Raw genomic sequence first — 115,343 nt, 5'->3', positions numbered from 1 at the left:
CGGCTTGTCCAGATAGAGGGAGCTGGTGAGCTGCTCCAGATAGACGATGTCGGAGAGGTCGGACTCCGGGAAGCGCAGCAGGGTGAAGGCTCCGCTCTCGCCCGCGTGGCCGCCAAAGCTGAACGGCATCACCTGGAGGGTCACGTTCGGCTGCTCGGACACCTCGATGAGGTGCTTCAACTGGCCGCGCATCACCTCCCTTTCGCCGTACGGGCGGCGCAGCGCCGCCTCGTCCAGGACGGCGTGGAACCTCGGCGCGCGCTCGGAGACGAGGGCCTTCTGGCGCTCCAGGCGCAGCGCCACACGGCGGTCGACCTCCGCGTTCGACCCGTTGGGCATACCGCGCCGCACGACGGCGTGCGCGTACGCCTCGGTCTGCAACAGGCCGTGGACGAACTGGACTTCATAGATCCGGATGAGCGAGGCCGCGCCCTCCAGACCGATGTACGTCTGGAACCAGCCGGGGAGCACATCGCCGTAACTGTGCCACCAGCCCGCGATGTTGGCCTCCTTGGCCAGCCCCAGGAGCGACGCGCGCTCGGCGTCGTCGGTGACCCCGTAGAGCGTCAGCAGGTCTTCGACATCCCTTGCCTTGAAGCTCACCCGCCCCAACTCCATACGACTGATCTTCGACTCGGACGCCCTGATCGAATACCCGGCGGCCTCACGGGTGATGCCCCGGGACTCGCGCAGGCGCCTGAGCTGCGATCCCAGCAGAATGCGCCGGACCACCGACCCGCTCGACTCTCCTGCGGTCACTTCGCTGTCCTCCCCAACCGACGGTCCTCGGCAGTCTGCCACCAAAACGCTTCGCCCCGTACTCATTCGATTACGGAAATGGTCAAGCTCCGAAATCGGCCTCGGGAAGAAATGAGCAAGAATCACCACGGGGTTGGACAGGTCTGGCACGTGCACGTGCATCTGCCCTTGCATCAGGAGCGGGCATTCGGAACCATGGTCCCCGCGCACCTGCGTGCTCGTCTTGTGTCCTGCTGTGCCTAGCGTTCTGTTCTGCTGTACGCCACGTTCGCCTGTACCGCCACGGCCGCGAATCCCGGGAGTGCCTCGCATGGGGACGAATGGATCGACCATGCTGGAGCCGTTGGAGCCTTTAAGGCAGGCCCTCCCGCCCATCGACCCGTCCGCCGTGGCCAGTTCCGCGTCCTGCGCGCTGCCCGCCCGCTATGAAGCCGTGGGCGGCGCCCGGCAGTTCACCAAGAAGACCCTCGGCCAGTGGGAGCTCTCGGAGCGCTTCGACGAAGTGGCCCTGGTCGTCTCGGAGCTCGTCACCAACGCCCTGCGTCACGCGCTGCCGGCCGACACCGCCCGCGAGTCGGACGCGCCGCCCGTGCGGCTGCACCTGATGCGCTGGACCAGCCGCCTGGTGTGCGCGGTGCGCGACCCCAGCGTGGACAGCCCGTCCTCGCCGGGCTCGGACGACTGTGACGCGGAGTCGGGGCGCGGTCTGTTCCTGGTGGACTCGTTCAGCGACTCCTGGGGCTGGCACCCGCTCACGGGCACGCTCAGCGGCAAGGTGGTCTGGGCCTTGTTCCGCCTCCAGTCGGCCGACTGAGCCGGAGCTTCTTCCCCGTACGGTACGAGGGCCCCCACATGGGGGCCCCTTCGCGTTTCCAGGGCCCGTTCACGTATCCGGGACCCAGGTCGGTGGTTTCCGGGGCTCAGTCGGTGATCAGGTGGTCGAACTCGCCGTCCTTGACGCCGAGCAGCATCGCCTCGATCTCCGCCCGCGTATAGACCAGCGCGGGTCCGTCCGGAAACGTCGAGTTGCGGACGGCGACCCTCCCACCCGGCAGTCTGGCGAACTCCACGCAGGTGCCCTGGGAGTTGCTGTGTCGGCTCTTCTGCCAGACGACATCCGAAAGCTCCGTTGCCGCCATGCCGTTGTACGCGTGGTGCAAGGTCGCTCCCGGGGATGTGCAGGGGGATGTGCAGACGTACATCTGTGAAAGGTCAACTGACCCGGATCATAGCCGTGTTCATGTGCGTCTGCATGAGCATATGCACGTGCACGCGCGGTACTCGGGTCGTTACAGGCATTTCACCGGGTTGGACTCCTCGTCCACTGGGTATAGACGCGTCCCGCGCCCTCCAGGTTCACGCGCTGGTAGCTTGTCGCGTCCGGAAAGTGTCCGAGAACCGTCGAGGCAAGGGGATTCAGCAGTGCGCAGGCATGTACGTACCGGGGCGGGCGCCGTGGCCCTCGCCGCCTGTCTCGCCCTGGCCGGGTGCTCCAGCTCGGACAGCGGCGACAAGGACAAGGACAAGGGCACCGGCGCGGCCGGGCAGAGCGCGAGCCCGAGCGCGAGCGGCGCCACGGGCGGCAGCGGCAGCTCCGGCGGCGGCAAGGTGGCCGCCAAGGACATCGCCGGCGCCTGGGCGGCCGTCCTCCAGGGCAAGCCCACCGCGCTGGTGATCAGCGGTACGACCGTCGCGCTCGGCGGCGAACACACGTGCAGCGGCACGGTCAACGACAACGGCATGGCGATGATCGAGCTGAAGTGCGCCGACGGCAACACCGACCGCGTGGCGGGCATGCCGTCGCTGAGCGCGGACGGCAAGACCCTCACGATGAAGTGGGAGGGCGGCGCGACCGACACCTTCACCAAGTCGGAGCTGGACGGGAAGCTGCCGACGGGCATCCCGACGGCGGGGCTGCCCACGCCCTGACCCCCTGCCCCCTGACCGCCTGCCCCCGCTGACCCGCCGTCAGGACTTGGGCGGGGCGTCCTTCACGGTCATCGGCGGGGCGGGCGCGGCGAGCGCGTCCGAGAGCTCCTCCAGACAGTGGAGCACCAGACCCGCGCCCTTGCGTACGACACGGTCGGAGCGGTCGGGCGCCGCCTCCCCGTCCCACGCCGCCAGCGCCTCCTCCGCCTCGCCCCACCGCGGCACCCGCCGCTCCCGCACCGCCTTCGCGCCGTGCTCGGTGGCGAGGCGCAGCGCCCCGGCGAACGCGGCGGCGCCCGGGACCGGGGCCGCGCCGCGCTCGGGGACGTGCGCCTCCATCAGCATGGCGGTCCGGCCGAGCTGGTCCACCGCGTGCCCGGCCTCCTCGGCGGCGGCCCGGGACAGCCCCCGGTGGCGCACCGGCTCGTGGGTGGCCCGGTCCAGCGCCTCCTCCCAGGCGACCCGGGCCGCGCGGGTGTCGAGCAGCGCCCGACGCACCTCGTCGGGGGGCGCGGCGGGGTCGGCGTACCGGTCGGCGACGGCCGCCGCGTACCGCCCGCAGGCGGCCAGCCAGTCCGCGAGCCGGGTGCGCAGCCTGGGCGTCTCCCAAGCCGGGTAGAGCGCGTACGCGGCCATCGCGAGCACCCCGCCGAGCAGCGTGAGCAGCACCCGGTCGGGGACGGTCTGGGTCCACTGGAGGCCGCCGGTGCCGAGCAGGAAGACCACGTACGCGGAGGTGCACGCGCTGGCCGCCGCGTATCCCGTACGCATCAGCAGGTACATCAGGAACGCGCACAGCACCGCCAGGGTGACGGAGAGGCCGGGGCCCGGGTGGGTGAGCCGGCCGAGGCCGGTGGCGAGGGCGACGCCGACGAGGGTGCCGCCGAAGCGGGCGACGGCCCGGGAGTACGTCTGGGAGAAGTCCGGGCGCATCACCATGACGGAGGCCATGGGCGCCCAGTAGCCGTGGCCGAGCGGCAGGGCCTTGCCGAGCAGGTATCCGGCGGCGGCGACCGCGCAGACCCGGGCCGCGTGCCGGAAGACCGGGGAGTCGCGGCGGCCCAGCTCGGCGCGCATGGTGCGCAGGGCCAGCGGGACGAGCCGGGGCAGGGTGGGCCGCAGCAGCGGCTCCGACCCGTCGCCGCCGGTGCCCTCGGCCGTCTCCACGACGTCGCCGAGGAGCGCGGTCAGCCGGGAGGCGGCGCGCAGGGCGGGGCCGCTGAGGATGGCGCCGGTGTCGGGCGTCTTCAGGGCCGCCTCGGCGGGCGGGGGCAGGCGTACGGCCTCGCCGTGCCGGATCGCGCGGGCGGCGGCGTCGAGTACGGAGGCGGCGGCGCCGAGCAGTTCGCGCACCCGGTCGCGCTCGGGGCCCTCCCTCGGCACGCCGAGCGCGGGGTCCGCGAGCGAGGCGAGGACCGGCCGGATCCGCTCGGCCACGCCCCGGGAGCCGTGCAGCTCCGCCGGGCGGCGGCGGGCCTCGCGGGGGGTGACGGCGGCGGCGAGGCGGGCGGTCATCAGGGGCTGCGGGTCGAAGGGGGCGCGCGGGTCGTGCCGGAGCCGGCGGGCGTAGTCGGCCACGGCGGCGAGCGCGTCGGCGAGCGCGTCGCGCTGGGCGCCCCAGCGGCGGATCGGGACCAGGACGACGAGGGCCGCCTGGACGACGCCGCCCAGGGCGATCATCCCGGCGTGCCCGGCGGCGGCCGCGATCGAGGTGGGCAGGGTGACCGTGACCAGCATGATCGCCACGTTGGAGGAGGCGATGATCCCGGCGGTGGGGCCGACCGCCCAGGCGAGGCCGGCGGCGAACGTCCAGGCGGCGAGGAGCAGCAGGAAGAACGGGGAGTGGGCGCCGACGAGGTAGCCGAGGAAGGTGGAGACGGCGAGGCTGGCGCCGGACGCCAGCGCCAGCACCGGGCGGGGGCGCCAGCTCCTCTGGAAGGTGGCGATGGCGGCCTGGAACGCGCCGAACGCGGAGCTCACGGCGGCGGTGGGGCCGAGGGCGACGAGGCTGACGCCGACGACGAGGGCGAGGCCGGCGGCGCCGCGCAGCGCGACGGCGGGTTCGAGCCGTCGCCGCTCGACGCTCAGCCCCGAACGGGCGGTCGCCTTCAGGGCGCGGAGCCAGGTCATGGGCCCGAGGGTAATTCCCCCCACCCCGCCCGTTCCCTTAACTCTCCGGGGGTGGGTGGGGGTTGCCCTCCGAGCCGGAGTGGGCCTCCTGGGGGCTACGCCCCCGGCCCCCTGAGCGGGGGCTCCGTCCCCGACCCCTGTTCGTCTGCGGACCGTGCGTGGCTGGTCGCGCAGTTCCCCGCGCCCCTTAAATGCGCCCTTTCGGGGCGCCCATATAGAGGCGCGGAGCTGCGACACATGCGGCTCCGCCGCGCGGACGCGAGCAGCAGGGTGCGCCCCGGAGGGGCGCTTTCAGGGGCGCGGGGAACTGCGCGAGAACCCAGCACGGTCCGCAGCCAAACAGGGGGCCCGGGGCGGAGCCCCGAGGGGGTGCGGGGGGCGGAGCCCCCGCTCAGGGGGGCTGGGGGCGCAGCCCCCGGGAGGCCCCCACCCACCCCCGGAGGCCACGCGGCGGAGCCGCACATGTCACAGCGGGAACGGGCGGGGTGGGGGGGAAAAAACCCTCAGCCCGACGGGGGCAGCGGCGCCCGCCCGGGCGGCTGGTGGGCCCGGTCCGCCGCCGCCCTGCCGTCCTCCCACCCCGCCGAATCCGTCGCCCCCCGCACCCGAGCCCGTACCGTCCGCGGAAACATCTCATCCGCGCGCCCCGCCACCGCCACCGCCCGCGTCGCCAGCACCGGCAGCAGCTCGGTGGCCGCCGACGACTCCACCTCGCGGGCCGTCGCCGACAGCAGGTCGCCCAGCCGATGCGCGTACGCCAGCAGGAAGGACTGCCGGAACGTCTTCGTCCGCTTGCGTCCCCCCGCCCGCTGCGCCGCCTCCGCCCGCGTCATCGCCGCGGTCCCCTGCACCAGCAGCGACGTATAGAGCAGCTCGACCGCCTCCAGGTCGGCCTCGAAGCCCACGACCGTGGAGAAGCCGAACTCCCCGTTCCACACCGCCCGGCAGTGGTTGGCCGAGGCGACCGCGTCGAGCAGGATCGCCTTGGACGTCTCGTACGGCGCGTCCACCCCGATCCGGCACGCCCCCGGCGCGTCGCCCCGGCGGCCGCCCGCCGCCAGTACCGCCTCGTCGATGCTGTGTAGCGCCATCAGCTCCTGCGCCTTGGCGCTCAGCGCCTCCGCCTCCTCCGGGAACTCCGTCGCCTCCGCCTTGGCGAGCAGCCCCCGGATCCGCGTCAGGGCCTTCGGCTCGCCGTGCGCGGGCGGTAGGTGCACGGGCGCGCCCGGCACCGGCCCCACCGGCTCGATCGCGGGCAGCCGCAGCAGCAGCCGGTACAGCTCAAGCACCGTCGTCGCGCGCGTGAAGCGGTCCTCCGCCCGCTCACCCGCTCCCCGGCCGGTGTCCGCCAGACCCTCGGCCTGCTCCGCCCACCGCGCCGGCAGCCGCTCGTACCGCTTCAGCTGTACGAGGACGAGCTCCACCGCCAGCCGTACGTGCGGCTCCGCCAGCTCGCGCCGCACCATCCGTACGACATCGGCCGGCTGCCAGCCCCGCTCCCACGCCCGCCCGATCAGCTCCTGCCCGCGCAGGGCGAGCTCGGCGTCGGCGGACGGGTCGGCGGCGAGCAGCGACGCGCCCGTGTCCAGGTCCGCGTCGGACTCGGCGTACAGCGCGGCGGCCAGCGCCCGCTCCACCGTCGTCACAGCGCCGCGTCCCAGTCCCGGCGGGCTCGGGCGATCGCGTCCCGGTGGCCGATCGACCAGTCCGCGAGCGCCTTGACCAGGTGGGTGAGGCTGTGGCCCATCGCCGTCAGCTCGTACTCGACCTGCGCCGGGACGGTCGGGTACACCGTCCGCTCGACCAGACCGTCGCGCTCCAGGCGCCGCAGGGTCAGCGTCAGCATCCGCTGCGAGATCCCGGGCACCGAGCGCTGGAGCTGCCGGAACCGCTTGACGCCCGCGGCGAGTTCGACCACCACGTACACCGACCACTTGTCCCCGAGCCGGTCGAGCACATCGCGCACCCCGCACTCGTCCTGCGGGCTCTCGCAGCTGATCACGGGGTCGGTGATCACCCGTCGGCTCTCGGGGGTGGTTACCTCCGTGTGCCCCACTGACATCGAAGTGCCTCCTTACGCGCGCGTGCCGGACCGCACACGATGGTCGCAGTTACCGAACACCACGGCGAACAGAGCCGGGTGCGCCACTTCTCCTGGGGGTCCTCCATGCTGCTCGTCACCGGTGTCTCCGGCGGGCTCGGCCAGCTCGTCGCCGAGCGTCTCGCGGACCGCGACGACGTCGTCCTCGGCACCCGCGCGCCGCTGCCCGGCGCCCGGCGCGTCAACTTCGACGACCCCGAGTCGCTGCCGCGGGCGTTCGCCGGGGTCGACACCCTGCTGCTGATCTCCGCCGGGTACGGCGAGGACGACACCGTCATCGCCCGCCACGAAGCCGCGATCTCGGCAGCGGAACGTGCCGGGGTGCGCCATGTCGTCTACACCAGCCTCAGCGGCGCGGGCGACCACCTGCCGTACGCCCTCCCCCACCGCTGGACCGAGCGCCGGCTGAGCGCGTCCACTTCTCTGAAGTGGACGGTCCTGCGCAACGGCCTTTACGCCGAACTCCTCGCCTTCCTCGCCGCCCCCGGCGCCGACGGCCGCCTCACCGCGCCCCTGGCCGACGGCCGCCTCGCGGCGGTGGCCCGCGCCGACCTGGCCGAGATCGCGGCCCGGGTCGCCCTCGACCCCGCGCCGCACGCGGGCCGGGTATACGAACTGGCCGGCCCCCGCGCCCTCGGCGGCGCCGAGCTGGCCGCCGCGACCGGGACCGCGTACGAGCCGGAGACCCTCGCCGAGGCACGCGAGCGGCTCTCCGCGTCCGAGGCGCGGGCCTTCGAGGTACCGATGCTGGTCGGCACGTACTCGGCGATCGCCCACGGCTTCCTCGCCACCCCGGACGCGGGCACCCTGCCCACCCTCCTCGGCCGCACCCCGCTCGACCCCCTGGCCGTGTACGCGGAGGCGGTGGGGGCCATGGCGGGGGCGTCGGCCGGTCGTTAGGGCCTGCCCCGCGCCGCGCCGCGGAACGCCGTTGTCAGTGGCCGGTGCCACACTCGCACTCGTGGACGAGAAGTGGGCACTGGACCCCACCGAGGACGGCGGCGCGCGGCTCGTCGCCCTCGGGCGGGACGGGCTGCCCGAGGGGCCCGTGGCGCACGAGCCCGACCTGGCCGCAGCGGTCCGGTCACGACCGGACGTGGGCCGCTGGGTGTGGCGCTCGACCGCCGACGTCTACCCGCGCCTGCTCGCCGCCGGCGTCCGCGTCGAGCGGTGTTACGACATCGAGGTCGCCGAGCTGCTCCTCCTCGGCCACGAGGGCCGCCTCGGCGAACCCCGCTCGGCCGCGGCCGCCTGGGCCCGGCTGCACCACCTGCCCGTGCCGGCGGACCCGCCCGCCCGCGCCGCCGAACCGGGCCGCCAGTCCCCCCTCTTCGAGCCGTCGAGCGGCACCGCCCTGCCCCTCGAAGCCCTGGTCGAGGTGTACGTGGAGCAGCAGCGGCGGCACGAGAAGGCCGAGCACGCCGGCCGGATGCGGCTGCTCACCGCCTCCGAGTCCGCCGGGATGCTGGTGGCCGCCGAGATGAACCGGGCGGGCCTGCCCTGGCGCGCGGACGTCCACCGCGCGCTGCTGCACGAACTGCTCGGCGAGCGGTACGCGGGCGGCGGCGAGCCCCGCCGGCTGGCCGAGCTCGCGGACGAGGTGTCGGCCGCGTTCGGCCGCCGGGTCCGGCCCGATCTGCCCGCCGACGTCATCAAGGCGTTCGCCGAGGCCGGCATCCGGCTCACCTCCACGCGCCGCTGGGCCCTGGAGGAGATCGACCATCCGGCCGTGGCGCCGCTGGTCGCCTACAAGAAGCTGTACCGGATCTGGACCGCGCACGGCTGGAGCTGGCTGCACGACTGGGTGCGCGACGGCCGCTTCCGCCCCGAGTACACCCCGGGAGGCACGGTCAGCGGCCGCTGGACCACCAACGGCGGCGGCGCGCTCCAGATCCCCAAGGTCATCCGGCAGGCGGTCGTGGCCGACGCCGGCTGGCGCCTCGTGGTGGCCGACGCCGACCAGATGGAGCCGCGCGTGCTCGCCGCGATCTCCCGCGACCCGGGGCTGATGGAGGTGGCCGGGCACGACGGCGACCTCTACACGTCCCTGTCCGACCGCGCCTTCTCCGGCGACCGCGACCACGCGAAGCTGGCGCTGCTCGGCGCGATCTACGGCCAGACCTCCGGCGACGGCCTCAAGAACCTCGCCGCCCTGCGCCGCCGCTTCCCCCGTGCCGTGGCCTACGTCGACGACGCCGCCAAGGCGGGCGAGGAAGGCCGTCTCGTACGGACCTGGCTCGGCCGGACCAGCCCGCCGGCCGCCGGAGCGGACGACGACGGCGAGGCGGGCCTCCCCCAGGAAGGCGGCGCCGAACTCCCCTCCCCCGGCGGCGACTTCACCCCCGGCTACGCCTCCAGCAACGCCCGCGCCCGAGGCCGCTTCACCCGTAACTTCGTCGTCCAGGGCAGCGCCGCCGACTGGGCCCTACTGCTGCTCGCCGCGCTGCGCCAGGAGCTCGCCACCGCCGGGATGCGGGCCGAACTGGTCTTCTTCCAGCACGACGAGGTCATCGTGCACTGCCCCGAGGCCGAGGCCCCCCAGGTCGTGGAGGCGATCCGCACGGCGGGCGAACTGGCCGGCCGGATCGCCTTCGGCCAGACCCCGGTGAGGTTCCCGTTCACGACGGCGGTGGTGGAGCGGTACTCGGAGGCGAAGTGAGGACGCGGTGCCGGGGGCCCCGCCGCCGGGACCGGGGCGGCTCCGGGACCGGCGGGAGTGCCGGGGCTGCGGCCGCCCCGGGAGCCGCAGCGGCTGCCGGGACCGGGGGCCGACTGCGGGACCATGGCGACTCCGGGCTGCGACGGTAGCCGAGATCGGGGCGACCACCGGGGCCGGGGGCTGGCCCCGGCCCGGTCCGGTCACCGTGCCCCGTCTACCTCAGCTTCTCCCACTTCGCGTCCAGCGCGATCGCCTTCAGCTGGGCCATGGTCAGGGCCGGGGTGGCGCGGGTAGCAGGCGCATTCTGGTTGCCCGTGTTGAACGCGCTGATCACCACGCGGAGGTCGTTCTTGCGGATCGTGTCGACCGTCCACCACACCACGCCCGCGCCGCCCTTCTCACCGGGGCGCTGATTCTCGCCGACCCGGGTGCCGTTGGGCAGCGTCGACACCGTGCCCTGCAGGGGCACGTCCCCCATGCCGGGCTGGACGTTGATACCGACCAGGCTCCTGCCCTTGCCGTCGTCCACGACCGCGAACGCGTAGCCACCCTGGTTGCCCTGGTCGACGACCTTGAGCCCCTTCGGCAGAGAGGCGACCAGCTCGCGCTGCATCGAGGCCCCGCTCGGCTCGCTCCGGCGCACCGGCTCGTGGCTCGGCACCTTCGCACCCGCCATGGCCGTCTTCCACACCTCGGCCGTGACCAGCGTCTTCATCTGCGCTCCGGTCAGCGGCGGGTTGACGCGGCTTATCCGCGCGCCCTTCTCCGCAGCCGCGTTGTACTCGCTCGCGTCGACGAGGACGCCCTTCGGTGTGACCAGCGTGGCCCGCCAGTTCTTCGTCTCCTCGCGGCGGTCCGGGTACTCGTACCCCTGGAAGAACATGAACCGCGAGCCGTCGGGCAGGACTTCGGCCGCGCAGTGGTCGTAGTCCGTGATCGCCTTCGACGGGCAGGTCACATACCCGGCGGCGCCCTGGCCCGCCGGATCGATCGTGCTCAGCGAGATCGCGATCGACCCTTTGCCCTTGCCGTCGTCGAAGACGACCGACGCGGTCGGCATCGTGAACTTGCCGTCCGGGCCGTCCGTGCCGCGACCCTCCTCGTCACTGGTCTTCCCCTGCGGGAGGAGCGAAAGAAGGTTCTTGATCATCTGTTCGGCGCTGACCGACACCTTCTCCGGGAGCGTCGACTTGGGCGGCGCGGCCACGGACGCGGACCCACCGCCGCCGGAGCCCCCCGAGCCGCCGGACGAGCCGCCGACGAGCCCGCTCGCCCAGGCGCCGCCGAGGCCCACCGCGGCCAGCGCCACCACACTGCCCGTCACCGTGGCGGCCCGGCGCCGGGCAAGCCGGCGGCGGCCGCTGATCAAGGCGCCGTCGAGCAGCGCGCGGCTGTCCTTGGGGGCGAAGCCGTCGCCCGTACTGCGCATCGCGTCACCGAGCTGGTCTTCGAAAGGCATGGTGGAACCCCACTCCTCGCTTCGTGGTCAGTGGTTGTGGTTCGTGCTTCGCGGTTAGTGCTTCGCGATTGATGCTTCGCGGTTCGTGGTTCTGTGTTCTTGGGCGTCTGGCGTGGGTCGGTGGCCGTAGGTCAGAGCGCTGCGAGTTCCGCCAGGCTGCCGCCCAGGTGTTCGCGCAGCTTCGCCAGCGCGCGCACCGAACGCGTGCGGACCGCCGCCGAGCTCACCCGCATCGCCTCCGCCGTCTCCTCGACGCTGCGGTCCTCCCAGTACCGCAGGACCACCACCGCGCGGTCCTTGGGTGCGAGCCGGGCGAGCGCGTCGAGCAGCGCGAGCCGCAGTGCCGGGTCCTCGTCCGTGGTCACGGGCCGGTCCGGCAGCTCCCCTATGGGCCGTTCGTCGGCCGAGCGCCGTCGCCGGTGGGTGAGGAACGTGCGCACGAGGATCGTCTGCGCGTATCCCGCTGGATTGTCGATCCGGGAGACCCGGCTCCACATCGCGTACATCCGCCCCAGCGTCTCCTGCACCAAGTCCTCGGCGAGATGCGTGTCTCCGCTGGTCAGCAGGCACGCAGAGCGGAAGAGAGGGTTCGCACGACCGGACGCGAACTCAAGGAACTCGTCCGTGCGTGCTTGTCTCGTCTGCTTCTGCAGCCACTGCTGCCTTTGCTGTCCCGGCCTTCTCATTTTCTCCCCCGACCCCTTGACCTCCCCTACACCTCATTGACGCGATGGGGGGCCGGGAATGTTTCACGCCACTTCCGCCCCGGCCCGCCCCGGGCCGCCCTCCCCCGCCTCCGGGCCCTTCTCCAGGCCCGCCTCTGACTCCAGGCCCGCCAGCAGCTCCCTCACCTCCGCGTACGCCTTCGGGTCGCCGCCCTCCAGGGCCGTCAGCGCCAGCTCCCACTGGACCCGCGCCTGGGCGAGACGCCCGCGCGACCGCTCCAGGCGGCCGTACTCACGCCTGCCCAGCCCCGCCGTGTACGCGTCGCACCGCTCGACGGCCTGGTCGATCAGGGATACGCAGGCGGCGTACGCCTCGTCGGTACGGCCCAGTTCGCCCAGCACCCGGACCAGGCCGACCCAGGACTGGGAGCGCCCGTGCCAGTCGCCCTGCTCGCCGAGGATCCGCAGCGCCCGCTCGAAGTGGCCGACGGCGGCGGCCCATTCGCCCAGGGTGAGGTGCGCGTACCCGATGTTGCAGTGCGCGGTGTGCACCAGGAGCTCGCTGCCGATGCGGGCGCCGGTCGCGAGGCTGCGCTCGTGATAGGCGATGGCCACGCGCGCGTCCGTGTGCTCGTACAGGTTGCCGAGGTGACTGAGGATGATCGCCTCGCCGTAGGCGTCGTCGAGCTCGCGGGTGATGGCCAGGCTCTGCCGCAGCGGCTCGGCGGCCTCGGCGTGCCGGCCGAGGCGCTCCAGGAGCATGCCGCGATTGGCGAGGGTCCGCTGGGTGCGGCCGCGCTCCCCGAGCTCCCGCCACAACGCGATCGCCTCGTCGTTGAGGGCCAGCGCCTCCTCGATGCGGCTGGCCAGGAAGTGCGCCCCGGCCAGGTCCCCGAGGGCGTGCGCCTGCGCGACCCGGTCGCCGCTCGCCCGGGCGGCGCTCAGGACGAACCGGTTGAGGTGGCGGAGCGCGCCATATTTGCCCCGGTACTGGAGATGGCTGAAGTACGCCCGGACCAGCAGGAACACGGTCGATGAGCGGCGCGCGTACCGCTCGGTGAGGATCAGGACGGCGGGCAGTTCGCGGTCGCCCCAGGCCAGCGCGGCAGCCGAGTCCGGGAAGGGGGCGGCGTCGCCGACGGGCTCGGGGACCCGCGCCGGCCCCTCGCGGTCGGGCGGGGCCAGGACCAGGCCGCTCTGCCGGGCGGCCTCCGCGTACCAGCGCAGCCCGCGTTCGACGGCCGCCCCCCGCCCGTCGTCCCGGGCGGCCAGCTCGCGGGCGAAGTCGCGCACCAGGTCGTGCGGCGCGTACCGCCCGTACGAGATCTCCTCCAGGAGCGCCACCTCGACGAGGCGGTCGAGGGCGGCTCCCGCCCGCTGCTCCGGCAGGCCCATCAGCCGGGCGACGACGGCGACTTCGTACGCGGGCAGGTCGAGCGCGCCCAGGCGGCGCAGGGCGAGGGCCGCGTCCGGGTCGAGCCCGCCGAGCGCGACGGCGAGCGAGCGGCGCACGCTCAGGTCGTCGTACTCCAGGTGGTCCAGGCGTCCGTCCTCGGCGTCGAGGAGCCCGGCGAGCGCGTCGGGGCTGAGCGCGCGGCGGGCGGCGAGCCGGGCGGCCGCCACGCGCAGCGCCAGCGGCAGCCGTCCGCAGAGCTCGACCAACCGGGACGCGCCGTCCACCAGTTGGCGCCCCGAGATGGCCCGGAGCAGCCCGAGACTCTCGGCCGCCGTCATCGGAGCGAGCGGGAACCGGGTCGCGCCGTCGAGCGCGGCCAGCGGCGACCGGCTGGTCACGACCACCGCGCAGCCGTCCCCGGCGGGCAGCAGCGGCCTCACCTGGGCGGCGGAGGCCGCGTCGTCGAGGACGAGGAGCGTACGGGTCGGGGCCAGCCGGGAGCGCAGCAGCGCGGCCGCCGCGTCGGGCGTGTCGGGAACGTTGCGGGAGTCGACGCCCAGCGCGTTGAGCAGCGCGGCGAGCGCCTGGATCGGCGGGAGCGGGGTGAGCCCGGGGGTCGCTCCCCGCAGGTTCAGATACAGCTGCCCGTCCGGGAACTCCTCGCGCAGGGCGTGCGCCACATGAACGGCGAGCGCGCTCTTGCCGACCCCGGCCATGCCGGTGATCACGGCGAGGGGGGCGGGGGTGGCGGGGGCGGCGGCGGGGGTGCTCTCGTGGCGGGCGGCGGGGCCGGGCGGGGTGGGGGCGTGGAGGCCCTGCGCGCTGTGGGGCCCGTGCGCGCTGTGGGGGCCCGGCTCGGCGAGGGAGCCCGACTCGGAGCGGGAGCCCGGTCCGGAGCGGGGGGCGGGGACGCGGGGCGTCCGCTCGCCCTCGAGGCCCGAACCGGAGGCCGATCGGGAGGCCAGCTTGGAAGCCGATCCCGAGGCCGGACCAGAGGCCGATTCGTAGCCCGGTCCGGACTCCGGCCCGGAGCCCGACTCGGTGAGCGCCGCGAGGGCCGCGAGGGCGGCCGGGGAGGCGGGAGCCACGGGGCCGCACAGGGTGCGTACGGGAGCGCTCGGGGGCTCGGCCGCGCCGGCGCCTGCCCCGTCAGCCAGCCCAGCGGACACCACGGCGCGCGCCCCGTCAGTCACCCCAGCGGACACCACGGCGCGTGCCCCGTCAGCCATGCCGTCAGCCATCCCAGCGGGCACAGCGGGCCCCTCGGCGAGCGCCTCAGCAACCACCCCCACAGCCACCCCGTCGGCCACACGCGCAGCCACCCCGGCCGATACCCCGGCCGACGTCCCGGCAGCCACCCCCGCAGCCGCTCGAACGCGCGCCTCTCCCAGCCCCAGCTCCCGCCCCCGCCGCTGCGTCAGCGCACTCCACAGCGCCGCCACCAGGTCGTCGCGGCCGGTGAAATGGGCTGGCGCGGGCGGCAGCTGGGCCGGGGTGGGCAGCTCCGCGCGCGGGGCGGGGTCCCGCAGGATCTCCCGGTGCGCCTCCTGGACCGCGGGTCCCGGGTCGACGCCCAGCTCCTCGACCAGGGTGCGGCGCAGCCGCTGGTGCACGGCGAGCGCCTCCGCCTGCCGGCCGGTGCGGTGCAGCACCAGCATCAGCTGCCGGTGGAACGCCTCGCGCAGCGGGAACGCACTCGTCAGCGCCGCCAGTTCCGGCCCGATCGCCTCATGTCGGCCGAGCCGCAGCTCCGCCTCGTACTTCCACTCCAGGACGAGCAGCCGGGTCTCGCCGAGCCGCTGGACGAGGGCGGGCTCGCCGTCGGCCGGGTCGTAGAGCCCGCCGAGCGGCGTGCCGCGCCACAGCGCGAGGGCGGCGGCGGTCTCCTCGGCCACCACCGGCCAGTCGCCCCTGTTGTACGCGTCGAGCGCCACGCGCGCGTGGCGCTCGAAGACCTGGGTGTCGAGCTCGCCCGGATCGACCCGCAGGACGTATCCCGGCGGCACGGCCCGTACCCGGTCCTCCGAATCGAGCAGCCGGCGCAGCCGGGCAACGTGGTTGTGCAGCGACGCGGTGGCGGAGGCGGGCGGCTCGTCGCCCCACAGCGCCAGCTTCAGATCGTCACTGGGGACGACCCTTCCGGGTCGCATCAGAAGGGCGGCGAGCAGTGACCGGATCTTGCCGCTGCCGACGGGCCGGCCCTCCACGGTCAGCGGACCGAGCAGGCCGAATCGCACGCACACCCCGACCTCCACCGGTTCCCCCACTGCCCGCCCACCGGGCCGCCCACCAGGGCCGCCCACCAGGGCCGTCCCCGGACTTCCCGGTTGACCGTTGGCCACATGTTAGCGATCTGTTGGTGGGCGCTGATTAGATCTTTCCATCGGATCCGGTCCGCCGGTGCGCGGTGGAAACCACACTCGGGGGAGTGCCGCCGTCGGAACGGAACCGAAGGACAGAGAGGTCCTCGGGCATCCCAGGTGAGTGCCCGGGGACCTCGTCCGTCTGCGTCCACGGACACTTCCTCGCCGCTCGGTACGCGCCTGATGGGCAACATCCGCCAACCGCAGGACAGCCGCCGACCGGCCAGCGATTTTGCGCCACTTTTACGGGCGCGTACAACCTTTGGGCCGCTCAGGCATCCAGGGTGGCCTCCCCGTCGAGCAGCGACGCGATGTACTCCTCCAGCCGCCCGGACAGCAACTCGGGCGTCAGGTCCGTGCGTCCGAGCTCCCGCCACGGCCCCGCGACCTTCTCGGCGTCCGGCGCGTACGCCAGCGCGTCCAGAAGCTGCCAGTGGAGCAGCCCGCCGTCCAGCCGTCCGCCCCCGGCGGTGTACCGCGCCACGAAGTCCCGTGCGGCTCCCACCCCGTGCAGCAGCGCCAGCGCCGTGGAGCAGTGCGCCACATCGAGCGCCGCCGGACCCCACGACGTCTCCACCCAGTCGACGACCCCGCTGATCCGCAGCTCGTCGCCCGCGCCGCTGAACAGCACGTTTCCCGGGTGGAAGTCCCGGTGCAGGAAGCACCCTTCGTACGGGGGCGGCGGCTGCCGGATGACGTCGACCGCCCGGCGCCAGAGGTCGGGCCGCCGGGTGTCCGCCGGGACGCGCACCCGCTCGGCGGAGGTCCACGGCTCGTACTCCCGGGGCCGGTCGGCCTCCGCCACCCGGACGCGGTGGATGTCCAGCAACTGCCCGGCGAGCAGCCCGATCCGCCGCTCCAGCTCGTCCTCGTCCAGCCGGACGGCCCCGTCCAGGCGGGTCATCAGCAGCGAGGGGTGGTCGCAGTGCTCGCCCTGCGGGTCGGCCGCCACGAGCGCGGGCGCGGGCACGCCCGTCCCGGACAGCAGCCCGAGCACCGCTGCCTCGCGCGCGAGGAGGCCGGGCGCGTGCCGCCGGTAGAAGGGCTTGGCGAAGGAGCGCAGCACCAGCTCCCGTACGCCGGTGGCTTGTTCTGTACGTTCGCCCCCAGCGCCCTCTGCCCGCACACCGTCGGCGCCATCCGCTCGCACACTGTCGGCGTCTTCTTTACGTATGCCGTCGACGTCTTCCTTACGTACGCCGTCGCCCTCCGTACGTACGAGACGTACGAGCCGCATCTGCGACGTCCACCCGCCCCGCAGCGCCACCGCGTCCCGTACCCGTTCGCCCTCCGGCAGGGACTTGTCGATCCAGCGGCGGGTCAGCTCCCAGCCGTCCGCGCCCAGGTCGTCCAGGACCGCGTCCACGAACCGGGCGCGCTCTGCCGGATGCTCCCTGAACCACACCCCGAGCCGGTGGTGCGCGCCCGCGAAGGCGAGGCGGGTGAAGCGAGGCTCGTTCCCGGCGGCCAGGGCCTCGGTCACGGCCTCCGTGACGGCGTACGGAATGATCTCGTCCACTTCGGGGACGGCCAGGACCACCCGGGTGCGCAGGCCCCTGAAGACGTCCAGGGCGCGCGAGCCGCGCCAGCTGTCGGGCGTACGGAGAATCTCGGTGAAACGCGAGACCGGCGCCCCCGGCGGGGTCCCCGGTGCCCCCGGCTCGGCCCCGAACGGCTCGGACCAGGCCGCGTCCGCGTACACGGCGGGCGCGCACAGCCCGATGGACGCGACCCGGGAGCCGTAGTGCGCGGCCAGGTCCGCGACTGTCTGGCCGCTCATGCTGAAGCCGGTCAGGACCAGACTGTGGCCGGCCGGCACGTACGCGTCGATCGCCTCGCGCGCCTGCCGGAAGCGGCGCTCCAGGCTCAGTTCCGCGAGGTCACCGCTGGAGGCGCCGTGCCCGGAGAAGTCGAGGGCGAGGACGCGGTGGCCACGCGCGCGGAAGTCCTCTCCGAGCTCCGCGAGCCGGGCCTTGTCGCCGATTCCGGCGCCGTGCAGCAGGACGACCGTGACGGAGGGGATCACCTCGTCCGGCTCCGCCACCGCGCAGCTGATCCGCTCGCCGTCGAACTCGCCCACCAACTCGGTCACTTCGGCCACTTCAGCCTCCCCCTCGTGATCACCTGAGCTCCCACCCTAAAGTCACGCCTGAAGTCCCGTCTGAAGTTGCATCTGAAGTCACACCCGAGGTCAGGCCCGAGGTCAGGCCCCAGTCCACGCCCGGGTCCACCCCCGAAGTCACGGCGCCGGCGGCAGCGCGCGGCACAGGGCCTCCAGGGCCGCCTGATAGGCGTGGTCGGGCGGGGTGGCATAGCCGACGACCAGACCGTCCTGGCCCGGCATGGTCGCGTCCGGATGGCGGTAGGGGGCGAGCCCGTCGAGCGCGATCCCCTGCCAGGCCGTGGCCTTCAGGACCGCCCGCTCGGTGCCCGGCGGCAGCCTCAGCACGGCGTGCAGCCCGGCCGCGATCCCGGCCGCCGTGATGTGCGGGGCGTGCTCGTCGAGCGCGGCGAGGAGCTGGTCGCGGCGGGCCCGGTAGCGCTGCCGCATCCGGCGCACGTGCCGGTCGTAACCGCCGCTCTCGATCAGCTCCGCGAGGGTCAGCTGGTCGAGGACGCTCGCCCACGCCTCGCGCTGCCCCTTGGCCGCGAGCACCGGGTCGACGAGCTGCTCGGGCAGCACCATCCAGCCCAGCCGTACCGCCGGGGACAGGCTCTTGCTGACCGAGCCGAGGTAGACGACCCGTTCGGGATCGAGCCCCTGCACCGCCCCGACCGGCTCGCGGTCGTAGCGGAACTCGCCGTCGTAATCGTCCTCCAGGATCACCCGGCCCCGGGCCCGCGCCCAGTCGACGACGGCCGCGCGGCGCTCCGGGTGCAGCGGTCCGCCGGTGGGGAACTGGTGCGCGGGCGTGAGCAGCACGGCCCGTACGTCCTTGAGCGCCGCCCGCGCCGCCTCCCGCGCCTCCTGCACCTCCCCCTCCCGCCCCTCCATCAGCTCCGCCACCCTCGCGCCCTGCTCGTCGAGCCCGATCGGTACCGTCCGTACGCCCGCCTCCGCGAGCAGGGAGCGGTGGAAGGGGAGGCCGTACGACTCCACCGCGAGCGGGCCGCGCAGCACCTGGCCGCCGAAGAGCAGCCGCAGGGCGTGCGCGAAGCCGGAGCAGATCACGATGCGGTCCGGCGTGGTCCGTACGCCCCGCACGCGCGCCAGATACCCGGCGAGGGCCCGGCGCAGCTCGATGCGGCCCTGCGGGTCGCCGGGTCCGAAGGCCTCGTTGGGGGCCGTGTTGAGCGCGCGGCGGGCGGCCGACAGCCAGGCGCCGCGCGGGAACGATCCCGCGTCCGGCTGCCCCTGCATCAGATTGTGGGCCGGGGCGGCGGCCCGGCGGGGCACCTTCTTGGGCACCCGGGCGGGCCGCGGGGGCTCGGCGCGCGGCGCGACGCGGGTGCCCGAGCCCTGGCGCGCGGTCAGCCACCCCTCGGCGACGAGCTCGGCGTACGCGTCCGCGACGGTGTTGCGGGCGAGGCCGAGGTCGGCGGCGAGCGAGCGGTACGGGGGCAGCCGGGTCCCGGGCGCGAGCCGCCCGTCCTGGACGGCGGCCCGCAGCGCGTGGATGAGCGCGGCCCGCCGACTGCCCGATCCGGCCAGTTCCACATGGAGGTCGGCACCGATCCGCTCCGCGGAATTGACCCATGAGTCTGTCATGAACACCAGCCCTTTACGTGGTCACCACGCGCCCAGCCTAGAGGGCGCGGAGACGCTCAAGGACCACGTCAAGTTCCACACTTGAACGCGGTGACGGACGCGCGGCACCTCGAACCGCCCCAGCTCCAGCGGGGCTTGAGCGACGGACGAGGTCACGCCGTACTGGTCAACTGCCCCACCCGTCGGCCGGGATCCGTGGCAGGATGCCGATCCCTCGGATCCACGAGATCGTTGGGGCTCACAGGGGAGAGCAAGGCATGATCACACGCAGGTCGTTCATCGGGATAGCGGGGGCCGGAGCCGCGGCCCTGTCCCTTTCGGGGTTCACCACCGCCACCGCCACGACCACCAGCCAATGGGACCGGCTGCGCGCGAATCTGACGGGCACACTGGTGCTGCCGTCCGACTCCTCGTACGCGGCGGCCAAGACCGTCGAGTACGGCCAGTACAGCCTCACCAATCCGCAGGCCATCGTGTACGCGGCGAACGCCAACGACGTGACGACCAGCCTGATCTTCGCCGAGTACCACGACATCCCGGTGACGGCCCGCAGCGGCGGCCACAGCGGCGGCGGCTTCTCCACCACCACCGGCCTGATCATCGACGTGTCGCATCTGAACGCGGTGACGCCGGGCTCCGGCACGGCGACCATCGGCGGTGGTACGCAGCTGGTCGACGTGGTCAACGGGCTCGGCGGGAGCGGTCTGGCCGTCCCCGGCGGCATGTTCCCGACCGTCTCGGTCGGCGGGTTCCTGCAGGGCGGCGGCGTCGGCCTGCTCACCCGCCAGCACGGGCTCGGCGCCGACAAGGTGACCTCGGCGAAGGTCGTCCTCGCCAGCGGCCGCCAGGTCACCGCGTCTCCGACCTCCAACCCCGACCTGTACTGGGCGATCCGCGGTGGCGGCGGCGGCAACTTCGGCGTCGTGACCCAGTACACGGTAACCCCGACCGCCGTCCCGAACCTGAACGTGGCCGAGCTGCTGTTCAGTTACGACCACGCCGTCGGCGCCATGCACGGGCTCACCCAGTGGCTGGAGACCGCGCCGACCACGTTCGGCAGCCGCTCCAACATCGATCTGTTCGACTCGGCGGCGGGCAACGCCCCTCTGGTGACGCTGCTCGTCACCTCGATCGGCACGCGCGCGGAGTTCGACACCGAGATAGCCCGTCTGATCGCCCTGACGGGCGCGGCGCCGATCCAGCAGAACGTCTACACGGACACCTACAAGTCCGCGATGATGAAGATCTTCGGCTGTGGCACGTACTCGCAGCAGCAGTGCCACAACAACACCTGGGACCCGGCCAACGGCAAGCTCGCCCCGTTCGGCCACGTCCTGGGCCGCGGCCGGCTGCTGAGCAGGTCGCCCTCGGAGACCGAGTGGGCCCGGCTGGTCGGCGTCTTCGACACCGAGCGCACGGCCGGCCACTTCCACAAGTTCGAGATCATGGCGCTGGGCGGCGCCGCGAACAAGGTCCCGCGCACCTCGACGGCGTACGTCCACCGCGACAGCACGCTGCTGATGTCGTACTACACGTTCGCCTTCGGCATCCTCTCCGGCGACGAACTCGCCTCCGGCCAGCGCTTCGTCGACAACGGCTTCGCGGCCGTGAACCCGGTCTCGAAGGGCGAGTCCTACCAGAACTTCATCGATCCGGCGCTGACGGACTGGCGCAAGGCGTACTACGGCGAGAACTACGACCGCCTTTCCTACATCAAGTCGAAGTACGACCCGTACGGGGTGTTCTCGTTCGCGCAGGGCATCGACTGAGCGTCGACCGAGTACCGCGTCTGAGTGTCGACCGAGTACCGCGACTGAGCGTCGACCGAGGGGTACCGCGTCTGAGCGTCGACCGAGTACCGCGTCAGCGCCGCCTGAGATGCGCGTGAGCTCCAGCTGACGGGACGCGTTCGTCCCGCATCCCGGAAGGGCCGGGCCGGAACCAATCCGGCCCGGCCCTTCGTTACGTGGGGTGGGTGGCCCGGACCACCACGTACACCAACACCTGGGGACACTCCCCCAGCCGTCGCTACAACGCCGAGGCCCTGGCGGGCGAGGGCCCGTCTCGCAGCAGAAGGTCGCACATGAAATACGTCAAGGCCGCCTGGGACGACGAGCTCCAGGGGTTCTACACGGACGCGACCGCGTACCTGGAGGCGCTCCCGGAGCTCGCAGAAGCCCTGCCCGCGGGCGCCCGCGCCTTCGCGTCCGACGCCGACCACTACCGCCGGAACGCCACGCGGTGTGTGAAGGACCTGGAGCTCTCCGACATCCGGCTCGCCACGGACAAGAGCGGAAGGCTCACCCTCGAATTCGCTCCCAACCAGTGGAAGCACGACGGGGGGCTTCGCATCGACTACGAGCGCGTGACCCATTTCGCGATCACCTACGACCACGGAATCGACTGGATGCGGTCCGACGCCGTACTGCTCGACGAGATCCTGCCCGCCGACGACAGCGGCTGCGTCCACGAGATCGCCCTGACGGACGCCACGATCACCGTCCGCGCCCGCGACCTCCGAGCGACCTGGGCCGAGGCCCCCGGCACGGCGGCAGCCAGGTGAAGGGGCCCTCGACGGACGACGCGTTCCACTTCTACGCGGAGGTACGCGTCACGGCCTCCGCCCACCGCCCGGAACTGACGGGCCGCCTCGGCGCGATCCTCGGCATCACCGAACCCCGCGACCCCGGGGTCGCCCCCGCCTACGCGGTGATGGTGGACGACTACGAGCACACGGTCCAGTTCGAACGCCACGAACTGACCCCGACGGGCCGCGACCGCGAACACGAGGACTACTACTAGGGCCTGTCGTCAAATCAGAATCCCAGGAGTTTCGCGCCCCGTTGCCAGCAGGATCACGCCCGGTTCGCCCACAAGCGAGCCGGGCCCGATCTGCGTTATGGCTAGCCATTGCCTTGGTGTGGGCCAATTTTCCGCCGCGTCGGAAAGCGCTTCGCAATTCCCGCAGGACACGGAAGCGCCCGATCGCTGGCGACGGGGGATGCACCAGCGATCGGGCTGTGGCCAACCCTAACAACCCTGCTTGTGCTGCGGGAATGGCCTGCTCGGCCTCAACGGTGACTTGTGATCGGGATCACATCGCGTGGTTACTGATCGCAAGGAGGCGAGTACGAGAGGCGCGGTAGATTCTCATGCCATTTATCAGGCGTCAGGACGCCCCGAGTGGTCGAGCAAATACGGCTGATGGCCGCATCGGCGTCCAAGTTCCACAGCCGGACCGTATCGCTGCCGCTCGACACTCCGAGCATGTGACTGTTGGGGCTGAACGACAAGAAATTTCCCGTCTTGGCGTTGGGGCTCATCGATTGACCGATGGGAGCGGCCTCGGACGGGTGGGCGACGTTCCAGAGCCGGACCGCGTTGTCGTTGCCGCCGCTCGCCAGGGTGCGGCCGTCCTGACTGAACGTCAGGGATACGACCGCCTCGGTGTGGCCGGTGAGGGGTGAGCCCAACCGGGCCGCCTTGAGCGGGTCGGTGATGTTCCAGAGGCGGACCGTGTCGTCGTCGCTGCCGCTGGCCAACGTACGGCCGTCCGGGCTGTAGGAGAGCGCGTTGATGGGACCGAGGTGGCCCCTCAGAGGCGCGCCGAGTGGGGCGACGCGGCGCGGGTCGGCCACGTCCCACAGCCGGATGGTGCCGTCCGCGCTCCCGCTGGCGAGAGTTTGGCCGTCCGGGCTGAAGACGAGGGAGTTGACGTAACCCTTGTGGCCGGAGAGCGGCGCGCCGAGCGGGCGGGGCCGCGACGGGTCGCCGACGTTCCACAGCTGGATCGTGCGGTCGTCGTAGGCGGTCGCCAGCGTGCGCCCGTCCGGGCTGAACGCCAGCGCGTCGGGGCCCGAGAACCTTGTACGCAGGGCGACGGGCGACCCGTACGGGCTGGGCCGAGTCGGGTCGGTGACGTCCCACAGCTGTACCGCGCGGTCTCTCATCAGTACCGCGAGCGTGCGGCCATCGGGGGAGAACGCCAGCGAACGCACGTCACCGTCCCCGGGCGTGAACGGTTCGCTCAGCGACACGGGCCGGTTGGGAGTCTCCACGTTCCACAGTCGTACCCTGCGGTCGCGCGCGGCCGTGGCGAGCACCCGCCCGTCCGGGCGGAACGCCCCGATGCGGCCGATCATGTCCGCCGTCGGTATCGACCACAGGCGGACCTTGCTGTCGCCGCTCCCGGTGGCGAGGGTCCGGCCGTCGGGGCTGAAGCCCAGGGCGTACATCTCGCCGCTGCTCCCCGCGAGAGGCTCGCCGACCTGCGACGGGTACGCGGGATCGCTGACGTTCCACAGGCTCGCCGTGCTGTCCGCGCTGGCGGCGCCGAGCTTGGTTCCATCGGGGCTGAAGGCCACCGACCAGATGGGGCCGGTGTGGCCGGTGAGCGGTGTGCCGAGGGGGGCCGCGTGACGTGGGTCGGCCGCGTTCCAGAGCCTGATGGTGTCGTCCGCGCCGCCACTGGCGAGGGTGCGGCCGTCGCGGCTGAAGGCCACGGAGTGCACCGTGCCCGTGTGGCCGGTCAGCACCGTGTCGATCGGCACTGGCCCGAGCGGATCCGTTGTGTCCCACAGCCTGATCGAGCCGTCGTCGCCACCCGCTGCCAGCGTCCGCCCGTCGGGGCTGAACGCCACGCAGCGTGCGGCGGCCGTGTGGCCGGTCAGGGCGCCGAGGGCCTTCGGCCGGCGCGGGTCGGCCACGTCCCACAGACGAACGGTGTGATCTTCACTGGCGGAGGCCAGCGTGTGCCCGTCCGGCCTGAAGGCGAGGAGGTAGATCGTGCCGCCGTGGCCGGTCAAGGGAGCACCGAGCGGCTGCGGGCGGCTCGGATTCCGTACGTCCCACAGCCGGATCGTGCCGTCGTCCGAAGCGCTGGCGAGGGTGCTGCCGTCCGGGCTGAAGACCGCGCTGCTCACCCAGCTCGTGTGGCCGGTGAGGGGCGCGCCCAGCTGCTTGGGCCGGGCCGGATCCGCCACGTCCCACAGTCGAACGGTCCGGTCGTAGCTGGCGGTGGCCAGGGTCCGACCGCTGGGGCTGAACGAAGTGAGGTATACGGCTCCGGTATGGCCGAGGAGCGGAGTGGCCAGCGAAGCGTTCACGATCGAGATCAGCCGGTTCTTCGTGCCCTCGTCGTGAGGCCGCAGATCGTGTGCCACCAACGCGAGCTGAGCGGACAGCGAGGGGTCCGTGTGCTGGGCACGGTCGGCTTCGGCGACCACCTGCTCGAACACGGCGTCGTCCCGCTGCTGCCGTGCCACCCAGGCCGCGCAGACAGCCAGGATCGCCAGGACGACCAGCGCCGATATCGCACTACGACTGATCCAGACCGTGCGCTTGCGCAGCTTGACCGAAGCGGCCAGGAATTCGACAGCGCTGCGGGTGAGGAAGGTGTCACCGGCAGACTTCGCCCATGCGTGAGCCTGCTCCAAGCGGGAGCCCCGGTAGAGCAGCGATGTGTCGCGCTCCGAGTCCTCCCAGGCCCGGCCGTCCTCCTCCAGCCGCTGGCGGAGCAGATTGTCGCTTCTGTCCTCGTCGATCCAGTCGCGCAGGCGCGGCCAGGCGTGGAGCAGCGCCTCATGGGTGATCTCCACGGTCTCCGCGTCGAGCGTCACCAATCGGGCGCGTACGAGCGCTTCGAGCGATTCCTCCGTCCTGCCGGGGTCCGTCGACTCCTCCGCCAGCTGGCGCCGCGTCCCCCGCCTACGGGTGGCCTGGGTGTCCTCGCTCAGTCTGACCAGCCTGAGCAGGAGCAGCCTCGCGGCCGTACGGGCCGCCGGGTCGAGGCTCGACCAGGCGCGCTCGGCGGTCGCCGCCACCGCTCCCTGGATTCCGCCCGCCGCGCGGTAGCCGGCCAGCGTGAGCCTTCCCGCCTTCCGTCGCTGCCAGGTGGCGAGGAGTGCGTGGGAGAGGAGCGGCAGCGCCCCCGCGTCGTGCACCCCGCGGGGGCCGTCGGCGCTCACTTCCCGGACGATCAGCTCCGCCAGCCCCGGTTCGAGTTCCATGCCGACGGCCTTGGCCGGGCCCGTCACCGCTTCGCGCAGCTCCGCGGTGGTCAGCGGCCCGAGCACCATGTGCCGGTGTTGCAGCGCGTCGGCCAGTTCGGGATACGCGAGGCACCGCTCGTAGAAGTCGGCGCGTATGCCGAGGACGACGAGCATGGGGGCCGGATCGCCCGAGTCGTCGGGCGTGCAGGCGGCGTGGAGGAGCTGGATGAACGTACGCCGGTTCGCCTCGTCGGAGCAGAGGGTGAACGTCTCCTCGAACTGGTCCACGATGACGACGGGAGGGGCGAGGGACGATGTTTCGCGTCTCGCCCATACGGTGACGGCCTCCCGCACCGCGTGAGCGAACTGCGGAGTACCGGGCTCCGCCGCGGCGGAGATGGCAGGCGCGAGCTCGGGGATCCGACGGGTCAGCTCCAAGAGAGGATCGCCGCCGGGTATGAGCTGAAGTACCGCCCGCGCCGGGGGGCTGTTCTCGTCGCCCGGTGAGCGGTTCTGCAAGCTGTTCTGCAAGCCGTTCTGGAAGCTGTGCTGGAAGCCGTTCTGCAAGCCGGTCTGGAAGCCGTTCTGCAACGCGGGCACCAGCCCGGCGTTGAGCAGGGAGGACTTTCCCGCTCCCGAGGCGCCCACGAGCATGACCAGGCCGCCCGTCTTCTCCGCCGCGCGGAGCTGAGCGACGAGGGCGTCCCTGCTCCGCTCCCGGCCGAAGAACCACCGGGCGTCTTGCTGACGGTACGAGGCCAAGCCCCGGTACGGGCAAACGCCCCCAGGCACGCCCCCGGGCACGGCCCCGGCTTCGGCCGGGGAGCGCTCGTCCTCTTCCGCGGGTGACGCGGGGCGATCGGGATCACTGACCGGGTCGGCGACCGCACGCTCCCACAGCCGCTGCCACTGCGCCAGGTCGTACAGACCCTTGGAGACAGGCACGGGCCGCGAGCGCCGCGCCTCGGGAATCAGGACGTGCAGCACGACTGCGAGGGCGGCGAAGTGGGCAGGCACGTTCCGGGCCCGTCGCCAGTCGCTGATGCGCTGAGCGGACACCCGCACGGGCCGTCCTCGCTCATCGACCCGCTGAAGCCTGACGACCGCCTCGGCCACACGCTTGAGGGGAGGATTGCCGGCCTCCGTGTACAGCAGCGCGAGACGTTCCGCGAAGGCTGTGCGTGCCCCTGAGTCGGAACTCAAGGTCTCCACTCCTTACTTCCCCCGCGCCTGGACATCCGGACCGGAAAACTCACCCTATACGGCTGACCTGCGGTTAAGCCGTGGAAACGATGCCAGAGCCTCCTCGGCGGGAGCCCCAGCTGGCAGGATCTCGACTCAGTAGCGCACCAACCGGGCGAAGCCCAGGCAGGGCGACCAGCCCGGCGCTCGAAGAGACAGCTCATGATGCCGCATGTTCTCGGTCAGCTTCGATCCGGAGTCCCGAGACGGCGGCGACGGCCTCGCCGCGTGAGCAAGAGGGATCCGTGGAGAGCCGGCCGTATGCGGACGGCTGGCGTCAACCACGGGTCCGGCATCCCTTGATCCGTGCCACACCCGGCACGGATCGACGCCGACCGTGTGGTCCGGCACCGGTCCCAACAGGGGAGGGACTGGCGCCGGGCCCATGCGGTCAGGTGCGGATGCTTGGGGTAACCGGAGAGGGTGCCGACAGCAGCCGATACGGAAGAGGCCGTTCCCCCAGGGAGCGGCCTCTTGGCGTTGCTGGGCGTGCTTTGGCGTTGCTGGGCGTGCTTTGGCGTTGCTGGGCGTGCTTTGGCATTGCTGGGCGTGCTTTGGCGTTGTTCCGACTGGGCCACTCAGATGACGGGGCCGGCGCCAATCCACGAGTCGCAACCTTGCGTGGCGATGGAAGGCTGTTCGCCTTATGGCTCTAGATCCAGCCTGCCGCTTGAGCAGCGAGTGACGCATCAGCTTCGGCCGCATCCGCGTGGGCATTCAATTCTTCATTCCTGCCCATACCCTCGCTGCCCGCAGCCTGCATGGCAGCCTGCGACGCCTTCAGGGCTGCTCGGTAGGCGGCGGCGGAGGGCTCAGTCACGTCAGCATGGTCACGAGCTACCTGAGCGGCGAGAGCAGCGGCGGCAGCAGCGTTCCTCGCGCAGCGGGCGTCGGCCGCCGGGTCAAGAGGCGAGTGGTCCAGCTCCGCGAGCACCTGCGCGGACAGACGGAGGGCGTTCGCTGCCTTCGCGGCAGGATCTCTGGGCACTGCTTGGGCGGCATGTTCTTCGACGCCGGCGTAACGGCACGCAGCCGCGGCACGGGCCAAGGCCTTTCTGCCACGTGCAGCGTGCGCCTCCCTCAGCCCAGCTGCCGAAGCCGAGCCGATCTCGGCCTGCGAGGTGGCCAGTTGCTCAGCACTCGTGGGTTCGCTCATCGCCATCTCCCTGTCTTCCGTCCCAGGCCACGGTGACCAAGCACCGTTGTTCGCCCCAGGCAACGGTTGTGCGGCAGGGTGACAGGTCCAGCGCCAACACACCAGTGCAGCCCTTGAATCCGGTCAGGAAGTGTCGTCGTCACGACGGGCCGACGGCAGCAGGAGATCGCGCTCGGGGTGGTTCTCGCCCGTGACCCTCCCCTGGATACCGAGGTCTTCCCGCGCCGCTTCGTGGAAGGCGTTGATCACGCGGAACACACGCCGGTGCCGCTGGCGCCACTCGTCCAGGCTGCCGGGTACCTTCCCCGTGGCCTGCCAATCGATCTCGGCGAGTACGACGTTCAGCTCGTGCGCCGCCTCGATCGCATCGTCCCCACCGAGCAACATGACACGTTCGAAGCTCCGCCCCCAGGTGAGCGAGGCGTCCGCGAGGTCGTCACGGAGCTCGCGCTCCGTTCTCTCCTCCTGGCGCAGGCCCTCCCTGAACTCGTAGAGCCGGACGGCCATCGCGATCTTCGCCTTCACTGCGTCGACGTAGTGGGCGTAGGCGTCGATCTTCTTGTCGTCCCACCTGGTCAGGAGCTGGTAGCGGTTGCGGCTCCGCTCCATCGCGTGGTTCGTCACGTACGTAGTCCCTGCGCCGAGCAACACGGCGGCAACAGTGACCAGTTGCTCGACGGCCCCCACTGCATCCCCCAGAAGCGGTAGACATGTAGATGTCCAGAGGATCCTAGGAGGACTCGCGAGTGAAGGTCGGGGCGGGCTCTGGCCGTTGGGTCGAGGCTGTGGCCCACGTGGCGCAGGATCTGCGGTTCGCGGCGCTACTAGCGGATCTTGGACCGGGCGCCCCCGGGTGCCCGGCCCGCCGGGCACCCAACCACTACGAAAACAGCCCCACCGCTTCGTCAACAGACCAGCTCTGCCAGCACACAGCGAACAGCCCAGCCGCAGATATGAGCGCCATCATCAGGTTCTGCCCCTGCTCCGCCCAGTCGTGGATCATGAGCACGAAGTAGATGAGGTTCAGCAGCAACCCTCCTACGAGCGCGATCGGCGTCAGGAACCCGAAGATCAGGCCGAGGCCGAGGGCCAGTTCCGCGTAGGCGACGACGTACGCCATCAGCCTGGGGCGGGGCTTCACCACCAGGTCGAACCCGCGCCGTACGAACGGCCAGCGGTGTTCCTCCGCGATTCCCGCGGCCCAGGTGATGCCCCCGCCGGCGAACCACGTCTTCTTGTCCTTGTGGCGCCAGCTCTCCAGCCACCACAGGCCGAGCCCGATCCGCAGGACCGCGAACCACTCCGCTCCGCTGAGCCAGATCGTCTCCACGGCAGATCCCTCCTTCGGGCGAACCTGACGAGTCGTCAGTTGACCGTGAAGTGGGCGTCCGCGCAAGGGGTCGACCCGCACTGCTCCTTGACGCTCGACGGCATCACGCGGGAGGAGATGTCGCGCCGACGACGTGTGGGAAGAGCACCGCGCCTGGGGCGGGGTCCGCGACCTGATCCCCGAGCCGCCCTCCACGTACTACTACGGGTGTCACCGCAGTCGGCGCTGGGGGCATGCGCGCCCCCAGCGTTACCGTTCAGGTGAGATCTGCGGAGAGCTGCGGAGATCTACGGAGAGGCGGACGCATGAGCAATCCCGTGTCAGAGGCTCTGGCCACCATGGCGCGTGGCTATGTGCGCCACGCCCCCACGGCGCTCGGCAAAGCTCCGCTCTCTGCGCGCTACCTCAACCCGCACCTACGGGATCACCCCCGGCAACGCCTGGTCCGCACCCGCTTCGGCGCCGGCTTCGCCGTCGACACGACGGACCTGATCCAGCGGTACCTGTACATGTACGGCGTCTGGGAACCCCATATGACGCGGTGGCTACAGCGTCGGCTCCGCCCCGGGGACACCTTCATAGATGTTGGCTCCAACATCGGTTACTACGGAGTGCTGGCCTCGCGACTTGTCGGTGAGACGGGCCGTGTGGTGGCCATAGAGGCGTCACCCACGTTCCATCGCCGAATACTCCGGCATGCCAGGCTCAACGGCTGCGGCAACATCCGTACGGTCAACTCCGCGGTCTCCGACCGTACCCAGATGCTTACGTTCGTCCTGGCCAGCTCGCGCAACATGGGCGCGACCAGCACCGTGCCGTACGAGGGGCCGGCAGAGTCGACATTCGAGATCGAGTCGCACCCCCTGCCCGAAATCCTTGCCCCGCAGGAGATCGCCAACGCTCGCGTGATCAAGATCGACGTTGAGGGGGCGGAGGGCGCCGTCGTCCGGGGCCTGGCCCCGATGCTCGGCAAGCTGCGACCGGACGCGGAGATCACCGTCGAGGTGACCCCCCACCGCATGCAGCAGCTCGGCGACGACGTCGCCGAGCTGCTTGCCACCATGCGGGAGCATGGGTTCCACACGTACCGCCTGGCCAATGACTACGCCCCGGAGTCCTACCCGGCCGCGCTCAGCGGCCCGGTCTCGGTGCCGGTTCGCTGGCGCGGGGCAATCGACTCCGAGAGCGACCTCGTCTTCTCTCGCGTCGATACTGAGAGCCTCCCCTGATGACCTCCCCTGATGAGGAGTGCCCGCGTAGGCGAGAACGTCGCGTAGGAGAGCCGAGCGACGCGAAGCTCCCGGCTCTCGCAGAGCCCAGTCCGTACGGCGCCCAGTCCGTTCGGCGCTCAGCCCGCACCGCGCTCAGCCCGTACGGCGCCCAGTCCATACCGCGCTCAGCCCGTACGGCGCCCAGTCCATACCGCACTCAGCCCGTACCGCCCTCAGTCCGCCGCCGGGAAGTGCCACTGGAAGTACGACAGGGCCGTGGCCCTGGCCTCCACCACCGCCATGCGCGCATCGCGCTCGGTGGTGTCCGTGTGGGCCGCCTGGCTGGTCGACTGCCCTTCCCACTTGCGGTAGATGAGACCGACCTCGCGCGTGAACCACCCGCGGCTGACGGCGTCCAGCGCGAGCAGCAACCCCGTGTCCTCCGAGGCCGGAAGCGCCATCCAGCCGCCGAGCGCGACGAGAAGATCACGGCGTACGAAGAGGGTCGCCGGGTGCACCTGCGCGCGGTAGCTGTGCTCCTGCCAGTGGCGCAGCACCTCGCCGCGCTCGATCGGCCCGCCTTCCGGGTCCTGGTCGAAGCCGAGGGTCGAACCGTCGGGCAGGAGATCGAGGACCCGGGACGTCGTCCAACCGATGCCGCGGTCGGATTCGAGTACGGCCAAGTCGCGGGCCAGCGCGCCGGGAGCGAGCTGGTCGTCGGCGTCGAGGATCTTGACGTAGTCGCCGTCCGCGTCCGCCAGCGCCATGGTGCGCGCCACGCCGGGACCGCCGGCGCGTCCCTGCCGGAAGGTCACCCGCGGATCGTCCGGGACGTGCGGAGCGACTTCTTCGCTGCGCCCGTCCTCGCGAATGACCCAATGCCACTCCCAGCCGTCCGGGAGCTCCTGATCGCAGAGCGACTTGTACGCCTCGGACAGGAACTTGGCGGACGGCGGGTGCACAGCAGTCACGACGATGATGCGCCGGGGCACGGCGTCACCACCTTTCCAGTGGAGTATTGAAGATCATTTCCGTGCGATCGCCGGGCACCGTGACGTACGAGATCTCCACAGGCCGGTCATTGATGTCGTACGAGGTCTTCCGGAGCAGCACGACCGCCGTCCCGGGCGGGAGCTCAAGCTCCTCCGCCTCTTCCGGCGTCGGCGGGCGCGCGGTGACACGCTCCTCTATGCGTCCCAGCTCGATACCGATGGTGAAGAGCTGGTTCATGGTGCCGCCGGGCCACGGCTCCTTGGTCTCATCCAGTAAGGCCGGGTTACCGGAGACGAGATCGTGGATGAGATACGAGGTCACGAGGCTGAACGGAGCGGTTTCGGCGCTGTACCGGGTCCGGTAGGTGCGCTGGAGAAGAAGCGTTCCCTCCGGGACTCCGAAGGCTTCCGCCAACTCCGCGTCCGCCTTCGCCTCGCGGTACGACGCGTGGAAGACGAGGTCGTTGACCGTCAGCCCGGTGTCGTGCTCCGTGGCGCCCGTCTGCAACCGCTTGGGTTCCGGTTGGCGCGCCCGGTCCTTCTCCCACTGATGCCGGACGTTATTGCGCACCACCGTCGTACGCGGGCGACGGACGAAGTTGCCGCGGCCGTGATGCTTTTCGATCAGCCCCTCATCCCGCAGGAGCCGCAGCGCTTCCCTGATCGTCGGCACGCTTCGCCCGAACCGCTCGGCGAGCCTTGTCTCCGTGGGCAGTTGGTCCCCCGGAGCCAGCTGACCCGCCCGGATGGACGCCCTGAGCTCATCCGCGATCCGCTCGTAGACCTTTGCCACCTTGCTCACCGTTCCCGTCGGACGACCTCGATCAGCATACGAGTCATCAAGAGGTCTTGACGAGTCGGGAGCCACAGGCCACCCACACTCCCGGTCGACTCATAAAGAGGACTTGAGGACGAGACCTCTTGGAGTCGACGCCTGGAGGGCCCGGCCTGGAGGGCCCGTGAGGCGGCGCGCTCCCGGCGTCGCCGACGCATCCAGGCAAAGCAAAAGCCCCAGGTCACGGCGAGTGAGTCCTGGGGCTTCCACAGAGCCGCCTTCGGGATTCGAACCCGAGACCTACGCATTACGAGTGCGTTGCTCTGGCCAACTGAGCTAAGGCGGCGCGCCGTCCGCACCATGGTGCGATCAGCAACGCGGCCAAGTCTACACAGGTTCCGGGGGTGCTCCTGACCACCCCAGTTCGAGGGACTCGCGCAGCTCAGGTGCACTTCTTGGCCGCGGGCGGGGCCGTACCCTCCAGGAGGTATGTGTTGATCGCGGTGTCGATGCAGTCGCTGCCCCGGCCGTACGCCGTGTGGCCGTCACCCTCGTACGTGAGGAGCCTGCCGGAGGCCAGCTGGGAGGCGAGGGACTTCGCCCACTTGTAGGGGGTGGCAGGGTCGCGCGTGGTGCCGACCACGACGATCGGGGCGGCGCCCTTCGCCTCGATGCGGTGCGGGGTGCCGGTGGCCTTGAGCGGCCAGTACGTGCAGTTCAGGGCCGCCCACGCGAAGCCCTCGCCGAAGACCGGGGATGCCTTCTCGAAGGAGGGAAGCTCGGCGGCGAGGTTGTCGGGGCCGGAGAAGGAGGGGGGCTGGTCCAGGCAGTTCACGGCCGCGTTGGCGTACATCAGGTTGGCGTACTTCCCCTCCGCGTCCCGCTCATAGTACGAGTCGGCGAGGGTGAGCAGCCCGCTGCCGTCGCCCTTCATCGCGCGGGCCAGGCCGGTGCGCAGTTCGGGCCAGGTCGTCTCGTCGTACATCGCCGCGATCACACCGGTCGTGGCGAGCGCCTCGCCGAGCTTGCGGGACTCGCCGGTCTCGACCGGCTTCGCGTCGAGGTCGGAGAAGAACTTCTTCAGCTGCTTCGACGCCTCCGCCGCCGACACCGTGCCCAGCGGGCAGTCCCCGTGCTGGACGCAGTCCGCCGCGAACGACTCGAACGCCGTCTCGAAGCCCGCCGTCTGGTCGCGGTTCATCTCCAGGGCCGACAGGGACGGGTCCATCGCGCCGTCGAGGACCAGGCGCCCGGTGCGCTCCGGGAACAGCTCGGCGTAGGTCGCGCCCAGGAACGTGCCGTAGGAGGCGCCCACGTAGTGCAGCTTCTCGTCGCCGAGCAGCTGCCGCAGGATGTCCATGTCACGCGCCGCCTCGACCGTGGAGACGTGCGGCAGCACCTTCCCGGAGTGCTTCTCGCAGCCGGCCGCGAAATTCTTGAAGGAGGTCTCCAGCGCCGCCTTCTCGGCCGCGTCGTCCGGGGTCTGGTCGACCTGCGTGTACGCGTCCATCTCCTGGCTCGTCAGGCATTCGACGGGCTCGCTGCGGGCCACCCCGCGCGGGTCGACGGCCACCATGTCGTAACGGGCCCGGACCGGGGCGGGGTAGCCGAGGCCCGCGAACTGCTGGAGGTAGCCGACGGCCGTGCCGCCCGGACCGCCCGGGTTGACCAGGAGCGAGCCGATCCGCTTGCCCGGGCCGGTGGCCTTCTTGCGGGCGACCGCGAGGTTGATGGAGGTGGCCGGCTTGTCGTAGTCGAGCGGCGCCTTCATCGTGGAGCACTCGAAGCCCGGAACGCCGCACGCCCGCCAGGTCAGCTTCTGCTGGTAGTACGTGCGCAGGGCGGCCGACGCCCGGGCGCCCGCGGCCGATGTGGTGGACGCCGTCGCGGTGGTGGACGAGCTGCCCGACGAGCATCCGGAGGCGAGCAGCCCGGCGGTCACGACGACGAGGGCGGAGGAACGGAGCAGGCGCCTGGAGTCCATCCCCGGAGCGTAACCGGGGAGTGACGGCATCTGCCCTGTTGGTCGCCGGACGACGGCTCGTACGAGTGAGTCGGTCAACCCGGGGGCGCCCGTACGCCCCCGCCTCACCGAACACGCCCCCGAGTGCCCGCGCCCCCGGGCCCCGGCCGACGGGCCGGGGACGCCGGTACGCCCCCCGCCCCGCCGAACACGCCCCCGGGTTGCCCGCGCGCCCGCGCCCCGGCCGGCGGTCAGCCCGCCCGCAGCGCCATCGTCATCGCCTCCACCGCCAGCAGCGGCGCCACATTGCGGTCCAGTGCCTCGCGGCAGGCGAGGACCGCCTCTATCCGGCGCAGGGTGGCCTCGGGGCTGGAGCCGCGCGCGATGCGGTCCACCGCGTCCCGTACCTCCTCGTTCGCCAGCTCCAGGCGGGAGCCGAGCTGGAGCGTCAGGACGTCGCGGTAGAAGCCGGTCAGCTCGGTGAGGGCGAGGTCCAGGCTGTCCCGCTGCGTACGCGTCTTGCGGCGCTTCTGACGGTCCTCCAGCTCCTTCATCGCCCCTGCGGTGCCGCGCGGCATACGGCCGCCGGCCTGGCCGCCCAGGGCCGCCTTCAGGTCCTCGGTCTCCTTGACGTCGACCTCTTCCGCGAGCTGCTTGGCGTCCTCGCCGGCCGTGTCGACCAGCTCCTGAGCGGCCTTGAGGCAGCCGCCCACGTCCTCGACGCGAAGCGGCACCTTCAGCACGGCGGCGCGGCGGGCACGCGCGCGATCGTCGGTGGCGAGGCGGCGGGCCCGTCCGATGTGGCCCTGGGTGGCGCGGGCGGCGGCGAGGGCGGTCTCCGGCGGGATGCCGTCACGGCGGATCAGCACATCGGCGACGGCCTCGACCGGCGGCGTCCGCAGCGTCAGATGGCGGCAGCGCGAGCGGATCGTCGGCAGCACGTCCTCCAGCGACGGCGCGCACAGCAGCCACACCGTGCGCGGGGCGGGCTCCTCCACGGCCTTCAGAAGGACGTTGCCCGCGCCCTCGGTCAGCCGGTCGGCGTCCTCCAGGACGATCACCTGCCAGCGGCCGACGGCGGGTGACAGCTGGGCGCGCCGGACCAGGTCGCGGGTCTCCTTGACGCCGATGGAGAGCAGGTCGGTGCGGACGATCTGCACGTCCGCGTGCGTACCGACGAGGCTGGTGTGGCAGCCGTCGCAGAATCCGCAGCCGGGCTGCCCGCCCAGCGCCCGGTCCGGGCTGACGCACTGGAGCGCGGCGGCGAACGCGCGCGCGGCCGTGGACCGGCCCGAGCCCGGCGGCCCGGTGAACAGCCACGCGTGCGTCATCTTCGACGCGTCCGAGACGGGCTCGCCGGCCGAGACCGCGGTCACCTGCGCGTCGGCGTCGCGCGCGGCAGCGGCCAGCTGATCCCGCACCCGGTCCTGGCCGACCAGGTCGTCCCACACCGTCATGGGTCACCGCCTCCGCGCTCTGTTCCGCCCCGTACGTCCCCGCTACGACCCCATTGTGAGGCAGGGGTCTGACAATCCCGCCCGGCGCGGCTTCCCCGCAGGTCAGCCGCAGTGACCCAACACGATCAGCGGCGGTGAACCCGGCCCGGTCAGCGGCGGTGACCCGGCCAGGTCAGCGACGGTGAACCCTGTCCGGTCAGCGGCGGTGACCCGGCCCGGTCAGCGGCGGCGGCCCCTGCGGTCGTCATCGTCGTCGGCGTGCGGCCCGAGCAGCTCGTCGGCGAGCGAGGGCAGGTCATCCAGCGGGGTCTCCTCGGCCCAGTCCGAACGCCGCCTGGACCGACGGCTCTTCTCCGCCTTCGGCTCCGCCCCGGACTGCGCCCCCAACTGCTCGGGGTCGACCTGCGGCAGTTCCCGGGTCCGCTCGTTCGGCCGCTCGGGCTGCTCCCCGCGCTGCTCCCGCTCGTCGCGGAAGAGCCCGGGCGGGAACCGGTCGGCCTCGCGCGCCCCCTCCCGAACGGACGGCAGCACGGTCGTCTCGTCCGCGTCCCGCACGGGCGGCAGCACGGTCGTCTCGTCCGCGTCCCGCACGGGCGGCAGCACGGTCGTTTCAGCCGCGTCGGCGGGGACCTGCGGCAGGACCGTCGTCTCGGCGGGGTCGGCCGGGACCTGCGGCAGGACCGTCGTCTCGGCCGCGTCCGGAGCGGACTGACGCGGCTCGGCCTTGCCGGGGGCGTTCGCGCCCGGCACCGGGACTTCCTGGGTGATCTCGTCGGGACTCACCGCGGGGTCCACATCAGCGTTCGCGTCAGCGCTGGCTTGAGCGTTCGCGTCCGGGTTCACCACGGGCGTGGGGACCGTCACCTCGGAGGCCGACTCCGCCCGGGGCTTCCGCCTCGCGCGCGTGGCCGAAGTCTCGTCCGTGCCCTGGACGGGGGCGGAGGGAGAAGCCGACGCGGTCGCCGCGGCGGCTGCCGCGGCGGTGGCCGCCTCCGCGAGGCGACGGGCCTCCTCCGCCCGCCGCAGCGCCTCCTCAGCCTTGCGCTGCTTCTCCAGGCGGCGCTCCTCGGCCTCGGCGCGCAGCCGGGCCTGCTCCTCCGCCTGCTTGCGCAGCCGCTCCTGCTCGGCCGCGGCGGCCTTGGCCTCCGCCTCGCGCCGGACGCGCTCCTCCTCGGCGAGCCGCCTGGCCTCCTCGGCCCGCAGCCGGGCCTCCTCCGCCTGGCGCTCCTCCTCGCGGCGGCGCGCCTCCTCCAGCTCGCGCCGCTTGCGCTCTTCCTCCTCGGCGCGCAGCTTGGCGAGCTGCGCCTGGCGCTCGCGCTCCAGGCGCTCCTCCTCGGCCTTGCGCGCGGCCTCTTCCTCGGCCTTGCGCCGGGCTTCCTCCTCGGCGGCCTTGCGCGCCTCCTCCTGGGCCTTCACCTCGGCCTCGGAGAGCGGCAGCATCTGGTCGAGCCGGTGGCGTACGACCGTGGTGACCGCCTCGGGCTCCTGGCCCGCGTCCACCACCAGGTAGCGGGACGGGTCGGCGGCCGCGAGGGTGAGGAACCCGGCCCTCACGCGCGCGTGGAACTCGGGCGGCTCCGACTCCAGCCGGTCCGGCGCCTCCGTGAACCGCTCGCGCGCGGTCTCCGGCGCGACGTCGAGGAGCACGGTCAGATGCGGTACGAGACCGCCGGTGGCCCAGCGGTTGATCCGGGCGATCTCGGTCGGCGACAGATCCCGGCCGGCGCCCTGGTAGGCGACCGACGAGTCGATGTAGCGGTCCGAGATGACGATCGCGCCGCGCTCCAGGGCGGGGCGGACCAGCGAGTCGATGTGCTCGGCGCGGTCCGCCGCGTACAGCAGTGCCTCCGCGCGGTTGGAGAGCCCGGCACTGGAGACGTCGAGCAGGATCGAGCGCAGCCGCTTGCCGACCGGGGTCGCGCCCGGCTCGCGGGTCACCACGACCTCGTGGCCCTTGGCCCTGATCCACTCGGCCAGCGCCTGCGCCTGCGTGGACTTGCCCGCGCCGTCGCCGCCCTCAAGGGCGATGAAGAAGCCGGTCGTGGCCGGGGCCTGCACCGGGTCGGCGCCGCTCACCGCGTCCCGCAGATCGCGCCGCAGCGGCACGCCCTGCCGGTCGTCGGTCTTGGCCAGGACGACCGCGGCGACCGGCAGCAGCAGCGCGCCGACCAGCATCAGCGTGAAGCCGGCGCCGCCGTGCGCGAAGACGAACCCGTCGCCCGCGAGGCGGTGCGGGCCGATGGCGGCGGCGACCAGCGGGGCGAGGATCGCGCCGAGGCCGATCGCGACCCGTACGACCGCCTGGAGGTGGTCGGTGGTGCGGGCCCGGCGGTGCTCCTCGGTCTCCTGGTCGATCAGTGTGTGCCCGCTGTTCGCGGCGACACCGGCGGTGACACCGGCGAGCAGCGCGATGAACAGGACCGTCGCGGTGTCCGGCACCAGGCCCATGGCGAGCAGCGCGACACCGGTGACGGCGATGGCGAGCGGGAGCAGCCGCCGCCGGGAGAGCACCGGCAGGACCTTGGGCGCGGTGCGGATGCCCACGCCCACGCCGCCGATCAGGGCGAGGACCAGCAGCGCGAACGCCGCGGGCCCGCCGCCCAGGTCCGCCGCGTGCAGCACGGCCACGGCCGCCGCCGACGCGATGGCGCCCGCGACCGCCCCACAGGCCGGCACGAGCAGCGGGACCGCGCCCGTACGCCCCCTGTCGGGACCGGCGCCGGTCGAGGGCCTGCGCAGCCCCTCCAGCGGCGAGCGGGCGCGCGGAGTCTGGGAGTCCGGAAGTTCGAGCATCGCGAGGACGGACACGGACGCGGCGAAGAGACCGGCCGCCACGTACGAGCCGAGGGCCGCCTGGTGCAGCGAGAACCAGTCGACGCCCTTGCCGAGGCCCTTGCTCACCAGTGCGGCGACCAGCAGGGCGACGGCGGCCACCGGCCCGGACGCGAACGTCGTACGCAGCGACAGGCGCCGCAGCGCGTCCAGATGGTCCGGCAGCGGGCGCACGGCGGCGCCCTCCAGCGGGGGCGCGGGCAGCAGCGCGGGCGCCGCGCTCTCCTTGCACACCGTCCAGAACCGCTCGGCGCCCCCGGCCACGAAGGCGGTGACCAGCAGGAAGACCAGCGCGTTGTCGGGGGTCCAGTCGATCCACAGCGGCGCGACGATCAGCAGCGCGGCACGTACGCCGTCCGCCCCGATCATCGTCCAGCGCCGGTCGAGGGAGCCGCTGGGCGCGGTCAGCGCGGAGACGGGTCCGAGCAGCACCGCCCCGAAGAGGAACGTCGCGAGGACCCGGGCGCCGAGCACCGCGGCCACGGCGAAGGCCGCGCCCCGGTACCCCCCGCCGAGGGCGTCCTCGGAGACGGCCGCCTGCAGGGCCAGCAACAGGAGGACGAGTACGGCGAGGGCGTCGCCGATCCCGCCGACGAATTGCGCGCTCCACAACCGCCTGAGTGGCGGTATGCGCAACAGGGCCCGTACGGCACGCTCGCGTGAGTCTGCGGCTAGGGCGTCGGAGGTGGGGCTCACAGCCACCGTGGGGGTCCCCCCTGCGCCTTCGGAGCTCTGGGGATGCTCGGCTCGCGTCATCCGCCCAGCCTATCCGGAGCGCCCAGATCCCCGAGGGGCCGCCCGAACATACGGGCGGCCGGCTCGCCCACTACCCAGCTGTGGGCATGCGCGCCGCTAGGGCCTGTCGTCAAATTCCCGTCGTCGCCCGAAGGGCGGTCCGGCGGCGTCTGGTGCGTGCTCTCGGCGCACCCGAGGAAAGCCCACGTACGTCCAGTACGAGGGACGGGAATTTGACGACAGGCCCTAGGACCGATGGGGGTCCTCCTCCTGCTCCTTGAGAGCTGGGGAGGGTGGGCACAGCGGCACCCGGTCCGGGGCACCTGCGCACCCCGGACCCGCCGCACCCAGCCGTCCTACTCGGCCGCCGCGGTCTTCTTAGCGGCCGTCTTCTTGGCCGGAGCCTTCTTCACCGCGGCCGCGGTCTTCTTCGCGGCGGTCTTCTTCGCCGCGGTCTTCTTGGCGGGAGCCTTCTTCGCCGCGGCCTTCTTCGCCGTCTTCTTGGCGGGCCCCTTGGCGCGCTTCTCCGCGAGGAGCTCGTAGCCGCGCTCCGGCGTGATGTCCTCCACGCTGTCCCCGGTCCGCAGGGTCGCGTTGGTCTCGCCGTCCGTGACGTACGGGCCGAAGCGCCCGTCCTTCACGACCACCGGCTTCTCGCTGACCGGGTCGGTGCCCAGCTCCTTGAGCGGCGGCTTGGCGGCCGCACGCCCACGCGCCTTCGGCTGCGCGTAGATCGCCAGCGCCTCCTCCAGGGTGATGGAGAAGAGCTGGTCCTCCGACTCCAGCGAACGCGAGTCCGTGCCCTTCTTCAGGTACGGCCCGTAGCGCCCGTTCTGCGCGGTGATCTCGACGCCCTCGGCGTCGGTGCCCACCACACGCGGCAGCGACATCAGCTTCAGCGCGTCGTCGAGCGTGACCGTGTCCAGGGCCATCGACTTGAAGAGCGAGGCCGTCCGCGGCTTCACCGCGTTCTTGCCCGTCTTCGGAGTGCCCTCCGGCAGGATCTCGGTGACGTACGGCCCGTAGCGGCCGTCCTTCGCCACGATCTGGTTGCCGCTGACCGGGTCCGTGCCCAGCTCGAAGTCGCCGCTCGGCTTCGCCAGCAGCTCCTCCGCGTGCTCCACCGTCAGCTCGTCGGGCGCCAGGTCCTCCGGCACGTCGGCGCGCTGGTGGCCCTCGGCGTCCTTCTCACCGCGCTCGATGTACGGCCCGTAGCGGCCGACCCGCAGCACGATCCCGTTCCCCACGGGGAACGAGGAGATCTCGCGCGCGTCGATCGCGCCGAGGTCCGTGACCAGCTCCTTGAGACCGCCGAGGTGGTCCCCGTCGCCGTTCCCGGCGTCGGAGGCCGCACCGGCCACAGCGGCCTCGCCCTCGCCGAAGTAGAAGCGCTTCAGCCACGGCACCGACTGGGCCTCGCCGCGCGCGATGCGGTCGAGGTCGTCCTCCATGCGCGCGGTGAAGTCGTAGTCGACGAGCCGGCCGAAGTGCTTCTCCAGCAGGTTGACCACGGCGAAGCTCAGGAACGACGGGACCAGCGCCGTGCCCTTCTTGAAGACGTAGCCGCGGTCGAGGATCGTGCCGATGATCGACGCGTACGTCGACGGCCGGCCGATCTCGCGCTCTTCCAGCTCCTTGACCAGCGAGGCCTCGGTGTACCGGGCCGGCGGCTTGGTCGCGTGGCCGTCCGCGGTGATCTCCTCGGCCGACAGCGCGTCGCCCTCGGTGACCTGGGGCAGGCGCCGCTCGCGGTCGTCCAGCTCCGCGTTCGGGTCGTCCGCGCCCTCGACGTAGGCCTTCATGAAGCCGTGGAAGGTGATCGTCTTGCCGGACGCGGTGAACTCCGCGTCCCGCCCGTCGCTCGCCCGGCCCGCGATCTTCACGGTGACGGAGTTGCCGACCGCGTCCTTCATCTGGGACGCGACCGTCCGCTTCCAGATCAGCTCGTAGAGCCGGAACTGGTCGCCGGTCAGACCGGTCTCCGCCGGAGTGCGGAAACGATCACCCGACGGGCGGATCGCCTCGTGCGCCTCCTGCGCGTTCTTGACCTTCCCGGCGTACGTACGCGGCTTCTCCGGGAGGTAGTCGGCGCCGTACAACTGCGTGACCTGCGCACGGGCCGCCGAGACCGCGGTCTCGGAGAGCGTGGTGGAGTCCGTACGCATATAGGTGATGAAGCCGTTCTCATACAGCTTCTGGGCGACCTGCATGGTGGCCTTGGCCCCGAAGCCGAGCTTGCGGGAGGCCTCCTGCTGGAGCGTCGTCGTACGGAACGGGGCGTACGGCGAGCGGCGGTACGGCTTGGACTCCACCGAGCGCACGGCGAAGGCCGAGTCGGCGAGGGCGGCGGCCAGGGCTCGGGCGTTCGCCTCCTCGAGGTGGAGGACGTCGCTCTTCAGTTGTCCGTCGGGACCGAAGTCACGGCCCTGCGCCACGCGCCGGCCGTCGACCGTCGCGAGCCGTGCCACCAGCGAGGACGGGTCGGAGGCGTCGCCCGCCCGGCCGGTGGAGAACGTCCCGGTCAGGTCCCAGTACTCAGCAGAACGAAAAGCGATGCGCTCGCGTTCCCGCTCCACGACAAGCCTGGTCGCCACCGACTGGACGCGGCCCGCCGAGAGCCTCGGCATGACCTTCTTCCACAGCACCGGCGAGACCTCGTAGCCGTAGAGGCGGTCGAGGATGCGGCGGGTCTCCTGGGCGTCGACCATGCGCTGGTTGAGCTCGCGCGGGTTGGCGACGGCGTCCCGGATGGCGTCCTTGGTGATCTCGTGGAAGACCATCCGATGGACCGGGACCTTGGGCTTCAGGACTTCCTGCAGGTGCCACGCGATGGCTTCGCCCTCGCGGTCCTCATCGGTGGCGAGGAAGAGTTCATCGGACTCTGCCAGGAGCTCCTTGAGCTTCCTGACCTGGGCCTTCTTATCGGCATTGACGACATAGATGGGCTGGAAGTCGTGTTCGACGTCCACGCCGAGGCGGCGCACCTCGCCGGTGTACTTGTCGGGCACCTCGGCGGCGCCGTTCGGGAGGTCGCGGATGTGCCCGACACTCGCCTCGACGACATAACCGGGGCCGAGGTAGCCCTTGATCGTCTTCGCCTTGGCAGGAGACTCGACGATGACGAGTCGGCGGCCGCCCTTTGCGGTCTCGCTGGTCGGGGACAACTTCGCTCTTCTCTCCGGTCGGCACTCGGGTGGCACGTACGAGCTGTACGGTCGCTGCGGAGTGTGACGGTACAACCCGCCCCCGTGTCAAACAGCAAAAGCCCGCAGCGGCCACTCGAACGGTAACCCGACTTACGGCGAGTGTGCCGCCTGGACCGTCCCAGAACGTTCTGAAAAGCGTTTCGTCCCAGCGCAGACCTGGGCCCGAGCCCGGTCGGCGCGGCGCGGCGCCAGGGGGCCGCCAAAGCTCACAGGCGTGTGAAGCACCACACCCCGGCGAGCAGGAAGACCGCGCCGAAGAAGATGGCCAGCGCCGCCGAGGCCGCGAGCCCGGCCCCGTCCGCCACCGGCGCCCGGTGCCGCACGCGCGCCCCCGTCCACAGCAGCAGCGCGCCCCCGAACAGGACGAAAACCGTCCCCGCGAACACGGCCGGACCGGCCTCCGCCCCACCCATCCCGTTCATGGCGCGGATCCTGGCACCCGCGGGCGGAGCCCCGGCGAACTCCAGGTGAACGGCCGCACCTCCATCCGGCCCAGCGGCGGAGGGACGGGCGTGTTGAGGTGCGGCGGAGGACGTGAGCGGGTGCGGTGGGGCGCGTGGGGCAAGGGGGCCTGTTGTGGCCGGGTTGGCCGGGTTGGCCGGTGTGGTGAGTGGGTGTGGTGAGGCGAGGCGGACGTGCGGGGCGTGCGGTGTTGTTGGCCGAATTCACACCCTTGTTTTCCCTCCCCGCCCCCGCGTCACTCCCCGACCGGCTCCAGGAAGCCCTGGCCGACCAGCATCCGGATCGACTCCGGGGTGCGGTCGCGGAGCTGGACCGGGTCCTCGCCGATCAGCTGCGCGATGGCGTCCAGGATCCGGCCCGCGTCCAGCTGGCCGTCGCAGACACCCGCGAAGCCCGCGCCGACCGTGTCCACCGTGGTGGCCCTGCGCATTCCCCGGTTCTGCCTCAACACCACGTGCTCCGGGTCCTCGGCGCCGGGCAGCCCGACCTGCTCCTGCACGACCTCGTCGGCGAGCCGGAACCGGTCGGCGAGCAGGGCCGCGTCGTCGTGCGTGCGCAGGTACTCCTGACGGGCGAAGTGGGCCCGGATGGTCTCGCCGAGCGGCTGCTCGACGGGGTGCGGCCACTCCTCGACGGTGACCGAAGGCTCCTCGGACCCCGACTTGTGCAACGTGATCCAGCCGAAGCCGATCGCCTTGGTCCTGCGCGCCTCGAACTCGTCGAGCCACGCCTCGTACCGCTCCGCGTAGGCCTCGGGGCCAGTGTGGTGGTCCCCGGCGTCCCGCAGCCACAGCTCCGCGTACTGGGTGACGTCCTGGACCTCGCGCTGCACGATCCAGGCGTCACAGCCGCGCGGCACCCACGAGCGCAGCCGCTCCTGCCACTCCTCGCCGTCCACGTGCTGCCAGTTGGCGAGGAACTGCGCGTATCCCCCCTCGTTCAGCCGCGCCCCCGCCTGCTGAACGAGCGTGCGGCACAGATCGTCCCCGCCCATGCCGCCGTCCCGGTACGTCAGCCGGGCCCCCGGCGAGATGACGAACGGCGGGTTGGACACGATCAGGTCGTACGTCCCCGAGCCCACCGGCTCGTAGAGCGAGCCCTCGCGCAGCTCCGCCTCGGGGGCGCCGGACAGGGCGAGGGTGAGGCGGGTGAAGGCGAGCGCGCGCGGGTTGAGGTCGGTGGCGGTGACCCGGGTCGCGTGCTGCGCCGCGTGCAGCGCCTGGATGCCGGAGCCGGTGCCGAGGTCCAGCGCGGAGGCGACCGGCGTGCGCACGGTGAGCCCGGCGAGCGTGGTGGACGCGCCGCCGACCCCGAGGACCATCCCCTCCTCGCGGCCGCTCGCGCCGCTCGCCCCGCCGACCGCGCAGCCGAGGTCGGAGACGATGAACCAGTCCTGGCCCTCGGGGCCGCCGTACGGACGCACGTCAACCGCGGCGCGCACATCGTCGCCCGTCCGGGTGAGCCAGCCGTCCTCCAGAGCCTCGTCGCCCGGCAGGGCCGCTCTGGCGCGCTCGTACGCGACGGGCTGCTGGAGCAGGAACAGCCGTACGAGCGTGTCGAGCGGCGAGCCGCCGCGCGTGGCCCGCAGCGCGGGCACGGTCTCGCTGCGGGCCAGCGCGGCGTAGGCGGGCGCGCCGAGCAGGTCGAGCAGGCCGTCGGCGGTGAAGTCGGCCGCGAGCAGGGCGTCGCGGAGCCGGGCGGCGCGGTCGGGCACGGGCAGGCCGGCGGGCGAACTGGCGGAAACACTGGTCGTACTCACCCGGCCATTGTGGCGGCTGGCACTGACAAACACCCACGGCCCGGCGCCCACATGGGTCCGGGCCGTGCGAAAAGGCGCCTACGCGCGCGTTGGCGGAGCCTCCGCGACGTGGTCGCGACGGCGCAGCCGCCAGGGCGACGGCGCAGTCGCCAGGGCGCAGTCGCTACTCACCGCTCGCCGAGGACGAGGGCTTGGCCGAGTCGGACGGCTTCGCCGACTCCGAGGGCTTGCCGGACTCGGACGGCTTCGCGGACTCCGAGGGCTCCGCCCCCTGCGCGGCCGAGCCCGAGGGGGACGCCTGCTTGGAGGCGTCGCCGCCGGCGGCGGGCGAGGCCGAGGAGGACGCGGTGGCGGTCTGCTTCTGGCAGCCGGGCTGCTTCTGCATCGCCTTGCCGAGGTCGCCGGACTCCAGCTTCTTGAGGGCGTCGTCGCTGCTCTTGCTGATGGTGTTCAGCTGGTCGGCGACGCCCTTGAGGCCATCGGCGAACTTCGCCTGGTCACCGGTGTCGAGCGCGTCGACCTTCTTCTTGAGGTCGGCGTACGACGTGGAGGACGCCGTCAGCTCCTTGGCGGCCTCCTGCTGCGTCTTGTCGCCGTCCTTGACGGGCGGGACACCGGCCTTGTTGAGGCTGTCGGCAAGCGACTTGTACGCGTCCGAGATCTGCTGGAAGGCAGCCGAGTCCGTCTTCTGGACGTCAACCGGCTTGCTCTCGTCGGCCGTCTGCTTCTCGATGGCGGCGTTGGCGTCAGTGATCTTCTTGATCTGCGGCTGGGCCTGGTCGCAGAAGGTCTTGGCCCAGTCCTTCACCTTCTTGTCCGAGTCGTCGCTGCTGCAACCCGACAGTGCGAGCACCAGTACCGCGCCGCCGGACAGTGCGGCCGCAAGCTTCTTGTTCACCGGATCGGTCCCTTCCAAGGCTCTCGGCCCCGGAACATACACGCCAAGTGGGCGACAACCGCGTGTCGTACGCCTGACCTGCTCGCTTTTGCAGCCATTTGCACCAAGGGAGACAAGGCTCACGGCCACAGAGCGACGGGCGGACGGTGCGTCAATCCGCGCCGTCCGCCCGCCCTTGTGGAGCTGTTGCTAGGAAACGACCGCCGGGTCAGGCGACTTGGCGCTCATCTCGTGGCTTCCCTCGTCGCCCACCGCAACTCCGCGGCGCTTGGAGACGTACACCGCGCCCACGATGACGGCCGTGGAGAGCACCGCCACGACCGTGCGCACGGCGGGGCTGGCGTCCGCCCCGTAACTGAACTTGACCACCGCGGGCGCGATGAGCAGCGCCACCAGGTTCATCACCTTCAGCAGCGGGTTGATGGCCGGGCCCGCGGTGTCCTTGAACGGGTCGCCCACCGTGTCGCCGATGACGGTGGCGGCGTGGGCCTCACTGCCCTTGCCGCCGAAGTTGCCGTCCTCGACCATCTTCTTGGCGTTGTCCCACGCGCCACCGGAGTTGGCGAGGAAGACGGCCATCAGCGTGCCGGTGCCGATCGCGCCCGCCAGGTACGAGCCGAGCGCGCCGACGCCGAACGTGAAGCCGACGGCGATGGGCGCCAGCACCGCGAGCAAGCCGGGGGTAGCCAGCTCCCGGAGCGCGTCCTTCGTACAGATGTCGACGACCCGGCCGTACTCCGGCGTCTCGGTGTAGTCCATGATCCCGGGGTGCTCGCGGAACTGCCGCCGCACCTCGAAGACCACCGCTCCCGCCGACCGGGACACCGCGTTGATCGCGAGCCCCGAGAACAGGAACACGACCGCCGCGCCCAGCATCAGGCCCACCAGGTTGTTGGGCTGTGAGATGTCCATGCTGAGGGTCATCTCGCTGGACTTGGCTCCCACGTCGTTCACCGCGGTGGCGATGGCGTCGCGGTACGAGCCGTAGAGCGCCGCCGCCGCGAGGACCGCGGTGGCGATGGCGATGCCCTTGGTGATGGCCTTGGTGGTGTTGCCGACGGCGTCCAGGTCGGTGAGGACCTGAGCGCCGGCGCCCTCGACGTCGCCGGACATCTCGGCGATGCCCTGCGCGTTGTCGGAGACCGGTCCGAAGGTGTCCATGGCGACGATCACGCCGACCGTGGTGAGCAGACCGGTGCCGGCCAGCGCCACCGCGAACAGGGCGAGCATGATCGACGTGCCGCCGAGCAGGAAGGCCCCGTAGACGCTCAGGCCGATCAGCAGGGCCGTGTAGACGGCCGACTCCAGGCCGATGGAGATACCGGCCAGGACGACCGTCGCGGGGCCCGTCAGCGACGACTTGCCGATGTCGCGGACGGGGCGCCGGGTGGTCTCGGTGAAGTACCCGGTCAGCTGCTGGATGACGGCCGCGAGCACGATGCCGATGGCCACCGCGACCAGCGCCAGGATCCGCGGGTCGCCGCCGTGCGCCTTGATGGCAGTGTCGGTGACCCCGTCCAACTCGGCGTACGTGGACGGCAGATAGATGTAGACCGCCGCCGCCACCAGGGTGAGGGAGATCACCGCGGAGATGAAGAAGCCGCGGTTGATGGCGGACATCCCGCTGCGGTCGGCGCGCCGCGGGGCGACCGCGAAGATGCCGATCATCGCGGTGACCACGCCGATCGCCGGGACGATCAGCGGGAAGGCGAGACCCGAGTCGCCGAAGGCCGCCTTGCCGAGGATCAGTGCGGCGACCAGCGTCACGGCGTAGGACTCGAAGAGGTCCGCCGCCATGCCCGCGCAGTCGCCGACGTTGTCGCCGACGTTGTCGGCGATGGTGGCGGCGTTCCTCGGGTCGTCCTCCGGAATGCCTTGTTCCACCTTGCCGACGAGGTCGGCGCCGACGTCCGCCGCCTTGGTGAAGATGCCGCCGCCGACACGCATGAACATGGCGATCAGCGCGGCGCCGAGGCCGAAGCCCTCCAGCACCTTGGGGGCGTCCGCGGCGTAGACCAGGACGACGCAGGAGGCACCCAGCAGGCCGAGGCCCACCGTGAACATGCCGACCACGCCGCCCGTACGGAAAGCGATCTTCATGGCTTTGTGCGAGACGGCCGTGAGATCTTTTTCAGGTTCGCCTTCCGCAGGGGTCGCCTCGCGGGCGGCGGCCGCCACGCGCACATTCGCGCGTACGGCCAGGCGCATGCCGACGTATCCGGTCGTCGCCGAGAAGAGCGCGCCGATCAGGAAGAAGGCCGACCGGCCCGCGCGCTGCGACCAGTTGTCGGCCGGCAGCAGGAAGAGCAGGAAGAACACCACGACGGCGAAGATGCCGAGGGTGCGCAACTGCCGGGCGAGATAGGCATTCGCTCCTTCTTGAACGGCTGCCGCGATCTTCTTCATCGAGTCGGTGCCCTCGCCGGCCGCCAGTACTTGGCGGACCAGCAGCTGGGCGACGATCAGGGCCGCGAGGGCCACCGCCGCGATGACGATCACGATCAGCCGATTGCCGTCGGTCAGTACCGCGGCCGCGAGTGATGTGGGGTGATCGAGTTCTTGTGGGTTGAAGAGCCCCGCCATTCGTCCTCCTTGACGCTCAGAGCTCAAGATGTGGACGGATTGTAGGGAGCGGAACACGATCAAAACAGGGCGCGGCTAGCGGAATTGACCTTCAGTCGCTACTCAGCAAATGATCGCGCCACGAAAAGGCCCCCGAAAGCGGTAATGGGGCAAAAGCATTGACGGCTGATCAACGATCTAGAGAATAATCGCGAAAAATGAAAAAGGCCCTGCTCAGCAGGGCCTGTACGGCGAGTGGGCGAAGGGCCGCTCAGGGCTCGGCGGTCGCCCCTGTGATCGGCCAGGTCATCCGGATGACACCGCCGGACTCGTCCGAAGTGACCTCCACGTCGTCGACGAGGCCACTGATGACCGCGAGGCCCATCCCGTCCTCCCCGCCGTCGTCCGGCTCGTCCTCGGCCGTGGCACCGCGCACGCCCGGCGCGGCACCCCCGGAACCCGGACCGGGCACCTCGTCCCCGACCTCGATGGAGAACGCCTTCTCCTCCTCGGTGAGGGCGACGCGCACCGGCGCCGTCACCCCGTACGCACGGTGCAGCCCCACAGCACGGCTGCACGCCTCGCCGACGGCGAGCCTGACCTCGTCGAGGACCGCCTCGTCCACCCCGGCTCGGCGCGCCACGGCGGCCGCCACCAGGCGGGCCGTCCTGACGTGTTCGGGCTGGGCGCTGAAGCGGAGTTCAACGGTGGCCATGCGATCCCCCTCGAACGTACGGGCGTGCTTCTCAGGGGCCCCGGGCCGCGAGGTGCCCGGTGCCCCTGTCCTTCCTCCGGAGCCGTCAGTCAGTGGCGTTGACGGCTTCGTCGACCGAGCCGTGGATCGGGAACACCTTGGTGAGCCCGGTGATCCGGAAGATCTTCAGAATGCGCTCCTGGTTGCAGACCAGCCGCAGGGAGCCCTCGTGGGCACGGACACGCTTGAGTCCGCCCACGAGCACGCCGAGGCCGGTGGAGTCGAGGAAGTCCACGCCCTCCATGTCGACAACCAGGTGGTAGCTGCCGTCGTTCACCAACTCGACCAACTGCTCGCGCAGCTTGGGCGCGGTATACACATCAATCTCGCCACCGACCTCGACGACCGTACGGTCGCCACCAGGGCCGGACACATTGCGAGTCGACAGGGACAGGTCCACGGATCCTCCAGCACCTTGCTATCGAGCGGCCGCCCCCTGAGTCTCCCCGGCGGAGCCAGAGAACGGATCGCCAGCCGCGATGGCATTCAATCACTTACCAGCAGCCATGCACGACGCCTTGGGACCATTGTCCGTCACGCCAGTGACACACTCGGTGCCGATGGCCAGGAATCTCCGCCCCAGAACACCCGCCAAGGGCACGGGTGAACGACCCGACCCCGGCATGGTCCTGCACCGGCTCGCATCGGGAGCGGACCGGGCTGCGCGCATCACTCATACGGAGCACTTGCCCCCACGTGAGGGCCGCCATGCAGTCTGGCCGCACCGCATCCGCCCGGAAGTGATCAACGCCATTCAGCGGGCCGGTGTCGAGCACCCCTGGGCGCACCAGGCGGCCGCCGCCGAGCACGCCCTGGACGGCGAGTCCGTCGTGATCGCCACCGGAACCGCCTCCGGCAAGTCCCTGGCCTACCTCGCCCCGGTCCTCAGCACGCTCCTGGACGGCTCCGAGGCCCCGAACGGGCGCGGCGCCACCGCCCTCTACCTGGCCCCGACCAAGGCCCTGGCGGCCGACCAGCGCCGCTCGGTGAAGGCGCTCGCCCAGCCCCTGGGCAACGCGATCCGGGCCGCCGTCTACGACGGCGACACGCCGGTCGAGGAACGCGAATGGGTGCGTCAGTACGCCAACTACGTCCTCACCAATCCGGACATGCTGCACCTGGGCATACTCCCCGCCCACCCCAGGTGGTCCTCCTTCCTGCGCTCGCTGCGCTACGTCGTCATCGACGAGTGCCACACCTACCGGGGCGTCTTCGGCTCCCACGTCGCCCAGGTCCTGCGGCGCCTGCGCCGCCTGTGCGCCCGCTACGGCGCGAACCCCGTCTTCCTCCTCGCCTCCGCCACCGCGGCGCAGCCGTCCGTGGCCGCCCACCGGCTGACCGGCCTGCCCGTCGTCGAGGTCGCCGACGACGCCTCCCCGCGCGGCGAACTGGTCTTCGCCCTGTGGGAGCCGCCGCTCACCGACCTCCACGGCGAGAAGGGCGCCCCCGTGCGCCGCACCGCCACCGCCGAGACCGCCGACCTGCTGACCGACCTGGCCGTCCAGGGCGTCCGCACGGTCGCCTTCGTCCGCTCGCGGCGCGGCGCCGAGCTCGTCGCCGTGATCGCCCAGGAGAGGCTGGCCGAGGTCGACCGCACCCTCGCCCGCCGCGTCGCCGCCTACCGGGGCGGCTACCTGCCCGAGGAGCGCCGGGCCCTGGAGCAGGCCCTGCACTCCGGCGAGCTGCTCGGCCTCGCCGCCACCTCCGCCCTGGAGCTCGGCATCGACGTGTCGGGCCTGGACGCCGTGGTCATCTGCGGCTACCCCGGCACCCGGGCCTCGCTGTGGCAGCAGGCGGGCCGGGCCGGGCGGTCGGGCGAGGGCGCCCTGGCGATCCTGGTCGCCCGGGACGACCCGCTGGACACCTACCTCGTCCACCACCCCGAGGCGCTGTTCCAGCAGCCCGTCGAGTCGACCGTGCTCGACCCGGACAACCCGTACGTCCTCGCCCCGCACCTGTGCGCGGCCGCCGCCGAGATGCCGCTCACCGAGGCCGACCTGGAGCTCTTCGGCCCGGCCAGCCCCGGGCTCATGCCGCAGCTGGAGGCCGCGAAGCTGCTCCGGCGCCGGGCGTCGGGCTGGCACTGGACCCGCCGCGAGCGGGCCGCCGACCTCGCCGACATCCGGGGCGAGGGGGGCCGCCCGGTCCAGATCGTCGAGGCGTCGACGGGACGGCTGCTCGGCACGGTCGACGCGTCCGCCGCCCACACCGCCGTCCACGACGGCGCCGTCCACCTCCACCAGGGCCGTACGTACCTGGTGGAGCGTCTGGACCTGGACGATCCCGACGGCCCGGTCGCCCTCGTCGAGGAGGCCAGCCCGCCCTATTCGACCGTCGCCCGTGACACCACCTCCATCTCCGTCCTCGAAACCGACACCGAGATCCCGTGGGGAGCCGGCCGCCTCTGCTACGGCTCCGTCGAGGTCACCAACCAGGTCGTCTCCTTCCTGCGCCGCAAACTCATCACCGGCGAGGTGCTCGGCGAGTCCAAGCTGGACCTGCCGCCCCGCACCCTGCGCACCCGGGCCGTGTGGTGGACGGTCACCGAGGACCAGCTCGACGCCGCCCGGATCAACCCGGAGATCCTCGGGGGCGCCCTGCACGCCGCCGAGCACGCCTCCATCGGCATGCTGCCGCTCTTCGCCACGTGCGACCGCTGGGACATCGGCGGCGTCTCCATCCCGCTGCACCCGGACACCCTGCTGCCGACGGTCTTCGTGTACGACGGCCACCCGGGCGGCGCCGGGTTCGCGGAGCGCGCCTTCCACACCGCGCGGGAGTGGCTGACCGCGACCCGGGAGGCCATCGCGTCCTGCGAGTGCGAGGCGGGCTGCCCGTCCTGCGTCCAGTCCCCCAAGTGCGGCAACGGCAACGACCCGCTCCACAAACGAGGCGCGGTCCGCCTCCTCACGGAACTGCTGCGGGGGGCGCCGGGGGTGGCGGGCGAGGAGGGCCCGGCGGCTCCGGAGGCCCCGGGGGCTCCGACGACTCCTGAGACCCCGGCGGCCTCGACGGCTCGGACAGCTCCGACGGCTCCGGAGACCCCGGTGGCTCCGACCGCTCCGGAGACCCCGGTGGCTCCGGCGCCCCCGGCGCCCCCGACGGCCTCGGAGACCCTGGAGGCTCCGCCGGGCGGCGACCCCGCAGCTCGGGGGCGTGGAGCTGCTCCTGCCCCGGGCCGGGGCGCTGCGGCAGGAACCGGTACGGAGGAGGAGCCGCCGGACCCGCCCGGGCCCTGACCTCCGGCGCGTACGGGCCGAACCTCGCCCGTACGGTCACGTCGGCGATCTCCCCGGTCACCGTGCACCGCACCACCTCGCCGCCCTGCGCTCCGGCGACCCGGGTCGCCCCGGCGCAGGCGTCAGCCGCCCCCCACAGCGCCCGGTCAGCCGCCGCCAGCGCGGCCATGTCCGCCGCACCGCCCGCCCGGTGCCGGGCCGCCACTGCCTGCCCGAGGGCGAGAACAGCCGCGAACACCACGCAGAGGGCGGAGGCGGCCACCGCCACCCAGACGGACGCCGAGCCCCGGTCCCGAGCGTGGTCCCGAGCGCGGGCGTGGGCGCCTGCCGCCCGGGCGGGGATCCCTCCTGCCCGGGCCTGAAGGGCTGCCGCCGAGGCGCGAATGCCTCCTCCCTGGGCCTGAAGGGCTGCCGCCCGGGCGCTCAGGCCTTCTCTGAGCCCACCGCGCATCCTCGGCCTCCTCACCGCTCCTCCCCCGCCACGGGCTGCCCTGCCGCCGGCTCCCCCACCGTGTCCTCCGCCAGCGCGGCCGCGTCCGCGCTCAGCGTCAGGGCCAGCGCGCGGGGCCCCGGGGTCGGGGCCTCTACCCGTACGCGCCACAGGTCGCCGTCCCGCCGGAGCGCCACCCGCGCCCCGCTCGGGGCCGCCGAGCGGGTTGCGGCAAGGACGGCACCCTCGGCCTCGGACCGCGCGGCCGCCCTGACCCCCGCCCGGGCCGCGTCCAGGCACTCGATCTGGGCGGCCGCCGCCATCAGCGCCCACAGCAGGGCGAGGGCGAACAACGCCAGCGCCGGTATCACCACGGCCGCCTCGGCCGTCACGAAGCCCCGGTCGATCCTGAGAGCTCCTCCCAAGGGCCGACGCCACCGGCCCCGGCCCAGCCTTCGGCCTCTCCCGGACCGAGGGCCTCTCCCGGACCGAGGGCCCCGCCCGGGGCGGGCGCCGCCCACCCCGGAACCGCCACCCTCAGAGCTGCACATCGAGCGCCCTCTCCACCAGCGACTGAAGCGCCGTGGAGACGGCCCCGCTCGTCACCACCTTGTAGAGCACCGCCGCGAAGCCGCACGCGGCGATCGTTCCGACCGCGTACTCGCTGGTCGTCATACCGGCGTCCCGGCGCACCCGTCGCGCGACGCACCGCATCCATGCCTTCATCCCAACCCCATGTGTGTGAGTCCAGTCCTGCTGTTGCACTGTCGAGTTCTTGCACTGCCGATTTCTTGCGCTGTTGCGCCGTTGCGCTGTTGCGCCGTTGCGCCGTTGCGCTGATTGAGTGAGCTGTGGAGGGCCCGCTCAAGTGAGCTGTTGAAGGCCCGCGTCGTCGGCCCACGCCTCAGCGCTTGAGCAGGCCGCCCGCCAGCCCGATCACCACCGGCGCCACCCCCGCCGCCAGGAACGCGGGCAGAAAGCAGAGCCCCAGCGGCCCAGTGATCAGTACGCCCGCCCGCCGGGCCCGGGCAGCCGTCGTCCGTGCCCGCTCGGCACGGCATCGCTCGGCCACGCGTCCGACCGGGCCCGCCGCGGGCGCGCCCGACGAGGCGGCTCGCTCCAGGCACCGGGCCAGCCCGGCCGCGCCCGGTATCGCCCCCAACCTCCCCCACGCCTCGACCGGATCGCCGCCCAGCCGCAACTCGGCGGCGATCTGGGCCAGCCGCCGCCCGACCGGTCCGTCCAGCGACTCCCCCACGGCCCCGGCCGCCTCGCGCGGACCCGCTCCGGCCGACAGACAGGCGGCCAGCAGATCGGCCGCGAGCGGCAGTTCCGGGTCCACCGCTCCGGCCCCGGGGCGCGCCGGTGGCTTCCGGCGGCGCCCCCAGCGCCGGATCCCGTACGCCGCTGCCAGCCCCGCCACGGCTCCTGCCATCCCGCCGATCAGTACGTACGCGGCGGCCAGCACCCCCAGCGGCCCGGCCCAGGCCCGGACGAGCGGCCCGCGCGCCGCGCCACCGCCCAGCAGCCGGGCGATCGGCAGCCACCTGGCCGGCGACCACCTGGCCGGTAGCCAGGCCTGCGCCCTATTGCGCCGCGCGGGCCCCGCCCAGGCCCCCGCTGCTGCATCCGCTGCATCCGCATCCGCTTCCGCTTCCAGAGCCGCCGCGAGCAGTTCCACGACCCGCCGCCGCACCGCCCTCTCCCGTCTGCGGCGTGCCACCTCCAGCCCCATCCACAGGAGGAGGGCCGCGATCGCCACCATCACCCCCAGCCTGTGGAAAACATCCCCGTGGAGAACGTCACCGTGGAGAACGTCACCACGGAGAACGCCCTCGTGGAGAACACCCCCGTGGAAAACATCTCGGAGCGCTTCTCCGCCCCCGCCCGCGCCCCCGGGCCCGAGACGCCCGCTCACCCCCGTTCCCCCGCCCGGGTGATCCGCGCCGTCCAGTACAGCCCCGCCGCCTCCAGAACCCCGGCCAGAGCCAGGCAGCCGAGCCCGGCGGGGGTGTGCAGCAGCACCCGCAGGGGGTCCGCTCCCATCGCCGTACCGAGCAGGAGGCCGAGGGCGGGCAGCAGGGCCAGCAGGGCAGCCGTCGTGCGCGGCCCGGTCAACTGGGCCCTCAGCTCCTCCCGTTGGTCCCGCTCGGCCCGCAGCGCGGCCTCCAGGCGCTCCAGGCCGGCCGCGAGGCCCGCGCCGCCGTCGACCGCCACCTGCCAGCACGCGGCCACCCCCGCGAGCCCTTCCGCGCCCGGCTCGCGGGCCGCCTCGCGCAGGGCCCCGGGCACATCGCCGCCGAACCGTGCCGCCGCCAGCACCAGTGGCTCGGCGCCGCCCAGCGCCTCCGTGTCCCGGGTGGCCAGCGCCAGCGCCTGGCCGGGCTGGCGTCCCGCCCGCAACTCCCCGGCGACCGCCCCGCACCAGGAGACGACCTCGTCGGCCCGGAGCCACTTCCCCCGCTCGCGCTCCCGGGCCCGCAGCCGCCGCCCCACCAGCGGCACCGCCACCGCCCCGGCGGCCAGCGGCAGCACCGAGCCCGCCAGCACCGCCACGACCACCGCGGCCGGCAGGCACAGCCACTCCACCCGCGCTTTGGCACGCAACCGCCCCCAGAGCCGTCCCCACGGCGGCTCCTCGGGCTCCACCGCGCCTCCCGCGACGATCAGCCGTGCCCTGCGCAGCCCCTGCTCCCGCCCCACCGAGAGCCAGGCCGCCGCGAAGGCGCACACCGCCGCCGCCGAGACCGGTGTGAACGGCCCGGGCGGGCCCGACGCCGTCCAGGCCGTCACCACGCACCCCCGAGCAGCACCCGCAGCCGTTCCCAGCCGCGTTCCTGGATGAAGCCGCCCATGCCCCAGCGCAGCGCCGGGACGGCCACCACCAGCCCCGCCGCGTCCCGCTCAAGGACCCGGACCTCGGCGACCCGGCGCCGCCCGGACCTGTCCCGCACGAGATGGAGCACCACCGAGAGCGCCGCCGCCAACTGGCTGTGCAGGGCCGCCCGGTCGAGCCCGGCCGCGGTGCCCAAAGCCTCCAGACGGGCGGGCACGTCCGCTGCCGTATTGGCGTGCACCGTGCCGCAGCCGCCCTCGTGGCCGGTGTTGAGCGCGGCCAGCAGGTCTGTCACCTCGGCGCCGCGCACCTCGCCCACGACCAGCCGGTCCGGCCGCATCCGCAGCGCCTGGCGCACCAGGTCCCGCAGGGTCACCAGGCCCGCGCCCTCCTGGTTGGCGGGTCGTGACTCCAGCCGCACCACATGGGGATGGTCGGGCCTCAACTCCGCCGAGTCCTCGGCCAGGACGATGCGTTCACGCTCTCCGACGAGGCCGAGGAGCGTCGACAGCAGGGTGGTCTTGCCGGTGCCCGTACCCCCGCTCACCAGGAACGAGGTCCGGGCCTCGATGAGCGCCCGCAGCACGCCGTCCCCGCCCGGCGGCACCGTCCCGGCGGCGACCAGTTCGTCCAGCGAGAAGGCCCTGGGCCGCACCACCCGCAGCGACAGACAGTCCGCCCCGACCGCGACCGGTGCCAGCACCGCGTGCATCCGGGTCCCGTCCGGCAACCGGGCGTCCACCCAGGGACGGGCGTCGTCGAGGCGCCGTCCGGCGACCGCCGCCAGCCGCTGGGCCAGTCGGCGCACCGCGGCCGTGTCGCTGAAGCGGACCCCGGTGAGTTCGAGCCCGGCGCCCCGGTCCACCCAGACCCGGTCCGGGGCCGACACCAGGACGTCCGTCACCGCGGGATCGGCGAGCAGCGGCTCCAGCGGGCCCGTGCCGACCAGCTCGGAGCGCAACTCCTCGGCACCGCCGAGGACTTCCGTGTCACCCAGCAGCCTCCCCTGGGCCCGCAGCGCCGCCGCGACCCGGGCCGGGGTCGGCTCGGCCCCGCTCTCCGCGAGCTGCCGGCGCACCGCGTCGAGCAGCGGCCTGGGCGACGCCCCCGCCGGGCCCGGCCCGCCCGGCGCGCCACCCGAAGGCACCCCCGCACCCGCACCCACGCTCATGCGCCCCGTATCCACACGCCCCGCACTCGGACGCCCCGTACGCACGCGGCCCGCGCTCACGCGACCCGTACTCATGCGACCGCACCCCCCATCAGCGCCTGCTCCCAGAAGGCCGTGCAGAAGCGGGAGAGGGGGCCGCGCTCGTCGCTGCCCGGCGGGGCACCCTTCTCCTGGGCCTCCAGCAGGCCGTACTCCACCGGGAGTTCACCTGCGAGCGGGAGCCCCAGGGCGGCCGCCACCCACTGCTCGTCGAGCCCCGCCGCATACGGACCCCGCACCACCGCGCGCAGGTCCCGCAGCACCATGCCGACGGAGGAGGCGACCCGGTTGGCCGCCGCGACCGCCCGCAGTTCGGCGGGTACGACCAGCAGGCCCAGGTCGAGCTGGGCCAGGGCCTCCGCCACCGCGTCGTCCACGCGCCTGGGCAGGTCGACGACCACGACGCCACCGCGTCTGCGCGCGGCAGCCAGGACCGCCCGCATCGCCTCCGCCGGGATCGCCACCGAGTCGCCCCGGTCCCAGCTGAGCACGCGCAGCGCGTGCAGATGCGGCAGTGACTCCTCCAGCGCGCCCCCGGCGACCCGGCCACGGGAGGCGGCGAAATCCGGCCACCGTCTGCCCTCGGCCTGCTCGCCCCCGAGGAGCACGTCGAGGCCGCCTCCCAGGGGGTCGCCGTCGATGAGCATGGTGCGCCGGCCGGCTCTGGCCGCGGTCACCGCCAGGGCGCAGGCCAGCGTCGAGGCGCCGGCTCCGCCCCGCCCGCCGACCACTCCGACGGTGAGCGCCTGGCGGCCCACGCCCTCCGCCGCGTCCGCGATCCGGTCGACCAGCCACTGCTCCGCGTCGGGCAGCCGCAGCACGTGGTCGGCGCCGATCTCCACCGCGCGCTGCCACACCCCGGGGTCGTCCTGGTCCCGCCCGACGAGCAGGACTCCGCGCCTTCGCGCGGCGCCGCGCACCCGGGCGGCCGCGTCGTCCCCGACCAGGATCAGCGGTGCGCTCTCCCAGCCGGAGCGGCGCTCGGGGACGGTGTGATGCACCTCGGGCTCGGCCCCGGCGGCGGCGCACAGCCGCAGCAGATCGTCGAGCAACGCCTCGTCCTCGGTGACGATCAGCGGGCCCGCACGCCGCCCCTGAGTGCCCTCGGACCGGTCGGAAGCCATGGATCCGTCCACGATCTCCGCCCCCTCTCACTGCGATTCCTCGCGTCCGCGGATCTCGCGAACTGGAATCACGGTGGAGCGGTTCCGGAAATCAAGTGGATCTTGGTCGAAAACTGTGGACAACTCGCCGGTTGTGAATATTCCGCTCACCTATACCGGTGACTTCCAGAGCGCACCGGAACCGTTACGCTCCGTGACGAGTTTGGACAGGCAGAGGGAGGAGCCGACGCGGCCCGAGGGAGGGGGAAGGATCGTGTGCGAGGCCCGAAAAAGCATCCGGACATGCGACGACCCCCGCCGGGGGGGAGAGCGGGGGTCGTCTCTCCGGCCGACTCGGGGGGGGAGGAGCCGGACCGGGTTAGCACGGTCGCGAACGATCCGTGACTTCCATGGTGTACCCGAGAGCCTTCTCAGGCAAACCCACACGCCCCAGCGTACGCCGAATGGTGGGCGCCTATGCTCGCCTTCGTGGAAAACCACTCCTTGCCGCGGACCGCCGCCTTCTTCGACTTGGACAAGACAGTCATTGCCAAGTCGTCGACTCTCACGTTCAGCAAGTCCTTCTATCAAGGGGGGCTCATCAACCGCCGGGCCGTGCTGCGTACGGCCTACGCACAGTTCGTGTTCCTCGCGGGCGGCGCTGACCACGATCAGATGGAGCGGATGCGCGAGTATCTGTCGGCGCTCTGCAAGGGCTGGAACGTCCAGCAGGTGAAGGAGATCGTCGCCGAGACGCTCCACGACCTGATCGATCCGATCATCTACGACGAGGCCGCCTCCCTCATCGAGGAGCACCACACCGCGGGCCGCGACGTCGTGATCGTCTCGACCTCGGGCGCCGAGGTGGTCGAGCCGATCGGCGAGCTGCTCGGGGCGGACCGCGTGGTGGCCACCCGAATGGTCGTGGGCCCCGACGGCTGCTTCACGGGCGACGTCGAGTACTACGCCTACGGCCCCACCAAGGCGGAGGCCGTCAAGGAGCTCGCCGCCTCCGAGGGCTACGACCTGGCCCGCTGCTACGCGTACAGCGACTCGGCGACGGACGTCCCGATGCTGGAGGCGGTGGGCCACCCCTTCGCGGTCAACCCGGATCGGGCACTCCGGCGCGAAGCGGCCATCCGAGATTGGCCGGTTCTCGTCTTCAACCGACCCGTTCGACTCAAGCAGCGGCTGCCCGCGCTCTCGATGCCGCCCCGACCGGCCCTGGTCGCGGCGGCCGCCGTGGGCGCCGCGGCGGCCACAGCGGGGCTGGTCTGGTACGCCACCCGGCGGCGCGCCGCGGCCGCGAGCTGACGCGAGGGGGCAGCGCCTTCCGGCGAGCCTCCGATCAGCACTGACCGTTTCCGCCGTGTTTGAACCTAAAAGTAAAGAAGTGCAGTCAGGGGTTCCGCTTCACCCCGGCCTGGAGTACAAATAAGGCAACGGCCCGCGAGACCTGGGACATCCGAGAGGATCACCTTCTACGCAACACGGCCCCACGGACCGAGCATGGACATCGAGCACCCACGCGACGTCGACCCGTCGATTACGGGCCAGCCGCACCAGGTGACGGGCAAAGTTCCAGACCTGATGGGCAACATTCGAGGACGCTTGGTAACACGGTGAACATGCCAGCGGCGGTACCGATCCGGTACCGCCGCAACCCTTTTCCGGCGCCCTGTTTCCTGGGCCGCGCGGCCTACGACATCGTCTACGCCGCTCCGCGCTGAAGCGCCTCACAGACGGCCGTCGACTCCCGTACACCGAGCTCGATCGAGCGCCCGCAGTGCGTGATCCAGGCCGCCACACCCTCCGGCGTCCCCGAGGCGTAGCCGTCCAGCGCCGCCGCGTACGCCGCGCGCCCCTGCTCCGCGTGGCCGACCTCGGCCGGGCAGATCGACTTCGGGTCCAGACCGCTGCCGATGAGCACGATGCGCTCGGCGGCCCGCGCGACCAGCCCGTTGTAGGAGCCGAACGGACGCAGGGCGAGCAGTTCGCCGTGTACCACCGCGGCCGTGACCAGCGCCGGGGCCGAGGACCCCGCGATGATCAGCTGCGAGAGCCCCTCCAGGCGGCCCGCCACCTCGTCCGCGTCCGGCAGCGGCAGCTCGATCAGCGGCTCGTCCACCGGCTCACCGTGCTGACGGGGCCGGCCGACCGTGTCGGCGGAGTCGGCGGCCGCGACCAGGTGCAGCCGGGCGAGCACCCGCAGCGGCGACTGCCGCCAGATGGAGAGCAGCTGGCCGGCCTCGGCGGTCAGCCGCAGGGCCGCGCCGACCGCGCGCGCCTCGGCCTCCGAGCCGAAGTCGGTGCGCCGCCGCACCTCTTCCAGCGCCCAGTCGGCGCCGGAGAGCGCGGCACTGCCGCGCGCCCCGCGCAGCGCCGCCTCCGAGGTGATCTCATTGCTGCGCCGCCGCATGACACGGTGCCCGTAGACCCGGTCGACGGCTTTGCGTACGGAGTCCACGGCGTCCGGGACACCCGGCAGCGAGCCCAGGGCGACAAGCGGATCGGCGGCCGACGAGGCGTTCGTACTCATAAGTAGCGAGGCTACGCGCCCCCGGCCCACACCCCACCTTCGAGTGGTCTTCTTCACTCGTCACCCCTACATGGTGCTGTCGCACGATTACCGTTGGTGAACATGAAGATCGCTTTCGTAGGGAAGGGCGGCAGCGGCAAGACCACGTTGTCCTCGCTCTTCATCCGCCACCTCACCGCCAACGAGGCCGCCGTGCTCGCGGTCGACGCCGACATCAACCAGCACCTGGGCGCCGCGCTCGGGCTCGACGAGGCGGAGGCCGCGCAGCTGCCCGCGCTGGGCGCACAGCTGCCGCTGATCAAGGAGTATCTGCGCGGCACCAACCCCCGTATCGCCTCCACCGAGACGATGATCAAGACCACGCCTCCGGGCCGCGGCTCACGGCTGCTGCGGATCCGCGAGTCGAATCCGGTGTACGAGGCGTGTGCGCGGCGGGTGGTGCTCGACGACGGGGACATCCGGCTGATGGCCACCGGCCCGTTCAACGAGTCCGATCTGGGCGTGGCCTGCTACCACTCGAAGGTCGGCGCGGTGGAGCTGTGCCTGAACCACCTGGTGGACGGGCCGGACGAGTACGTGGTCGTCGACATGACGGCCGGGTCGGACTCGTTCGCGTCCGGGATGTTCACGCGTTTCGACATGACCTTCCTGGTGGCCGAGCCGACCCGCAAGGGCGTGTCGGTGTACCGCCAGTACAAGGAGTACGCACGGGACTTCGGGGTCGCGCTGAAGGTCGTCGGCAACAAGGTGCAGAGCCAGGACGACCTGGACTTCCTGCGGGCCGAGGTGGGCGAGGACCTGCTGGTCACGGTCGGCCACTCCGACTGGGTGCGCGCGATGGAGAAGGGGCGCCCGCCGCGCTTCGAGCTCCTGGAGGCCGACAACCGGCTCGCCCTCCAGGCCCTGCAGAACGCGGCGGACGACTCGTACGAGGCGCGCGACTGGGAGCGGTACACGCGGCAGATGGTCCACTTCCATCTGAAGAACGCCGAGAGCTGGGGGAACGCGAAGACGGGGGCCGACCTGGCGGCCCAGGTCGACCCCGACTTCGTCCTGCGGGAGGAGCTGCGGGAGGAACTCGCGGTTCCGCAGCCGAGCTGACCTCGCGAGCGCGGCTCGCGGAGGGGGTCAGCGCGCGGCGGCCTGCTTGAGGCCGGGCTGCGGGAGCGGCTTGACCCGCTGGACCGGAGCGGCGGGCTGGGCGGCCAGGAAGGCCGTCCAGCCGCCCTTCGGCGCCTCTCCGACCTTCAGCTGACGGAATTTGTCGAGTGTCGACGGGTCCTGCGCGTCCAGCCAGTCGGCGAGCTGGCGGAACGACACGCAGTGCACGTCGCGCTTGACGCAGACCGTCTTGATCGTGTCCTCGACGGCCCGCATGTACGTGCCGCCGTTCCAGGACTCGAAGTGGTTGCCGATGATCAGCGGTGCCCTGTTGCCGTTGTACGAGCGGTCGAAGGCCTGGAGCAGGCCGTCGCGCATCTGGTTGCCCCAGTGCTCGTGCTGGTCGGCGTCGCCCGTCACCGCCCCCGACTGGTTCATGTAGAAGTTGTAGTCCATGGACAGCGTCTGGAAGCCGCGGCCCGGGACCGGCACCAGCTGCATGGACAGGTCCCAGATGCCGTTGCCGTTCTTCTTCGGCCACACCTGGTCGTTGACGCCGCTGGTGTCATAGCGCCAGCCGAGCTGGCCGGCCGCCTGCACGAAGTTCTTGCGGCCCTCCAGGCAGGGCGTGCGGCCGCCGATGAGCTCCTTGTCGTAGTCGAACGGAAGCGGTGCCTCCGCCGTGAGCCCGGAGTTGGACTTCCAGTTCTTCACGAACGACTTGGCCTGCGCGATCTCGCTCTTCCACTCGTCCACCGACCAGGTGCCGACGCCGCCGTCGTTCCCGCAGAAGTGGCCGTTGAAGTGGGTGCCGACCTCGTTGCCCTCCTGCCACGCACCGCGCAGCTGGGTGACCGTGTCCTTGATGCCCTTGAGGTCGTTGAACCCGATGTCGCTACTGCCCGGCGAATGCTTGGGCGCGGTGTACCGCTCGCGCTTCTCCTCCGGGAGCATGTACACACCGCTGAGGAAGTACGTCATCGTCGCGTTGTACTTCTTGCCGACCTCGCGGAAGTGGGAGAACAGCCGCTGGCTGTCCTCGCCCGCGCCGTCCCAGGAGAACACCACGAACTGCGGCGGCTGCTGACCGGGCGCCAGCTTGCGCGGCTTCAGCAGATGGGGCTGGAGCCCGGTGAACGCGGTGGAGCCGTCCCCGATCAGGCGCACGGCGCTCTTGGGGGCGGCGGCGCCGGCCGCTCCGGGGCCGGGCACGGCCGCCTTGGTCCCGTTGCCCACCGAACATCCGGCGGCGACCGCGACCAGCGCGGCGACGACGGCGCCAGTGGCGATCCTCTTCGTGGCGGCCATCATCCGCCCACCCTCTTCCTCGCAGATCAGCCGATCCGAAGATCGCTTGCACTGAATGTCATGAAATCGCCGCAAAAGTGACACGCAGCATGGGGGAAGGAGACGCGACAGGCCGCACGAAAAGCTGCTTATTCACCATTGAGAGTGAACCGTTGGCCTATTTGCCCTAAATGCGCAGCGCTGACCTTTACTCTGCATTACGATTCGTTTACCGAGAGTTGAGAATCCCGCCGCTGCACGCCGTGACCCACGGCCGCGACCCCCACATCCGCGACCGCGCTGCCCCGGAGGAGACGGGAAACATGTCTGCCTGCGCCCCCACTCGCACCCAGCCCCTCACTCACACCGACAGCCAGCACCCACACCCCCCGCCCTTCAGGAAGGGAGGCCGCCGCTTCCGGATCGCCGGAGCCGATCTGTCCGCATCCGTCACCGTCTTCCTGCTCGCCGTCCCGATGTCGCTCGGCCTCGCCGTCGCCATCGACGCCCCGCTGGAAGCCAGCCTCATCGCCGCCGGTGTCGGCGGCATCGTCGCCGGGCTGCTCGGCGGCTCACCGCTCCTTGTCAGTGGCCCCTCCGCCGGACTCACGGTGGTGTCGGCCGAGTTGATCCAGAGCTACGGCTGGCGCACCACCTGCGCCATCACCGTTCTCGCGGGTCTGCTCCAGATCGCACTCGGCTCACTGAAGACGGCGCGCTCCGCGCTCGCCGTGAGCCCCGCCATCGTGCACGGCACCCTCGCCGGCATCGGCGCCGCCATCGCGCTCGCCCAGCTCCACATCGTCCTGGGCGGCTCCCCACAGAGCTCGGCCGTCGACAACGCCCAAGCTCTCCCAGGCCAGTTGGCCAAGGTCGGCCCTGCCGCACCCCTCATCGGGGCGCTCACCATCGCCGTGCTGATGACGTGGCCCCGCCTTCCGGGGCGCTTCGGGCAGGCCCTGCGCCGTATCCCCGCCGCGCTCGCCTGCGTGGTGATCGCCACCGGGGCGGCGGCCGTCGCCGCGCCCGGCATCGCCCGGGTCGACCTGCCCTCCTGGGACGCCCATGTGCTGCCCGAGCTGCCGCATGGGCCGGTGGCCGGGCTGGCCTCCGCCGTGCTCACGGTGACGCTGGTGGCCAGCCTGGAGTCGCTGCTCTCCGCCGTCGCCGTGGACAAGCTGGCCGCCGAGCGCCCCAGCGGCGCCGCACCCGCCCGGGCCGACCTCGACCGGGAGTTGCGCGGACAGGGCATCGCCAACGCCCTCTCCGGGCTGCTCGGCGGAATGCCCGTCTCCGGGGGCGCGGTGCGTGGCAGCGCCAACGTGAGAGCGGGGGCGACCAGCCGCGCCTCCACCGTGCTGCATGGGGCGTGGGTGCTGCTCGCCGCCGGTCTCCTGGTGGCCGTCCTGGAGTGGATCCCGCTGGCGGCGCTGGCCGCGCTGGTGATGATGGTCGGCATCCAGATGGTGTCCTTCGCCCACATCCGCAACGTCCACAAGCACCGCGAGTTCATGGTGTACGTGGCGACGGTGGCCGGGGTGCTCCTGTTCGGGGTGCTCCAGGGCGTGGTCATCGGGATCGGCGTGGCCGTCGCGGTCGCGCTGCGCCGGGTCGCGCGGACCCGGATCACGGTGCACCGCCAGGACGACCTGTCGTATCTGGTGAGCGCACGCGGGCAGTTGACGTTCCTGGCCGTGCCCCGGCTGACCCGGTCGCTCAACCAGGTGCCCCAAGGGGCGAGCGCCGTCGTGGAACTGGACGGCTCGTTCATGGACCACGCCGCGTACGAGGCACTGCACGGCTGGCAGGCCGCGCACACCGCGCGCGGTGGCGAGGTGCGGATGACCGGCCGCTCCGGCGCGCGGATCACCGAGCCCGCCTCCGGCTCGCAGAACTGCTGCCGGCCCTGGACCCCCTGGCGCAACCACCACTGCCACGACAAGGCGTCGGCGCCCCGGCGACACGGGCATCAACTGGCCAGCGGGCTCAGCTCGTTCCAGCGCAACACCGCGCCGCTGGTGCGGGACGAGCTGGCGCGGCTGGCGCGCGAGGGACAGCAGCCCTCCCAGCTCTTCCTCACCTGCGCGGACTCCCGGCTGGTCACCAGCATGATCACGTCGAGCGGCCCGGGCGATCTGTTCACCGTGCGCAACGTCGGCAATCTGGTGCCCCCGCCCGGCGCGGAGTGCGGCGACGACTCGGTGGCGGCGGCGATCGAGTACGCGGTCGAGGTGCTGCGGGTCGAGTCCATCACCGTCTGCGGGCACTCCGGCTGCGGGGCGATGCAGGCGCTGCTGAACAGCAAGCCGGACGCCCCGCAGACGCCCCTGCGGCGGTGGCTGCGGCACGGGCTGCCCAGCCTGGAGCGGATGGCGAGCCGCAAGCACGCCTGGGCGCGGATCGCCGGGCGGCTGCCCGCCGACGCCGTCGAGCAGCTCTGTCTCACCAATGTGGTGCAGCAGCTGGACCATCTGCGCCGCCATGAGTCGGTGGCGCGGCGGCTGGCCGAGGGCACGCTGACGCTGCACGGGATGTACTTCCATGTGGGCGAGGCGCAGGCGTACTTGCTGGCCTCCGACGACTGCGAGGAGGTGTTCGAGGGGGTGGGGCCGACGGCCCTTGAGGCGTCCTGCACCTGAGGTGGTGCTGCGACACCTCAGGTGCTCCGGCGCCTGACGTGGCGCCGGGGCGCGGGGCGCCGAGGGAGTGGGGCGCCGGGGGCAGGGGCGCCAGGGGCATAGGGCGCCGTGCCTCCTACGTATGCCTGAACCCAGGGCGGACCTGGTCCGTGAGAACGTCTGATGACACGCCGACGCCCCGGACCCCTTACAGGTCTAAACCAATTTTCGGGAGACTCTTGTCACCCGGCGATTGGCCTGATGAGCTATGGCCCGGGACACATAGGCACATAGGACGCCCTGGGAAAGGGAGATGTCGTGAGCAACGAAAGCCTGGCCAACCTCTTGAAGGAGGAGCGCCGGTTCGCTCCTCCTGCCGAGCTGGCTGCCAACGCCAACGTGACGGCGGAGGCGTACGAGCAGGCCAGGGCTGACAGGCTGGGCTTCTGGGCCGAGCAGGCCCGGCGCCTCACCTGGGCCACCGAACCGACCGAGACGCTCGACTGGTCGAACCCGCCGTTCGCGAAGTGGTTCGCCGACGGGCAGCTCAACGTCGCGTACAACTGCGTGGACCGGCACGTCGAGGCCGGGAACGGTGACCGGGTCGCCATTCACTTCGAGGGCGAGCCCGGCGACAGCCGCTCCCTCACCTACGCCGAGCTGAAGGACGAGGTCTCACGGGCCGCCAACGCCCTTACGGAGCTGGGCGTCCGGGCCGGCGACCGGGTCGCGGTGTACATGCCGATGATCCCCGAGGCGGCCGTCGCGATGCTCGCCTGCGCGCGGATCGGCGCGGCGCACTCGGTGGTGTTCGGCGGGTTCTCGGCCGACGCCGTCGCCTCCCGTATCCAGGACGCCGACGCGAAGCTGGTCATCACGGCGGACGGCGGGTACCGGCGCGGCAAGCCGTCCGCGCTCAAGCCCGCGATCGACGATGCCGTGGCGAGGTGCCCGCAGGTCGAGCACGTCCTGGTGGTACGGCGTACGGGCCAGGAGACCGCCTTCACCGAGGGCCGGGACGTCTGGTGGGACGACATCGTCGGCCGCCAGTCGGCCGAGCACACCCCGCAGGCGTTCGACGCCGAGCACCCGCTGTTCATCCTGTACACGTCGGGCACCACGGGGAAGCCGAAGGGCATCCTGCACACGTCCGGCGGCTATCTGACGCAGGCCGCGTACACCCACCACGCGGTCTTCGACCTCAAGCCCGAGACCGATGTGTACTGGTGCACCGCCGACATCGGCTGGGTGACCGGCCACTCGTACATCGTGTACGGGCCGCTGGCCAACGGCGCGACGCAGGTCATGTACGAGGGCACGCCGGACACCCCGCACCAGGGGCGGTTCTGGGAGATCGTCCAGAAGTACGGCGTGACGATCCTCTACACGGCGCCGACGGCGATCCGTACGTTCATGAAGTGGGGCGACGACATCCCCGCGAAGTTCGACCTGTCGTCGCTGCGGGTGCTCGGGTCGGTGGGCGAGCCCATCAACCCCGAGGCGTGGATCTGGTACCGCAAGCACATCGGGGCCGACAAGTGCCCGATCGTCGACACGTGGTGGCAGACGGAGACCGGCGCGATGATGATCTCGCCGCTGCCGGGAGTGACCGAGACGAAGCCGGGCTCCGCACAGGCGGCGCTGCCGGGCATCGCGGCGACCGTCGTGGACGACGAGGCGCACGAGGTGCCGAACGGGGGTGGCGGGTATCTGGTGCTCACCGAGCCGTGGCCGTCGATGCTGCGCACGATCTGGGGCGACGACCAGCGGTTCATCGACACGTACTGGTCGCGGTTCGAAGGCAAGTACTTCGCCGGGGACGGGGCGAAGAAGGACGATGACGGGGACATCTGGCTGCTCGGCCGCGTCGATGACGTGATGCTCGTGTCCGGGCACAACATCTCGACGACCGAGGTCGAGTCGGCGCTCGTCTCGCACCCGTCGGTCGCCGAGGCGGCGGTGGTCGGCGCGGCCGACGAGACGACCGGGCAGGCGATCGTCGCGTTCGTGATCCTGCGGGGGTCGGCGGCGGAGACGGACGGGCTGGTGGAGGAGCTGCGGGCGCACGTGGGCGCCACGCTGGGGCCGATCGCCAAGCCGAAGCGGATTCTGCCGGTGGCGGAGCTGCCGAAGACCCGGTCGGGGAAGATCATGCGGCGGTTGCTGCGGGATGTCGCGGAGAACCGGGAGCTGGGGGATGTCACGACGCTGACGGATTCGTCGGTGATGGATCTGATTCAGACGAAGCTGCCGGGCGCTTCCAGCGAGGACTGAGCGGGGGGTGGGGGTGCGGGGGTCCGGGCTGCGCTGCGTGTGTGGCTGGGCCTCCGGATTTTCCCCCACCCCGCCCCTTCCCTGAACCCTCCGGGGGCGGGGGTGGGTTGAGGTGGGGGGAGGCTACCCCGGGAGCTCCGCCCCCGGCCCCCCGAGCGGGGCTGCACCCCTGCGCCCCATCGCGGGGCCTGCGGCCCCTGCACCCCGCTTTTGGGCTCCGCCCCCGCCCCTCGGCTGCCGGCCGGTGGGGGCTAGTCGCGCAGTTCCCCGCGCCCCTCGTATGGGCCTGCGGCCCCGCCTCCGCGCTCCGCCCCGCCCCTCGTCTGCCGGCCGCTGGGGCCCGCCCGCAGACGGGCACCGGGCCCCGGGGCCCCGGGCCGCCCCCCCATGCCCCCCGCCCCACTTGCGCATAAAGTGACGATCAACCGGAATCATCCCACCGCGCCCGGGTAAAGACTTAGGTAAAGTAAGGATCGCGTCCTCACGTCAAGGGCGCGCGACGCGCGCCACGCGTGCGACACGTAGGACCCAGGTGCGCCGGGAAGTCTGGTCGGCAACGTGCTTTGTCATGCCCGTCGAACCGACCGGAGGTCGTCCCCTGTGGCCGCGCCCGTAACCCGTAAGGACAGCAGCGACGAGAGCAGCAGCCGGAAGTTTCTCGGGCGGCTCTCGTTGCCCGAGCGGAACTTCGTCGCGGATGCGCTGCGGGCCGAGACCGTCGGCGGTGTGCTGCTGCTCGTGGCCGCGATCGCGGCGCTGATCTGGGCCAACACCCTCGGTGGCAGTTACGCCGAGGTGCGCGGGTTCCACGTCGGCATCGGGGCGCTCGGGCTCGATCTCTCGTTGCAGCACTGGGCCGCCGACGGCCTCCTCGCGATCTTCTTCTTCGTCGCCGGAATCGAGCTCAAGCGCGAGCTGGTCGCCGGTGAGCTGCGCGATCCCAAGGCCGCCGCGCTGCCGGTGATCGCCGCGATCTGCGGAATGGCCGTGCCGGCGCTCGTATACACGCTGGTCAACACCGTCGGCGGCGGCGCGATGGACGGGTGGGCCGTGCCGACGGCCACCGACATCGCCTTCGCGCTCGCCGTGCTCGCGGTCATCGGGACCTCGCTGCCGTCCGCCCTGCGCGCGTTCCTGCTGACGCTCGCCGTGGTCGACGATCTTTTCGCCATTCTCATCATCGCCGTCTTCTTCACCCAAGAGATCGACTTCGCCGCCCTTGCCGGCTCCGTCGTCGGCCTCGCCGTCTTCTGGGTGCTGCTGCGCAAGGGCGTGCGCGGTTGGTACGTGTACGTACCGCTGGCGCTGGTCATCTGGGGGCTGATGTACAACAGCGGCGTCCACTCCACCGTCGCGGGCGTCGCCATGGGCCTGATGCTGCGCTGCACCCGCCGCGACGGCGAGGAGCACTCCCCCGGCGAGCACATCGAGCACCTGGTGCGGCCGCTCTCCGCCGGGCTCGCCGTGCCGCTCTTCGCCCTGATGTCGGCGGGCGTGGGCGTCAGCGGCGGGGCGCTCGCCGATGTGTTCACGCGGCCGGAGACACTCGGCGTGGTGCTCGGTCTCGTGGTCGGCAAGGCGGTCGGGATCTTCGGCGGCACCTGGTGCGCCGCCCGGTTCACCAGGGCGGAGCTCAATGACGACCTGGCCTGGCCGGACGTCTTCGCCGTCGCCGCGCTCGCCGGGATCGGCTTCACCGTCTCGCTGCTCATCGGGGAGCTGGCCTTCGACGGCGAGGGCGCGCTGACGGACGAGATCAAGGCCGCCGTGCTGATGGGCTCGCTGATCGCGGCCGTCTTCGCGACCGTCCTGCTCAAACTGCGGGTACGCCGGTACCAGGCGCTCGTCGAGGAGGAGGAGCGCGACGAGGACCGCGACGGCATCCCTGACGTGTACGAACAGCACAATCCGGCCTACCACTTGCGGATGGCCACCATCTACGAGGAGAAGGCCGCCGAGCACCGCCGCCTCGCACAACTGGCGGGGGCGGGGAGCGACGAGGCCGACCGTCCGGCATGATCTGACATCTGGGCCGGAGAAGGACATCTGGGCCGGGAGATGACGGGACCGGAGAGAGAAGAGGGAGTCAGCGAATGAGCGACCCCAGCAACACCGCCGTCGGCGGCGCCGACCGCAGCCTCGGCCAGCTGGTCGCCTCGGCGACCGCCGAGATGTCCGCGCTGGTGCACGACGAGATCGCACTCGCCAAGGCGGAGCTGCGCCAGGACGTCAAGCGCGGGGCGATCGGTGGCCTCGCCATCAGTACCGCGGGAGTGCTCGTCCTGTTCTCGCTGCCCGTGCTGAGCTTCGCGGCGGCGTACGGGATCCACAACCTGGGACTGGGCCTCGCCTGGTCGTTCCTGATCGTGGGCGGCGCGTTCCTGCTGCTCGCGGCCCTGCTCGGGCTGCTGTCCGTGGCCAAGTTCAAGAAGGTCAAGCCGCCGGAGAAGTCCATCGCGTCGGCCAAGGAGACCGCCGCCGTGCTCGGCGGCGTCAAGCCGCATCCCCGCCCGGTCACGGAGCAGGCCCCGGCTGTGGCACGCTCGTCTGCATGACCGCACCTGATACCGGTACCGGCGCCACGGGCAGCCCCGGCGGCAATGGCAGCCCCGTCCGCATCGATGGTCCCTGGACACACAGGGACGTAGCGGCAAATGGTGCGCGCTTCCACATCGCGGAGCTGGGTGACGGTCCGCTGGTGTTGCTGCTCCACGGCTTTCCGCAGTTCTGGTGGACGTGGCGGCACCAGCTGACCGCGCTCGCCGACGCCGGTTTCCGGGCGGTCGCGATGGACCTGCGCGGCGTCGGCGGCAGCGACCGCACGCCCCGGGGCTACGATCCGGCCAACCTCGCGCTGGACATCACCGGCGTCATCCGGTCGCTGGGCGAGCCGGACGCGGCGCTGGTCGGCCATGACCTGGGCGGCTATCTGGCGTGGACGGCGGCCGTGATGCGGCCCAAGCTGGTGCGCCGGCTGGTCGTCTCGTCGATGCCGCACCCGAGGCGCTGGCGCTCCGCGATGCTCTCCGACCTCTCGCAGTCGCGGGCCGGTTCGTACATCTGGGGCTTCCAGCGGCCGTGGCTGCCGGAGCGTCAGCTCGTCGCGGACGACGCGGCGCTGGTGGGGCGGCTGGTGCGGGAGTGGTCGGGTCCGGTGGCGCCGGAGGACGAGGCCGTGGAGATCTATCAGCGGGCGATGACCATCCCGTCGACCGCGCACTGCTCGATCGAGCCGTACCGCTGGATGGTGCGGTCGATGGCGCGGCCCGACGGCATGCAGTTCAACCGCCGGATGAAGCGGCCGGTACGGGTACCGACGCTGCATCTGCACGGTTCGCTCGACCCGGTGATGCGCACCCGCAGCGCGGCGGGCTCCGGCGAGTACGTCGAAGCCCCCTATCGCTGGCGGCTCTTCGACGGCCTGGGCCACTTCCCCCACGAGGAGGACCCGGCCGCGTTCTCGGCGGAGCTGGTGAACTGGCTGAAGGACCCCGAGCCCGACCGGTAGACCGACGGCGGACCGGCCGCCCGGTCCGCTCCCCCGTCCGGCAAGCGAACGGGAACGTTTGTCTGACGAACAGCCAAATGCCTGGCGCATAGGCCAATTGGCCGCCCGAGACGCGGTTACCGACCTTGGGGCCCGGGCAGACGTCGGGGTATGGGCTGGACGCACGACTACGGTGACGCAGCACGCAACCGCCGCTCGGCCACCGCGCCGATTTCGCACGAGAGGGGCGGCCCGCAAGGTCAGGGCCATGATCCCCAACTCGGTATTCCGCATATCCTCCGCCGCCGGGCCCGCTGGGTCTCGGCCCGGCTGCGCCATGCGCGTACGTAGTACGAGCGCCCGGTCCGCGTAGCGCGGGTTGCGCGTGCGCGCCGTACGTACGGGCTTACGTACGTGCGTACGTGCTTACGTGCGTACGTGCTTACGGGCGCAGGTACGCGAGGCCCGGGTGGGCGTCCCGGTAGCCGTCCAGGAGCCGTCGGGCGACCTGGACGGAGTCGACCAGCGGATGCAGGGCGAAGGCCTTCACCGCCGCTCGCGCGGACCCGCCCTCGGCGGCCTCCAGGACACACCGCTCGACCGCCTTCACAGCGCTGACCAGGCCCGCCTCGTGGCCCGTCAGCTGGGTGACGGGCAGCGGGCTCGGGCCTGACGCGTCGACGCGGCACGGGATCTCGACGACCGCCTCGGCGTCGAGGGCGTGCAGCGAGGCGCCGTTGCGGACGTTGAGGATGAGCGTCGCCGGTTCGTCGCGCGCTATGGCCCGCATCAGCGCCAGCGCGACCTTCTCGTACCCGCCGGACTCCATGTCGTCGGCGGCGCGCTCGCCCGCGCCCGAGGCCTCCCGGTTCGCGGACATGTACGTCGCCTCGCGCTCGGCGCGGGTGCGGTCCCAGGCGTCCCACGCCTGCTCGCCGTCGGCCACGGCCGCGTAGAAGCGCGCCTGCTGGTCCAGGAGGAAGGCGCCGCGCGTGAGCTCCGCCTGCCGGTACGCGGCCACGGCCTCGCGGTTGAAGTAGTAGTAGTGCAGATACTCGTTGGGCACCGAACCCAGTGAGCGCAGCCAGTCGGCGCCGAAGAGCTTGCCCTCCTCGAACGAGGTCAGCAGCGCGTCGTCCGCGAACAGGCGCGGCAGCACGTTCTCCTCGCCCTCGTACAGGCCGTGCAGCCAGCCCAGGTGGTTCAGGCCCGCGTAGTCCAGCCGTAGGGCGTCCGGGTCCGCGCCGACCGTACGGGCCACGCGGCGGGCCAGGCCGACCGGCGAGTCGCAGATGCCGATCACGCGTTCACCCAGGTGGCGGCCCATGGCCTCGGTGACGAGACCGGCCGGATTGGTGAAGTTGATGACCCAGGCGCCGGGGGCGACCGCCTTGATCCGGCGGGCGATCGCGTCCGCCACGGGCACGGTCCGCAGTCCGTACGCGACGCCGCCCGCACCGACCGTCTCCTGGCCCAGGACACCCTGGGCGAGCGCGATCCGCTCGTCGGCGGCGCGGCCCGCCAAGCCCCCGACACGGATCGCGGAGAAGACGAAGTCGGCGCCGCGCAGGGCCTCGTCGAGGTCGGTGGTGGCCCGTACGGCGGGGGCGTCCCGGAAGTCGCGCGCCTGGTCGACGAGGACCTTGGCGATGGCGGCGAGCCGGGCCGCGTCCACGTCGTACAGCGTGACCTCGGTGACCCGGCCGGGCGCGTGGTCACGCAGCAGGGCGCGGTACACGAGCGGCACGCGGAAACCGCCGCCGCCGAGGATCGTCAGTCGCATTCCGGCCTCTTCGGGGAGTCGGGGTCAGCGGGGCGGCAGCGCGGCGGTCACAGGGCGCACTGCTGGCTGTCGACCTGCTGGTTGGCGGTGCGGCCCAGCTCGATGTCCTGGCGGATCTCGCCGGCCGTCAGCGCGTATCCGGTGTTCGGGTCGTCGAGGGACTTGGCGAAGACCACTCCGTAGACCTTGCCGTCGGGGGTGAGGAGGGGGCCTCCGGAGTTGCCCGGGCGGACCGTGGTGAACAGCGAGTAGACCTCGCGGGTGACCGTGCCGCGGTGGTAGATGTCCGGGCCGGGCGGGGTGATCCGGCCGCGGACGCGCGCGGCGCGCACGTCGTACGGCTGGTCCTCGGGGAAGCCCGCGACGATCGCGCCGCTGCCGCTGTGCGCCTGCTGGGAGGAGAAGTGCAGCACCGGGGCCTTTAGGTCGGGGACGTCCAGGACGGCGATGTCGCGGCGCCAGTCGTAGAGCACCACGGTCGCGTCGTACGTCTTGCCCGTACCGCCTATCTGGATTTTGGGGTCTTCCACACCGCCCACTACGTGGGCGTTGGTCATCACCCGGCGCTCGGCGAAGACGAAACCGGTGCCCTCCAGGCGCTTGCCACAGCTCGGTGCGGTGCCGGTGACCTTGACGATCGAGCGCTTGGCCTGAGCGGCGACGGGGCCGGTCGCCAGCGCCTGGTCGGGCGGCGGGACCTTGGTGATCGACTCGTTGGTGAACGGGGCGAAGACCTGCGGCAGCCCGTTCTGCGCCAGCATGGAGGAGAAGTCCGAGAACCAGGTGTACGCCTGCTTGGGCATCGCCTTGTCGACGCCGTGCAGGATCTGGGAGTCGTTGACCGCCCGTCCCAGCGCGTTGCCCCGGCTCGACGAGTCCTGGGGGTTGGCCAGCGGGGCGAGCGCGGTGCCGATCAGCCAGGCGACCAGCAGCATCGCCACGACGTTGACCAGCGCGCCGCCGGTGGCGTCCAGGGCGCGCGCGGGCGACCAGGTGATGTGCTGGCGCAGTTTGTTGCCCAGGTGGGTGGTGAAGGCCTGGCCCACGGAGGCGCAGACGATCACGACCACGACCGCGACGATGGCGGCGGTGGTCGACACGGTCCGCTTGTCCGTCAGCTGGTCCCAGATGACCGGGAGCAGGTACACGGCGATGAGGCCGCCGCCGAGGAAGCCGATCACCGACAGGATGCCGACGACGAAGCCCTGGCGGTAGCCGACGATCGCGAACCACACGGCGGCGACCAGCAACAGGATGTCCAGCACGTTCACGGGCCCACCCTGTCACGCGTGCCAGTCGAGCGGGACCCGCCTGGTGCGATCCCACGGGCGCTCCCAGCCCGCGAAGTGCAGCAGCCGGTCGATCACACCGGCCGTGAAGCCCCAGACGAGGGCGGATTCGACCAGAAAGGCCGGTCCTGCGTGGCCGCGCGGGTGGACCGCGGTGGCCCGGTTGGCCGGGTCCGTGAGATCCGCCACGGGGACGGTGAAGACCCGGGCGGTTTCGGCCGCGTCCACCGCCCGCACCTCGCTCGGCTCGCGCCACCAGCCCAGGACGGGGGTCACCACGAAACCGCTCACCGGGATGTAGAGCCGGGGCAGCACGCCGAAGATCTGTACCCCTTCGGGGTCCAGTCCGGTCTCCTCCTCGGCCTCGCGCAGGGCGGCGCGCAGCGGGCCCGTGGTCTGGGGGTCGCCGTCCTCGGGGTCGAGGGCGCCGCCGGGGAACGAGGGCTGGCCGCCGTGCGAGCGCAGCTGGCTGGCGCGCTCCATGAGCAGCAGCTCGGGCCCGGCCGGGCCGTCGCCGAAGAGGATCAGCACGGCGGACTGGCGCCCGGCGCCGCTCTCGGGCGGCAGGAACCGGCTGAGCTGGAGCGGCTCGATGTCGTCGGCCGCGCGCGCGACGGGGCCGAGCCACTCGGGCAGCCCGTCACGGCTCACGGCGGGGGCGTCCCGGCTCCTGGCAGGGGCGTCACGGCCCGCGGCGGGGGCGTGGAGGCCCTGGGGGCCGCCTCCGTGGCCCGGCGGACCGCCTCCGTGGCCCCGGGGGCCTCCGTGGCCCTGGTGGCCGCTGGGCGCGGCCGCGCCGCCCGTATCGCTCTCGTACCGCTCGTACGTCCTGCCGGTGTTCCGGCCGGCGTCCCTGCTTGTGTCACTCGTCCTGCTGGCGTCACTCGCGTGCGTCATGGGCACCCCCGTCGTCCACCGGTCACAACGTTCGGGCCGGTCGCGTTCGTTCCGCCCGCTCCGGTCACCCGCTCGTCCGCTCATCCTCGATCCGTCATCCGGCCCCCAGCGGCGGGGCCGGGAGCCCCGGGTAGTCCGGGGGCGGGGAGAGCCGCTGACCCGGGAAGCCGCCCTTCTCGTACTTCAGGAGCTTCTTCGCCTTCTCCGGGTCCGTCTCGCCCTCCCCGTACGCCGGGCAGAGCGGGGCGATGGGGCAGGCGCCGCAGGCGGGCCTGCGGGCGTGGCAGATGCGGCGGCCGTGGAAGACCACGCGGTGCGAGAGCATCGTCCACTCGCTCTTGGGGAAGATCTCGGCGACGACGGCCTCGACCTTGACCGGGTCCTCCTCGTCCGTCCACTTCCAGCGGCGGACCAGACGGCCGAAGTGCGTGTCGACGGTGATGCCGGGAACGCCGAAGGCGTTGCCGAGCACCACGTTCGCCGTCTTGCGGCCGACGCCGGGGAGCTTCACCAGGTCGTCGAGGCGGCCCGGCACATTGCCGCCGAAGTCGTCGCGGATGGCGGCGGCGAGCCCCATGATCGACTTGGTCTTGGCGCGGAAGAACCCGGTCGGCCGGATCAGCTGCTCGACCGCTTCCGGGTCGGCCGCGGCCAGTTCCTCCGGGGTCGGATACGCGGCGAACAGCGCGGGCGTCGTCTGGTTGACCCGCAGGTCGGTCGTCTGGGCGGACAGGACGGTCGCGACCAGCAGCTCGAAGGGGTTGCGGAAGTCGAGCTCGGGATGGGCGTACGGATACACGTCCGCCAGCTCCCGGTTGATCCGCCGGGCGCGCCGGACCATGGAGAGGTGCGACTCGGGTTTGGCGGGGTTGAGGGCCCGGGCGGGGGCTTTGGTGGCCTTGGCCGGGACCTTCTTGGCGGCGGCCTTCTCGGGCGCCGCTTTCTTGGCCGCGGTCCCCTTGGCTGCGGTCCCCTTGGCTGCGGTCGCCTGGGCCGGGCCCGCCTCGGCGGCGCTCTCCTTCGCCGCACTCTCCTTTCCCGGGGTCTTCGCGGACGCGCGCGACGCGGCCGACGCACGCGACGTAGCCGACGCGCCCGGGGCGGGCTCGGGCACCGACGCGGCCCGATTGGCCGATTTTGATTCTTTCGCGGCTTTTTTCGGTTTACTCGCGGGCTGTTCGCCCACAGCGGAATCACTGCCTGCGGACACTCTTGTGGCCCCCCTGGCCTGCGCTCTCACCGGCGAATTGGACACCCGGCCAGCCTAAAGCCACGCACTGACATCCGCCCCGGCCGCAGCGAATCACCACCCCAATCGGCCCCCTGCCGCACAGTCCGGCGCGCCGGTGCGTCATCCTTGTGATTGATCGCACTGTTTACCCCGTCCGGTAAAAAGGGGAACACGGTCCCTGAACCGGTCGACAAGGAGAGAACTCGTGGACGACGTTCTGCGGCGCGCCCCGCTCTTCGCGGCGCTCGATGATGAGCAGGCCGCGGAGCTCCGCGCCTCGATGAGTGAGGTGACGCTCGCCCGCGGCGACGCCCTCTTCCACGAGGGCGACCCCGGCGACCGCCTGTACGTGGTCACCGAGGGCAAGGTCAAGCTCCACCGCACTTCCCCCGACGGCCGCGAGAACATGCTGGCGGTCCTCGGCCCCGGCGAGCTCATCGGCGAGCTGTCCCTCTTCGACCCGGGCCCGCGCACCGCCACCGCGACCGCGCTGACCGAGGTCAAGCTGCTGGGCCTGGGCCACGGCGACCTCCAGCCCTGGCTGAACGCCCGGCCCGAGGTGGCCACGGCCCTGCTGCGCGCCGTCGCCCGCCGACTGCGCAAGACCAACGACCAGATGTCCGACCTGGTCTTCTCGGACGTTCCGGGCCGCGTCGCCCGTGCGCTCCTCGACCTGTCGCGCCGCTTCGGCGTGCAGTCGGAGGAGGGCATCCACGTCGTGCACGACCTGACGCAGGAGGAGCTGGCCCAGCTGGTCGGCGCCTCCCGCGAGACGGTGAACAAGGCCCTCGCCGACTTCGCGCAGCGCGGCTGGCTGCGTCTGGAGGCCCGAGCGGTGATCCTGCTCGACGTCGAGCGACTGGCCAAGCGCTCGCGCTGATACGGCCGTTCACCTGCGCGTTCGTACGTGACGGGGCCCGTCTCCTCCGGGAGGCGGGCCCCGTTGTCAGTGGTCGGTCCTAGTCTGTGGATACGTGCCAGACACGCCGCTCCTTGACAAGTGCACCGTGGCAGAAGGCAAGTTGAAGGGCCCCGGTCAGATCAACCCGTGCTCGCGTCAGATCAACCCGTGCTCGCTCAGATACTCCAACTGCGCGCGTACGGAGAGCTCGGCCGCGGGCCACAGCGAACGGTCGACGTCCGCGTAGACCCGGGCCACCACGTCCGCCGCCGTGGTGAGGCCGTTCTCCACCGCCGTCTCCACCTGGGCCAGCCGGTGGGCGCGGTGGGCGAGGTAGAACTCGATGGCACCCTGCGCGTCGTCGAGGACCGGACCGTGCCCGGGCAGCACGATGCGGACGCCGTCGTCGACCGCGAGGGAGCGCAGCCGCCGCAGGGAGTCGAGGTAGTCGCCGAGGCGGCCGTCGGGGTGCGCCACGACGGTGGTGCCGCGCCCGAGGACCGTGTCCCCCGTCAACACGGCCCCGTCGGCGGGGAGATGGAAACAGAGGGAGTCGGCGGTGTGGCCGGGGGTGGGCACCACCCACATCTCCAGTCCGCCCGTGGTGATCACGTCGCCGGTGCCGAGCCCCTCGTCCCCCAGGCGCAACGCCGGGTCCAGCGCGCGTACGTGCGTGCGCGTCAGCTCCGCGAAGCGCGCCGCGCCCTCGGCGTGGTCGGGGTGGCCGTGGGTGAGCAGGGTGAGCGCGACCCGCTTGCCCATCTGCTCGGCGGTGGCGATCACGTTCCGCAGGTGGGCGTCGTCGAGCGGGCCGGGGTCGATGACGACGGCGAGGTCGGAGTCGGGCTCGGCGACGATCCAGGTGTTGGTGCCGTCGAGGGTCATCGCGGAGGGGTTCGGCGCGAGGACGTTGACGGTACGGGTCGTGGCGGGGCCGGAGAGCACCCCGCCGCGGGGCTGGCCGGGGAGGGCCGCGGCTTCGGTCACGCGGGGGCACCTTCCGTGAGGGGCTGGTAGGGGTGCGAGGGGTGCGTCGCGGTCACGGCGTCCCGCCGCCGGTGCGCACGCGCTTGGTGAACTCGTCGTGCCCGGGCCAGCTCAGCACGATCTCCCCGTCGTCGCCGAGGCTCGCCCGCGCCAGAACGGGGGTGAGGTCGCGGGCCGCCGCGGCGGCGAGTACGTCGGCGGGGGTGGCGTACGGGAGGAGGCCGCGCAGGGTCGAGACGGTCGGGGGCATCATGAGCAGCTCGCCCGCGTCGTACCCGGCGGCCGCGTCGGCGGGCTGGATCCACACCGTCCGGTCGGCCTCGGTGGAGGCGTTGCGGGTGCGCTGGCCCTCGGGGAGCGCGGCGACGAAGAACCAGGTGTCGTACCGCTTCGGCTCGAACTCGGGGGTGATCCAGCGCGCCCACGCGCCGAGCAGGTCCGAGCGCAGGACCAGGCCGCGGCGGTCGAGGAACTCGGCGAAGGAGAGGTCGCGGGTGACGAGGGCTTGGCGGTCGGCCTCCCAGTCGTCGCCAGTGGTGTCGCGCACGACGCTGTCGGCGTCGGGCCCGGCGAGGAGGACTCCGGCTTCCTCGTACGTCTCGCGGACGGCCGCGCAGACGATGGCCTGGGCGTCGTCCGCGCCCACGCCCAGGCGTGCCGCCCAGGTCTCCCGGCTGGGCCCTGCCCACCCGATGCTCCGGGCTTCGTCCCGGGGGTCGACGCCGCCGCCGGGGTAGGCGTAGGCGCCGCCGGCGAAGGCCATGGAGGTGCGGCGGCGCAGCATGTGCACGGCGAGCGGCCCGCCGCGCAGCAACATGACGGTCGCGGCTCGCCGGGGCTGCACGGGGGTGAGTTCGCCGTGTGCGAGCGCGCGGATGCGGTCGGGCCATTCCGGCGGGTACCACTGACCATTGGGCATGGCCGGAGGCTATCCCCTGACGCGCGCCAGTTCGAGGCCCCACCGCCCCCTCCCCGCGCTTCCGCCCGACCCCACACTGGGGCTTCGCCCCCGGGCCCCGTGTTTCCGCCCGACCCCACGCCGGGGCTCGCCCCTGGGCCCCGTGTTTCCGCCCGACCCCACGCCGGGGCTTCGCCCCCGGGCCCCGTGTTTCGGCTGCGGATTTGTCTGGGGGTGGGGTGGGGTGGGGCTGGTCGCGCGGTTCCCCGCGCCCCGGGGGACGGTGCAACCCATTCGTCTGCGGGCCGGTGGGGGCCGGTCGCGCAGTTCCCCGCGCCCCTGAGGGGGCCGGTTCAGCCCGTCCGCCTGCGGGTGGGTGGGGGTGGTCGCGCGGTTCCCCGCGCCCCTGGGGGACGGTGCAGCCCATTCGTCTGCGGGCCGGTGGGGGCTGGTCGCGCAGTTCCCCGCGCCCCTGAGGGGGCCGGTTCAGCCCGTTCGCCTGCGGGCCGGTGGGGGCCGGTCTCGCGCAGTTCCCCGCGCCCCTGGGGGGTTGCTGGCTCGGCGCGAGTGGGGGCCTGCCTGGAGGTGTGGTTCGTCTGCGGGGCTGTGGGGGCGCCGTCCCGGGGGGCACGGATTTTGTCTGCGGGCCGGTGGGGGCCGGTCGCGCAGTTCCCCGCGCCCCTGAGGGGGCAGGGGCGGGGCAAATTCAGCCCCTCCGGCGTTTGAGGAGCGGGGTCCGGGGCGGAGCCCCGAAGCGGGGGCGGGGGCGCAGCCCCCAGCCCGGAGGGACCGGGGCGTCCCCCACCTCCACCCCCGCCCCGTGGCAGGCACAGGGGCGCAGCCCCCTGGAGCGGGGTGCAGGGGCCGGGGGCCCCGCCGGGGGCCGGGGGCCCCGCCGGGGGCCGGGGGCCCCGCCGGGGAGGGCGACCCCGCCGGGGGAGCCGGGGCGTGGGCCCGGCCGGGGGCCGGGGGCGTAGGCCCCCGGGGAGAGCCGCCCCGTCCACCCCCGGAGGGTTTCGGGGAGGGGCGGGGTGGGGGAGAAAAACCGGGCACCACCCACCCCCCTTTATGTCGGGCAAACACCCTTCTGCCGGGCTTCTCACCCCGTCCTCAGACGGCTCTCATCCAGCGCCGCGAAGGTGATGCACATGACCTTCCCCGAGCAGCAGCCGAAGCAGCCGCAGCCGCAGCCGTATCCGCAGGCGTCCGGGGCCTACCCCCCGCCGCCCCCGTACGAGCCGAGCCAGCCCGTGCACGCGGGGCCCGGGACCACCATCTGGCCGGCGAACGGGGGCGGGGGCGGAGGCGGCATCCCCGGCGACCCCGGCCAGCCCACCGCCCCCGGCGCCCCCGGCGCCCCCGCCCCCACCCACCGCCGAGCCCGCCGCTCCGTCGGGCTCCTCGCCGCCGTCGCGCTCGCCGCCGCGGCCGTGGGGGGCGGGACCGCCACGCTCGTGGAGCGGTGGGCCGGCGGCGACGCCAGCGCCAGCGCGCCCGGCGTCGTGGGGACGAACGCGTCCAGGAACACCACCGGCACCGTCGCGGGCGTGGCCCAGGCCGTCTCGCCCAGCATCGTGGAGATCAGCGCGACCTCCACCTCCGGCGAGTCCACCGGATCCGGGGTGATCATCACCTCCGGCGGCGAGATCGTCACCAACAACCACGTCATCGCCGGCGCCGACCAGGTCAAGGTGCGGACCAGCGACGGCAAGACGTACACCGCGAGCGTCATCGGCACCGATCCCGACAAGGACCTCGCGCTCATCAAGGTGCAGGGCGCCGCCGGGCTCAAGCCCGCGAGCCTCGGCAACTCCGACAACCTCAAGGTCGGGGACCAGGTCGTCGCCATCGGCTCCCCCGAGGGCCTGACCGGCACCGTCACCAGCGGCATCGTCTCCGCCCTCAACCGCGACGTCACCGTGGCGAAGGAGCAGGGCCAGGGACCGGGTCAGGGCCAGGGACAGGGTCAGGGACAGCAGGGCGGAGGGCGCGGCGGCTGGCCGTTCGAATTCGGCGGGCAGCAGTTCAACGGCGAGACCGGCTCGTCCAAGACCACGTACAAGGCGATCCAGACCGACGCCTCGCTCAACCCGGGCAACTCCGGCGGAGCGCTGATCGACATGAACGGCAACATCATCGGCATCAACTCCGCGATGTACAGCCCCAGTTCCGCCAGCCAGTCCTCCTCCTCGGCGGCGGGCAGTGTCGGGCTCGGGTTCGCCATCCCGGTCAACACCGTCAAGGCCGACCTCGACGCCCTCCGCTCCGGCAGCGGCAGCGGCAACAGCAGTGGCAACAGCAACGACAGCAGCGGCGGCGACAGCAGCAACAGCTGATCCTCACGGCAGGCACAGGCGCGGCATGCGACGCTGGACAGCACCCAGCCCGGACCAGGCCGACCACCCGGACCATGCCCGACCACCCGGACCACGCCCCACCCACACCCCCCGAGGAAGACCCCAGACCGATGAGCCCCGCATCCGCCGAGGACGACACCCACCGCATCCTGATCGTCGACGACGAGCCCGCCGTGCGGGAGGCGCTCCAGCGCAGCCTCGCCTTCGAGGGGTACGGGACGGAGGTCGCCGTCGACGGTCTGGACGCGCTGGCCAAGGCGGAGGCGTACCAGCCCGATCTGATCGTCCTCGACATCCAGATGCCCCGGATGGACGGGCTCACCGCCGCCCGGCGGCTGCGCGGCGCCGGGTCCACCACCCCCGTCCTGATGCTCACCGCGCGCGACACGGTCGGCGACCGCGTCACCGGCCTCGACGCGGGCGCGGACGACTACCTGGTCAAGCCGTTCGAGCTGGACGAGCTGTTCGCCCGGATCCGCGCGCTGCTGCGCCGCAGCTCGTACGCCGCGACGGCGGGCGGCGAACAGCCCGACGACAACGTCCTCACCTTCGGTGATCTGCGGATGGACCTGGCGACCCGTGAGGTGACGCGGGGCGAGCGAGTGGTGGAGCTGACCCGTACGGAGTTCACGCTCCTGGAGATGTTCCTGGCCCACCCCCGCCAGGTGCTGACCCGCGAGCAGATCCTCAAGGCGGTCTGGGGCTTCGACTTCGAGCCGTCGTCCAACTCCCTCGATGTGTACGTCATGTATCTGCGCCGCAAGACCGAGGCGGGCGGCGAGCCGCGCGTGGTGCACACGGTGCGGGGGGTGGGGTACGCCCTGCGCTCGGGCGGCGCGGAGTGAGAAGAGCGGTGCGCTGGTTCCGCGAGCTGCCGCTCAGATCCCGGCTCGCGCTGCTCGTCGCGACAGCGGTGGCGGTGGCGGTGGCGGCCGTCTCGGTGGCCTGCTGGCTGCTGACCCGCGCCCAGCTCGGCGAGGAGCTGGACAACACGCTGCGGAACACCAGTGCCCCGCCCATGCTGGTGCAGGCCGCGGTCGCCAACTGCCTCACTCCGGGGACCGCGCCCGACGAGCGGCAGTCGGGCTACGCGTACATCCAGGTCGTCCTGGCGGACGGCACCCGGTGTACGGCGCCCGAGTCGCCGCCTGTGCAGGTCAAGTCCCAGGACGTCGCCGTCGCCCGGGGACACCGGCTCGACACCCTGCACAGCAGCGTCACCGACGGCGGAGTGGACGTCCGGGTGCGCACCCAGCGCCAGGAGATCGCGGGCAGGACGGTCGCCGTCTCGCTCTCCCGCCCGCTCACCGAGATCGACTCCTCACTGAATCGGCTCGCGCTGCTGCTGACCGGCCTTGCCGGGGTCGGTGTCCTGGCGGCGGGCGCCGCCGGGCTCTGGGTCGCGCGTACGGGGCTGCGCCCCGTCGACCGGCTGACCGGCACGGTCGAGCACGTGGCCCGCACCGAGGACCTCACCGTCCGCATCCCGGTCGAGGGCGAGGACGAGATCGCCCGGCTCTCGCGGTCCTTCAACGCGATGACCGCCGCCCTCGCCTCCTCCCGCGACCGGCAGTCGCAGCTGATCGCGGACGCCGGGCACGAGCTGCGCACCCCGCTCACCTCGCTCCGTACGAACATCGAGCTGCTGGCGAGGAGCGAGGAGACCGGGCGGGCCATTCCGCCCGCCGACCGCAAGGCGCTGATGGCGTCCGTCAAGGCCCAGATGACCGAACTCGCCTCGCTGATCGGGGACTTGCAGGAGCTGTCCCGGCCCGACGCGGTCCGCGAGGGGCCGCTGGAGGTCGTCGCCTTCCACGACATCGCCAGGGTCGCGCTCGACCGCGCCCGGCTGCGCGGGCCCGAGCTGGACATCAGGGCGCAGCTGGCCCCCTGGTACGTACGGGCGGAGCCGGCGGCCCTGGAGCGGGCGATCGTCAACGTGCTGGACAACGCGGTGAAGTTCAGCCCGCCGCACGGCACCATCGAGGTCGCCCTCGACCGGGGCAGCCTGACCGTGCGCGACCAGGGTCCCGGCATCCCCGCCGACGAACTGCCGCACGTCTTCGAGCGGTTCTGGCGCTCGCCCTCGGCCCGTTCGCTGCCGGGCTCGGGGCTCGGCCTGTCCATCGTGGCCCGTACGGTCCAGCACGCGGGCGGCACGATCGCGCTCGGCGCGGCGGGGGACGGCAACGGCACGGTGGCCACGATTCGTCTGCCGGGCGCCCCCACTCCGCCGCCGGACACCCCGGGCGCGTGAGCGCGCCGCCGGCTGCGCTTGTCGTTCGTACCGCGGGCCGCCAAAAGTGGGGCGCCGGAAACACTCCGGCGCCCCACCTGCGTACAAACCGGAAACCGGAAACACTCCGGCGCCCCACATGCCTATAGGACGGGATTACTCGCCCAAGACGGGATTAGTCGCCCGCCACCTTCCCCACCACCGTGATCCGGCCGCCCGTCGGCGGCGCGAGCGGCGCGGAGGCCGACGAGTTCGCGGCCAGGTAGGCGTCGAAGACGTCCAGGTCGGAGGCGCCGACCAGCTTGTTCTTGCCCTGGCCGAGCGCCGCGAAGCCGTCGCCGCCGCCCGCGAGGAACTCGTTCATGGCGACGCGGTAGGTCTTCGCCGGGTCGAGGGCGACACCGTTCAGCTTGACCGTGTCGACGAGGACGCGGTCCGCGCCCGCCTTGGTCATGTCGAGCGTGTAGGTGAAGCCCTTGGAGACCTGGAGGATCTTCGGGGAGGCCGCGTTGCCGCCGCTGACCTGCTGCTGGAGGCCCTGGATGAGCTGGGCGCCGGTCAGGTCGACGACGTTCATCATGTTGGTGAACGGCTGGACGGTGAACGCCTCGCCGTAGGTGACCACCCCGTCGCCCTCGCTGCCGCTCGCCTTGTAGACGAGGTCGGAGCGGATGCCGCCCGGGTTCATGAAGGCGAGCTGGGCGCCGCCCTTGTCGGCCGGGGAGAGCCCGGCGAGCTGCGCGTCCGCGATCAGGTCGCCGAGCGGCTTCTCGGGCGCCTCGGAGCCGCGGCCGTTGATGTCGGCGGCGATGTAGCCCTGCGGGCGGCCCGCGATCGGCGCGGCCAGCTTGTTCCAGCGGGCGATCAGGTCGGTGATGTCCTTCGCCTTGGCCTGGTCGCGGCTGACGATGCGGTTCACCGACTTCGGGGACTTCACGGCCGTCCGGACGATGTCCTTGGTCCGCTTGTCGTACGTGAGCGTGGTCTCGGTGAAGAGCTTGCCGTACGAGGCCGCCGAGGTGACCATGCGCGGGTTGCCCGCCGGGTCCGGGATCGTGCAGGCGTACGCCTGGTGGGTGTGGCCGGTGATCAGCGCGTCCACCTTCGGCGTGACGCCCTTGGCGATGTCGACGATCGGGCCGGACAGACCGCTGCCGGGGCCGGCCGAGTCGCAGTCGTAGTTGTACGCGTTGGTCGTGGGCATCCCGCCCTCGTGGATCAGGGCGACGATGGACTTCACGCCCTGCCGGTCGAGCTCCTTGGCGTACTTGTTGATCGTCTCGATCTCGTCGTGGAACTTCAGGCCCTTGACGCCGGAGGCGGTCACGACGTCCGGGGTGCCCTCCAGGGTCACGCCGATGAAGCCGATCTTGACGCCGTTCTTCTTCCAGACCGTGTACGGCTTGAGGATCGGCTTGCCGGTCTTCTCGCTGGTCACGTTGGCGGCCAGGTACGGGAAGTCGGCGCCCCGGAACTTCTTGCCCTTCTCGTAACAGCCCTCGACCGGGTGGCAGCCGCCGTTCTGCATCCGGGCGAGCTCCATCGCGCCCTCGTCGAACTCGTGGTTGCCCACGGCCGTCACATCGAGATCGATCTTGTTGAGCGCCTCGATCGTCGGCTCGTCGTGGAAGAGCCCGGACAGCAGCGGGCTGGCGCCGATCATGTCGCCGCCGGCGGCGGTGATCGAGTACGGGTGGCCCTTGCGCGCCGTGCGCAGCGAGGACGCCAGGTACTCGACGCCGCCGGCCGGTATGGACTTCACGGTCCCGTCGGGCTGCTTCTCGTTCACGGCCCCGGCCGAGCCGGCCGGCGGCTCCAGGTTGCCGTGCAGGTCGTTGAAGGAGAGGAGCTGGACGTCCACCGTCCGCGAGGGCTTCGGGTGCCCGTGCCCGTGGCCCTTGTCGTGGGCGTCGGCGGCCGGCATCGCGGCGACGAGCGCGCCGAGCGTGGTGAGCCCGGCGGCGGCCGCCAGGACCCGGCGGCCCGCGCGGCCGCCCCGGTTCTTGGATGTCGCTGTCATCTCTCCCCTAAGTGATTCAGCGTGGTTCTGCGGGTTGAGCAGGTTCTGCGGGTTCAGCTGGTTCAGCTGGTTCAGCTGGTTCAGCTGGTTCAGCTGGTTCAGCTGGTCGTGAAGCGTGGCGGGCGTGGCCGAAACCCGACGGGGTGGCCGCCGCGAGCGGAAGCCTAGAGTCAACGCGCGTAGCGCGACAGGGGGGTGGGGTTACGGGATGGTTGCCGTTTGGCGGTACGTCAGGTTTTGCCCCCGGTCGCCGTAGGCTCGTACACATGACGACTGAGCCCGCCGTGCCCGGCCCCTCCGGACGTGAGATCCAGACCCTCGACGAGCTGTCCCACCCCCAGGCCCAGGAGGTCCTCGCGCTGCTCGCCGAGGCCGCCCGGACCGACGGGCAGCAGGCCGTGTCCGAGCAGGGGCGGCTCCAGCTGCGGGGCGGCCGGCGGCCCGGCATCCGCCATTTCCTGCTCACGGTCACCACGGGCGAGGAATCCCAACTGATCGGGTACGCGCAGCTGGAGGACACCGACCCCGTCGAGGCACCGGCCGCGGAGCTCGTCATCCACCCCGCCCACCGGGGCCGCGGCCACGGCCGGGCGCTCGGCTCGGCGCTCCTCGGCGCCTCCGGCAAGCGGCTGCGGGTGTGGGCGCACGGCGGGCACTCCGCCGCCCGCCACCTCGCCCAGGTCCTCGGGCTCACGCTCTTCCGCGAACTGCGCCAGATGCGACGGCCGTTGACCCCGTCGGACATCGCCGAGCCGGTGTACCCGGCGGGCGTGAGCGTACGGACCTTCGTGCCCGGCGAGGACGACGCGGCGTGGCTGGCCGTGAACGCGGCGGCCTTCGCCCACCACCCCGAGCAGGGCTCGCTCACCCAGCGCGACCTGGACGACCGCAAGGCGGAGCCCTGGTTCGACCCGAAGGGCTTCTTCCTCGCCGAGCGCGAGGGCCGGATCGTGGGCTTCCACTGGACCAAGGTGCACGCCGAGGAGCGGATCGGGGAGGTGTACGTGGTGGGGATCCGGCCGGACGCGCAGGGTGGCGGCCTGGGGAAGGCGCTCACGGCGACGGGCCTGCGCCACCTCGCCGCCGAGGGTCTGCCGGCCGTGATGCTGTACGTCGACGCGGACAACACGGCGGCGGTGACCGTGTACGAGCGGCTGGGCTTCACTGTCCACGAGGTGGATCTCATGTACCGCACGGAGTCCTGAGCGGGTCCTCCCGGGGGTCAGTATCGGACGTGCGGACCGTGGTGGGCCGGTCACGCCCCCACGGCGGAGCCGTATGGTGTCACCGCCCCGCGCCCCTACGGGGCCTGTGACGGGCCACGGATTCCCGCACGTCATGTCCTCGTTACCGGGTATTCAGACACGCTTGCGACGCTCACTCAATGCAGCCCGAGGTGCCACCCTCCCGGAACGGGACCGCCGCCCGCCCCAAGGCGCTCACGCCTGCCCGCTCCGACTGGCTCTCCGACGCGCCTGACAGCGGCCCGGCGCGGAAGAATGGGTTTATGAGCCAGCAGCCCAGCGCCGAGGTCCACCTCCAGCCCGCCTCCCAGCCGTCGGTCGGTTCCATAGCCGCGCACCGGCCGCACACCCTCGCGGCCGCCGTCTCCGATCTGGAGCCGGACATCGACGCGGATCTGGACGGGTACGAAGGGTACGAGCGCGACCGCGAGGACGCCCCCGGGGGCGACGAGCTGCCGTCGGGGCGGTTCCTGGACCGCGAGCGCAGCTGGCTCGCCTTCAACGAGCGCGTCCTGGAGCTCGCCGAGGACCCGGCCACGCCCCTCCTCGAACGGGCCAACTTCCTGGCGATCTTCGCCTCCAACCTGGACGAGTTCTTCATGGTCCGGGTGGCGGGCCTCAAGCGCCGCATCGCCACCGGCGTCGCCACCCGCTCCGCCTCCGGGCTCCAGCCCCGCGAGGTCCTGGACCTGATCTGGACCCGTTCGCGCGAGCTCATGGCCCGGCACGCCGCCTGCTACCAGCAGGACGTGGCCCCGGCGCTGGCCGACGAGAACATCCATCTGATCCGCTGGCCCGATCTGACCGAGAAGGAGCAGGCGCGCCTCTTCACGCTCTTCCGCCAGCAGATCTTCCCGGTCCTGACCCCGCTGGCCGTGGACCCCGCGCACCCCTTCCCGTACATCTCGGGGCTCTCGCTCAACCTCGCCGTGGTCGTGCGCAACCCGGTCAGCGGGCACCGCCACTTCGCCCGGGTCAAGGTGCCGCCGCTGCTCTCGCGGTTCCTGGAGGCCTCGCCGCAGCGGTACGTGCCGCTGGAGGACGTCATCGCGGCGCACCTCGAAGAGCTCTTCCCCGGCATGGAGGTGCTGGCGCACCACATGTTCCGGGTGACCCGGAACGAGGACCTGGAGGTGGAGGAGGACGACGCCGAGAACCTCCTCCAGGCGCTGGAGAAGGAGCTCATGCGCCGCCGCTTCGGGCCGCCGGTGCGCCTGGAGGTCGAGGAGTCCATCGACCCGTACGTCCTGGACCTGCTGGTGCGCGAGCTGAAGATCAGCGACGCCGAGGTGTATCCGCTGCCCGGTCCGCTCGACCTCACCGGCCTCTTCGGGATCGCGGCGCTGGACCGGCCGGAGCTGAAGTTCCCCAAGTTCGTGGCCGGGACCCATCGCGACCTCGCGGAGGTCGAGTCGGCGTCGGCGCCGGACATCTTCGCCGCGCTGCGCGAGCGGGACGTGCTGCTGCACCATCCGTACGACTCGTTCTCCACCTCGGTCCAGGCGTTCCTGGAGCAGGCCGCGGCCGACCCGGACGTGCTCGCCATCAAGCAGACGCTGTACCGGACTTCGGGCGACTCGCCGATCGTGGACGCGCTGATAGACGCCGCCGAGTCCGGCAAGCAGGTCCTGGTCCTGGTCGAGATCAAGGCGCGCTTCGACGAGCAGGCCAACATCAAGTGGGCCCGCAAGCTGGAGGAGTCGGGCTGCCACGTGGTGTACGGCCTGGTCGGTCTGAAGACGCACTGCAAGCTGTCGCTGGTGGTGCGCCAGGAGGGCGAGACGCTGCGGCGCTACTCGCACGTGGGCACCGGCAACTACCACCCCAAGACGGCCCGGCTCTACGAGGACCTGGGGCTGCTCACCGCCGACCCGCAGGTCGGCGCCGACCTCTCCGACCTCTTCAACCGGCTGTCCGGCTACTCGCGCCGCGAGACCTACCGCCGTCTGCTCGTCGCCCCCAAGTCCCTGCGGGACGGGCTGGTCTCGCGCATCAACAAGGAGACCGCCCACCACCGCGCCGGGCGCCCCGCCTACGTACGCATCAAGGTCAACTCGATGGTCGACGAGGCCGTGATCGACGCCTGCTACCGGGCCTCGCAGGCCGGTGTGCCGGTCGACATCTGGGTGCGCGGCATCTGCGCGGCGCGCCCCGGGGTCACCGGGCTCTCCGAGAACATCCGGGTGCGGTCGATACTCGGGCGTTTCCTGGAGCACTCCCGGGTCTTCGCGTTCGGCAACGGCGGCGAGCCCGAAGTGTGGCTGGGCAGCGCCGACATGATGCACCGCAACCTGGACCGCCGCATCGAGGCACTGGTCCGGGTCATCGACCCGGCCCACCGCGCGGCTCTCACCCGGCTCCTGGAGACCGGCATGTCGGACACCACCTCCTCCTGGCACCTGGGCCCGGACGGGGAGTGGACCCGGCACGCCGCCGACGCCGACGGACAGCCGCTGCGCCACGTACAGGAGATGCTGATAGACGCCCGGAGGCGCCGGCGTGCTACGCCATGACACATCCCCGGGACCGGAGACCGCCGGGGACGTCCTGTCCCCCTATCTCCACGCGCAGGCGGGGGAATTCCTGCGCAGCCTCCGCCTCCACCGCGAGGCGGGGTCCGACAACGACAGCGCAGAGGAGGCCGCGCGGGCGCTGCGGCGCGCCGCCCGCCGCATCAGCGGCACCCTGCACACCTTCCGCCCGCTGCTCGACCCGTCCTGGGCCGAGCCGTTGCGTACGGAACTGGCCTGGCTCTCGGCCACGCTGGCCGGGGAGCACGCCCTGGCGGCGCGGCTGGCCCGGCTGCTCGACGGCCTCCAGCGGCTCTCCGGGGCGGCTCAAGTCCCGCCGCCGCACGGGGCGTCGGCGGCCGGGGCCCTGGCCGTGGGCGCGGCGCGGGCGGGGGCGCTGCTCGACCGCCAGCTGACCCTGGCCCGCACCCGGGCGCACTCGGCGGCCCTGCAGGCGCTGGGCTCGTCCCGGTTCCACGCGGTGGCCGACGCGGTGGCGCTGCTCGCAAGCGAGGTCCCGCTGTCCGGCTCGGCGGCGGCGTACGCGGTGGAGGTGCTGCCGCCCGCCGCCCAGCTCGCCGAGCAGCGGCTGGCGGACGCGGTGGCCGCGCTGCCGCTGGCCCGCGCGGCCCATCCGTACAACGCGGAGGCCCTCGCCCAGTCCGGCGAGGCGCAGGACGCGCCCTGGCACCAGGTGCGGCTGCTGCTGCGGCTGCACCGGTACGCCCAGGAGGTGCTGCGCACCGGCCTGCCGCACGAGGGCGACGACCGGCTGCTGCGGGCCGGGCGGGCGCTCGACCGGCACCGGGACGCCGCGGAGGCGGCCGCGGCGGCGGCGGCCGCGGCCCGCACCCCGCGGATCGCCCCGGCGACGGCATACGCGCTGGGGGTGCTCCACGCCGACCAGCGCCACGAGGTGGAGGCGGCCCGCTTCGCCTTCCAGCAGGTGTGGCAGCCGATGGCGGCGGTGACGCCCGCGCCGGTGACCGCGCCGTGAACCCGGACGGGCCGGTGCTCGCGGCGGGCTGCGTGCTGTGGCGCCACTCGCCGTGGAGTGGCGGCGGGCTGGAGATCTGCCTCGTCCACCGGCCGAAATACGACGACTGGTCGCATCCCAAGGGCAAGCTCAAGCAGGGCGAGGAACCGCTCGCGGGGGCGCTGCGGGAGGTGCTGGAGGAGACCGGGCACGCGTGCGTGCCGGGCTCCCGGCTGCCCTCCGCGTACTACATCGACGTGCAGGGCCGCCCCAAGCACGTCGACTACTGGGCCGCCGAGGCGGGCGAGGGGCGCTTCGTGCCCGGCGACGAGGTCGACCGGGTGCTGTGGCTGTCCCCGGCGGCCGCCCGCCACCGGCTCACCGAGCCCCGCGACCGGCTGCTGGTCGACGCCCTGCTGGACGCGCTGCACCGGCCGTGAGGGCGGACCGCACCGGTCGTAAGGGCAGACCGCACCGGTCGTGAGGGCCGGTTTTCCGCGTGGTCGCGACGGGCTCCGCGACACCTCAGGGGCGCCCTCCGGCAGCGCGCCGTTCACTCCGGGGCCGGGCTGAACACAAACCGGTAACGGTCGGCACCGCACTGTCCGACACGGTTCACCTTCCGTTCACTCTCCTCCGTCGGCAGCTTCACCTGTTCTGCCTAATTTCGGCCTTACACGGTGCGAGGCGACCCGCCCGGCCGGACACCTCTTCGCACGCCGCCGTACAACGGACGGACACCGGCGGCTCCTGGAAGGAACACCCGAAAGTGAAGCTTCAGCGCAAGAACCGGCTCCGCGCCACCGCTCTCGGCGTCATCGCCGTGTCCAGCGCCCTGGCCCTCACGGCGTGCGGCAGCGACAACAACGACAGCGGTTCCGGCACCTCCGGTGGCACCGGCGGCAAGACGAACGCCGCGTCCAACATCAAGTGCGACGGCGCCAAGGGCCAGCTGCTCGCCTCCGGCTCCTCCGCGCAGAAGAACGCCATGGACCTCTGGGTCAAGAACTACATGGCGGCCTGCAAGGGCGTCGAGATCAACTACAAGGCCTCCTCGTCCGGCGAGGGCATCATCGCCTTCAACCAGTCCCAGGTCGGCTTCGCCGGTTCGGACTCCGCGCTGAAGCCGGAGGAGGTCGCCAACTCCAAGAAGGTCTGCGCCGGCGGCGGCCAGGGCATCAACCTTCCGATGGTCGGCGGCCCGATCGCGATCGGCTTCCACCTGGAGGGTGTCGACAGCCTGGTCCTGGACGCCCCGACGATCGCCAAGATCTTCACCGGCAAGATCAAGAACTGGAACGACGAGGCCATCGCCAAGCTGAACTCGGGCGCCAAGCTCCCGGACAAGGCGATCCAGGCCTTCCACCGCTCGCAGGACTCCGGCACCACCCAGAACCTCGGCAAGTACCTGGGCGCCACCGCCAAGGCCGACTGGCCGTACCCGGCCGAGAAGAAGTGGCCGGCCCCGGGCGGCCAGGCCGCGGCCGGCTCCTCCGACGTCGCCGCGCAGGTCAAGCAGACGGACGGCGCGATCGGCTACTTCGAGCTCTCGTACGCCACCGCGCAGTCCATCAAGACCGTGGACCTCAACACGGGCGCCGCCGCCCCGGTCAAGGCCACCCCGGAGAACGCCTCCAAGGCGATCGCCGCCGCCAAGATCAAGGGCACCGGCAAGGACCTGGCGCTGAGCCTGGACTACGCCACCAAGGCCGACGGCGCCTACCCGCTGGTCCTCGTCACGTACGAGATCGCCTGCGACAAGGGCAACAAGGGCGACACCCTCGGCACGGTCAAGTCCTTCCTGACCTACACCGCCGGCGACGAGGGCCAGAAGATCCTGTCGGACGCCGGCTACGCGCCGATCCCGGCCGAGATCAACACCAAGGTCCGCGAGACCGTGGCCGGCCTGCAGTAACACCTGTCGGGCCGACGGACGACCGCTGGACCGGTCGTCCGGAGGCCTCCGGGGCGGGGGCCCCGATCCGGCCCCCGCCCCCACCATCCGGTGCACCGCCGCCAGGGGACCGCTGCCGTCCCCGCCCACAGACCGGAAAGATCAATGGCTTCCATAACCACCAACACCCCGCCGCCACCGGCGGCTCCGGCACCCGCCCCGCGCCACAGGTCCACCGGCCGCGCGGGCGACAAGGTCTTCCTCGGCCTCTCCCGGGGCTCCGGCATCCTGCTGCTCGTCCTGATGGCGTCGATCGCCGTCTTCCTGAGCGTCCGCGCGGGGATCGCCATTTCGAAGGACGAGGGCAACTTCCTCACGACCTTCGACTGGGACCCCGCCGCGCAGAAGCCCGTCTTCGGCATCGCCGTCCTGCTCTTCGGCACGGTCGTCAGCTCGATCATCGCGATGGCCATCGCGGTTCCGATCGCTGTCGGCATCGCGCTGTTCATCTCGCACTACGCGCCGCGCAAGCTGGCCGCGCCCCTCGCCTACGTCGTCGACCTGCTCGCCGCGGTCCCCTCGATCATCTACGGCATCTGGGGCGCCCTCGTCCTGGTGCCCTACCTCGAGGGTCTGAACTCCTGGCTGGACGACTACCTCGGCTGGACGTACGTCTTCGAGAAGACCGAGGTCGGCGTCGCCCGCTCGCTCTTCACCGTCGGCATCCTGCTCGCGATCATGATCCTGCCGATCGTGACCAGCGTGAGCCGCGAAGTCTTCCTCCAGGTCCCGCGGATGAACGAGGAGGCCGCCCTGGCCCTCGGCGCCACCCGCTGGGAGGTCATCCGGATGTCGGTGCTGCCCTTCGGCCGTTCCGGCATCATCTCCGCGTCCATGCTGGGCCTGGGACGCGCGCTCGGCGAGACGATGGCCGTCGCCACGGTCCTCTCCCCGAGCTATCTGATCTCGCTCCACCTGCTCAACCCGGGTGGCGGCACCTTCGCCCAGAACATCGCGGCGAAGTTCGACGAGGCCAACGAGCTCGGCCGGGACGCGCTGATCGCCTCCGGCCTGGTGCTCTTCGTCCTCACCCTGCTGGTCAACGGCGCGGCCCGCCTGATCATCGCGCGCCGCAAGGAGTACTCGGGGGCGAACGCCTGATGTCGAACGCAGTAGTCCAGGACACCCGCCCGGCGCCCTCCGCGCCCCGCAAGGGCAGCCTGAGCCGTCGGGGCCTGCCCCGCTGGGCCGGGGCCGCCTTCGGCGCCGCCGGAGTCGCGCTCGGCTGCGGCACCGGCCTCGTCTTCGGCCTGGAGAGCAAGGTCCAGTGGGGCCTGATCTCCGCGCTCCTGTTCGTGCTCATCTCGTACGTGGTCACCACGTACGTCGAGAACAAGCGCCAGGCCAAGGACCGCGTCGCGACCTCCCTCGTCTGGGTCTGCTTCATCCTCGCCCTCGTCCCGCTGATCTCCCTGCTGTGGACGACGATCAGCCGGGGTACCAAGGTCCTCGACGGGAACTTCCTCACCCACTCCATGGCCGGCGTCCCCGGCTTCGAGAAGGGCGGCGGCGTCTACCACGCGCTGATCGGCACCCTGGAGCAGGTCGGCATCGCCACCCTGATCTCCGCCCCGCTCGGCCTGCTGACGGCGGTCTACCTGGTGGAGTACGGCAAGGGCGCGCTCGCCAAGGCCGTGACCTTCTTCGTCGACGTGATGACCGGCATCCCCTCCATCGTGGCGGGCCTGTTCATCCTCACCCTGATGCTGATGTTCGAGCTCAAGCCGTCCGGCTTCATGGGCTCGCTGGCGCTGGCGATCCTGATGATGCCGGTCGTGGTCCGCTCCACCGAGGAGATGCTCAAGCTCGTCCCGAACGAACTGCGCGAGGCCTCGCTGGCCCTCGGCGTGCCGAAGTGGCGCACGATCCTGAAGGTGGTCCTGCCGACCGCGATCGGCGGCATCACCACGGGCGTGATGCTCGCGATCGCCCGTATCGCCGGTGAGACCGCCCCGATCATGCTGCTCGTCTTCGGCAGCCAGCTGATCAACACGAACCCCTTCGACGGCGCCCAGTCCTCGCTCCCCTTCTACATTTGGGAGCAGTACCGGGTGGGCAGCGACGCGTCCTACGACCGCGGCTGGGCCGCGGCCCTGGTGCTGATCGCCTTCGTCATGATCCTCAATCTGGTGGCCCGCGGCATCGCCCGCTGGAAGGCCCCCAAGACCGGTCGCTGACGCGGCCATATCAGCGACCCTCTCTCGCACGCTCGAAAGAAGCAGTGATCCCCATGGCCAAGCGAATCGACGTCAGCGGCCTGACGGCCTACTACGGCTCCCACAAGGCGATCGAAGACATCTCGATGACCGTGGAGCCCCGCTCCGTGACGGCCTTCATCGGCCCGTCCGGCTGCGGCAAGTCCACGTTCCTGCGCACCCTGAACCGGATGCACGAGGTCACCCCCGGCGGCCGCGTCGAGGGCAAGGTGCTCCTGGACGACGAGAACCTGTACGGCAGGGACGTCGACCCGGTGGCCGTGCGCCGTACGGTGGGCATGGTCTTCCAGCGCCCGAACCCGTTCCCCACCATGTCGATCTTCGACAACGTGGCGGCCGGGCTGCGACTGAACGGCTCGTACAAGAAGAACCAGCTGGCGGACGTCGTCGAGAAGTCCCTCAAGGGCGCGAACCTCTGGAACGAGGTCAAGGACCGCCTCAACAAGCCCGGCTCGGGCCTGTCCGGCGGCCAGCAGCAGCGGCTGTGCATCGCCCGCGCGATCGCGGTCGAGCCGGACGTGCTGCTGATGGACGAGCCGTGCTCCGCGCTCGACCCGATCTCCACCCTCGCCATCGAGGACCTGATCGGCGAGCTGAAGGAGCGCTTCACGATCGTCATCGTGACGCACAACATGCAGCAGGCGGCGCGTGTCTCGGACCGTACGGCCTTCTTCAACCTGGCCGCCGTCGGCCAGCCCGGCCGTCTCGTCGAGCTCGACGAGACCGAGCGGATCTTCTCCAACCCGTCCGTCCAGGCCACCGAGGACTACATCTCGGGCCGCTTCGGATAGCCCCCAAGCCGTCTGCGGTGCTGCATGGCGGTGCCACCGCAAGACGAAGGGCCCGCCCCCTGGTGCCAGGGGGCGGGCCCGTTTTCCGTTCCGAACAGTGCGGCTCAGCCGAAGAAGATCCGCACCACGTAATAGCTGGCCGCCGCCACGAGCGCGGCCGCGGGCATGGTGATGAACCAGCCCAGGATGATGTTCTTGGCAACGCCCCAACGGACCGCGTTGACCCGCTTCGTCGCCCCCACACCCATGATCGCGGAGGTGATGACATGGGTCGTGGAGATCGGCGCCTTGAAGAGGAACGCCGTCACGAACATGAGCGAAGCCCCCGTCGTCTCCGCGGCGAACCCCTGCGGCGGATCCAGCTCAATGATCTTGCGCCCGAGCGTCCGCATGATCCGCCAGCCACCCGCGTACGTACCGAGCGAGAGCATCACCGCACAGGCGATCTTCACCCACACCGGAATTGGCGCGTCGGCGCTCTGCACATCGCCGATGACCAGGGCCATCACCACGATGCCCATGGTCTTCTGCGCGTCCTGGAGGCCGTGGCCGAGCGCCATGCCGGCCGCCGAGACGGTCTGCGCGATACGGAATCCCCGCTTGGCCTTGTGCGGGTTGGCCTTGCGGAAGAGCCACATAATCGCGCACATCACCAGGTAACCGGCGATGAGACCGACCACCGGCGACAGGAACATCGGGATGATGACCTTTTCGAGGACGCCCGACCAGATGACGTCCGTACCGCCCGCGAGCGCCGCGCCCACCATGCCGCCGAACAGCGCGTGCGAGGAGGACGAGGGAAGGCCGAAGTACCAGGTGACGAGGTTCCAGACGATCGCGCCGAGCAGCGCGGCGAAGAGGATGCCCATCCCCTTGTCGCCGGTGGGCGTCGCGATCAGGCCCTTGCTGACGGTGTGCGCGACCCCTTGGCCGAGGAAGGCGCCGGCGAGGTTCATCACCGCGGCCATCGCCAGCGCCGCGCGCGGGGTCAGCGCCCGCGTCGAGACGGAGGTCGCGATGGCGTTCGCCGAGTCGTGGAACCCGTTCGTGTATGTGAATCCGAGCGCGACCGCGATGGTCACGACCAGTGCGAAGGTGTCCACGAAGCTCAGGACTCCTTGACGGCGATGGTCTCCACCGTGTTCGCCACGTGCTCGAAGGCGTCCGCGGCCTCTTCGAGTACGTCCACGATCTGCTTGAGCTTGAGCACCTCAATGGCGTCGTACTTGCCGTTGAAGAGATGGGCGAGCAGCTTGCGGTGGATCTGGTCGGCCTGGTTCTCGAGCCGGTTGACCTCGATCCAGTACTCGGTGAGGTTGGACATCGTCCGCAGGTTCGGCATGGCCTCGGCGGTCAGCTCGGCCGCCCGGGCCAGTACCTCGATCTGCTGCTCGACGCCCTTGGGCAGCTCCTCGACGTTGTACAGGACGACGAGGTCGACGGCCTCCTCCATGAAGTCCATGATGTCGTCGAGGCACGAGGCGAGGTTGTAGATGTCCTCGCGGTCGAACGGCGTGATGAAGGAGGAGTTCAGCTGGTGGAAGATCGCGTGGGTCGCGTCGTCGCCCGCGTGCTCCGCTGCCCGCATGCGCTCCGCGATCTCGGCCCGGGACGCGGAGTCCGCTCCGAGCAGTTCCATGAGGAGCTTCGAGCCCGTGACGATGTTGTCCGCGGATGCGGAGAACATGTCGTAGAAGCTCGTCTCCCTGGGGGTCAGACGAAAGCGCACGTGGGGTCCTCGGGGTGCTCTGGATTCGGTCAGGCTGATGCTAGGCGCATCATCCGGCCACGGCTAACCGGCGTACTTCAGTGTCGCCCATCAGGCACAGTGATCAGCACGGGCCCCCGGCCCGTTTCCGGGCCCGCTTCGGCAGGGTTCGTTACCCTATACCCACGAGGGGTATCCAGCCCCTCTTCGCACAACGGGAGGACGCGATGACGACCACCGAGCCCGCCGAGCCGGACACCGTCCTCACGGACCAGCCGCACACGGTGCACGGCTACCACAAGCAGAAGGACGAGCACCTCAAGCGGCTGCGCCGCATCGAGGGCCAGATCCGCGGGCTGCAGCGCCTGGTGGACGAGGACGTCTACTGCATCGACATACTCACCCAGGTCTCCGCGTCCACGAAGGCCCTCCAGTCCTTCGCCCTCCAGCTCCTGGAGGAACACCTGCGGCACTGCGTGGCGGACGCGGCGGTGAAGGGGGGCGGGGAGATCGACGCGAAGGTAGAAGAGGCAACAAAGGCAATCGCCCGCCTGCTGCGCACGTAGGGCCGAGGCCGGCCCCCGGCACCACCACGGCGCCCCCACGGGCGGGCGCGCCGCCGCAACGGTCGCCCCTGCGCTGTGCGTCACATGCGTGCCGCCGCGCCCGCTAACCCGGCCACCGCCACGGGCGTGCGCGCCGCCGTGCTGTGCGTCGCATGCGTGGCGCCGCGCCGGGCCCAACCCGGCCGCCGCAGCGAGCGTGCGCGCCGCCGCTGTGTGTCGCAGCGTGCTGCACGCTGGCCCCGCCGCCGCTCACCCCGCCGCCGCTGTGGGCATGCGTGCCGCTAGGGGCGGCACGGGTGGGCACAGCGGCAACCCCGTCCCGCCGGGTTGCGCACCCCCGCCCTGACCCGGCCCGACCCTGGCGCGCACAGACCGAGGGACCCGCAGGCCGGTGGTCCGGCAGGCCCGGCGTACACCCCCACCCCGGCCCCCGGCCGAAACGCGGCGGCCCGGGCCGAGCAAGCACACCCCGGCACCCCGGCACCCCGGCCGCCCCGGCCGAAACGTGGCGCCCCATGCCGAGCAAGCCCGCGCCCCACCCCCCGCCGCAGGAATCAGCCGCGCCCCTCGGGCTCGACCTTGAGGACCTCGTCGATCAGGTCTGGACTGAGCCGCTCCCCGGCCGCAGCCGACGCGGCGATCATCAGCTCGCCGCACAGCTCGATCTCGACGAGGGCCACGTGGTCCTGGACGGTTGCGCTGCGAAGCCCGGCCACGCACCTCACCCCTCTACCCCTCTTTCTGCCGTCGTCGGCTTCCTAGCGTAGGGAGGAGGACACACACCGCGCATGGCACGGACGGACCATTTCCGCCACCGCCCATGACTGAATTCCCGAACGCCCCCCGAACCCCTATGACTCGATCTTTCCGGCATAGATGTCCCGCTCCGCCGGCAGCCGCACTGTCGCGGGCACCCCGAATCCGTACAGCAGCGTGGTCGAGGCGACCGCGACCGTACGCCCCTCGTTGACGTAGCTGAAGTGCTGGCGCAGCTTGCGCAGCAGCCCCTGCGCGTCGAAGTACGCGTCGTACGGCACCGCGCCCTTCTCCCGGCCGAACCCCTTCGCCGCCGCCGCCAGCGATCCGCGCGCGTGCGGCCCGGCCGCGACCGCCGCGCGGGGGATGTCGGCGGTGCCCCGGTAGTGCCGGACCCGGACGCCCGCCAGGTCCTCCTCGCCCAGATATGTCACCGCGCCCGTCCCGCGCAGCAGTTCGGCCGCGACCATCGGGTCGGTGACCCCGCCGGTGACCAGGTTGCCGTCGGGCAGCGTCGCCGTGTCGACCCGGACCCACTTGTCGACGGGGACGCCCGCGCCCCGGTTCTTCATGTACAGCGCACCGGGCGCGAGCAGTTCGGTGATCGGCCGGTGCTCCTCCGCGCCCGCCGCGTCCTTGGGCAGCACGACCTTCAACCGGCCCATGCGGCGCGTGAAGTCGTAGACCCCCTCGCCCCGGATCGTCACCCGCGTCCCGCCCGCCGCCACCTCCATGGAGGTGCTGGTCTTGGAGCTACGGGCGGCCACCAGCGCGTCCGCGGCCCGCGCCACCACCTGGCCCGGCTCGGCCGTGGCCGCGCCCGGCCCGCCGGCGCCCGAGGGCCCGTCCGCCCCGCACCCGGCGACGAGCACACCCACGACAGCCACCGCGGCGGTCACCCCAGCCGCCGTCGCACCGGTCACGCCGGTCACAACGGCACCGGCGAACCCCGCGCCCCCACGCCTCTGCCGCTGCACCGTCATCGCCGTCCAACCCCCAAACGCCATCCACGTCCGGCCACACCACCCGCCCCGCTTAACGACCGCGGCCCCACCCCGGTCACGCCCGCGCCCGGGCCTGGGTACCGTTGCCCCGTGCCCCACCAAGCCCCGGCTCCCGAGCACCGCACCACCACCACGGAACGCGGCAGCTTCGCCCACGCCCGCTGCTCCTGCGGCTGGACCGGCCCCGCCCGCCGCTCCCGCGACAAAGCCAGGACGGACGCCGATCAGCACGAGTCGGCGGCCTTCTGACCGCCGGACCCACACCACCCCGTTCGAAGAACGGGACGAGGAACGGGACGAGGAACGGGACTAAGGACGAAGCACGGGACGGTTCGGGACCCGGCCGTCCGGGAAGACCTCCCCGCATGGACCGGCGTTCCCTCCTCGCCGCGGGGGCCGCGGGCGCCGCCCTCGCCGCGGCCACGGCGTCCGCCTGCACCTCCGGCGCCGCCCGCGACCAGCCCTCCACGTCCCCCGGACCGCCCAGGGCCACCGGCACCGGCACCGGCCCCGCCCCCAGCGCCTCCCCGGCCGCCTGGACCGCCCTCGCGCGCTCACTCGCCGGGTCCCTCGTCCGACCCGGCGACGCCCCGTACCCGACCGCGCGCCAGCTCTACAACACCCGCTTCGACAGCCTGAGACCGGCCGCCGTCGCATACGTGGCGAACGACGCCGACGTCCAGGAGTGCCTGGTCTTCGCCCGCGCCCACCGCACCCCCGTCGCCCTGCGCAGCGGCGGCCACTCGTACGCCGGGTGGTCCTCCGGCACCGGCCGCCTCGTCCTCGACGTGTCGAAGCTCAACCGCGTCCGTACCGAAGGCGACACCGCCAGGGTCGGCGCGGGCGCCCGGCTGCTCGACGTCTACCTCGCCCTGGGCCGCAACGACCGTACGATTCCCGGCGGTTCCTGCCCCACGGTCGGCGTCACCGGCCTCACCCTCGGCGGCGGCCACGGCGTCGCCACGCGCGCGTACGGGGCGACCTGCGACAGCCTCACCTCCGCGACCCTCATCACCGCCGACGGCAAGCGGCTCACCGCCGACGCCGACCGCGAGCGCGACCTCTTCTGGGCCCTGCGCGGCGCGGGCAACGGCAACTTCGGCGTGGTCACCGAGCTCACCTTCCGTACGCACGATGCCCCGCGGACCGTCACCGCGTATCTGTCCTGGCCCTGGGCGAGGGCGCAGGCGGTGATCGAGGCCTGGCAGGAGTGGGGCCCCGACCAGCCCGACGAGATCTGGTCCGCCGCCCATCTCGCGGCGGGCGCCGGCGGCGTACGGGCCGGGGCCGCCCCCACGGTCACCGTCTCGGCGTTCTCGCTGGGCTCCTACGGCGACCTCCAGAACGCCGTGGACCGCCTCGCCGACCGCGTCGGCGCACCCGCCGCCTCCGTCTCGCTGCGCCGCCACGGCTACACCGACGCGATGCTCGCGTACGGCGGGTGCGCCGCCCTCTCCGAGGCGCAGTGCCACCTCGCGGGCGCCACCCCCGGCCGCAACCCGCAAGGAGCCCTCCAGCGCGAGACGTACGCGGCCCGGTCCGCGTTCTTCGACCGCGAGGTCCCCGCCGACGGCGTACGGGCCCTGCTCGCCAGGACCGAGGCCTTCGGGAACGTGACGGCCGCTCAGGGCGGCGGAGCGGGCAGCGTGGCGCTCACGGCGCTCGGCGGGGCGCTGAACCGCGTGTCCCCGACAGCGACGGCGTTCGTGCACCGCCGCTCGCGGGTGCTCGCGCAGTACATCGCCTCCTGGCGCCCCGGCACCCACGGAACGGCCCAACAGGCATGGCTGAATACCACCCATGACGCACTGAGCCGGTACGCCAACGGGGCCGCCTACCAGAACTACGCCGACCCGGAGCTGACGGACTGGCGCAAGGCGTACTACGGCGCCGCCGCGCCCCGGCTCGCCCAGCTCAAGCGCCGCTACGACCCGACGCGCCTGTTCGACTTCCCCCAGGCGCTGTGAAGCCGCTTACGCGGCCAGGTCGTTCGCCCCGGGACCCGCTCCCGGCCCCGTGCCCTTCTCGGCCTCCGACCGGGGCTCGGGCAGGTCCACGGCGAGCCGCAGCGCGGACTGGCCGGCGCGCCGCGACCGTACGAGACGGCCGAGGCGGGGCGAGCGGGCCACCGTCGACACCAGCGGGGTCAGCAGCATCAGGGCGAGCGGTGCGAGCAGCAGCGTGACGGCGGTGCCCAGGGCGAAGCCGCCGACCACGTCCGTGGGGTAGTGCACGCCCATGTAGACCCGGCAGAAGCCCTCGGCGAGCGCGAGCCCGAGCGCGGCGAGCCCGAACTTGCGGTGCGCGACGAAGAGTCCGGCCCCGATCGCCATCGCCATCGTGGCGTGGTCGCTCACGAACGAGTAGTCCGTCTTGCCGTCCACCAGGACGTCGAGTCCCTTGTGGGTGACGAAGGGCCGGGGCCGCTCCACGAATCCCCTGATGGGGATGTTGACGAGCAGCGCGATCCCGGCGCCGAGCGGCGCCCAGACGAGGGCAGCGAGCGAGGCCAGGGCGCTCTCGCGGTCCTCGCCGCGGCGCAGGCTCCACCAGCACCAGAGCACCAGGAGGACGAGGGCGAGCAGGATCCCGTACTCGCCGACGAACTCCATGACGCGGTCGAACCACGAGGGGGCGGAAGCGGCGAGTCCGTTGATGTCGTAGAGCAGGCTGACGTCCGGGTTCGACCCGTCCAGCGCGAGTCCAGCCATGCCGAGGCCCCTTGCCTGTGCGTGTAGCTACCAACCCCCGTGGTCAGTACTCTGCGGTCACTGTCCACTGAACGGCCTGAACGGCCCTCGCGTTCCACTCTCCACGGAATGATCACCACGACGTTACCGAAGAGAGACTCATCGTCGCAGCTCAGGGCCATGACCTGACGGAGAGTTCCGACGAGATCCAGCCACTGTGTACCGCCGGTCACGTACCCGGTTTGAACGTCGGCAACGCGGCCGCGCCGTCCTTGGTGACCCGGGTCGCGCCGAAGTAGTCGGGCGCGTCGATCTTGTCGAAGCGGATGACGGCGCCGGTGTAGGGGGCATTGATCATGTACCCGCCGCCGACGTACAGCCCGACGTGGTGGATGGCGCGGGAGTTGGTGAGGTCGTCGGAGAAGAAGACGAGGTCGCCGGGGAGGAGCTCGCCGCGGGAGGGGTGCGGGCCGGCGTTGTACTGGTCGTTGGCGACGCGCGGCAGCGTGATCCCGACGGTCGAGTACGCGGCCTGCGTCAGCCCCGAACAGTCGAACCGCCCCCCTTGCTCGGCGGTCCCCTCCCCGCCCCACAGATACGGCGTACCGAGCTTCTTCTGCGCGTAGTAGATGGCCCCGGCGGCCTGCTGGGAGGGCTGCACGCGGGTGGTAGGGCGGGCGAAGCTCTTCTCCAGGGTGCGGATGGTTTTGACGTAGCCCTGGGTCTCCTTGTACGGCGGCACGCCCCCGTACTTGATGACGGCGTACGACCCCGCGTTGTACGCCGCCAGCATGTTGCTGCTCTGGTCCCCCGGCACGTTCTTGACGTACCCGGCCAGTTCGCAGTCGTAGGAGGCGGCGGAGGGGATCGCGTCGGCCGGGTCCCAGATGTTCTTCTTGCCGTCGCCGTTGCCGTCGATGCCGTGCGTGGCCCAGGTGCCGGGGATGAACTGCGCGATGCCGCGCGCGTCGGCCGGGCTCTTGGCCGTCGGGTCCCAGCCGCTCTCCTGGTACAACTGGGCCGCCAGCATGGCGGGGTTGAGGGCGGGGCACAGGTTGCCCCACTTCTGCACCAACGGCTGGTACAGGGCGGGCACCGCACCCTTGGCCAGCCCGACCGACTTGCCCGCGCCGAGCCCGGAGTTCAGCCCGGCCGCCGCCGAGTACGTGCCCACGACGAGCAGGGCGACGAAGCCCACGCCCGCCCCTGTCGCGATGCCTCCGGCCACCAGGAATTTACGCACCCCTCAACCCTCCCCCATCCGGGCCCGGTTCACCGCCTACTTCACTCGGAAGCCAGAACACGCGATGCTCGCGTAGTCCGTAGGGCTGCCCTTGACGTGATAGAACACCACCGTCCAGTCTCCGGGGTCGTTGGCGACCGGGATGGCGTTGTCGGCCTTGCCCCCGAAGTGACTCGCGAAGTCGTCCGGATACGTCAGCTCGATGAACTCTCCGGACTTCCACTTGCTGTAGATGTCCACCGGCTTACTGGTGTAGCCGACGGACTTGTTCTCCATCGTGAGGTCCACGAACGGCTTGCCTGTGTCGGGGTCGATCTCGTGCGGCGGCTTCACCCCGACGGAGACGTAGTACGGGCCGGGCCTGGTGTCCTTCGCTTCCGCGTTCTTCATCCGCATCACGATCTTGGCCTTCTTCGTGACGTACGGAAGGCCCTGGTCGTCGGCGTTCTCCACCGCCGTCTGGAACTCGGCGGGCAGGTTCCCCTCCCCGCCGATCGTGTGGCACTCGCCTATCCCGTGCGAGGCGGTGGCGGGGTCCTTGGACAGCGTCCAGTAGTCGCGCGAGACACGGTTGTTCTCGATGTACCGCGGCGGCTGCGCCGCTCCCCCGGACCCGGTCGGAGTGGCCGCCGACGTCCCGCCGGAGGGCTTGCCCGTCGGGGGCGAGCCCGAAGCTCCTGCCCCGCCCCCACCCGGCAACCCCCGCACCACCACCGCCGCCGTCACCCCCACCACCGCCGCCACCGCGATCGTCACCAGCCAGGGGGTGCGGCGGCGGGAGCGGGGGGCCGGGGTGGGGGGGTAGGGCGGGGTGGGGTGGTAGGGCGGGGTGGGGTGGTTCGGGGGTATCAGGCCTGCGGCCGTCGCCGTGGGGAGGTCGTGCGGGGGCGGCTCCGTCAGGCCCGTCGCGAGCGCCTGGTAGTACGGGTCCTCCACCAGCGCCGACGTCACCGCGCACCGCACGATGACCTCCGCCGGAGTGGGCCGCGCGGCCGGGTCCTTGGCCGCGCAGGCCAGGATCAGCGCGGCCAGCTCCGGCTCGACGCCCGCCACGTCGATCGCCTCGTGGACGGCCCGGTACGACACCGCGTCCATGGGCCCCGACCCGAACGGCGCCCTCCCCGTAGCCGCATACGCGATCGTCGCCCCCAGGGCGAACACGTCCGCCGGGTCGCCGACCTCGTTGCGCAGGAGGACCTCGGGTGCCGTGAAGCCGGGGGTGCCGGGGGCCGTGCCCGGGGCCGTCAGGGCCGTGTCCGCCGCCGCGCGCGCGATGCCGAAGTCGATGAGCTGGGGGCCCTGCGGGGCCAGGATGACGTTCTGGGGCTTGAGGTCCCGGTGCGTCACCCCGTACGCGTGCACGCTCGCGAGCCCCTCCGCCAACGCCGCGAACAGCTTGCGGCAGGTGTCCGGCGGGAACGGGCCCCGGTCGGCGACGGCGCGGCTCAGGGTCGGCCCGGAGACGTACTCCGTGGCGAGCCAGTACGGCGGCGCCGCCAGCGACGCGTCGATCAGGTTCGCGGTGTACGCGCTGCGCACCGCGCGTACCGTCTCCGCCTCCCGGCGGAAGCGGGCCAGCGCCTCGGGGTGGTCGGTGATCTCTTCCTTGATCACCTTCAGTGCCACCAGGCGGCCTCCTGGCGAGCGGCCGAGATAGACCATGCCCATCCCGCCCGCGCCCAGCCGGGCGAGCAGGGCGTACGTACCTATGTGTGCCGGATCCCGGGGCTTGAGCGCGTCCACCTGACGACTCTGTCACGTAACACGCCATCTCCTCACGCCCGTTGACCCTCTTGTGATCACACACACCCAAGAGCGATCACTTGACGTACACAAACGGGCAGATCACCGGGCTCGCCTCCCCCTCCGCATCGTTGCTACGTTGCATCGGCAAGTAAAGGGAACCAAAAGGCATGGCAACGGGGGAACGGCCGCAGATGGCACTCAGCACGCAGTGGGAAGAGCTCTTCGCGGGCACTCCGTCCAGGTCGGGCGGGGCCTCGGGAGCGCTGTCGGGAGGGCTGCCGGGAGGGCAGCTGCCTCCCGCCTCCGGAATGCGGCTCGCGTCTGCCAATGGCAAAGAGGGGGGCGGCGGCGCGCCCGACGTCCAGTTCAGCAAGTCCCCCTGGAGCTCCGCCGGCAAGGTCGCGGGCGAGCTGCGCACCGGCACGGCCGGCGCGCTCGCCGACCTCGCACAGCTACGGCTCGACGGTCGTCGGCGACGCCTCGAACCGGGGCAAGCTGGCCGCCGACGACATCGTGGTGGCGGGCAGCCCCGGCATGGCTGGGACTCCGGCAGTGTGAGCCTGCGCAACCAGGCCGCGGTCGTCGCCGGACGATACGACCAGGTGAAGGAAGCGCATTGACCAGCACGACCACCACGGCGCGCCGCCGTCGACCGGTGCTCACGGCGCTGGCCGGCGCGCTCGCCCTCGCCACTCTCACGACGGGATGCCCCATGGACAAGGCCACGAACGCGGACGGCCTCAGCTACAAGCCGACCACGCTGGCCGTCCCCGAGGCGCGGGCGAAGGCGAAGCGTCTCTCCAGCCAGCTCTTCGACCTGATGGCGATCAAAGACGCCAAGACCACCCAGCCGGGACCGGGCGTCGGCCGAAGCGAGTCCGACCCCGACCACCTCTACCAGATCCGGCACCCGTGGTCGCTGTACGACGTACCCGTCAGTGAGCTCCAGGCCGGCTTCCAGCGGCTGAAGGACCGGATGCCGGGCAACGGCTGGAAGATCAACAAGTACGGCCCCAACGGCACGGCGGCCGGCACCCTGGAGCTCAACGCCGACTCGACGACCGAGCAGCGATTCACGGTGCTGGTCGAGCTCTGGGACAAGCCCGCGGCCGGCAAGAAGCCGCTCATCCTCGTCAACGTGGTCTCGGCGTTCTTCCGCGCCCCCGAGGGAACGGACCTCGACGGCGAGTACTGAACGGGGCGCCGGGCGCTGCTGGTCGGCGGGGCGCCGGGCGCGTACGACTCCCCAGCACCCCGGGCGGTCCGAGCCCTCAGCAGACGTCCCCCACCGCCAACCGGTAAAGCGCCGCCGTCGTCGTCCCGAACACCACGCTGTACGACACGTCCGGGTCGTCCCCGCCCTGCTGGTAGCCGCCGATGACACCCACCACGGACCCGTCCGGCGCCGCCCAGGGGCTGCCGCTCGTGCCGCCGGGGTAGTCGGGGCACGCGACGCGCTGCTGGGTGTCGCCGAAGGGCGTCGCGCGCGTGGTGCAGGACTGCGGGGTGTCGGAGTCGCCCGGGTAGCCCGTCACCGTCACCGTGCCGCCCGCCGGCACGTCCGTGGCCAGCGGCGCCGCGCCCACCGCGTCCTCCACCCGGCCGCCGTTGAGCGAGCCGGGGCCCAGGACCGCGAAAGCCACGTCGTCGTCCTCGTTCTGGTCGTCCGACCAGGCGTCGTCCACGTACTTCTGCTTGACCGGCCACGTCCCGTACGGCGCCTGCCCGTCCCGGTAGCCGGGCGCGAACACCGCGTCGTCCTGGTCGTCCAGGCAGTGCGCCGCCGTGACGATCACGTCCCGGCCCTCGCTGTGCACCACCGACGCCGTGCAGAAGTGGTCCCCGTCCAGGCCCCCGTCGAACAGGGCGCCCACGCGCGCGTTGGCGGCCGTGGCGGGCGCCGGCCGGGTCGTACCGGCGGGCCCGGCGCTCGGACCCCCGTACGCCGTGCCCCCGTACGACGGGATCACCAGGAGCACCGCCACCGCCGACAGCGCACGCAGCTGGGAGACGTGTCTCATGGCCCCGACCCTGACGCGCGGACCTGAGAAGACTCCTGGAACTTTTCTGAGAAGAGTCTGTGAAGCGCCCCGCCCGGCCCCCCACCGGCCCTCCGCTGCCCCTCCGTCGGCCGCCGCCGACGCCCCCGCCCGCGCCCCCGAAAACGCACCGGCGCAAGTTCCACTCAAGCGAACGGGCCCAGAGTGCACCAACGACAGTCATTGCCCGGAGTCACCATGCATGATACACAGAGTAACCATACGCGAATCCGTAGAGAACCGGTCCACCGCAGGTCAGGGCGGTGCGACCGGCACAGCTGTGCGGTTTCCGGAAAAGAGAGCCGCCAAGTCGACATACCCGGGCGGTTTCATCAGCGAAGATAGAGCCTGACCCATGCCATGGGGCAGGGGCATCGAACTACCCGACAGGGGCGGTGAGTTACGTGTACCTGGCAGCAGAAAAGGGCGACATCACCACGATCATCGGCGGGATCGCGCCCAACTGGGGGCCGTTCGGGAGCCTGGGCAACGAGGCCCGGGTGATGGTCGAAGTCGTGATGGCCGTGGCCATCCTGCTCTGCCTCGGCATCGCCGTCTGGGGCGCGGCCAAACAGAGGATCGGTGCGACCGCTCTGCGCGACACGTTCAGCGCGGAGCAGGGCAAGGGTCTGATCGTGGCCGGGCTGACCGGAGTCTTCATCATCGGCTCACTCGGCACGCTGTTCACCATTGTGTACGGGATGGCCGTCTGACCCGACCTCAGGTCCGGCCCCGTCCCGCCGCGTTCGTCCCCAGAGGGCCCGCCCAGGCCCTCCTCCCACACCATCCGTCCGTCGTGCCCACCGGCTGAGGTTGCGTCTCCCTGATGTCGAGTCACCACACCGCGCCCGCGCGGGAACCAGCACGGCTACCGTCGTACTACACGACGGACCAGCGAAGGGTTGAGGGGGCGTACGCGGCATGAGCCTCGGCGACGAGCACGACTCCAGGCGCACGGAGGACGCGTACAGCACCGTCGGCGGTACGCGCCAGACGCGCACCCGGCTGCCCGAGGGCGAGGGCGCCGACGTGTACGGCGGCGTCCGCCGCCCCGTCCGCGCCTCGCGCTCCCTGCTCATGGTCGTCGGCGTGGTGGTCCTCCTCGTCGCCGCGATCGCCTTCGCCAACCGGGGCGATGGCGGTGACGGCTCCTCCGACGACCCCAAGCAGTCCGACCCGAACCCGACGGCCGCGAGCGGCACGAAGCCGGTCCAGGGCAAAGCGGCCGGCATCCCGACGGGCTTCCCCCAGACGGAACAGGGGGCGCAGTCGGCGGCGGTGAACTATGTCGTGGCGCTCGGTTCGGACGGCATGTACAACCCGGCCCGCCGTCACGAGATCGTGAGCACCGTGTACGCGCCGGACGTGGCGGCGGCCCGCCAGGGCGACCTCGACCGGGCGTACTCCGGTCCGGAGTTCCTGGCCCGGATCGGGCTCAAACCGGACGGCAGCGCGCCCACTGGGCTGACCTTCATCTCCCGGTTCAACCCCGTCGGCTCCAAGGTGGAGACGTACAGCAGCGAAGCCGCGAGCGTGTCCGTCTGGTACTCGGCCCTGTTCGGGCTCGCGGGCGAGGGCTCGAAGAACCCCGTTTCCGAGGGCTGGTACACCAACACGTTCCAGCTGAAGTGGGTCGGCAACGACTGGAAGGTCACCGACTTCACCCAGAAGGACGGTCCGGCACCCGTCGGGCGCGACCAGGCCGCCGCGACCGCCAAGGACATGGCCGACGCAGTCGAGCAGTACGGAGGGTTCACCTATGCCCGGTAAGCGGCCCCGCCGCGCCCTCCCGCTCGCCACGGCGCTGACGGCCGTGCAGACCACCGCCGTACTGGCCGCCACGTACGCGTACGCGGCACCGAGCCCCACCCCCAGCCCCACGCCGAGCCCCGGAGCCAGCACCGCCGGGCCCTGCGACCTCATCCGCGGTCCTGCCAAGGACTACTGCGAGTCGGGCAGTGGCAAGCCCAGCACCTCGCCGGGAACCGTCGCCCCCGGCGACCCCGCCGACCCCCTGACCTCCCTCGCCCGCGGCTGCGCCGACGCCGCCGTCTGGGTCGTCGACACGCTCTCCAAGTTCGTGAAGACCGCCGCCAAGGTGGACTTCACCAACCCCGCCTTCCTCGGCCGCTACGCCGTAGTCTTCGCCGCCGCGACCATCCTCACGCTCGTCCTGTGGCTGCTCGCCGTCACCAAGCGGGCGATCCGCGGGGTGCCGCTGACCACCGCGATCTCCGAGGCCGTCGGGTTCCTCTGGCTCACCGTGCTCGCCTCCGCCTTCACCCCGCTGATCCTCTACACCGTCGTCAACGCCACCGACGCCGTCACCGACGTCATCGCCTCCGGCACCGGCGACCAGACCGACGTCTTCTTCGGGTCGTTCTCGGCCGCGCTGAAGAAGGGCACGGACATCGGCGGCGGCCCGATCATGCTGATCGTCGTCTCCCTGGTCACCATCCTCGCGGCCGGCATCCTCTTCCTGGAGCTCTACATCCGCGCCCTCCTGCTGTACGTGGGAGCGCTGCTCGGCGTCGTCGTGTACTCGGGACTCGTCGACAAGAACATGTGGGGTCACGTCCGCCGCTGGGCCGGGATCATGATCGCGATCATCCTGGTGAAACCCATCATCGTGATCGTGCTGAGCCTGGCGGGCGCGCTCTCGGCGGGGAAGGGGCCGGACTCCTTCCAGGCGGTCGTCTCGGGCCTGGCCATCATCCTGCTGGCCATCTTCGCCTCCGCGATGATCTACCGCTTCGTACCCGGCTTCGGCGACGAGATCGCCGCCGCCCGCACCAACCGCAAGCAGGCCACCGACGGCTCCCAGGCGGCCGCCGTGATCTCCTCCCCGGCCGCCCTCGTCTCCCAGGGCATCAAGACCCACAGCAGCCGGGGCAACCAGGGCGGCAACAGCGCCCAGCCCCGGCCCGCCAACCCGGTCTCCGGCGGCGTGGCCGCCCACAGCAGCCGGGGCTCCTCCGGCGGCGGTGGCGGCGGCGGACATGTCCCCTCCGCCGCACCCCCGCCCCGTAACGGCTCCGGACCCACCAGCGGCACCCCGCACAGCAGCCGCAACACCGGCAACAAGGGCAACAACAGCACAGGAGGTGGAGGGCGTTGACGACCCAGTCCCAACCGGTCTCGCCCCGCCGCACGTATCTGATCGGCCGGGCCAGGCCGTCGGCGATCGTCGGCAAGAACCGCGAGACCGGCGAGATCGCGCTGATCATCGGCGGCGCGTTCCTCGGCATGATGTGTGGACTGCTGGTCCCCGTCCTGTCCCTGCGGATCGTGCTGCTCATGGGCTTCCCCATGCTGGCGCTCGCCGCGGTGTACCTCCCGTACAAACACCGCACCTTCTACAAGTGGTTCGAGATCAACCGCAGTTACAAGCGCTCCCTGCGCCGCGGCACCACCTACCGCTCCTCCGCCATGGAGGCGGGCGTGCGCGGTGACGGACGCGAGGTCGAGATCGGACCGCCGCCCGGCATCGGCCGGATCAACTGGCTCGCCGCGCCCTTCGGCCCCGACGAGATCGCCGTCCTGCTGCACGCCGACCGCCGGACCGTCACCGCCGCCATCGAGATCGAGGGCCCCGGTGTGGGCCTGCGCGACTCGGAGGACCAGGAAGCCCTCGTCGACCGGTTCGGCACGCTGCTCAAGCACGTCGCCAACGGCGACGGGTTCGTCACCCGCCTCCAGATGCTCGCCCGCACCCTGCCCGCCGACCCGGACGCGCACGCCAAGGACGTCGCCCAGCGCGGCGACCACGGCTCACCCGGCTGGCTCCAGGAGTCCTACGAGCAGCTCCAGTCCATGGTGTCCACCTCCAGCGAGCAGCACCGCGCGTATCTCGTCGCCTGTATGCAGTACTCGCGCGAGCTCGCCGCCGAGGCCAACGCCATGGCCCGCGCCGCCCGCCCGCAGCCCGGCCGCAAGCTCGACCGGGACGCCGGGCTCGCCGTCGTCATGGCCCGCGAGCTCACCGACATCTGCGCCCGACTCGCCGAGGCCGACATCCGGGTGCGCCAGCCCCTCGGCCAGGGGCGGCTCGCCTCGCTCGTGCACTCCATGTACGACCCGGACCACCCCATCGACCACATCCAGGCCATGACCAAGCGCAACGCCTGGCCCGCCGAGCTGGACGCGGTCGAGCCCACCTATCTCCAGGCCAAGACCCGCGAGTCGTCCACGCGCGCGCCCTGGTGCCACGCCACGGCGTGGGTGAAGGAGTGGCCGATGACCCCCGTGGGCGTCAACTTCCTCGCCCCCCTCCTCGTCCACACCCCGGACGTGATCCGTACGGTCGCGGTCTGCATGGACCTCGAACCCACCGAGGTCGCCATCGAGCGCATGCTCACCGAGAAGACCAACGACGAGGCCGAGGCCTCGCGCGCGGCCAAGATGAACCGGACCGTCGACCCGCGCGACATCGCCGCCCACGGCCGCCTCGACCAACGGGGTGAAGATCTCGCCAGTGGCGCGGCAGGCGTCAACCTCGTCGGGTACATCACGGTGTCGGCGCGCTCCCCCGAGGCCCTGGCGAGGGACAAGCGCACCATCCGCGCCTCGGCCGGCAAGTCGTACCTGAAGCTGGAGTGGTGCGACCGCGAGCACCACCGGGCCTTCGTCAACACCTTGCCGTTCGCGACCGGCATCCGCCGCTAGCCGAGAGCTGATAGGGGCCCTGCTCATGCGAGATCCGCTCTCCGCGCTCACCAACGCCTTCACCTCCTTCCTCTTCGGCAAGGTCGAGACCACCCGGCTGCCGGTGCGCACCTCCACCGGCCAGGCGCAGGCCGTCTATCTGCCGACGGCCGCGCCCGGCCTCGGCGACTCGGGCGTGATCATCGGCCGCGAGGTCTACAGCGGCAAGGGATACATCTACGACCCCTTCCAGCTGTACGGACAGCAGCTGCCCGCGCCGCACTGGCTGGTCCTCGGGGAGTCCGGCAACGGCAAGTCGGCCCTTGAGAAGACCTATGTGCTGCGCCAGCTGCGCTTCCGCGACCGCCAGGTCGTCGTGCTCGACGCCCAGGGCGAGGACGGCGTCGGCGAATGGAACCTCATCGCGCGCGAGCTGGGGATAACTCCCATCCGGCTCGACCCGATGGCCGCCCTCGACGGCGGCATCCGGCTCAACCCGCTGGACCCGGCGATCACCACCACGGGCCAGCTGGCGCTGCTGCGCACCATCATCGAGGTGGCGATGGGGCACGGCCTGGACGAGCGGTCGGGCTTCGCCCTGAAGGTGGCGCACGCCTACGTCAACGAGACCATCACCGACCGCCAGCCCGTCCTCACCGACATCGTGGAACAGCTGCGCCACCCGGAGGCCGCCTCGGCGGTCGCCATGAACGTCGACATAGACGACGTCCGGGCCTGGGGCCTGGACGTGGCGCTCGTCCTGGACCGGCTGGTCGACGGCGACCTGCGGGGCATGTTCGACGGACCGACCTCGGTCGGCATCGACCTGGACGCCCCGCTGATCGTCTTCGACCTCTCGCACATCGACCGCAACTCGATCGCGATGCCGATCCTGATGGCGATCGTCGGCGTCTGGCTGGAGCACACCTGGATCCGGCCCGACCGCAAGAAGCGCATCTTCCTGGTGGAGGAGGCCTGGCACATCATCAACTCGCCGTTCGTGGCGCAGCTCTTCCAGCGGCTGCTCAAGTTCGGTCGGCGCCTCGGCCTGTCCTTCGTAGCCGTCGTCCACCACCTCTCGGACGTGGTGGACGGGGCGGCGGCGCGGGAGGCGGCGGCGATCCTGAAGATGGCGTCGACCAGGACGATCTACGCCCAGAAGACGGACGAGGCGAGGGCGACGGGCGGAGTGCTCGGCCTGCCACGCTGGGCGGTCGAGATCATCCCGACGCTCACGCCCGGTATCGCCGTCTGGGACGTCAACGGCAATGTCCAGGTGGTCAAACACCTGATCACCGAGCGGGAACGGCCGCTGGTCTTCACCGACCGGGCGATGACGGAGTCGGCGGCGACCGATGACGTACTCGCCCATGAACTGGAGAGCCGGCTGGAGGCGGAGAGCGAGCGCAGGGCAGCGATGATGGAACAGCAAATGTCCGGCACCTCCTCGCCCGAGTCGACCGTGGCCTGACGGTTCGGCGGCCCCTCCCCGTCGAGGGGCCTGCCGGATCAACGGCCGCCCGCACCACGGAAGTTCCCCGACACACGCACGTTTTGGCCCGACACGCCGGAGGTTGCCTGACATGCCGGAGTCCCGCTCCCGCGGCGAGGAGCGCGGCATCCCCGACTCCCTGCTGGTCGGGCTGCTCGCGTTCCTGCTCGGCCTCACCGTCCTGGTCTGGACGGCGACGGGCCTGGCGGGCCTGTTCAGCCACGGCGCCTGGCCGGACGCAGTGACGTTCACCCGCACCCCGCTCGCCCTGCGCCGGCTCATCCAGGCCCCACACGACCTCCCGGCCGCCTGGCCGGACACCCCCGCCGCCCAGCTCTCCGGCTACGGCCTCTTCTGGGGCCTGCTCATCGGCCAACTGCTCGTGCTCCTGGTGCTGTTCATCTTCGCCCTGGGCACGTGGTCGCGCTGGCGCGCGGTACGCGCGAGAGCCAAGGCGTCGGCTGCGATGCGGGGGGATGCGGTGGGGGGTCAGGGTCTGGATGCGGGTCTGGGAGTGGGCGCGGGTCCGGGTCTGGGGGTGGGCCCGGACGCACTGGGGCCCACTGGTCCCACCGGCCCCACCGGCCCCACCGGCCGCACCGGACCCCTGGAGTCACTGGCCACGCCTGCCGCGCCTGCCGCCCCTGCCGCCCCTGCCGTACCGAGCAGACCCGACCACTCCGCCGCTCCCGCCACGCCGGAACCCTGGGATCCGTCCCGCGCGACGCACACAGTACGTACGGATGGCGCGTACGCGAACGGGCCCGCCCCGCATCCCGTACCGGCGGCCGGCGCCGCGCCCCGGCAGACGGACGCCGCGGCCGGGCGGCTCCCGGCGCCCCGCGCGGCCCGCCCGCCCCGGCTCGTCTACGGCGGCCCCGACACCCGACGCCCCACCGCCGTCCAGGCCATCCAGGACGCCGAGGGCGCCGCGCTCGTCATCACCTCGGACCCCACCCTGTGGGCGGAGACGAAGGACGCGCGCGCGAAGCTCGGCCCGGTGCACGTGTACGACCCGGGGCACCTCTGCGACACCCCGGCCCGGCTGCACTGGTCGCCCACGAGCGGCTGCGAGGACGCGGACGTGGCGGCGGCGCGCGCGACCGCGCTGCTCGCACCCGTACGCCCGCAGGCCCGTATCGACGCCGCCATGGCCGACACCGCCGAGACGCTGCTCCGGTGCTGGCTGCACGCGGCCGCGCTGGACAGCCGGGACGGCAAGGCGGTCAAGCAGATGCACCGCTGGGCCCAGGGCACCGGCGCCCACGAGGCCGTACGCATACTCCGCACCCACCCCAAGGCCATGAGCGGCTCGGCGGGCCTGCTGGAGTCGGCGCTGACCGCGCACCCCGAACGCCGGGAGATCGCCCAGGAACTGACGGCCCGTGCGCTCGACGCCCTCTCCTCGATTCACATCCGCGAGGCCTGCACGCCGAACCGAGCGGATTCGCTCGCGCTGGAATCATTCGCCGCGGAAGGGGGCACGCTTTACGTGGTGGGTGAAGCCATCGAGGACCCGCGGTCCCGCCCCGCCGCGATGCCGCTCCTCACGGCCCTCGCCTCAGACGTGGTCGAGCACGGCCGCCGCATGGCCGAACGGTCACCCGACGGTCGGCTCGACCCACCAATGGCGCTGGTCCTGGACGACGTGGCCGCGGTCGCGCCGCTGCCCCGGCTGCCCGAACTCCTCTCGACCGGCCAGGACCTGGGCCTGCCGACCCTGGCCCTGCTCCGCTCGGCGGAACAAGCCCGGGCCCGTTGGACGGAGACGCTCAAGCCGTGAGGAAGCCGGCTGTAAGGGCCGAGGCCCTCGGCGCTTACGGACGGGGGCACACCATCTCGATGTCGTACTCGTTCGGCAGCCCGGCCGGGGCGGGCGTGGTCTTCCCGGTCCGCGCGAACCCGAACTTCCGATAGAAGCCCTCGGCCCGCCCATTCTGGTTGTGCACATAGAGCCGTACGCGTTCGAGCTGCGGCTCCTCCAGCGACCAGGCCCACTCCAGCGCGCCCTCGAAGAGCCTCTCGGTGAGCCCGATGCCCCGGAACTCGGGGCGGACGAAGACGCCGACCACATGTCCCTGGGGCGCTTCGATGTCCACCCCGAAGAAGTCCACGTTCCCCGGCTGCTCGACCAGGACGACGACGGTACCCGCCCATGTGCCGTCCGGGCCCTCGGCCACGAACTGGCGGCCGCCGGTGCCGCTGGAGACGCCGGCGGTGCGCTCCTGCCAGAAGATGTCGGGGTGGGCGCGGGCCTCCTCGGCGGTCTCAAGGAAGGCAACCGGGGCAGAAGGGTCGGCGAGCCCGGCCATCCGGAGCTCCTTGGCCTTGCGCCATTCGTCGGCCCGCACGGGGCGTATCACGTGATCCATGGCCAGATCCTGCCATGGAACGCAGAAAAGCCCCGCACCATTAATCCTTGCGGATCATGGTGCGGGGCTTCCCGCAATGATTGTTCGGCGGCGTCCTACTCTCCCACAGGGTCCCCCCTGCAGTACCATCGGCGCTGAAAGGCTTAGCTTCCGGGTTCGGAATGTAACCGGGCGT

The 115,343-nt window shown here is 72.0% G+C and carries 90 protein-coding genes, 1 tRNA gene, 1 rRNA gene and 1 pseudogene (1 of these 93 running past the window's edge); 40 read left to right on the top strand and 53 right to left on the bottom strand.

Going from position 1 to position 115,343, the window contains the following annotated elements:
• Positions 1-759: the 5' portion of a helix-turn-helix transcriptional regulator gene (locus AB0G17_RS19205; protein WP_361383623.1), read on the bottom strand. 105 nt of this gene lie to the left of the window's left edge; the window shows 759 of its 864 coding nt (coding positions 1-759); it begins with the start codon at positions 757-759; the stop codon falls past the left edge of the window.
• 310 nt (positions 760-1,069) lie between these two features.
• Between AB0G17_RS19205 and AB0G17_RS19200 the strand changes: the two genes are divergently transcribed.
• Positions 1,070-1,573 carry an ATP-binding protein gene (locus AB0G17_RS19200; protein WP_361383620.1) on the top strand — a complete coding sequence of 168 codons (504 nt, stop codon included), beginning with the start codon at positions 1,070-1,072 and terminating at the stop codon, positions 1,571-1,573.
• A 106-nt stretch (positions 1,574-1,679) separates the two neighbouring features.
• On the opposite strand, the gene AB0G17_RS19195 is transcribed toward AB0G17_RS19200, so the two are convergent.
• Positions 1,680-1,919 (bottom strand): DUF397 domain-containing protein, encoded by a 240-nt coding sequence (locus AB0G17_RS19195; protein WP_361383617.1) that lies wholly within the window; start codon positions 1,917-1,919, stop codon positions 1,680-1,682.
• Between the two features lie 262 nt (positions 1,920-2,181).
• Between AB0G17_RS19195 and AB0G17_RS19190 the strand changes: the two genes are divergently transcribed.
• Entirely contained in the window at positions 2,182-2,688 is a 507-nt protein-coding gene (locus AB0G17_RS19190) for a hypothetical protein (RefSeq protein WP_361383614.1), read from the top strand.
• 39 nt (positions 2,689-2,727) lie between these two features.
• Here the strand turns inward: AB0G17_RS19190 and AB0G17_RS19185 are convergent, their stop codons facing one another.
• The 3 genes from AB0G17_RS19185 to AB0G17_RS19175 all read right to left on the bottom strand — a co-directional run bounded on the left by AB0G17_RS19185 (position 2,728) and on the right by AB0G17_RS19175 (position 6,880).
• Positions 2,728-4,818, bottom strand: a complete 2,091-nt coding sequence (locus tag AB0G17_RS19185) for an FUSC family protein (RefSeq protein WP_361383611.1) — start codon at positions 4,816-4,818, stop codon at positions 2,728-2,730.
• A gap of 503 nt (positions 4,819-5,321) precedes the next feature.
• On the bottom strand, positions 5,322-6,455 hold the full coding sequence (locus tag AB0G17_RS19180) for a DUF2786 domain-containing protein (protein ID WP_361383829.1): 1,134 nt from the start codon (positions 6,453-6,455) through the stop codon (positions 5,322-5,324).
• A 5-nt stretch (positions 6,456-6,460) separates the two neighbouring features.
• Complete coding sequence (locus tag AB0G17_RS19175) at positions 6,461-6,880, bottom strand: helix-turn-helix domain-containing protein (RefSeq protein WP_361383609.1); 420 nt, start codon at positions 6,878-6,880, stop codon at positions 6,461-6,463.
• 105 nt (positions 6,881-6,985) lie between these two features.
• On the opposite strand from AB0G17_RS19175, the gene AB0G17_RS19170 reads away from it, so the two are divergent.
• A complete protein-coding gene (locus AB0G17_RS19170) occupies positions 6,986-7,819 on the top strand; it encodes an NAD(P)H-binding protein (RefSeq protein ID WP_361383826.1) in 834 nt (277 codons plus the stop codon).
• 61 nt (positions 7,820-7,880) lie between these two features.
• The gene (locus AB0G17_RS19165) at positions 7,881-9,578 is read left to right on the top strand and encodes a bifunctional 3'-5' exonuclease/DNA polymerase (RefSeq protein WP_361383606.1); all 1,698 of its coding nucleotides are present in this window, start codon (positions 7,881-7,883) and stop codon (positions 9,576-9,578) included.
• 214 nt (positions 9,579-9,792) lie between these two features.
• Here the strand turns inward: AB0G17_RS19165 and AB0G17_RS19160 are convergent, their stop codons facing one another.
• The 5 genes from AB0G17_RS19160 to AB0G17_RS19140 form a co-directional block, all read right to left on the bottom strand.
• Positions 9,793-11,037 carry a hypothetical protein gene (locus AB0G17_RS19160; RefSeq protein ID WP_361383603.1) on the bottom strand — a complete coding sequence of 415 codons (1,245 nt, stop codon included), beginning with the start codon at positions 11,035-11,037 and terminating at the stop codon, positions 9,793-9,795.
• 131 nt (positions 11,038-11,168) lie between these two features.
• Entirely contained in the window at positions 11,169-11,723 is a 555-nt protein-coding gene (locus tag AB0G17_RS19155) for a SigE family RNA polymerase sigma factor (RefSeq protein ID WP_361383600.1), read from the bottom strand.
• A gap of 63 nt (positions 11,724-11,786) precedes the next feature.
• Positions 11,787-15,335, bottom strand: a complete 3,549-nt coding sequence (locus AB0G17_RS19150) for a BTAD domain-containing putative transcriptional regulator (protein WP_361383823.1) — start codon at positions 15,333-15,335, stop codon at positions 11,787-11,789.
• A gap of 397 nt (positions 15,336-15,732) precedes the next feature.
• Entirely contained in the window at positions 15,733-17,562 is a 1,830-nt protein-coding gene (locus tag AB0G17_RS19145) for an alpha/beta fold hydrolase (protein WP_361383597.1), read from the bottom strand.
• A gap of 138 nt (positions 17,563-17,700) precedes the next feature.
• Positions 17,701-19,170, bottom strand: coding sequence for a PLP-dependent aminotransferase family protein (locus tag AB0G17_RS19140; RefSeq protein WP_361383594.1), 1,470 nt, complete (start codon positions 19,168-19,170; stop codon positions 17,701-17,703).
• A 257-nt stretch (positions 19,171-19,427) separates the two neighbouring features.
• Here AB0G17_RS19140 and AB0G17_RS19135 point away from each other — a divergent pair, with 257 nt between their 5' ends.
• The 3 genes from AB0G17_RS19135 to AB0G17_RS19125 all read left to right on the top strand — a co-directional run bounded on the left by AB0G17_RS19135 (position 19,428) and on the right by AB0G17_RS19125 (position 21,972).
• A complete protein-coding gene (locus AB0G17_RS19135) occupies positions 19,428-20,939 on the top strand; it encodes an FAD-binding protein (protein ID WP_361383591.1) in 1,512 nt (503 codons plus the stop codon).
• A gap of 314 nt (positions 20,940-21,253) precedes the next feature.
• A complete protein-coding gene (locus AB0G17_RS19130) occupies positions 21,254-21,733 on the top strand; it encodes a hypothetical protein (protein ID WP_361383588.1) in 480 nt (159 codons plus the stop codon).
• Positions 21,730-21,972: a hypothetical protein gene (locus AB0G17_RS19125; protein WP_361383585.1), complete on the top strand. Its 243-nt coding sequence runs from the start codon at positions 21,730-21,732 to the stop codon at positions 21,970-21,972. Before AB0G17_RS19130 ends, AB0G17_RS19125 begins: the two co-directional genes overlap by 4 nt.
• Positions 21,973-22,277: 305 nt before the next feature.
• On the opposite strand, the gene AB0G17_RS19120 is transcribed toward AB0G17_RS19125, so the two are convergent.
• The 4 genes from AB0G17_RS19120 to AB0G17_RS19105 form a co-directional block, all read right to left on the bottom strand.
• On the bottom strand, positions 22,278-26,372 hold the full coding sequence (locus AB0G17_RS19120) for a WD40 repeat domain-containing protein (protein ID WP_361383582.1): 4,095 nt from the start codon (positions 26,370-26,372) through the stop codon (positions 22,278-22,280).
• Between the two features lie 682 nt (positions 26,373-27,054).
• Entirely contained in the window at positions 27,055-27,558 is a 504-nt protein-coding gene (locus AB0G17_RS19115; RefSeq protein ID WP_361383579.1) for a hypothetical protein, read from the bottom strand.
• Positions 27,559-27,681: 123 nt separating this feature from the next.
• Positions 27,682-28,245, bottom strand: coding sequence for a hypothetical protein (locus AB0G17_RS19110; RefSeq protein ID WP_361383576.1), 564 nt, complete (start codon positions 28,243-28,245; stop codon positions 27,682-27,684).
• Between the two features lie 193 nt (positions 28,246-28,438).
• A complete protein-coding gene (locus tag AB0G17_RS19105; protein WP_361383573.1) occupies positions 28,439-28,888 on the bottom strand; it encodes a DoxX family membrane protein in 450 nt (149 codons plus the stop codon).
• Between the two features lie 305 nt (positions 28,889-29,193).
• On the opposite strand from AB0G17_RS19105, the gene AB0G17_RS19100 reads away from it, so the two are divergent.
• A complete protein-coding gene (locus AB0G17_RS19100; protein ID WP_361383570.1) occupies positions 29,194-30,117 on the top strand; it encodes an FkbM family methyltransferase in 924 nt (307 codons plus the stop codon).
• Positions 30,118-30,332: 215 nt separating this feature from the next.
• Here the strand turns inward: AB0G17_RS19100 and AB0G17_RS19095 are convergent, their stop codons facing one another.
• The 13 genes from AB0G17_RS19095 to AB0G17_RS19035 form a co-directional block, all read right to left on the bottom strand.
• Positions 30,333-31,091: a glycosyltransferase gene (locus AB0G17_RS19095; protein ID WP_361383567.1), complete on the bottom strand. Its 759-nt coding sequence runs from the start codon at positions 31,089-31,091 to the stop codon at positions 30,333-30,335.
• 4 nt (positions 31,092-31,095) lie between these two features.
• A complete protein-coding gene (locus tag AB0G17_RS19090; RefSeq protein WP_361383564.1) occupies positions 31,096-31,884 on the bottom strand; it encodes a GntR family transcriptional regulator in 789 nt (262 codons plus the stop codon).
• 254 nt (positions 31,885-32,138) lie between these two features.
• Positions 32,139-32,212, bottom strand: a tRNA-Thr gene (locus AB0G17_RS19085).
• A 96-nt stretch (positions 32,213-32,308) separates the two neighbouring features.
• On the bottom strand, positions 32,309-33,850 hold the full coding sequence (locus AB0G17_RS19080) for an alpha/beta hydrolase (protein ID WP_361383561.1): 1,542 nt from the start codon (positions 33,848-33,850) through the stop codon (positions 32,309-32,311).
• A gap of 230 nt (positions 33,851-34,080) precedes the next feature.
• Positions 34,081-35,286 carry a DNA polymerase III subunit delta' gene (locus AB0G17_RS19075; protein ID WP_361383558.1) on the bottom strand — a complete coding sequence of 402 codons (1,206 nt, stop codon included), beginning with the start codon at positions 35,284-35,286 and terminating at the stop codon, positions 34,081-34,083.
• A gap of 219 nt (positions 35,287-35,505) precedes the next feature.
• Entirely contained in the window at positions 35,506-38,874 is a 3,369-nt protein-coding gene (gene tmk / locus AB0G17_RS19070; RefSeq protein WP_361383555.1) for a dTMP kinase, read from the bottom strand.
• Positions 38,875-39,209: 335 nt separating this feature from the next.
• Positions 39,210-42,017: a type I DNA topoisomerase gene (gene topA / locus AB0G17_RS19065; RefSeq protein WP_361383552.1), complete on the bottom strand. Its 2,808-nt coding sequence runs from the start codon at positions 42,015-42,017 to the stop codon at positions 39,210-39,212.
• Between the two features lie 248 nt (positions 42,018-42,265).
• Complete coding sequence (locus tag AB0G17_RS19060) at positions 42,266-42,481, bottom strand: hypothetical protein (RefSeq protein ID WP_361383549.1); 216 nt, start codon at positions 42,479-42,481, stop codon at positions 42,266-42,268.
• A 275-nt stretch (positions 42,482-42,756) separates the two neighbouring features.
• A complete protein-coding gene (locus tag AB0G17_RS19055) occupies positions 42,757-44,280 on the bottom strand; it encodes a methyltransferase (RefSeq protein WP_361383546.1) in 1,524 nt (507 codons plus the stop codon).
• Positions 44,281-44,443: 163 nt separating this feature from the next.
• The gene (locus AB0G17_RS19050; protein WP_361383543.1) at positions 44,444-45,178 is read right to left on the bottom strand and encodes a small secreted protein; all 735 of its coding nucleotides are present in this window, start codon (positions 45,176-45,178) and stop codon (positions 44,444-44,446) included.
• Positions 45,179-45,367: 189 nt separating this feature from the next.
• A complete protein-coding gene (locus tag AB0G17_RS19045) occupies positions 45,368-47,761 on the bottom strand; it encodes a sodium-translocating pyrophosphatase (RefSeq protein ID WP_361383540.1) in 2,394 nt (797 codons plus the stop codon).
• A 250-nt stretch (positions 47,762-48,011) separates the two neighbouring features.
• Positions 48,012-48,455 carry an ATP-binding protein gene (locus AB0G17_RS19040; protein WP_361383537.1) on the bottom strand — a complete coding sequence of 148 codons (444 nt, stop codon included), beginning with the start codon at positions 48,453-48,455 and terminating at the stop codon, positions 48,012-48,014.
• A gap of 85 nt (positions 48,456-48,540) precedes the next feature.
• Positions 48,541-48,894 carry an STAS domain-containing protein gene (locus AB0G17_RS19035; RefSeq protein ID WP_053728100.1) on the bottom strand — a complete coding sequence of 118 codons (354 nt, stop codon included), beginning with the start codon at positions 48,892-48,894 and terminating at the stop codon, positions 48,541-48,543.
• Between the two features lie 79 nt (positions 48,895-48,973).
• On the opposite strand from AB0G17_RS19035, the gene AB0G17_RS19030 reads away from it, so the two are divergent.
• Complete coding sequence (locus tag AB0G17_RS19030; RefSeq protein WP_361383533.1) at positions 48,974-51,733, top strand: DEAD/DEAH box helicase; 2,760 nt, start codon at positions 48,974-48,976, stop codon at positions 51,731-51,733.
• Here AB0G17_RS19030 and AB0G17_RS19025 read toward each other — a convergent pair.
• The 7 genes and pseudogenes from AB0G17_RS19025 to ssd all read right to left on the bottom strand — a co-directional run.
• Positions 51,714-52,076 (bottom strand): annotated as a pseudogene (locus AB0G17_RS19025) (Rv3654c family TadE-like protein); the annotation flags it as partial. The gene AB0G17_RS19030 and the pseudogene AB0G17_RS19025 overlap by 20 nt on opposite strands.
• A 119-nt stretch (positions 52,077-52,195) precedes the next feature.
• The gene (locus tag AB0G17_RS19020) at positions 52,196-52,588 is read right to left on the bottom strand and encodes a TadE family type IV pilus minor pilin (protein ID WP_361383530.1); all 393 of its coding nucleotides are present in this window, start codon (positions 52,586-52,588) and stop codon (positions 52,196-52,198) included.
• Between the two features lie 112 nt (positions 52,589-52,700).
• Positions 52,701-52,889 (bottom strand): DUF4244 domain-containing protein, encoded by a 189-nt coding sequence (locus tag AB0G17_RS19015; RefSeq protein WP_361383527.1) that lies wholly within the window; start codon positions 52,887-52,889, stop codon positions 52,701-52,703.
• A 178-nt stretch (positions 52,890-53,067) separates the two neighbouring features.
• Complete coding sequence (locus AB0G17_RS19010; protein ID WP_361383524.1) at positions 53,068-53,928, bottom strand: type II secretion system F family protein; 861 nt, start codon at positions 53,926-53,928, stop codon at positions 53,068-53,070.
• Between the two features lie 149 nt (positions 53,929-54,077).
• Complete coding sequence (locus tag AB0G17_RS19005) at positions 54,078-54,956, bottom strand: type II secretion system F family protein (protein ID WP_361383521.1); 879 nt, start codon at positions 54,954-54,956, stop codon at positions 54,078-54,080.
• Positions 54,953-56,170 carry a TadA family conjugal transfer-associated ATPase gene (locus AB0G17_RS19000; protein WP_361383518.1) on the bottom strand — a complete coding sequence of 406 codons (1,218 nt, stop codon included), beginning with the start codon at positions 56,168-56,170 and terminating at the stop codon, positions 54,953-54,955. Before AB0G17_RS19000 ends, AB0G17_RS19005 begins: the two co-directional genes overlap by 4 nt.
• Before the next feature lie 71 nt (positions 56,171-56,241).
• Positions 56,242-57,333, bottom strand: coding sequence for a septum site-determining protein Ssd (ssd, locus tag AB0G17_RS18995; RefSeq protein WP_361383515.1), 1,092 nt, complete (start codon positions 57,331-57,333; stop codon positions 56,242-56,244).
• Positions 57,334-57,789: 456 nt separating this feature from the next.
• Here ssd and AB0G17_RS18990 point away from each other — a divergent pair, with 456 nt between their 5' ends.
• Positions 57,790-58,626 carry an HAD-IB family hydrolase gene (locus AB0G17_RS18990; protein WP_361383512.1) on the top strand — a complete coding sequence of 279 codons (837 nt, stop codon included), beginning with the start codon at positions 57,790-57,792 and terminating at the stop codon, positions 58,624-58,626.
• 397 nt (positions 58,627-59,023) lie between these two features.
• Here AB0G17_RS18990 and AB0G17_RS18985 read toward each other — a convergent pair whose 3' ends face one another.
• A complete protein-coding gene (locus tag AB0G17_RS18985) occupies positions 59,024-59,851 on the bottom strand; it encodes an oxidoreductase (protein ID WP_361383509.1) in 828 nt (275 codons plus the stop codon).
• Between the two features lie 102 nt (positions 59,852-59,953).
• On the opposite strand from AB0G17_RS18985, the gene AB0G17_RS18980 reads away from it, so the two are divergent.
• A complete protein-coding gene (locus AB0G17_RS18980; protein WP_361383506.1) occupies positions 59,954-60,952 on the top strand; it encodes an ATP-binding protein in 999 nt (332 codons plus the stop codon).
• 27 nt (positions 60,953-60,979) lie between these two features.
• Here the strand turns inward: AB0G17_RS18980 and AB0G17_RS18975 are convergent, their stop codons facing one another.
• A complete protein-coding gene (locus tag AB0G17_RS18975) occupies positions 60,980-62,263 on the bottom strand; it encodes a hypothetical protein (protein WP_361383503.1) in 1,284 nt (427 codons plus the stop codon).
• A gap of 299 nt (positions 62,264-62,562) precedes the next feature.
• Here AB0G17_RS18975 and AB0G17_RS18970 point away from each other — a divergent pair, with 299 nt between their 5' ends.
• The 6 genes from AB0G17_RS18970 (at position 62,563) to AB0G17_RS18945 (ending at position 70,969) form a co-directional block, all read left to right on the top strand.
• Positions 62,563-64,878, top strand: coding sequence for a SulP family inorganic anion transporter (locus tag AB0G17_RS18970; RefSeq protein WP_361383500.1), 2,316 nt, complete (start codon positions 62,563-62,565; stop codon positions 64,876-64,878).
• Between the two features lie 297 nt (positions 64,879-65,175).
• The gene (gene acs, locus AB0G17_RS18965) at positions 65,176-67,131 is read left to right on the top strand and encodes an acetate--CoA ligase (protein ID WP_361383498.1); all 1,956 of its coding nucleotides are present in this window, start codon (positions 65,176-65,178) and stop codon (positions 67,129-67,131) included.
• Between the two features lie 600 nt (positions 67,132-67,731).
• Positions 67,732-69,150 (top strand): Na+/H+ antiporter NhaA, encoded by a 1,419-nt coding sequence (gene nhaA / locus AB0G17_RS18960; protein ID WP_361383495.1) that lies wholly within the window; start codon positions 67,732-67,734, stop codon positions 69,148-69,150.
• A 74-nt stretch (positions 69,151-69,224) separates the two neighbouring features.
• Positions 69,225-69,686 carry a phage holin family protein gene (locus AB0G17_RS18955; protein ID WP_361383492.1) on the top strand — a complete coding sequence of 154 codons (462 nt, stop codon included), beginning with the start codon at positions 69,225-69,227 and terminating at the stop codon, positions 69,684-69,686.
• Positions 69,683-70,639 carry an alpha/beta hydrolase gene (locus AB0G17_RS18950; protein ID WP_361383489.1) on the top strand — a complete coding sequence of 319 codons (957 nt, stop codon included), beginning with the start codon at positions 69,683-69,685 and terminating at the stop codon, positions 70,637-70,639. The genes AB0G17_RS18955 and AB0G17_RS18950 overlap by 4 nt, the downstream gene beginning before the upstream one ends.
• A gap of 150 nt (positions 70,640-70,789) precedes the next feature.
• Positions 70,790-70,969 carry a hypothetical protein gene (locus AB0G17_RS18945; protein ID WP_361383485.1) on the top strand — a complete coding sequence of 60 codons (180 nt, stop codon included), beginning with the start codon at positions 70,790-70,792 and terminating at the stop codon, positions 70,967-70,969.
• A gap of 91 nt (positions 70,970-71,060) precedes the next feature.
• Here the strand turns inward: AB0G17_RS18945 and AB0G17_RS18940 are convergent, their stop codons facing one another.
• The 4 genes from AB0G17_RS18940 to nth all read right to left on the bottom strand — a co-directional run bounded on the left by AB0G17_RS18940 (position 71,061) and on the right by nth (position 75,701).
• The gene (locus AB0G17_RS18940; protein WP_361383482.1) at positions 71,061-72,401 is read right to left on the bottom strand and encodes a 6-phospho-beta-glucosidase; all 1,341 of its coding nucleotides are present in this window, start codon (positions 72,399-72,401) and stop codon (positions 71,061-71,063) included.
• A 47-nt stretch (positions 72,402-72,448) separates the two neighbouring features.
• Positions 72,449-73,672: a MarP family serine protease gene (locus AB0G17_RS18935; protein WP_361383479.1), complete on the bottom strand. Its 1,224-nt coding sequence runs from the start codon at positions 73,670-73,672 to the stop codon at positions 72,449-72,451.
• A gap of 12 nt (positions 73,673-73,684) precedes the next feature.
• Entirely contained in the window at positions 73,685-74,341 is a 657-nt protein-coding gene (locus tag AB0G17_RS18930) for a CoA pyrophosphatase (RefSeq protein WP_361383820.1), read from the bottom strand.
• 340 nt (positions 74,342-74,681) lie between these two features.
• Positions 74,682-75,701: an endonuclease III gene (gene nth, locus AB0G17_RS18925; RefSeq protein ID WP_361383476.1), complete on the bottom strand. Its 1,020-nt coding sequence runs from the start codon at positions 75,699-75,701 to the stop codon at positions 74,682-74,684.
• 322 nt (positions 75,702-76,023) lie between these two features.
• Here nth and AB0G17_RS18920 point away from each other — a divergent pair, with 322 nt between their 5' ends.
• Entirely contained in the window at positions 76,024-76,698 is a 675-nt protein-coding gene (locus AB0G17_RS18920) for a Crp/Fnr family transcriptional regulator (protein WP_017947815.1), read from the top strand.
• Between the two features lie 177 nt (positions 76,699-76,875).
• On the opposite strand, the gene AB0G17_RS18915 is transcribed toward AB0G17_RS18920, so the two are convergent.
• Both AB0G17_RS18915 and AB0G17_RS18910 read right to left on the bottom strand, forming a co-directional pair.
• On the bottom strand, positions 76,876-77,706 hold the full coding sequence (locus tag AB0G17_RS18915; protein WP_361383473.1) for an MBL fold metallo-hydrolase: 831 nt from the start codon (positions 77,704-77,706) through the stop codon (positions 76,876-76,878).
• A 52-nt stretch (positions 77,707-77,758) separates the two neighbouring features.
• A complete protein-coding gene (locus AB0G17_RS18910; protein ID WP_361383470.1) occupies positions 77,759-78,625 on the bottom strand; it encodes an NUDIX hydrolase in 867 nt (288 codons plus the stop codon).
• Between the two features lie 1,127 nt (positions 78,626-79,752).
• Between AB0G17_RS18910 and AB0G17_RS18905 the strand changes: the two genes are divergently transcribed.
• The 3 genes from AB0G17_RS18905 (at position 79,753) to AB0G17_RS18895 (ending at position 83,218) form a co-directional block, all read left to right on the top strand.
• The gene (locus tag AB0G17_RS18905; RefSeq protein ID WP_361383467.1) at positions 79,753-80,940 is read left to right on the top strand and encodes a trypsin-like peptidase domain-containing protein; all 1,188 of its coding nucleotides are present in this window, start codon (positions 79,753-79,755) and stop codon (positions 80,938-80,940) included.
• A gap of 131 nt (positions 80,941-81,071) precedes the next feature.
• Positions 81,072-81,806 (top strand): response regulator transcription factor, encoded by a 735-nt coding sequence (locus tag AB0G17_RS18900; protein WP_361383464.1) that lies wholly within the window; start codon positions 81,072-81,074, stop codon positions 81,804-81,806.
• A gap of 8 nt (positions 81,807-81,814) precedes the next feature.
• Complete coding sequence (locus AB0G17_RS18895; RefSeq protein ID WP_361383461.1) at positions 81,815-83,218, top strand: HAMP domain-containing sensor histidine kinase; 1,404 nt, start codon at positions 81,815-81,817, stop codon at positions 83,216-83,218.
• A gap of 154 nt (positions 83,219-83,372) precedes the next feature.
• On the opposite strand, the gene AB0G17_RS18890 is transcribed toward AB0G17_RS18895, so the two are convergent.
• Positions 83,373-85,217, bottom strand: a complete 1,845-nt coding sequence (locus AB0G17_RS18890) for a bifunctional metallophosphatase/5'-nucleotidase (RefSeq protein WP_361383458.1) — start codon at positions 85,215-85,217, stop codon at positions 83,373-83,375.
• Between the two features lie 266 nt (positions 85,218-85,483).
• On the opposite strand from AB0G17_RS18890, the gene mshD reads away from it, so the two are divergent.
• The 8 genes from mshD (at position 85,484) to pstB (ending at position 94,908) form a co-directional block, all read left to right on the top strand.
• Positions 85,484-86,422 (top strand): mycothiol synthase, encoded by a 939-nt coding sequence (gene mshD / locus AB0G17_RS18885; protein ID WP_361383455.1) that lies wholly within the window; start codon positions 85,484-85,486, stop codon positions 86,420-86,422.
• A 302-nt stretch (positions 86,423-86,724) separates the two neighbouring features.
• On the top strand, positions 86,725-88,974 hold the full coding sequence (locus AB0G17_RS18880; protein WP_361383452.1) for an RNA degradosome polyphosphate kinase: 2,250 nt from the start codon (positions 86,725-86,727) through the stop codon (positions 88,972-88,974).
• Positions 88,961-89,968 carry a CHAD domain-containing protein gene (locus tag AB0G17_RS18875; RefSeq protein ID WP_361383449.1) on the top strand — a complete coding sequence of 336 codons (1,008 nt, stop codon included), beginning with the start codon at positions 88,961-88,963 and terminating at the stop codon, positions 89,966-89,968. Before AB0G17_RS18880 ends, AB0G17_RS18875 begins: the two co-directional genes overlap by 14 nt.
• A complete protein-coding gene (locus AB0G17_RS18870) occupies positions 89,965-90,387 on the top strand; it encodes an NUDIX hydrolase (protein ID WP_361383817.1) in 423 nt (140 codons plus the stop codon). The genes AB0G17_RS18875 and AB0G17_RS18870 overlap by 4 nt, the downstream gene beginning before the upstream one ends.
• Positions 90,388-90,716: 329 nt before the next feature.
• Positions 90,717-91,862 (top strand): phosphate ABC transporter substrate-binding protein PstS, encoded by a 1,146-nt coding sequence (gene pstS, locus AB0G17_RS18865; protein ID WP_361383446.1) that lies wholly within the window; start codon positions 90,717-90,719, stop codon positions 91,860-91,862.
• Positions 91,863-92,006: 144 nt separating this feature from the next.
• Positions 92,007-93,002 carry a phosphate ABC transporter permease subunit PstC gene (pstC, locus tag AB0G17_RS18860; protein ID WP_361383443.1) on the top strand — a complete coding sequence of 332 codons (996 nt, stop codon included), beginning with the start codon at positions 92,007-92,009 and terminating at the stop codon, positions 93,000-93,002.
• Positions 93,002-94,078 (top strand): phosphate ABC transporter permease PstA, encoded by a 1,077-nt coding sequence (gene pstA / locus AB0G17_RS18855; protein WP_361383440.1) that lies wholly within the window; start codon positions 93,002-93,004, stop codon positions 94,076-94,078. The genes pstC and pstA overlap by 1 nt, the downstream gene beginning before the upstream one ends.
• A gap of 53 nt (positions 94,079-94,131) precedes the next feature.
• On the top strand, positions 94,132-94,908 hold the full coding sequence (pstB, locus tag AB0G17_RS18850; protein WP_358833702.1) for a phosphate ABC transporter ATP-binding protein PstB: 777 nt from the start codon (positions 94,132-94,134) through the stop codon (positions 94,906-94,908).
• Between the two features lie 104 nt (positions 94,909-95,012).
• On the opposite strand, the gene AB0G17_RS18845 is transcribed toward pstB, so the two are convergent.
• Positions 95,013-96,011, bottom strand: coding sequence for an inorganic phosphate transporter (locus AB0G17_RS18845; RefSeq protein ID WP_361383437.1), 999 nt, complete (start codon positions 96,009-96,011; stop codon positions 95,013-95,015).
• A 5-nt stretch (positions 96,012-96,016) separates the two neighbouring features.
• Positions 96,017-96,637 carry a DUF47 family protein gene (locus AB0G17_RS18840; RefSeq protein WP_067155188.1) on the bottom strand — a complete coding sequence of 207 codons (621 nt, stop codon included), beginning with the start codon at positions 96,635-96,637 and terminating at the stop codon, positions 96,017-96,019.
• A 206-nt stretch (positions 96,638-96,843) separates the two neighbouring features.
• Here AB0G17_RS18840 and AB0G17_RS18835 point away from each other — a divergent pair, with 206 nt between their 5' ends.
• Positions 96,844-97,182, top strand: a complete 339-nt coding sequence (locus AB0G17_RS18835) for a metal-sensitive transcriptional regulator (protein ID WP_067155185.1) — start codon at positions 96,844-96,846, stop codon at positions 97,180-97,182.
• A 554-nt stretch (positions 97,183-97,736) separates the two neighbouring features.
• Here the strand turns inward: AB0G17_RS18835 and AB0G17_RS18830 are convergent.
• Together AB0G17_RS18830 and AB0G17_RS18825 are read right to left on the bottom strand one after the other, a co-directional pair.
• Positions 97,737-97,898: a hypothetical protein gene (locus tag AB0G17_RS18830; RefSeq protein ID WP_361383433.1), complete on the bottom strand. Its 162-nt coding sequence runs from the start codon at positions 97,896-97,898 to the stop codon at positions 97,737-97,739.
• A 135-nt stretch (positions 97,899-98,033) separates the two neighbouring features.
• Positions 98,034-98,861 (bottom strand): hypothetical protein, encoded by an 828-nt coding sequence (locus AB0G17_RS18825; protein ID WP_361383430.1) that lies wholly within the window; start codon positions 98,859-98,861, stop codon positions 98,034-98,036.
• A 171-nt stretch (positions 98,862-99,032) separates the two neighbouring features.
• Between AB0G17_RS18825 and AB0G17_RS18820 the strand changes: the two genes are divergently transcribed.
• Positions 99,033-99,191: a hypothetical protein gene (locus tag AB0G17_RS18820; RefSeq protein ID WP_361383427.1), complete on the top strand. Its 159-nt coding sequence runs from the start codon at positions 99,033-99,035 to the stop codon at positions 99,189-99,191.
• 116 nt (positions 99,192-99,307) lie between these two features.
• On the top strand, positions 99,308-100,909 hold the full coding sequence (locus AB0G17_RS18815) for an FAD-binding oxidoreductase (protein ID WP_361383424.1): 1,602 nt from the start codon (positions 99,308-99,310) through the stop codon (positions 100,907-100,909).
• 6 nt (positions 100,910-100,915) lie between these two features.
• Here AB0G17_RS18815 and AB0G17_RS18810 read toward each other — a convergent pair whose 3' ends face one another.
• The 3 genes from AB0G17_RS18810 to AB0G17_RS18800 all read right to left on the bottom strand — a co-directional run bounded on the left by AB0G17_RS18810 (position 100,916) and on the right by AB0G17_RS18800 (position 104,618).
• Entirely contained in the window at positions 100,916-101,653 is a 738-nt protein-coding gene (locus AB0G17_RS18810) for a phosphatase PAP2 family protein (RefSeq protein WP_361383421.1), read from the bottom strand.
• Between the two features lie 208 nt (positions 101,654-101,861).
• Complete coding sequence (locus AB0G17_RS18805; RefSeq protein ID WP_361383418.1) at positions 101,862-102,875, bottom strand: bifunctional lytic transglycosylase/C40 family peptidase; 1,014 nt, start codon at positions 102,873-102,875, stop codon at positions 101,862-101,864.
• A gap of 36 nt (positions 102,876-102,911) precedes the next feature.
• Positions 102,912-104,618, bottom strand: coding sequence for a serine/threonine-protein kinase (locus tag AB0G17_RS18800; RefSeq protein WP_361383415.1), 1,707 nt, complete (start codon positions 104,616-104,618; stop codon positions 102,912-102,914).
• A 330-nt stretch (positions 104,619-104,948) separates the two neighbouring features.
• Between AB0G17_RS18800 and AB0G17_RS18795 the strand changes: the two genes are divergently transcribed.
• Entirely contained in the window at positions 104,949-105,179 is a 231-nt protein-coding gene (locus tag AB0G17_RS18795; RefSeq protein WP_361383412.1) for an alpha/beta hydrolase, read from the top strand.
• 58 nt (positions 105,180-105,237) lie between these two features.
• Positions 105,238-105,816: a hypothetical protein gene (locus AB0G17_RS18790; RefSeq protein WP_361383409.1), complete on the top strand. Its 579-nt coding sequence runs from the start codon at positions 105,238-105,240 to the stop codon at positions 105,814-105,816.
• A 76-nt stretch (positions 105,817-105,892) separates the two neighbouring features.
• Here the strand turns inward: AB0G17_RS18790 and AB0G17_RS18785 are convergent, their stop codons facing one another.
• The gene (locus tag AB0G17_RS18785; RefSeq protein ID WP_361383406.1) at positions 105,893-106,642 is read right to left on the bottom strand and encodes a trypsin-like peptidase domain-containing protein; all 750 of its coding nucleotides are present in this window, start codon (positions 106,640-106,642) and stop codon (positions 105,893-105,895) included.
• A gap of 422 nt (positions 106,643-107,064) precedes the next feature.
• Here AB0G17_RS18785 and AB0G17_RS18780 point away from each other — a divergent pair, with 422 nt between their 5' ends.
• The 6 genes from AB0G17_RS18780 (at position 107,065) to AB0G17_RS18755 (ending at position 114,579) form a co-directional block, all read left to right on the top strand.
• Complete coding sequence (locus AB0G17_RS18780; RefSeq protein ID WP_101389324.1) at positions 107,065-107,373, top strand: hypothetical protein; 309 nt, start codon at positions 107,065-107,067, stop codon at positions 107,371-107,373.
• Between the two features lie 208 nt (positions 107,374-107,581).
• The gene (locus tag AB0G17_RS18775) at positions 107,582-108,430 is read left to right on the top strand and encodes a hypothetical protein (RefSeq protein WP_361383403.1); all 849 of its coding nucleotides are present in this window, start codon (positions 107,582-107,584) and stop codon (positions 108,428-108,430) included.
• Complete coding sequence (locus tag AB0G17_RS18770) at positions 108,420-109,778, top strand: hypothetical protein (protein ID WP_361383400.1); 1,359 nt, start codon at positions 108,420-108,422, stop codon at positions 109,776-109,778. Before AB0G17_RS18775 ends, AB0G17_RS18770 begins: the two co-directional genes overlap by 11 nt.
• Positions 109,775-111,325, top strand: coding sequence for an SCO6880 family protein (locus AB0G17_RS18765; RefSeq protein ID WP_361383397.1), 1,551 nt, complete (start codon positions 109,775-109,777; stop codon positions 111,323-111,325). Before AB0G17_RS18770 ends, AB0G17_RS18765 begins: the two co-directional genes overlap by 4 nt.
• A gap of 25 nt (positions 111,326-111,350) precedes the next feature.
• The gene (locus AB0G17_RS18760) at positions 111,351-112,775 is read left to right on the top strand and encodes an ATP-binding protein (RefSeq protein WP_361383394.1); all 1,425 of its coding nucleotides are present in this window, start codon (positions 111,351-111,353) and stop codon (positions 112,773-112,775) included.
• A 112-nt stretch (positions 112,776-112,887) separates the two neighbouring features.
• Positions 112,888-114,579 (top strand): type IV secretory system conjugative DNA transfer family protein, encoded by a 1,692-nt coding sequence (locus AB0G17_RS18755; RefSeq protein ID WP_361383391.1) that lies wholly within the window; start codon positions 112,888-112,890, stop codon positions 114,577-114,579.
• Positions 114,580-114,613: 34 nt separating this feature from the next.
• Here the strand turns inward: AB0G17_RS18755 and AB0G17_RS18750 are convergent, their stop codons facing one another.
• Positions 114,614-115,168: a GNAT family N-acetyltransferase gene (locus AB0G17_RS18750; RefSeq protein WP_361383388.1), complete on the bottom strand. Its 555-nt coding sequence runs from the start codon at positions 115,166-115,168 to the stop codon at positions 114,614-114,616.
• Between the two features lie 82 nt (positions 115,169-115,250).
• Positions 115,251-115,343: ribosomal RNA gene (rrf, locus tag AB0G17_RS18745) — 5S ribosomal RNA — on the bottom strand; the annotation flags it as partial.

The sequence above is a fragment of the Streptomyces sp. NPDC023838 genome, assembly GCF_040639555.1.
Classification (GTDB): domain Bacteria; phylum Actinomycetota; class Actinomycetes; order Streptomycetales; family Streptomycetaceae; genus Streptomyces.
This window is presented reverse-complemented; position numbering and strand designations above follow the sequence as displayed.

What these genes read in the sequence shown, in the direction of transcription:
- AB0G17_RS18950 (WP_361383489.1), top strand. Translation starts at nt 69,683, where the DNA reads ATGACCGCACCTGATACCGGTACCGGCGCCACGGGCAGCCCCGGCGGC.
- AB0G17_RS19045 (WP_361383540.1), bottom strand. Translation starts at nt 47,761, where the DNA reads ATGGCGGGGCTCTTCAACCCACAAGAACTCGATCACCCCACATCACTC.
- AB0G17_RS19030 (WP_361383533.1), top strand. Translation starts at nt 48,974, where the DNA reads ATGGCATTCAATCACTTACCAGCAGCCATGCACGACGCCTTGGGACCA.
- AB0G17_RS19100 (WP_361383570.1), top strand. Translation starts at nt 29,194, where the DNA reads ATGAGCAATCCCGTGTCAGAGGCTCTGGCCACCATGGCGCGTGGCTAT.
- AB0G17_RS19140 (WP_361383594.1), bottom strand. Translation starts at nt 19,170, where the DNA reads ATGACAGACTCATGGGTCAATTCCGCGGAGCGGATCGGTGCCGACCTC.
- AB0G17_RS18910 (WP_361383470.1), bottom strand. Translation starts at nt 78,625, where the DNA reads ATGCCCAATGGTCAGTGGTACCCGCCGGAATGGCCCGACCGCATCCGC.
- AB0G17_RS18905 (WP_361383467.1), top strand. Translation starts at nt 79,753, where the DNA reads ATGACCTTCCCCGAGCAGCAGCCGAAGCAGCCGCAGCCGCAGCCGTAT.
- AB0G17_RS18835 (WP_067155185.1), top strand. Translation starts at nt 96,844, where the DNA reads ATGACGACCACCGAGCCCGCCGAGCCGGACACCGTCCTCACGGACCAG.
- ssd (WP_361383515.1), bottom strand. Translation starts at nt 57,333, where the DNA reads ATGGCTTCCGACCGGTCCGAGGGCACTCAGGGGCGGCGTGCGGGCCCG.
- AB0G17_RS18990 (WP_361383512.1), top strand. Translation starts at nt 57,790, where the DNA reads ATGCTCGCCTTCGTGGAAAACCACTCCTTGCCGCGGACCGCCGCCTTC.
- AB0G17_RS19115 (WP_361383579.1), bottom strand. Translation starts at nt 27,558, where the DNA reads ATGAGCGAACCCACGAGTGCTGAGCAACTGGCCACCTCGCAGGCCGAG.
- AB0G17_RS18760 (WP_361383394.1), top strand. Translation starts at nt 111,351, where the DNA reads ATGCGAGATCCGCTCTCCGCGCTCACCAACGCCTTCACCTCCTTCCTC.
- AB0G17_RS18775 (WP_361383403.1), top strand. Translation starts at nt 107,582, where the DNA reads ATGAGCCTCGGCGACGAGCACGACTCCAGGCGCACGGAGGACGCGTAC.
- AB0G17_RS19185 (WP_361383611.1), bottom strand. Translation starts at nt 4,818, where the DNA reads ATGACCTGGCTCCGCGCCCTGAAGGCGACCGCCCGTTCGGGGCTGAGC.
- AB0G17_RS19015 (WP_361383527.1), bottom strand. Translation starts at nt 52,889, where the DNA reads ATGAAGGCATGGATGCGGTGCGTCGCGCGACGGGTGCGCCGGGACGCC.
- AB0G17_RS19160 (WP_361383603.1), bottom strand. Translation starts at nt 11,037, where the DNA reads ATGCCTTTCGAAGACCAGCTCGGTGACGCGATGCGCAGTACGGGCGAC.
- AB0G17_RS18785 (WP_361383406.1), bottom strand. Translation starts at nt 106,642, where the DNA reads ATGAGACACGTCTCCCAGCTGCGTGCGCTGTCGGCGGTGGCGGTGCTC.
- AB0G17_RS18970 (WP_361383500.1), top strand. Translation starts at nt 62,563, where the DNA reads ATGTCTGCCTGCGCCCCCACTCGCACCCAGCCCCTCACTCACACCGAC.
- AB0G17_RS19155 (WP_361383600.1), bottom strand. Translation starts at nt 11,723, where the DNA reads ATGAGAAGGCCGGGACAGCAAAGGCAGCAGTGGCTGCAGAAGCAGACG.
- AB0G17_RS18770 (WP_361383400.1), top strand. Translation starts at nt 108,420, where the DNA reads ATGCCCGGTAAGCGGCCCCGCCGCGCCCTCCCGCTCGCCACGGCGCTG.
- pstC (WP_361383443.1), top strand. Translation starts at nt 92,007, where the DNA reads ATGGCTTCCATAACCACCAACACCCCGCCGCCACCGGCGGCTCCGGCA.
- AB0G17_RS19080 (WP_361383561.1), bottom strand. Translation starts at nt 33,850, where the DNA reads ATGGACTCCAGGCGCCTGCTCCGTTCCTCCGCCCTCGTCGTCGTGACC.
- AB0G17_RS19135 (WP_361383591.1), top strand. Translation starts at nt 19,428, where the DNA reads ATGATCACACGCAGGTCGTTCATCGGGATAGCGGGGGCCGGAGCCGCG.
- AB0G17_RS18795 (WP_361383412.1), top strand. Translation starts at nt 104,949, where the DNA reads ATGGCAAAGAGGGGGGCGGCGGCGCGCCCGACGTCCAGTTCAGCAAGT.
- AB0G17_RS18880 (WP_361383452.1), top strand. Translation starts at nt 86,725, where the DNA reads ATGAGCCAGCAGCCCAGCGCCGAGGTCCACCTCCAGCCCGCCTCCCAG.
- AB0G17_RS18955 (WP_361383492.1), top strand. Translation starts at nt 69,225, where the DNA reads ATGAGCGACCCCAGCAACACCGCCGTCGGCGGCGCCGACCGCAGCCTC.
- AB0G17_RS18815 (WP_361383424.1), top strand. Translation starts at nt 99,308, where the DNA reads ATGGACCGGCGTTCCCTCCTCGCCGCGGGGGCCGCGGGCGCCGCCCTC.
- AB0G17_RS18810 (WP_361383421.1), bottom strand. Translation starts at nt 101,653, where the DNA reads ATGGCTGGACTCGCGCTGGACGGGTCGAACCCGGACGTCAGCCTGCTC.
- AB0G17_RS19000 (WP_361383518.1), bottom strand. Translation starts at nt 56,170, where the DNA reads ATGAGCGTGGGTGCGGGTGCGGGGGTGCCTTCGGGTGGCGCGCCGGGC.
- pstA (WP_361383440.1), top strand. Translation starts at nt 93,002, where the DNA reads ATGTCGAACGCAGTAGTCCAGGACACCCGCCCGGCGCCCTCCGCGCCC.
- AB0G17_RS19040 (WP_361383537.1), bottom strand. Translation starts at nt 48,455, where the DNA reads ATGGCCACCGTTGAACTCCGCTTCAGCGCCCAGCCCGAACACGTCAGG.
- AB0G17_RS19075 (WP_361383558.1), bottom strand. Translation starts at nt 35,286, where the DNA reads ATGACGGTGTGGGACGACCTGGTCGGCCAGGACCGGGTGCGGGATCAG.
- AB0G17_RS19170 (WP_361383826.1), top strand. Translation starts at nt 6,986, where the DNA reads ATGCTGCTCGTCACCGGTGTCTCCGGCGGGCTCGGCCAGCTCGTCGCC.
- AB0G17_RS18900 (WP_361383464.1), top strand. Translation starts at nt 81,072, where the DNA reads ATGAGCCCCGCATCCGCCGAGGACGACACCCACCGCATCCTGATCGTC.
- AB0G17_RS18890 (WP_361383458.1), bottom strand. Translation starts at nt 85,217, where the DNA reads ATGACAGCGACATCCAAGAACCGGGGCGGCCGCGCGGGCCGCCGGGTC.
- tmk (WP_361383555.1), bottom strand. Translation starts at nt 38,874, where the DNA reads ATGACGCGAGCCGAGCATCCCCAGAGCTCCGAAGGCGCAGGGGGGACC.
- AB0G17_RS19175 (WP_361383609.1), bottom strand. Translation starts at nt 6,880, where the DNA reads ATGTCAGTGGGGCACACGGAGGTAACCACCCCCGAGAGCCGACGGGTG.
- AB0G17_RS18975 (WP_361383503.1), bottom strand. Translation starts at nt 62,263, where the DNA reads ATGATGGCCGCCACGAAGAGGATCGCCACTGGCGCCGTCGTCGCCGCG.
- AB0G17_RS18985 (WP_361383509.1), bottom strand. Translation starts at nt 59,851, where the DNA reads ATGAGTACGAACGCCTCGTCGGCCGCCGATCCGCTTGTCGCCCTGGGC.
- mshD (WP_361383455.1), top strand. Translation starts at nt 85,484, where the DNA reads ATGACGACTGAGCCCGCCGTGCCCGGCCCCTCCGGACGTGAGATCCAG.
- AB0G17_RS18750 (WP_361383388.1), bottom strand. Translation starts at nt 115,168, where the DNA reads ATGGATCACGTGATACGCCCCGTGCGGGCCGACGAATGGCGCAAGGCC.
- pstB (WP_358833702.1), top strand. Translation starts at nt 94,132, where the DNA reads ATGGCCAAGCGAATCGACGTCAGCGGCCTGACGGCCTACTACGGCTCC.
- AB0G17_RS19200 (WP_361383620.1), top strand. Translation starts at nt 1,070, where the DNA reads ATGGGGACGAATGGATCGACCATGCTGGAGCCGTTGGAGCCTTTAAGG.
- AB0G17_RS18940 (WP_361383482.1), bottom strand. Translation starts at nt 72,401, where the DNA reads ATGCGACTGACGATCCTCGGCGGCGGCGGTTTCCGCGTGCCGCTCGTG.
- AB0G17_RS18755 (WP_361383391.1), top strand. Translation starts at nt 112,888, where the DNA reads ATGCCGGAGTCCCGCTCCCGCGGCGAGGAGCGCGGCATCCCCGACTCC.
- AB0G17_RS18980 (WP_361383506.1), top strand. Translation starts at nt 59,954, where the DNA reads ATGAAGATCGCTTTCGTAGGGAAGGGCGGCAGCGGCAAGACCACGTTG.
- AB0G17_RS19060 (WP_361383549.1), bottom strand. Translation starts at nt 42,481, where the DNA reads ATGAACGGGATGGGTGGGGCGGAGGCCGGTCCGGCCGTGTTCGCGGGG.
- AB0G17_RS19010 (WP_361383524.1), bottom strand. Translation starts at nt 53,928, where the DNA reads ATGGTGGCGATCGCGGCCCTCCTCCTGTGGATGGGGCTGGAGGTGGCA.
- AB0G17_RS19130 (WP_361383588.1), top strand. Translation starts at nt 21,254, where the DNA reads ATGAAATACGTCAAGGCCGCCTGGGACGACGAGCTCCAGGGGTTCTAC.
- AB0G17_RS18945 (WP_361383485.1), top strand. Translation starts at nt 70,790, where the DNA reads ATGGGCTGGACGCACGACTACGGTGACGCAGCACGCAACCGCCGCTCG.